The sequence below is a fragment of the Mycobacterium sp. PO1 genome (assembly GCF_017312405.1).
Lineage (GTDB): Bacteria > Actinomycetota > Actinomycetes > Mycobacteriales > Mycobacteriaceae > Mycobacterium.
Genome location: NZ_BLTG01000030.1, coordinates 1 through 115,343 on the forward strand (window position 1 = coordinate 1; position 115,343 = coordinate 115,343).

The following is a 115,343-nucleotide window of genomic DNA, read 5'->3' on the forward strand; positions in this document are numbered from 1 at the left end:
TATTGAGTTCTCAAACAACATGTCCCTGTTTCGGGCAACCCTGCCAGCTTAGATCACTCTGGCTAGGAAGGTCAAGCCCCGTCCTATTTGTCCGCTCGTTTCCGTTCGGACCCGGCCGGTTGGCTTCTGGCGGAAATACTACGCGCTGTCGCGCAAACGCCCAAATGGCCAGCGTACAGACTGTTTCGGTGCCGCGCAGCGTTATACGACGCGTTCGATCTCGGCACCGAGACTCACCAGGTTCTCGACGAACCGGGGGTAGCCGCGATCGATGTGGAAGACATCGTGAACCTCCGTGTCGCCGTCGGCGACCAATCCCGCCAGCACCAGCCCGGCGCCGGCCCGGATGTCCGACGACCACACCGGAGCACTCGACAGCTGCGGTATCCCCCGCACCACCGCGTGATGACCGTCGGTGCGCGCATCGGCGCCGAGTCGGATCATCTCCTCGACGAACCGGAACCGGGCCTCGAACACGTTCTCCGTGATCATCGACGTCCCGTCGGCGATCGCGGCCAGGCCGATCGCCATCGGTTGCAGGTCGGTCGGGAAGCCGGGGAACGGGAGCGTCGCGACGTTGACCGCTTTCGGGCGGTCGTACTGAACCACCCGGAATCCGTTGTCGTTCTGGGTGACGGTGGCACCGGCGTCGTGCAGTTTGTGCAGAACCAGCTGGAGGTGAGCCGGGTCGACGCCGGTGACAGAGATGTCGCCCCGGGTCATCGCGGCCGCGATACCCCACGTCGCCGCCACGATGCGGTCACCGATCACCCGGTGTTCGGTTGGATAGAGTCGGTCGACGCCGGTGATCGTCAACGTCGACGAACCAGCGCCCGCGATCTGCGCCCCCATCTGATTGAGCATCGTGCACAGATCGACCACGTCGGGTTCTCGTGCCGCGTTGTGAATCGTCGTCACCCCGTCGGCCAGCACCGCGGCCATCAGGATGTTCTCGGTCGCACCCACCGACGGGAACTCCAACTGGATCTCCGCGCCATGCAGGTGGTCGGCCTCGGCGACGACGCAGCCGTGTTCGATGTTGCACCGCGCCCCGAGCTGCCGCAGACCCGACTGGTGCATGTCCAACGGTCGGGAGCCGATCGCGTCGCCGCCGGGCAAGGCGACCTTGGCCCGCTTACACCGGCCCACCAGTGGTCCGAGCACACACACCGACGCCCGGAACTGACGCACCGCGGCGAAGTCCGCGTCGTATTTGGGCTCGTCGGGCGAGGTGATGCGCACGATGTCGCCGTCGAGTTCGACGTTGGCGCCCAACCCCCGCAGGACCTCGGCCATCAGCGGAACGTCGAGAATGTCGGGGCAATTAGTGATCGTGCTGGTGCCGTCGGCGAGCAGCGCAGCCGCCATCAGCTTCAGAACGCTGTTCTTGGCGCCCCCGACGGCGACTTCGCCCGATAACCGGCTGCCACCGGTCACCACGAAATGCTCGCTCACGCCGGTTAGTGTAAACAGCCCGCCGGGCCATGTCAGGCAGCCGAGCCGCAGGCCGCCACGCCGGTCGGCAGGGCGTGCCGTAGCGTTTCAGTATGGCTGTGCACCTCACCCGGATCTACACCCGTACCGGCGACGATGGGACCACCGGCCTCAGCGATTTCAGCCGGGTGTCGAAAAACGATCTGCGCCTCTCGGCGTATGCGGATTGTGACGAGGTCAACGCGGCAATCGGGGTCGCGATAGCGCTCGGCTCTCCTGAGGGGCGCGTGCGCGAGGTGCTTCTGCAGATCCAGAACGACCTGTTCGACGCCGGCGCGGATCTGTCGACACCCGTCGTGGCGGAACCCGAATATCCGCCGCTGCGCATCGAACAGCGCTACATCGACCGCTTGGAGTCGTGGTGCGACGAGTTCAACGAGGATCTGCCCGCGCTGAACTCGTTCATCCTGCCCGGCGGCACACCGTTGTCCGCGCTGCTGCAGGTCGCGCGCACCGTGGCGCGTCGTGCCGAGCGGTCGGCGTGGCAGGCGGTCGACGCCCACGGCGAATCGGTCAGCGTGTTGCCCGCGAAGTACCTGAACAGGCTCTCGGATCTGCTGTTCATCTTGTCCCGCGCGGCCAACCCGGACGGAGATGTGCTCTGGCAGCCAGGCGGACAGCGCGACGTCGACGACGCCGAGCGCTGACCGGCAGGGTCAGAAGCTCCGCCGCCGGGTCCGCGGGGACGGTCGGGACTCCAACCACGACGTGAACGCGGTCAATGCCCCGCGATCGAGTGCGATCTCATAACCCCGCCCGCGTTCGGGCCCGGTGTCGCGCAACTCCAGGATGATGATCTCGTTGGTCATGATGTCGAATTCGTCCCCGCGCGGCGAGCGGCGGGAGACGACTTCCAGCCCTCGCCGGGTCAATGTCCGATCCGGCCACCAGCGGATGCTGGACAAGCGGTAGAAACCGGCCTCGCCTCCCCGGTAGCGCATGACGCCGTGCCGCCAACCGTGTCCACCGATGGCCGGAACGTCCCGAAGGATCGCCGCCGTTCCTCCGACCTGCCTCAACTTCCAGAGGCGGTAGAACAACGCCGCGACGAGCAGCGCGAGCACACACACCAGCGCGACCATGAACAGCATGGACGCGCTCACCGGGCCGCTTCCTAGTCGATCTGCCCCAGGGCGCGCAGACGTGCGCGCCCCCAGGCGGCCGTCCTGGGATCGTCGGACTCCGAATCCTGTTTGGCCTCGTCGGCGTTGATCTCGGATTCGAACTGCGCGTTCTCGACCAGGATCCGGACCGCCTCTTCGGTGACGGACAGGAATCCGCCATCGACGGCGATCCTCAGGTCGTCTTCGCCCTCCCGCTCGACCCGGACCATGGCGTCGTCGACGAGCTGCGCGACGAGCGGGATGTGGTTGGGCAGGATGCCGATCTCACCGGCGGTGGTGCGGGTGAACAGGAACGTCGCCTCCCCGGCCCACAACTCGCGTTCCACGGCAACGATCTCGAGATTGAGAACCGCCACGTCACACCACCTTTCGGAACTCGATGCTCGCCGAGCTCATCACACTCGTCCGTTCTTCGCGCGAGCGCTCATCACAACTTGGCGCCGAGGCTCTCGGCCTTCTTGGCCAGGTCGTCGAGGCCGCCGATGAGGAAGAACGCCTGCTCGGGCAGGTGGTCGAAGTCGCCCTTGGCCAGCTTGTCGAACGCCTCGATGGTCTCCTTCAGAGGCACCGTCGAGCCCGGCTGGCCGGTGAACTGCTCGGCCGCCATCATGTTCTGGCTCAGGAAGCGCTCGATGCGGCGCGCACGCTGAACCAGCTGCTTGTCCTCCTCGGCCAGCTCGTCGATACCGAGGATCGCGATGATGTCCTGCAAATCCTTGTAGCGCTGCAGGATTCGGATGACTTCCTGGGCGACGCGGTAGTGCTCGTCGCCGACCACCGCCGGGTCCAGGATCGTCGAGGACGACGCCAGCGGGTCCACCGCCGGGAAGATGCCCTTCGAGAACACTGTGCGGGAAAGCTCGGTGGTGGCGTCGAGGTGCGCGAACGTGGTCGCCGGCGCCGGGTCGGTGTAGTCGTCGGCGGGCACGTACACGGCCTGCATCGAGGTGATCGACTTACCACGGGTCGAGGTGATGCGCTCCTGGAGCTCGCCCATCTCGTCGGCCAGCGTGGGCTGGTAACCCACCGCGGACGGCATACGGCCGAGCAGCGTCGACACCTCGGATCCGGCCTGGGTGAACCGGAAGATGTTGTCGATGAACAGCAGCACGTCCTGGCCCTGCTCGTCACGGAAGAACTCGGCCATCGTCAGCGCCGACAGGGCCACGCGCATACGCGTGCCCGGCGGCTCGTCCATCTGACCGAACACCAGCGCGGTGTCCTTGAGCACGTTCGCGTCTTCGAGCTCGACCCAGAGGTCGTTGCCCTCGCGGGTGCGCTCACCCACGCCGGCGAACACCGAAGTACCACCGAAGTTGCGGGCGATGCGGTTGATCATCTCCTGGATGAGCACCGTCTTGCCCACGCCGGCACCGCCGAACAGCGCGATCTTGCCACCGCGCACGTACGGGGTCAGCAGGTCGACGACCTTCAGACCGGTCTCCAGCATCTCGGTGCGGGGTTCCAGCTCGGAGAAGGCGGGCGGCTTGCGGTGGATCGACCAGTGATCGAAGTCCTTGCCGTAGCCCGGCTCGTCGAGGCAGTCGCCGAGAGCGTTGAACACGTGGCCCTTGACGCCGTCACCGACGGGCACCGAGATGGAGGCCCCCGTGTCGGTCACCTCGACCCCACGGACCAGTCCGTCGGTCGGCTGCATCGAGATGGTGCGCACCAGGTTGTCGCCGAGGTGCTGGGCGACCTCCAGGGTCAGCGTCTTGGACAGCTCCTTGTAGGAGATGTCGGCGTGCAGCGCGTTGAACAGCTCGGGTACGGCGCCGCGCGGGAACTCGACGTCGACGACCGGGCCGGTGATGCGAACCACGCGACCCGTGGTCTCTTTGGCTTCTGCGGTTGCAGTCATTTTCTCTTCGCTTCCTTACGGGCCGTACTACTGAAGGTCATTTGGCGTCGGCCAGCGCGTTGGCGCCGCCGACGATCTCGCTGATTTCCTGGGTGATCTGAGCCTGACGTTCGCGGTTGGCGGCCAGCGTCAGGGCCTTGATCAGATCGTCGGCGTTGTCGGTCGCCGACTTCATCGCGCGGCGTCGCGACGCCGACTCCGAGGCCGCCGCCTCCAGCAGGGCCGCATAGACCCGGGTGGCCACGTATCGCGGCAGCAGCGCGTCGAACAGCGTCTCCGGATCGGGCTCGAACGAGAACAGCGTGCGGGGCCCCTCCTCGGGCTGCTCGTCCTCGATGTACTCGACCACCATCGGCGCGATCCGCCGGGCCACCGCGCTCTGCGACAACATCGACTTGAACTCGGTGAACACGATGTGCAGCTCGTCCACGCCGAGGATGCCGTCGTCGCCCGGCTCGTCACCGTCGTCGTCGGCGCCGGACATGAACGCGGTCACGAGCGTGTCAGCGATGTCGCGGGCGTGCTCGTAGTCGGGCCGCTCGGAAAACCCGGTCCAGGAATCGGTCACGGTGCGCTGACGGAAATTGAAGTATCCCAACGCTTTGCGACCCACGACGTACAGCACCGGGTTCTTGCCCTCTTCCCGCAGCAGCGAGAAGAGCTCTTCGGCCTGGCGCAGCACGTTGGCGTTGTAGGCACCGCAGAGCCCGCGGTCCGAGGACACCACCAGCACACCGGCCCGCTTGGCCTCTTCACGAGGAACCAGCAGCGGATGATCCAGCGCGCTCGCGCTGGCCAGCTCGGTGAGCATGTTGGTGATCTCGGTGCTGTACGGCCGAGCCGCCTCGACTCGGGCTTGCGCCTTGCCGATCCGCGAGGTGGCGATCAGTTCCTGTGCCTTGGTGATCTTCTTGATCGACCCGGCGGAACGGATACGCCCGCGGAGCTCACGCAGTGTTGCAGCCATCTAGCTCTCCAGACCCTTCAGCGCTCGGTCCTACTTCCCGGCCTGCTTACGGACCTTGACCGACTCCTTCTGGACGTCTTCTTCGTCCATGGCCTCGGTCTCGGCCTCGTTGACCACCGAGCTTCCGTCCGAGGCGGAGAAGCCCTTCTTGAACTCGTTGATCACGTCGGACAGCTTGTCCTGAGCTTCCTCGGAGAGCTTCTTGGTTTCCCGGATCTCGTCGATGATGCCTTCGTGGGAGGCCTTCACGTGCTCGAGCAGCTCGGTCTCGAAGCGCGCGACGTCTTCCACCGGAACGGAGTCGAGGTGCCCACCGGTGCCCAGGAAGATCGACACGACCTGATCCTCGACGGCGTACGGCGTGTACTGCGGCTGCTTGAGCAGCTCCACCAGTCGCGCACCGCGGTCCAGCTGGGCCTTCGACGCGGCGTCCAGGTCGGAGGCGAAGGCGGCGAACGACTCGAGCTCACGGAACTGTGACAGCTCCAGACGCAGCGACCCGGCCACCTCTTTCATCGCCTTGATCTGCGCGGCGCCGCCGACGCGCGACACCGACACACCGACGTTGATGGCCGGTCGCACGCCCTGGTTGAACAGGTCGCTCTCCAGGAAGCACTGGCCGTCGGTGATCGAGATGACGTTGGTCGGGATGAAGGCCGAGATGTCGTTGGCCTTGGTCTCGATGATCGGCAGGCCGGTCAGCGAGCCACCGCCCAGTTCGTCGGACAGCTTGGCGCAGCGCTCGAGCAGCCGCGAGTGGAGGTAGAACACGTCGCCAGGGAACGCTTCGCGGCCCGGCGGGCGGCGCAGCAGCAGCGAGATCGCGCGGTAGGCGTCGGCCTGCTTGGTCAGGTCGTCGAACACGATCAGCACGTGCTTGCCGTCGTACATCCAGTGCTGACCGATGGTCGAGCCGGTGTAGGGGGCAAGCCATTTGAAGCCGGCGGAGTCCGATGCGGGAGCAGCGACGATGGTCGTGTACTCCATCGCGCCACCCTCTTCGAGGGCCCGCTTCACCGAGGCGATCGTGGTGCCCTTCTGGCCGATCGCGACGTAGACGCAGCGCACCTGCTGCTTGGGGTCGCCGGTCTCCCAGTTCTTGCGCTGGTTGAGGATGGTGTCGACGCAGACGGCGGTCTTGCCGGTCTTGCGGTCACCGATGATCAGCTGGCGCTGACCGCGGCCGATCGGGGTCATCGAGTCGATGGCCTTGATACCGGTCTGCAGCGGCTCGCTGACGCTCTGTCGCTGCACCACGGAGGGGGCCTGCAGCTCCAGCGCGCGGCGCTCGCTGGACTCGATGTCACCCTGCCCGTCGATCGGCTCACCGAGGGGGTTGATGACGCGGCCGAGGAATGCGTCGCCGACAGGCACCGACAGCACCTCGCCGGTGCGCTTGACCTGCTGGCCCTCCTCGATCTTGCCGAACTCACCGAGGATCACGGCGCCGACGCTGTGCTCGTCGAGGTTCAACGCGACGCCGAGGACGCCGCCGGGGAACTCGAGCAGCTCCTGGGTCATCACCGAGGGCAGACCCTCGACGTGGGCGATGCCGTCACCGGCGTCGATGACGGTGCCGACCTCTTCGCGATCGGAATCCGCGGAGAAGGAGGAGACGTAGTCCTCGATCGCTCCTTGGATGTCAGCAGCCGAGATAGTCAACTCTGCCATGGCTTTTCGCTTCCTGCCTTTTGGTGTTCTAGAGGGTCTGTGAGTTCGGGTCAGTCGGGCAGCCGGGTCTCGGCCGACGCCAGCCGCGAGGACAGCGAGCCGTCGATGACCTCGTCGCCGACGGTCACGGTGAGACCGCCGAGCAGGGAGGGGTCGACGTGCAGCTGCACCGACACCGGATGGCTGTAGATGCGGGTGAGCACCTCGGTGAGGCGGGTGCGCTGGGCGTCGCTGAGCTCGGCGGCGGCGGTGATGTGTGCGACCACCTCGCCGCGGCGTGAGACCGCCAGCTCGGCAAGGTCTCGCACCGCCTCGTCGGCCCGCTCGCCGTGCAGCAGCTCGACGGTCTGGGCCAGCAATGCCTTCGTGGTGCCGTTGGCCTTGTTCCCGAGAAGCTTGTCCAGCAACCCGATTCGGCCTTCGGCGGGCGTGGTGTAGTCGCTCAACAGGGCGCTCAGCTGGGACTCACCGTCGAGAATCCGGCTGAATCGGAAGAGCTGCTCTTCGACCTCACCGGCCTCGTCGTTGCGCTCGGCGCGCACCAGCAGTGCCAGGCGGGCGAGGTAGCGGATCGCGTAGGCCAGGTCATCCTCGGTGGACCAGCGCTGTGCCACCGCGGTTTTGACCAACTCGAGCGCGGTGTCGGACACCTTGCCCGACAACAGTGCCTCAGCCAGTCCGCTCTTGGCTTCGCCGCTGTCCGTGGGCTCGGCCAGATGCTTGCCGAGCACCGGCTGGGACCGCAGCAGCTCGGCCACCGAAACCAGATCGTCGGCCAGCGACGTGAGGCCGTCGGCGGGCACGTCGGTGGTCTGCTCATCGAACCGCGAGACCACGACCTCCATCGCCTCGCGGCTGGTGGCCCGCATCTTGGCTCCGGCACTGTCTGCGACGTTGGCCTCCGAGGGCGCCATCGCGTCGAGTTCGTCGAGGAACCGGTCCACCGTCGCAGCACGATTCGAGTCGTCGGAGACGTGCTGCTGCACGAGATCCCGCGCCCGGTTCACCGATTCGGTGCCCAGTTCCTGGCGGAGCTCGCGGATCAGCTGCTGACGCAACAGTTCCATCTGCGCGGCACCCTGGACCTTGATGCGCTCGACGTCGGCGTCGGCCTGCTCCCGAAGCTGAGCGGAGATCTTCTCGGCGTCTGCGCGAGCCTCCTCGACCACCCGCTTCGCCTCGGCCTCAGCTTCGGCGACCGCTTCGGCGTGCTTCTCGTCGGCGCGTGCCACCTTCTCCGCCGCAGCGGAACTGTCCTCCAGCTGCTGGCGGACGTTGTCCTGCTGCGTGCGCATCATGTTCCGCACCGGTGGCACCACATAGCGCACCACCAGGAACACGATGACCACGAACCCGATGAACTGACCGATGAATGTCGACATGCCTACCGTCCCTGGCTCGTCGTCTCGGCAGGGCCGGAGCGTGTGACGTCGACCCCGAGCACCCGGCTGGCCAGCGTCTCGGACAGCGTCTCGATCGACGACCGCAGCTCGTCGGCGGTCTGCCGACCCTGCCGGGACAGTTCCTCGTTGGTTTTCTGCACCGCGGCGGTGGCCTCCTCGTTGGCACGCGCTCGCATGTCTTCGAGGATCTGCCGGCCTTCGCCGCGCGCCTCGTCGCGGATGGACGAGGCTTCTCGACGCGCCTCGCCCATCACCTTCGCCGAGTCGCCGTGCGCGGCGGCGAGCAGTTCGGCCGACTTGCGGTTGTCCTGCTCCGTCTTGGCGACCATCGCTTCACGCTCGTGCAACACCGCGCTGATCGGAGGCACCACGAACTTGGCGATGACACCCAGCACGATCAGGAAGATCAGCAGCACGAAGATGAATGTGCCGTTGGGCAGCAGGAAGTTGTTCTGCCCGCCTTCCTCCGCGGCGAGGACAGTGATGCTCAGGTCACCCATGACTCTCCAGTCCGACTACGCGACCGGGGTGGCGAAGACGAACAGCGCCATGAACGCCAGGTTGATGAAGTACATGGCCTCCACCAGACCGACGGTGATGAAGAACGGCACGAACAGCCGGCCCTGGGCCTCAGGCTGGCGGGCCACGCCTTCGACCAGCGCGCTACCGACGACACCGTCGCCGATGGCTGCGCCGATGGCGCCGCCGCCCAGCAGAAGTCCACCGCCGATGAGTGCGCCGGCAGCGATCGTGGGATCCATTTCTTTCCTCCTTGCTAACTGGCAGGGCGTCCCTACCAGGTCTGGGTTGAGTCGATCAGGTTGGTTGGAGCTGGTTGGTCACAATGTCTGGTGAAGCTGTCTCGTGAAACCTCAGTGATGTTCGTCTTCGAGCTCCATCGACTGCCCGAAGTACAGGATCGTCAGCAGCGCGAAGATGAAGGCCTGGATGGCGCCGATGAACAGCTCGAACGACTTCCACAGCGCGTTGGGCGCCCACATGATGTAGGCCGGGAACAGCGCGATGATCGTCACCATGATGCCGCCGGCGAAGACGTTGCCGAAAAGTCGGAGGGACAACGAGATCGGCTTGGCGAGCTCCTCGACGATGTTGATCGGCGCGAGGAAAGCGACGTGCCCCTTGACGAGCTTGATCGGGTGGCCGACCGCGCCGCGGCGCCAGAAGCCCGCAGCGTGGTAGCAGATGAACACGAACAGGCCCAGCGCCAGTACGAAGTTGATGTCGGCGGCTGCCGGTTTGAGGAACTCGTGGATTCCGGTCTCGTCGCGGTACTGCCACGGGAACACCGACAGCCAGTTCGCCACCAGGATGAACACGAACAGCGTGACCGCCAGCGGCAGGACGAACGGCGCGATCTTCATCCCGATCGCGCTCTCGATCTGGTTGCGGGTCTGCACGGTGATGGCTTCCCAGAACAACTGCACACCGCTGGGCACGCCGGAGGCGGTCACCTTGGAGCGGAGGTAGAAGGCCAGCGCCAGGACGATGACCGCGGCGATCGACGTCGAGAGCAGCGTGTCGGTGTTGACGGTCAGACCGAACCAGTTGGCCTCGGTGTGCACGCCGACGTGGATCCCGGACTCGGCGGCCAGGATCGTCACCGGCTGTGCCGGGTCAACGACATTGATGTCCGTCATTGCTAGCTCGCATCTCCTTCAGCACCGTCACGGCCTTGGGTTGCTGCCCCGGACCGCAGTTTGCGGGCGACGGGCAGGGTGGTGGAGAACACCAAAAGCATCTGGAACAGCGCCATCCCGAACACCACCCCGAGCCCCTGCGGCCGGAAGACGAACGCGATGGCCAGGCCGATCACCGAGAGCACCATCAGTCGGGCGGCCGAGTTCAGCGCCATGGCGCTCTTGAGTGGATGTTCCTTGGCGGTGATCTTGGTGACCGAGCGGCGCACCAGCACCGCGTTGATCAGGCCGAGCCCCAGGCCGATGCCGAAGAAGACCCCCACCATGACGTGACCGAGAAGAGCCGCGCCCAGGGTGCCCAGTCCGGCCAACACCACGCAGATCACGAAGAGTCGCAACGGCCTGAAAGCTATGGATGGCAACACCAACGGCGCGTCCTGCGCTGGCGTCGTCACTGACTCACCTCAATCCCGCGGTCAAGCATCATTCACCGAAGCCGTCCTGGATGGTTCCTGTGCGTGGCGCCCGTAGCGTATCGGAGGGCGGCAGACGCGCCGGAATCACCCAAGGGGTAGCTCCTGTGATCGGTCAAACTGTCGGTCGTTGGTCCATTCCGTCCGCCGCTGAAACGGTGGCGCCGAACGGGCCGGAGGGCCGGCAACCCGCGAGGTTCTTCGGGTTCTGAGAGCACCCTAACATATGGTCGAGGCCACAAAAGAGGGCCTACTACTACCTGTCGTATACGCTTTGCGAAGTGGCCTCGCCGGCAGCATTCCTGCGCCGCAGGAGCGGGATCAGCGTCACCACGACGGCGACCAGGATGGCGGCACCCATCACCGCGGCGGTGTCCCGCGGATCGAAGAAAATGGTGCTGGCGGCCCCCAGCGCAACGATGCCCACCCACAGGTAGATCAGTAGCACCACGCGGCGGTGGGAGTGCCCGATCTCGAGCAATCGGTGGTGCAGATGCATCTTGTCCGGGCTGAACGGGCTCAGGCCGGCGCGGGTGCGGCGGATGATGGCCAGCAGCATGTCCAGCGCCGGGACGAACATCACGGCCACGACGAGCAGGAACGGCGACAACAGTGCGAAGACGTCGCGCACCCCGTACGCGGTCTGCGAGATGGGCCCCGCGGCGGTGGTGGACGCGGCGGCCAGCATCAGCCCGATCAGCATCGAGCCCGAGTCACCCATGAAGATCCGGGCTTTGTGGAAGTTGTGGGGCAGGAAGCCGAGGCAGGCGCCGGCCAGCACCACCGAGATCACCGCGGGCGGGTAGAACAGCACGTCTCCGCCGTGGTCGCGCAGCAGACCGACCGAGAACAGGCAGATCGCCGATGCGGTGATCAGCCCCAGCCCCGCGGCCAGGCCGTCGAGCCCGTCGACGAAGTTCATCGCGTTGACGATGGCCACGGTCAGCGCGAGGGTGAGCAGGATCGACGCGACCTGGTCGAGCACGATGGTGCCCACCCCGCCGATCGGGATGTAGAGCACACTCCAGGCCACACCCATGGTGACCAGCACACTGGCGGCGGTGATCTGGCCCGCGAACTTCGTCAGTGCGTCCAGCCCCCACCGGTCGTCGATCAGGCCGACGAGCATGATCAGCCCTCCGGCGACCACGACCGCGGGCATGCCCGAGGAGTAGACGAACCCGCGAGTGAGCGCGGGCAGTTGCGAGGCCAGCAGTACCGCGGCCACCACGCCGAGGTACATCGCCAGCCCGCCCATCCGCGGGGTCGGCTGCAGGTGCACGTCGCGTTCCCGCGGGTAGGCCACCGCGCCCCACTTCGTCGCCAGCACGCGCACGAAGCCGGTGGCCAGATAGGTGATGACGGCCGCGGTGAGGCCGACCAGCGCCAACTCGCGCAGTGGGACACCGGCGCCGCGATCGGACAGTGCCAGCAGGGTTTCGTGCCCGGAGAAGGCGAGCGGGCTGGGGCGCTCGGCCAGCACGAGAAGACTCTCGGCCTGCTGGGCCGCCGCGATCACCGCTGCACCGTGTGCCACCAGAGTCAGGCCTGGTCTGCCGGCTGCTCGGGGGCGTCTGTCAGGCTCTCGGCGTCGACGCCCAGCACCGACGCGATCGCCTCGACTGTCACCGGGCCCTGTCGCAGCACCCGCGGGTGCGCGCCGGTGAGGTCGACGATCGTGGAGGCGGACTGCTGCTCGGCGGGTCCGCCGTCGAGGTAGACGTCGACCAGGTCGCCGAGTTGGTCGCGGGCCTGGTCGGCGGTGACCGCCGCCGGCCGCCCGGAGATGTTGGCGCTCGAGACCGCCATCGGGCCGACCGCGCGCAGCAGTTCGATGGCCACCGGGTGCAGTGGCATCCGCAGCATCACCGTGCCATTGGCGTCGCCGAGGTCCCACGCCAGGGACGGGGCCTGCCGGACCACCAGGCTCAGTGCCCCCGGCCAGAACGCGCGGATGAGTTCTTTGGCGCTGTTGGGCACGGTGTAGACCAGGCCCTGGATCGTGTGCCACGACCCGACCAGGACCGGCACCGGCATGTCCCGGCCCCTGCCCTTGGCCGCCAGTAGCGCGGCCACGGCGCTGCCGTCGAACGCGTCGGCGCCGATGCCGTAGACGGTGTCGGTGGGCATCACCACCAACCGGCCACCCTTCAGGGCGCTGATCGCTGCGGCGATACCGGTTTCGCGCTCCCCCGGGTCGGTGCAGTCGAACAAATCGGTCACGAAAACCAGCCTCTCACCCGCCGCGTACCGCGGTCACGAATCGGGGTCGTCCGGACAGGTCGTGTCGGGCGTTGACCTCGACGAACCGCCGGGTGGACAGCAACGCGTCGGCGGTGCGTGCCGACGTGGTGTCGTCGTGTTCGATGGCGCACCGGCCGCCCGAACGCACCAGCCGGGCCGCCAGACCGGCCAGCGGATCGATCACGGCCATGCCGTCGCGGCCGCCGTACAGGGCGTGGGCCGGATCGTGTTCGGCCACCTCGGGAGACAGCTCTGCACCGAGCGGAATGTAGGGCGGGTTGGCGACCAGCAGGTCGACGGTGCCGTCGAGGTCGCTCAGCACACCCGGGCGGGTGACATCGGCGCACCGCAGCTGCACCGACGTCCCGGCCGCGTTGCGCCGGGCGTACGTCAGCGCCTCCTCGTCATCGTCGACCGCGATGACCTGCGCTGACGGCCGCTCGCTCGCCAAGGCGATGGCCAGCGCCCCCGACCCCGTGCACAGGTCGACGATCACCGGCCGGTCGGGCAAGGGCTGGGCCAGCGCCCATTCCAGCATCGACTCGGTTTCCGGCCGCGGGATGAACACGCCCGGGCCGACCGAGACGGTGACGGGGCCGAACGGAGCGTTTCCGGTCAGGTGTTGCAGCGGTCTCCGCGCGGCGCGGGAAGCGATCAGCTCGTGATAGCGATCGGCGAACCCCGGCCAGGGGTCGGTGAACGCCAACCGACTGCGGTCGGTGCCGGCGACGTGGGCGGCCAGCAGTTCGGCGTCGACCCGTGGCGAGGCGACGCCGGCGGCGGCCAAGGTCTCCGTCGCGGCGTCGATCAGCCGGCGCATCGTCACCGGCCGCTCGGCCACGCTCACGTGCTCTGCAACCGAGCCTGTTTGTCGGCGGCGGCCAACGCGTCGAACAGCGGGTCCAGGTCACCGTCGAGCACCTGGTCGAGGTTGTGCGACTTGTAGTTGATGCGGTGATCGGCGATCCGGTTCTCCGGGAAGTTGTAGGTCCGGATGCGCTCGCTGCGGTCCACGGTGCGAATCTGGCTGGCCCGGTCGGCCGACGCGTCGGCCTGCGCCTGCTCCTCGGCCATCGCCTGGAGCCGCGCGGCGAGCACCTGCAGGGCGCGGGCCTTGTTCTGCAGCTGCGAGCGTTCGTTCTGGCAGGTGACGACGATCCCGGTGGGCAGATGCGTGATCCGGACCGCGGAGTCGGTGGTGTTCACGCCCTGGCCGCCCTTACCCGAGCTGCGATAGACGTCGATGCGCAGGTCGGATTCGTCGATCTGGACCTGCTCGACCTCCTCGGGCTCCGGATAGACCAGCACGCCGGCCGCCGACGTGTGCACGCGGCCCTGAGATTCGGTGACCGGTACGCGTTGCACCCGGTGCACGCCGCCCTCGAACTTGAGCCGCGACCACACCCCGTCGGCGGAGTCGCCCTTGCTGGTGATCGACAGCGTGGCGTCCTTGTAGCCGCCCAGGTCCGAGGTCGTCTCGTCGAGAACCGTCACGGTCCAGCCGTGCCGTTCGGCGTAGCGGATGTACATCCGGGCCAGGTCCGCGGCGAACAGCGCCGATTCCTCGCCGCCCTCGCCGGACTTGACCTCGAGCACGATGTCGTCGGCGTCGTGCGGATCGCGCGGTGCCAGCAGATCGGTCAGGCGCGCGTCGAGCGCTGCGACGGTCTCGGACAACTCGTCGACCTCGGCGGCGAAGGAGTCGTCGTCGGCGGCGAGTTCGCGGGCCGCGTCGAGATCGCCGCGGGCGGTCTCGAGCTTGCGGTAGGTGGTGACGATGGGGGTCAGCTGCGAAAACCGGCGGCCGGCCTTGCGAGCGGCGACCGGATCGGCGTGTAGCTCGGGATCGGACAGTTGGCGCTCGAGATCAGCGTGCTCGGCGAGGATGGCCTCGATCGCGGGTGCGATATCGGTCATCTCGCCTCCTTCGGCCGTTCTCGGGTTCTGCGATCAGCTCCGATCCACGAAACGGCGCCCGCCTGCGCAGTGCAGCAGACGGGCGCCGATCGGAGGGCTACTTGTCGGCAGCCTTGGCGCGCTTGCCGTAGCGCTTCTCGAAGCGGGCAACGCGGCCGCCGCTGTCGAGGATCTTCTGCTTGCCGGTGTAGAACGGGTGGCACTGCGAGCACACCTCAACGGTGATCTGCCCGCTCTTCTTGGTGCTGCGGGTGGTGAAGCTGGCACCACAGCCGCACAGCACGGTCGTGTCTACGTAGTCAGGGTGGATACCCGATTGCATGGCTTCCTCTTCCATCGGGGGCCCCGGGTCGCCCTCCCCCGGCCGAATGGACCGGAAAGGAGTGTGCGGCGTGAACCGGGACCGAGGTCGTGACGTTCCGGCCCTGGGGCCAGATGCCTGGTGCGATTATGCCAGGTCAGCCGCCAGTAGCCTAAACGCGCACGCGGCGGAGGCTATTCCTGGCGATCGGACTGGACGTAGGCCTGCCCTCCACGCCGCCACAGCAGCCGACCGGCGGGGTCGGTGCCCATCGACACGAGTTCTCGTTTGAGCACCTTGTTCGTCGCGGTACTGGGTAGCTGTTCGGCGATCCAGACGTATCGCGGCCACGCCTTCGGGGACAGGTCCGGTTGCGCGGCGAGGAAGTCCGTGAACTGTTCGGGACTCAACGTGGCGTCGTCCTGCAGGACGATCGCCGCCATCACCTGATCGCCGACGAGCTCATCGGGAACGGGATAGACGGCGACCTGGCTGATGGCGGGTAGCCGGATCAGGATGCGCTCGATGGGCGCCGCAGTCATGTTCTCGCCGTCCACCCGCATCCAGTCCGCGGTGCGGCCGGCCAGGTAGATCCAGCCGGCGGCGTCGCGGTAGGCGAGATCGCCGGACCAGAACATGCCGTTGCGCATCCGCTCGCCGGTGGCACCGGGATCGTTGTAGTACCCGGCGAACATGCCGGAACCCTCGGTGTTGACCAGTTCTCCGATGGCCTCGTCGGGGTTGATCAGTTGGCCGTGCGCATCGAACCGGGCGACTGCACATTCGGACACAGTGTCGGGGTCGTAGATCGCCACCCCGGGGAAGCCCTTGCCGATGGAACCGGGCGGGCACCCCTCCTCGCGCGTGACGGTGACCGCGTTCTCGGTCGAGCCGAAGCCGTCCCACACCGTGCAGCCGAAGCGTCTGCCGAATTCGGCGATGTCACGGTCGCTGGCCTCGTTGCCGAACGCGACGCGAAGCGGGTTGTCGTGGTCGTCGGGCCGCTCGGGGCTGGCGAGGATGTAGGCCAGCGGCTTGCCCACGTAGTTCATGTATGTGACGCCGTAGGCGCGCACGTCGTCGATGAACCGCGACGCGGTGAACTGGGCGGGAGCCATCGACGCGCCGGCGTTCAAGGCCACCGACCAGCCGGCCAGCACTCCGTTGGAATGGAACAGCGGCATCGACAGGTAGCAGACGTCCTCGCCGGACAGTTCGAAGCGGGCAACCAGCGCCGCGCCGGCGAGCAGCACCATCGCATGCATGACCTTGACGGCTTTCGGGTCGCCGCTGGTCCCGGAGGTGAAGATCAGCATGAACGTGTCGGTGGCCGCGACCTCGCGATGCGGTCTCAGTTCGCCCTTCGCGGGAGCGGTCAGGTCCTCCCAGTCGGGGCCGCCCACGAGCAGCACCCGCACGCCGGGCAACTCCAGCCCGTCGAGCAGGCCGACGTGCGCGGGGTCGGTGAGCAGAATCTGGCAGTCGGCGCGCACGATGTCGCGGGCCAGCGCGGCGCCGCGGCGGGTGTTGTTGATGCCGCAGACGACGTACCCGCCGAGCCCGGCCGCGGCCATCGCGGTGAGCATGTCCGGGGTGTTGCCGAGGAGAACGCCGACGTGCAACGGGCGGTCGGGATCGGCGATGCCGATCAGTGCGGCTGCCTGACGGGCGGCCTCGTCGAGGTGCTCGCGCCACGTCCAGGTCTGTGCGCCGCACTTCACCGCGACCCTGTCGGCGATCTCGTCGTTGTCGCGCAGTTCTCGCAGCAGCTGTTGAACGGTTTCCGCCACTTCATCACCCTTCCCGCAGGTGAACAAATTCTTGCATGTGTCAACTGTCGACCCGCCCGCACCCGGCATCGCCCCACCGAACCCCGGCCGTCTGCGAAGATAAATCGGTGAGCGTCGACACCGTGGCCACATCGGAGGCGAAGCCCGAGACGAGATCCGTCCGCGACCGGCTGATCGATGCGGCCGAACAATGCCTGACCGCCAAGGGCATCCGCGCCACGACGGTCTCCGAGGTGGCCGAGGTCGCCGGGGTCAGCCGCGGCTGGCTGTACCGCCACTTTCCCGACAAATCCGAACTGCTCGGTGCCGCGATCGTCCGGCTCAACGACGCGTTCTGGACCGAATCCCGGACCAGGCTCGACGCGGTGAGCAGTCTCGATCAGCAGATCGCCGTCGGGGTGGTGCTCGCCCGCCAGGAGTCGGAGACGCCCGGCGCCCTGGTGCTCAAGCTGCGCCAGGAGGAGCCCGAGGCGTTCGCGGCCTGCGTGGGACTCGGCATGCGCGGGCTGATCCCCGAGATCGCGGCGTTCTGGACGCCCTACCTGCAGGCCGCCGTGGACCGCGGCGAGATCCATCCTGACACCGACTGCGCCGAAGCCGCCGAATGGATCGCCCGCATCACGATGAGCCTGGCCACCGTGCCGGGCGAGCGCTGTGACATCGACGATCACGAATCGCTGTTGCGCCATGCCCGGCGCTACATCGTCGCGGGGCTTCGCTGCGACCCCGGGGTCAGCTGAGCCGTTCGGCCGCCTCGACCGGGCGACCGGTGAGCAGCAGGAGCAGCTCGCGGATCGGCATCTCGAGCACACGCCCCTGCCCGACGGCGAAGTCGGCATCGGAAGCGACCAGCCGCACTCCGGCGAACCGGCGTCGCGCGTGGAACGGAAAGCCGCGCTGCCACACCCGGTGCGCGGCGACGACAGCCGCCGCGGCCGGCATCGGCCGGTCGATGCCCAGCGGAATGCAGATGTCCTGGGTATGCACCAGCACATCGGTCAGCGGGTCCTGCGCGGTGGTGCCCGGTGGATGACGGCGCGAGCCGACGACACCGCGCAGGTTGGCGGCGATCTCGGACGCCGGCCGGTGGTCCGCGACGGCCATCCGGTTGACCAGGGCGTCGAACCGGAAGCCGCTGCGCGCGGCTTCAACGAGCATGCGCGGCATCGGCAGCGCGGCATGGGTCAGATGGGCCGCGACGTGACGCACCGTCCATCCGGTGCACAGCGACGGGGTCTGCCAGCAGTCGGGGTCGGCGGCGTCGAGGTCCTCGAGGAGATCGGCGAGTTCCCCGCGCTGGGTGTCGATGTGCCGCCACACGGTGCCGGTGTCCATAGCGCCTCCACTGGTACGAAGAACTGACTAAATATAGTCAGGTATTCGTACTACATTCAAGGGATGGAGGACCAGCCGAGCACACCGGTGCTGATGTTCGTCGCCCATCGCGATGTGGAGAGCCGGGTGATGGCGGCGCTGGCCGAGGCGGGCCTCGACGACATCACCAGCGCCCAGTCGCGCCTGATGCAGCGCCTCGATCCCGCCGGCATGCGGCTGACCGACCTGGCCGAGCAGGCGAGGGTGACGAAACAGACCGCGGGCGCGCTGGTCGACCAGCTGGAACGCGCGGGCTACGTCATGCGCCGGCCGGACCCGTCTGACGCCCGCGCCCGACTGGTGACACTGAGCGAGCGGGGCCTCACCGCGTGCTCGGCCGCCGCGGCAGAGGTCGCCGAAGTCGAACAGGAATGGCGGCGCCACCTCGGTGACACCGCGTATCGCGGCCTGCGGGACGCGCTGATCGCGCTGCGCACGGTCACCGACCCCTACCGGTGATGTCGATCCCGGCGACTGCACGCAGCGCCGACAACGACCCCGGGATCGCTCAGTCGGTGTCGCCGCCGGGGGTGTTCTTGGACACCTGGACCAGGAACTCATAGTTGTTCTTGGTCTTGCGCAGCTGGCTCATCAGCAGGTCGATGGCCTGGTGCGGGTCCAGACCCGACATCACCCGGCGCAGCTTGTGCACGATGGCGAACTCGTCGGGCGAGAGCAGCAGCTCGTCCTTGCGGGTGCCCGACGGGTTGACGTCGACGGCCGGGAACACCCGGCGCTCGGCGATCTTGCGGTCGAGCTTGAGCTCGGCGTTGCCGGTGCCCTTGAACTCCTCGAAGATGACCGTGTCACCGGTGGAGCCGGTCTCGACCATCGCGGTCGCGATGATCGTCAGCGAACCACCCTCTTCGATGTTGCGTGCCGCGCCCAGGAACCGCTTGGGCGGGTAGAGCGCGGTGGAATCGACACCACCGGACAGGATGCGGCCCGACGCCGGGGAGGCGTTGTTGTAGGCGCGGCCCAGCCGGGTGATCGAGTCCAGCAGCACCACGACGTCCTTGCCCTGCTCGACCAGGCGCTTGGCGCGCTCGATCGCCAGCTCGGCGGCCTGGGTGTGGTCGGACGGCGGCCGGTCGAAGGTGGAGGCGATGACCTCACCCTTGACCGAACGCTGCATGTCGGTGACCTCTTCGGGTCGTTCGTCGACCAGCACCACCATCAGGTGGCATTCCGGGTTGTTGCGGGTGATCGCGTTGGCGATGTCCTGCATGATCGTCGTCTTACCGGCCTTCGGCGGCGACACGATCAGGGCGCGCTGACCCTTGCCGATCGGCATGATCAGGTCGATGACACGGGTGGTCAGCCGGTCGGAGCTGGTCTCCAGCCGCAGCCGCTGATTCGGGTACAGCGGGGTGAGCTTGCTGAACTCGGGACGCTGCTTGGCGTCCTCGACCGACCCGCCGTTGACGCTGTCGATGCGCACCAGCGGGTTGAACTTCTGCCGCTGGTTGTTCTGCTCACCCTCTTTGGGAACCCGGACCGCGCCGGTGATGGCGTCGCCGCGGCGCAAGCCGTTCTTGCGCACCATGTTCATCGACACGTAGACGTCGTTCGGGCCGGCGAGGTAGCCGGACGTACGCACGAACGCGTAGTTGTCCAGCACGTCGAGGATCCCGGCGACGGGCTGCACGACGTCGTCGTCGCGCAACTCGGTGTCGCGTTCACCGCCGCCGCCCCCGTCGCCGCCGCGCTCGCGGCGTCGACGGTCACGGAACCGACGCCCACGCCGGCCGCCGCGGCCGTCGCCGTCGTCGTCATTGTTGTTGTTGCTGTTGTTGTTATTGCTGTTGTTGCCGCGGTTCTGGCCGCCGCCCTGCTGGTCGTTGCCCTGCTGGTCGTTGCCGCCGCCGCCCTTGTCGGGCCGGTCGGGCCGGTCGGACTTGGCGCCCTGGTTGTCGCGCCTGTTGCGGTCCCGGTCGGGCGCGTCGGACTTGTCCGACGGCTCGGACTTCTCGGTGCGAGCCGGCTTGTCGCCACCCTTGGCCTGCTGCCCGTTGTCCTGCTGCTTGTCGCCGCGCTGGTTGTCGTCCTCGGAGCGGTCGGCAGGCTTGTCACCGGTCGGCTGGGCCTGGCCCTGCTCGCGGGAGGCCGAGCGACGCTCACGCCGCTGCGGCGCGCGCTGCGTCTCTGCGGTCTGCTCCGGCGTCTCACCGCCCGCTTCCGGGGCGGGAGCGCTCTGCTCGGCGCTGGGCGCCTTCTTGCTCTGAGCGGTCCCGTTGGCGTCACCGCGGCGCTCGCGGATGGCGGCGACGAGTTCGCTCTTGCGCATCCCGGAGGCGCCCTCGACGCCGATCTCCTTGGCCAGGGCGCGCAGTTCCGGCAACACCATGCCGGACAGCGAGCCGCGGCGGGCAGGCGCAGCGCCTTCCGCGCTCGACGCCGAGGATTGCGACGACGGGGCCGCATCGGCGGGGGCGGAGACGTCTGCGGTCACGGGGTTCGACAGCTCGCCGCTCTGGGTGCTGCCACCAGCCGTGAAGAGGTCCGTATCAGTCACGGATTTCCTTTCTTCCCTCGCTGACCTGGTCACGCGGGGGTTCGGTGCGTTCAGCCGAGGGGCTCAACGCCACGGTCACACCATTGCCATCGCAACGGTGATGTCCGGGATTCGCCGAATACGGCGAACCGTCTGTCCACAAATTGAAGACCTGGAAGAAGAGTGGTCGTCCTAATGTCGGCGCAGGTAATACACGCTGCGATGGCTGGACGAGAGCGAGAATAACCCGCATCGAGGCCGGAAGCAAGAAACTGCGTGCTTCGCATGTTGCGTGTGTTACTCCCCGCCGTGGTGGGTGGGTTACCGGTGAACCGTCACGCCGGTGGTCCACCTGACGCCGTCACCGACCGACATCCGGTCGACCGCGAAGCCGTTGATCCGGCCGAACTCGAGAGCTTCGGCCGGCAACTCGGCGTCCGTACTCATCGCCAGAACCGCAGGTCCAGCACCTGACAGCACTGCTGCCACGCCACAACGCCGCAACACCGTCAGGTATTCCGCGGAGGCGGGCATCGCCGAGGCGCGCTGCGGTTGATGCAGCACATCCTCGGTGGCGGCCATCAACAGGTCGGGGCGTTGGGTCAGCGCGACCACCAGCAGCGCCGAGCGGCTCAGGTTGAACCGCGCATCGGTGTGGCTGACCTGGTCGGGCAGCACCGCCCGGGTCTCGGCGGTCGAGGAACGCACCTGAGGAACGGCGGCGAACAGGTTGATGTCCGGGTGCAGACGGATGGGCGCTGCCGCGTAGCGCCGGGACGACCCGCACACCTCGGTCCAGGACACCACCGCACCGCCGAGCACCGCGGCCGCCGCGTTGTCGGGATGCCCCTCGAACTCCGAGGAGATCTGCACCATCTCGTCTTCGGTCATCATCGGGCAATCAGCTTGCGCGGCAAGCCCGTTGGCCGCAGCAAGTCCGCCGACGACGGCCGCGGCCGACGATCCCAACCCGCGGGAGTGCGGGATGTCGTTGCGGCACCGCACCCGTAGCCCGCCGGCGACGGTTCCCGTCGCGACCAGGCCGCGTTCGATGGCGCGGACCACCAGATGTGAACCGTCCAGCGGCACCTGGCCGGCGCCCTGCCCCTCGACCTCGACGACGAGCCCGGATTCGGTTGTCTCGACGATGATCTCGTCGTACAGGCTCAACGCGACGCCCATGCTGTCGAAACCGGGCCCGAGGTTGGCGCTCGACGCCGCCACCACGGCGGTGGCGGTCAACCCGGGGGGCAGTTGGTGGTTCACAGGGCTTCCAACCGCCTCAGACCAGACCCAGTTTGGCGACCACGGCCACCGGGTCGACGGGGACGGGGATGACCGCCGGCATGCCCTTGAGCGCGGTGTCGGGATCCTTGAGGCCGTTGCCGGTCACCGTGCACACCACGGTCGACCCGCGGGCCACCAGGCCGTCCTCGATCGCCTTGAGCAGCCCGGCGATGCTGGCCGCCGACGCGGGTTCGACGAACACGCCTTCGGCGCGCGCGACCAGATGGTAGGCGGCCAGGATCTCCTCGTCGGTGGCGGCCAGGAAGCGCCCATCGGACTGCTGCTGGGCCTCGACCGCAGAACTCCAGGACGCCGGTGAGCCGATGCGGATCGCGGTGGCGATGGTCTCGGGATCGCTGACCGGTTCACCGAGCACCAGCGGCGCCGCGCCGGCGGCCTGAGTGCCGATCATGCGCGGCAGTCGGGTGGCCAGACCGTCGCGGTGGTATTCGGTGTAGCCCTTCCAGTAGGCGGTGATGTTGCCGGCGTTGCCCACGGGAAGTGCGTGCACGTCCGGGGCGTCACCGAGCGCGTCGACGATCTCGAACGCCGCGGTCTTCTGACCTTCGATGCGGAACGGGTTGACCGAGTTGACAAGTGACACCGTCGGGAAGTCCGACGTCAGCTTGCGGGCCAGTTCCAGGCAGTCGTCGAAGTTGCCGTCGATCTGGATGATCTTCGCGCCGTGCATGACGGCCTGGGCGAGCTTGCCCATCGCGATCTTGCCCTGGGGCACCAGCACCGCGCACGTGATGCCGGCGCGCGCGGCATAGGCGGCCGCCGAGGCCGAGGTGTTGCCCGTCGAGGCGCACAGCACGGCTTGCTGACCGCGGGCGACCGCCTCGGTCACCGCCATGGTCATGCCGCGGTCCTTGAACGAGCCGGTCGGGTTGAGTCCCTCGACCTTGAGGTGCACGGTGCAGCCGGTGTAGTCCGACAGCCGCGGCGCGGGCAGCAGCGGGGTGCCGCCCTCGCGCAGCGTGATCGCCGTCCAGTCGTCCTCGACGGGCAACCGGTCCCGGTAGGCGGCGATCAGGCCGGGCCAGGGCTGGTGCACAGCCTGTGGCGCAGTGGTGCTCACTCGGTGGTCCCTTCCATCCGCAGCACGCTGTTGATGCTCTGCACGACCTCCAGATCGGACAGTGCGGCAACGGTTTCCGACAGCGCGGCGTCCGTCGCCTGGTGGGTGACGACGACGATGCGCGCTCCGCAGCGCTGTCCGCCTTCGTCGACCATGCCCTCCTGGCGCACCTCGGCGATGCTGACCTCGTGCTGGCTGAACTCGGCGGCGACCGCCGCGAGCACACCCGGACGGTCGGCGACGTTCATGTTCACGTAGTAGCGCGTGGGTATCACGCCGATGGGCGCGATCGGCAGCTTAGCGTAGTTGGAGTCCCGTGGTCCGCGCCCGCCGGAGACCCGGTTGCGGGCCGCCATGACCAGATCGCCCAATACCGCCGAGGCGGTCGGCGATCCCCCGGCGCCCTGGCCGTAGAACATCAGCCGCCCGGCCGCCTCGGCTTCGACGACGACGGCGTTGAACGCGCCGTTGACCGAGGCCAGCGGATGATCCAGCGGAACCAGCGCGGGATACACGCGCGCCGAGACGCTCTGCTGGCCGGCCTTGTCGGTGAGCCGCTCACAGATGGCCAGCAGCTTGATCGTGCATCCCAGCGCCCGCGCGGAGGCGAAGTCGGCCGCGGAGACCTTCGTCATGCCCTCGCGGTAGACGTCGTCGGCGGTGACGCGGGTGTGGAACGCGATCGAGGCCAGGATCGCGGCCTTGGCGGCGGCGTCATAACCCTCGACATCGGCCGTGGGGTCGGCCTCGGCATAGCCCAGAGCGCTGGCGTCGGCCAGCGCGCCGGCGTAGTCGGCGCCCGTGCTGCCCATCTCGGAGAGGATGTAGTTGGTCGTGCCGTTGACGATGCCCGCCACCCGCAGCACGGAGTCGCCGGCCAGCGACTGGGTCAGCGGCCTGATGACCGGGATTGCCCCGGCTACGGCGGCCTCGAAGTACAGGTCGACGTTGGCGCTCTCGGCGGCCGAGGCGATCTCCCCCGCCGCCACCGCCATCAGCGCCTTGTTGGCCGTGACCACCGACTTGCCCTGTTCGAGCGCGGACAGGATGGCCTTGCGGGCCGGCTCGACCGGGCCCATCACCTCGACGACGATGTCGACGTCCCCGCGGGAGACCAGACCTTCGATGTTGTCGGTCAGCAGCTCGGTGGGAACTCCGCGGTCGTCGGCGATGCGGCGCACGCCGATGCCGCGCACCACCAGGGGCGCCCCGACCCGCGCGCACAGATCGGCGGCGCTGTCGTCGATGATGCGTACGACCTCGCTGCCGACGTTCCCCAGACCGAGGACGGCCACGCCAATTTCTTTGTCGGTCTTCGTGCCGACGGGTGCGCTCACGGTGTCACCTCACTTCCAAACTCAACAGATCGTCGACCGTCTCCCGGCGCAGCACCAGGCGGGCCTGCCCGTCGCGCACGGCCACCACGGCCGGCCGGCCGATCAGGTTGTATCGGCTCGACATCGAGTAGCAGTATGCGCCCGTGGCGGCGACGCCGAGCAGGTCACCCGGCGCGACGTCGTCGGGCAGCCACGCGTCACGCACCACGATGTCACCGCTTTCGCAGTGCTTGCCCACCACCCGCGACAGCGTCGGGGCGGCCTCGGTGGTCCGTGACAACAGCCGCACATCGTATTCCGCGCCGTACAGGGAGGTGCGGATGTTGTCGCTCATCCCGCCGTCGACGCTGACGTAGCGGCGGTGCGCGCTGGAGCTGACCGCGACGTCCTTGGTGGTGCCGACCTCGTAGAGCGTGATGGTGCCCGGCCCGGCGATGGCGCGGCCCGGCTCGACGACCAGGTTCGGGGCCGGCAGGCCGACGGCGGCCGACTCGTCGCGAACGATGGCCAGCAGCTTGTCCGCCAGTTCGCCCATCGGCGGCGGATTGTCCTGCGGCAGATAGGAGATGCCCAGGCCACCGCCCAGGTCGACGATGGACATCTGCGAGGTCTTGTCGATCCCGAATTCAGCGACCACGTCGCGCAGCAGACCGATGACCCGGTGGGCGGCGAGTTCGAACCCGGCCACGTCGAAGATCTGCGAGCCGATGTGGCTGTGCAGGCCGACCAGGCGCAGGTGATCGGTCGCGAACACCCGGCGCACGGCATCCATGGCCGCGCCGGTGGCCAGGGACAGCCCGAACTTCTGGTCCTCGTGGGCGGTGGAGATGAATTCGTGGGTGTGGGCTTCCACACCGACGGTCACCCGCACCAACACGTCCTGCACGACGCCCGCCTCACCGGCGATCTGGTCGAGGCGCTCGATCTCGATCATGGAGTCCGCGACGACGTGACCGACGCCGTTCTTGACGGCCGCCGTCAGTTCGGCGACGGATTTGTTGTTGCCGTGCAGGGCGATTCGCTCCGGCGGAAAGCCGGCGTGCAGCGCCACGGCCAATTCGCCGCCGCTGGCGACGTCGAGGGACAGGCCCTCCTCGGCGACCCAGCGGGCGATCTCGGTGCACAGGAACGACTTCGCGGCGTAGTGCACGTGCTCCCCGCCGCCGAACGCCCGGGCGATCTCCCGGCAGCGGCTGCGGAAGTCGTCCTCGTCGATGACGAACACCGGGGTGCCGAACTCGGCGGCGATGTCGGTGACCGGCACCCCGGCGATCGAGACGACACCGTCGTCGCCGCGAACGGTGTTGTGCGGCCACACGTTCGGAGCCAGCGTCAACACCTCGGCCGCGGTGCGCGGGCGGTCGGGGGCGCCGCCGTGGTGAACCTCCTCGGCGTGGCGGGGCCCGGCGGGGTGGGCGATCACATCCGCTCCGGAGCGCTGACGCCGAGGATGGCCAGGCCGTTTGCGATGACCTGGCGGGTGGCCTGGCACAGCGCCAGCCGAGCCGAGTGCAGCTCACCGGGATCTTCGTCGCCCTGGGGCAGCACCCGGCAGGAGTCGTAGAACCGGTGGTAGTCGCCCGCCAGATCCTCGAGGTAGCGCGAAACCCGGTGCGGCTCGCGAAGTCCCGCCGCCGTTTCGAGCACTCTCGGGAATTCCCCGAGGTTGCGGATCAGCGTGCCTTCCTTGTCGTGGGTCAGCAGATCCAGATGCGCGGTGTCCGGCGCGACACCGAGGTCGGCGGCGTTGCGCGCCAGCGCCGAGAGGCGAGCATGCGCGTACTGCACGTAATAGACCGGGTTCTCGTTGCTCGCCGAGGACCACAACTCCAGGTCGATGTCGATCGGGGTGTCCACCGAGCTGCGGATCAGCGCGTACCGGGCGGCGTCGACTCCGATGGCCTCGACCAGGTCGTCGAGGGTGATGACGGTGCCGGCCCGCTTGCTCATCCGCACCGGCTGGCCGTCACGCACCAGGTTGACCATCTGCCCGATCAGCACCTCGACGGTGTCGGGATCGTCGCCGAGCGCCGCGGCGGCGGCCTTGAGCCGGGCGATGTAGCCGTGGTGGTCGGCGCCGAGCATGTAGATGCACAGGTCGAAGCCGCGCTGACGCTTGTCCAGGAAGTAGGCGAGGTCACCGGCGATGTAGGCGGGCTGGCCGTCGCTCTTGATGACGACGCGGTCCTTGTCGTCGCCGAAGTCGGTGGTGCGCAGCCACACCGCCCCGTCTTTTTCGTAGATGCTGCCGGTGTCGCGCAGCTTCGCGATCGCCTGATCCACCCGACCGGAGGTGTGCATCGAGTCTTCGTGGGTGTAGACGTCGAAGTCGGTGCCGAACTCGTGCAGCGATTCCTTGATGTGGTCGAACATCAGGTTGACCCCGATGGCGCGGAACGTCTCGCGCATCTCGGCGTCGGGCAGGCTCAGCGCGTCCGGGTCCTTGGCCAGCACCTGGGCGGCGATGTCACCGATGTAGGTGCCGGCGTAGCCGTCCTCGGGGGTGGGCTCGCCCTTGGCGGCGGCGATCAGCGAGTTGGTGAACCGGTCGATCTGCGCGCCGTGATCGTTGAAGTAGTACTCGCGTACCACCTCGGCGCCCTGGGTGCTCAGCAGCCGGCCCAGCGCGTCGCCGACGGCGGCCCAGCGCGTACCGCCGATGTGGATGGGGCCGGTGGGGTTGGCGGAGACGAACTCGAGGTTGACCTTGCGCCCGTCCAGCGCCTGTGACGTGCCGTACCGCCCGGCGGCGGCGATGACGTCGCCGACCAGGACGTTCTGCGCCGACGCCTCGATCCGCAGGTTCACGAACCCCGGCCCGGCGACCTCGGCGGCGGCGATGCCGTCCTGGTCGGCCAGCGCGGCGGCCAGCCAGCCGGCCAGCTCCCGCGGGTTCGCGCCGGCCTTCTTGCCGAGCTGAAGCGCCAGGTTGGTGGCGTAATCCCCGTGCTCGGGGTTGCGCGGACGCTCGACGGTCACGGTCGCGGGCAGCACAGCGGTGTCGAGGCCGTGCTCGGTCAGCACCGCGGCAGCGGTCGACTTGAGCAGCTCGGCCAGATCGGCGGGGGTCACGGGGGTCCATCCTATGGTCTGGGCCCTTCTGGCCCCGAATCCGTTTCCCGTTGTGCGGATGCGCTACGCTAGGCCACGCCCAACGGCGCAATCAGTACCGCGTGCGCCCCCGTAGCTCAGGGGATAGAGCGTCTGCCTCCGGAGCAGAAGGCCGCAGGTTCGAATCCTGCCGGGGGCACTTTCCCACACTGCAGTTCAGCGCAGTTCAGTGCGCCTCATCTCGCTCCCGCCGCCGTCGTCTCTGTGGACTTGTCGGACCCCTGGTTCATGCTTCTGGTCATGGCAGATCGCGCCGAACCCTTCGGGCAGCCGGTGACCACCTCGACCCACCTTCTCCTCGGTGCCATGCGGGGCGGCTGGCGTGCGCTGGCCGACCGATTCACCGACGAGCAGGTGGAGCGGCTCACCACGATGGAGCGGCACCCGGCCTATTTGGGTCGGCCGGAGTTCCTGCTCCTCGAGGCGCTCGAGTATGTCCAGCCCGGCTTCCTCGGCGAGTACCTGGCCGAGATCGCCGCTCAACCGGAACCGTGACCGCGTCAGCCCCGGGCTGCGTCGTGCACTGACGGCAGCATCAACACCACCCCACTGCCCAGCGACACCGCGGCGGTGATCACCAGCACCGTCCCCAGCCCCAGCCCGGGGATCACCGCGCCGGCCACGGCCGGCGCAGCCACCGAGCTGACGGCCCCGACGACCAGACAGGCGGTGAACGCCGCGCCGGCGCGCTCGGGCACCAGCTCGGCCGTCCACACCGCCAGCACCGCCGAACCGGTCATGTACCCGACGCCGAAGATGCACGCCGAGATCGCCACCGCGGCCAGCGACTCGCTGGCCAGCCCGAGCAGTACCAACGCGCCAGCCACTATCACCAGGCACAACGCCGCAACCCTGGCGCTGCCCAACCGCTGGGCGGCGGTTCCGGTCGCCACGCCCACCACCCCGGTGAGACCGATCGCGATGTACAACGCCGGGACGGCCCACTCCGGCAACGAGCCGCGATCCAGCACGTCGGCGGCGTAGGTGAAATAGATGACGACCGCGGCGAAGTAGACCACCGAATACGCGGCCGGTACCCGCAACGCCACGGCCAGCGAGGGTCCGCCGGCCGACCGTTTCGCGGCGGGGACCGGCGCCGTGCGCGGCACCAGCCGCAGATTCACCAGCGCAGCCAGCACCGCAGCGACGGCGATCGCGACCCAGACCAGCCGCCACGAACCCACGATGGCCAGGATCGCCAGACCACCCAAGACGACGAGCCCGCCGCTGGTGCCGGTGGTGATGATGGCCAGCGCCCGGGGCTGCTGCCGCAGCGTCACGGTGCGCGTCACGATGTCGGAGTACGGAGCCCACACCCAGCCGCCGGCGCCGCCGGCGAGCACCGCGCCGAGCGCCAGTAGCCACGGTGACGGGGCGAGCGCCACGATCACCGCACCCACCGCCCCGCAGACACCGCCCACGGTCGTCGGCGCGCGGGACCCGCGGCGGGCGGCCAAAGGGCCGGCGAGCAGCAGGCCGGCCAGATATCCGACGAAGGTGGCGCTGGCGATGAGGCCGAGCACCAGCTCCGACAGGCCGAGGTCGGCGCGGATGTCGGGCAGGGTCACGCCATAGGCGTACCGGGCCATGCCGAACGCGACGCCGACCACCGCTGCTCCGGCCAGGCCGATCCGCCCACCCGCGGACAGCGTCATGGCTGGGTCCTCACCGTCTGGGGTTCATCGGTCCCCCGAGAAACTACGGGACCGCCCCGCCCTGCGCCGGAGGGGTTTCTCGGGAGTCCAGCAGCGAGCGCACCGCATGGTCGAGGAACGCCAGGAGCGGCACCGCCAGCAGCACCCCGATGATGCCGGCGACGACACCGCCGGCGGTCAGCGCGACCAGCACCGCCAGCGGATGCAACCGCACCGCCCGACCCATGATCAACGGCTGCAGCACGTTGCCCTCGAGCTGCTGCACCGCCAGCACCAAGCCCAGCGTGAACAGGCCGTAGAGCCAGCCCTTGGCCAGAATCGCGATCACGACGGCCAGGAACCCGGTGACCATCGCGCCGACGAACGGCACGAAGGCACCCAGAAACACCAGCGACGCCAACGGCAGCGCCAACGGGATGCCCAGGACGAGCAACCCGATCCCGATGCCGATGCCGTCGACCAACGCCACGACGAACGTCCCCTGCACGTAACCGGTGAGTGTGGTGAAACCGGACCGGCCGGCGTCGCGGACCCGTTCCCGAACCTGTACCGGGACGATCCGGGTCACGAATTCGTAGATGGAACGTCCCCCGTGCAGGAACACGATGAGCGTGAAGACGGTGATGAAGAAGCCGGTGAGGAACTTCGCGAGGGCCGACGCCGTCGACACGACACCGCTGGTGATCTCGGCCTGACGTTGCTGCAGCGTGCCGATCGCGGAGTCGACGGCGTTGTTGATCTGCTGCTGGCCCAGCTCCAGCGGACCGTTGGCGGCCCAGTCGCGCAGCGCGTCGATGCTGACCGTGATCTGGTCGATCAGGTGCGGCAGACCCTCGATGAAGCGGGTGACTACGAAGGTGAGCAATCCGCCGAGCGCGCCGAGGCCGAGCAGGAACACCAGGATCACCGCCAGCCAGCGCGGCACCCGATGGCGGTGCAGCCAGTCGACCGCGGGCAGGAACAGCGCGGTCAGGATCAGCGCCAGCGCCAGCGGCACCACGATGACCACGAAGCGCTGGATCAACCAGAACAGCACCGCTGCCGCCCCGGCCAGCACCAGCAGCCGCCACGCCCACGCGGCGGCTTTGCGGACCTGCGGTGTGACCGCCTCGTCGGCGAAGTCAGGCATCAGCGTCAACCTCCTGCGCGGCTCATACCCACACCCGCGGAGCTGACACAGCCCGCCTGCTGGGTCACCCGGGCAGCGAGGTCCCGGTCTCCTTCTCGGCGAACTCCCACAGCCGGCGCGCGTCGTCGTAGTCACACGCGTTCGGCGTACGACCGCTCAGTGTCGGGCCTCCCTTGAAACCGAAGCGGCCGTTGATACCCACGTAGCTGCCCGGCGGGATCGGTTCGGTCAGGCAGTACAGCGTCGGCGCCGCGCCGGCCTCGATGTCGTTGCCGATGCGGTTGGCCGCCGCGGTGGCCACTTTGTTCACCACGGCCATCAGCGGAGCCTCGGAGATGTTCGTCAGGTTCGACGACACCCAGCCGGGGTGGGTCAGATAGCTGCTCACCGGCGAGCCGGCTTCGCGCAACCGCCGGTCGAGCTCCAGGCCCCACAACATCACCGCCAGCTTCGAGCGCGCGTACGCCGGGAACGACGACCATTTGTGCACCCGCAGATGGGGATCGTCGAACGCGATGGACGCCTGCTTGTGGGCGTCGGAGCCGACGTTGACGATTTTCGAGCGCACCCGCTCGAACAGCAGGTTGGTCAGCGCGAACGGACCCAGGAAGTTCGTCCCCAGCGTCATCTCGAAACCGTCGACGGTGTCGCTGCGATGTTGGGCGACCAGGCCGGCGTTGTTGATGAGGATGTCGACGTCGCCGTCGAACAGACCGGGGAACGCGCGCACCGAGGCCTGGTCGGCGAGGTCGAGTTTGACCACCTCCGTGTCACCGCCCATCTCGGCGGCGCGCTGCGCCCCCAGCTCCAGGTTGCGCACCGCCAGAATCACCTGGGCGCCGGCGCGCGCAAGCGCGGCCGCCGTCGCCAGGCCGACGCCGTTGGTGGCGCCGGTGACGATGATGCGGGTGCCGGTCATGTCGCCGAGTCGGTTCACCGACCAAGAGGTAGTCACGCTGGGAGATTAACCGCGCCGGTTGTCCGGCAAAACGTTGACATGACAGATTCCGGCTGGTTGTCTACCGCTCGTGAGCGACGCCGCCCGCGACATCGAGAATCTCGTGTACACCTACGCCGAGCGGATCGACGCGGGTGACCTGGACGGGGTCGCCGCCTTGTTCGCCCACGGACGCATCTGCGGTGTCGAGGACGGGCCGCCGGAGACCGTGTTCGAAGGCACCGCCCGGGTGCGGCAGATGTATGAGATGGCCACCCGCCTCTACGACGACGGGACCCCCAAGACCAAGCACTTCACCACCAACGTGCGTATCGACGTCGACGAGGAGGCCGGCACGGCGCGGGCCAGTGCGTACTACTGCGTCACCCAGGCCACGCCGGAGCTACCTCTGCAGGTGATCGTGACCGGCCATTACCGTGACACCTTCCACCGTGTGGACGGCGCGTGGTGGTTCGACAGCCGGACGATGTACGTCGACCAGATCGGCGACACCAGCCGGCACCTGAAGTTCTGACGCGGTGGGGCACCCCTTCGACGCTGCGAAGCTGATGACCGCTGCGCAGCAGAAGGAGGACCTCGACGCCTGGGGGCCGCTGCCGTTCGCCGAGCCGCTGCAGGTGTTGACCGACAGTTACGCGAGCGCGCCGCTCAACGACATCGGCGTGCACATCCTGCGATCAGGTCTGATCCACAGCCTGCGGATGAGGCTGCGCGCGCAGGAGTGGATCCGCAGACACCCCGAGATCACCGAGGAGGTCATCGCCGCGCCCGTGGTCGTCACCGGGATGATGCGCAGCGGAACGACCCTGCTGCAGCGACTTCTGGCCGCGGACAGACGGTTTCACTGCGCCTACGGCTGGGAGGTGGTCGAGGTCGCGCCCCGACTCGACTACCCGTGGGCGGGCGGTCCGGATCCGCGCATCGCGATCAGCGAGAAGCGCGAAGCGGTCTCCCGCGAGCTGGCGCCGGAGCTGTTTGCCATCCACCCGATGTACGCCCGCGAGGCCGAGGAAGAGATCGTGTTCCTGTCCGACGCATTCCTGTCGCACGTCCCGGAGTCCGGCGCCGATGTGCCCGGCTACCGGTCCTGGCTCGACGGCCAGGATTTCGCGCCCGCGTATGCCTATCTGCACCGGATGTTGCAGTTCCTGCAGTGGCAGAAACGCCGAGCCGGCGGCGCCGCTGCCCAGCGTTGGGTGCTGAAATCCCCGGCGCACCTAGGCTATCTGGACGCCTTGCGCACCCAGTTCCCCGATCTGCATCTGGTGCACATGCACCGCGACCCGCGGCAGACCATCCCGTCCGGGGCCGGCCTGAACGCCACGCTGCACGCCATGCACAGCGATCAGGTGGACACGACCCGCGTCGGGGAGCAGTGGCTGCAGCGCATGGGCTGGACCAACGACCGGGCGATGACGGTCCGGCAGAGCTGGCCCGATGAGGCCGCCCGCTGCACCGACATCGAATTCGCCGACGCGGTCGCCGACCCCATTGATCACGTGGCCCGGGTATACGAGGCGATCGGCATGCCGCTGACGGCGACGGCGGAGTCGGCGATGCGACGCTGGCTGGCCGAGCGGCCGCGCGAGCCGGCACGCGCACCCTACCGGGCCGCCGACTTCGGCCTGTCCGACGAGCAGATCACCGAGCGGTTCACGGCCTACCAGAAGCGGTTTCGCGCGGCGGCCCCACCACCAGGAGGACATGAATGACCGAATTCACCGGCGATCCCGTCGCGACCGCGTCGCAGCACGACCAGGAGATCGCCGCACTGGATCTGACCCGCCACCCCACCGTGCGAGCCGCATACCGCGACGTGGCCGAGAAGTGGCTGAGCCGGGCCCGCGCCTCACAGGCCATGCGGGAACGCTTCGACGACGCCTTCACCGAGGTGATGTTCTCCGCAGCCATCTGGTCGTCCAACCAGGACAAGCTCCGACCCAAGGTCAGCTGCATCACCCGGCTGAGCCATCCGGTCGCCGGCCATCAGATACCCGGGTCCCGTTGGGGCATCGACAATCCCGACAGCGTCTACCGGGTGATCCCGATCTCCGGCGACGAGCGCTACGAGATCCACGGCCGCGTCGGGACCCACCGGATGACCGAGAACTACTTCACACTCTGGAACGCCGACATGGGCACCGTCGCCGTGCTCAACGGCCGCACCATGAACGTCGACGCCGACGGCTCCTTCACCATCACCGTCGACTCCGACCCTGCCAACGGGCGGCCCAACCACGTGCAGAGCACCCCGGAGGCCCACGAGTTCTACATCCGCGACGTGCTGCTGCACTGGGATCGCGACGACCCCAATCACCTTGCGGTGCAGCGGCTCGGCGACAAGCCGACCGTCGCGGCGCGCACGCTCGACGAGCAGGCCGACGCGACGGCGGCAATGATGGCGCACTTTGCCGACTTCACCGGCAAGCTCAGCCACGGCATCTACAAGATGCCGGCCAACCACTTCGACCTGGCCTGGTCGGCCGACAAGGTCGGCGCGATGCGCAACCAGGTGTATGTGATGGGGCGCTTCGACCTGAACCCCGGGGAGGCGTTCGTCGTCGACGTCAGCGACGGCGGCGCCGAGTACTTCACGGTGCCGTTGAGCAACATCTGGGGCACCACGTTGGACATCTGTGACCGCACCGGCAGCCTGAACAAGGCGCAGTCGGTGCCCAACGAGGACGGCACCTACACCTACGTCATCTCCCCCACCGACCCCGGAGTCGCGAACTGGATCGACTCCGACGGGTTGCGCGAAGGCATCCTGACCCTGCGGATGGCCGAGTTCGCCGGGCACGGCCCCCGCGAGGACCTCGGCGCGCACGGTCGCGTGGTGCCGCTCGACGAACTGGAGAAGGCGGTGCCGACCCTGCGCCGGGTGTCGGCGCAGCAGCGGGCCACCGAGCTGGCCGAGCGCCGAGCGGCCTACCTGCGCCGTCTACCGGAGAGGATCTGACATGGCACGCTGGTTGATCACCGGATGCTCGACCGGCATCGGCCGCGAGATCGCCCGCGCAGCACTGGAAGCCGGACATTCGGTGGTGGTGACAGCACGCCGCGTCGAGTCGATCACCGACTTGGCCGACGAATACGGCGACCGCGCGGTCACCGTCGCGCTCGACGTCACCGACAAGGAGCAGATCGCCGCCGCGGTACGCACGGCGACCGACGCATTCGGCGGCATCGACGTGCTGGTCAACAACGCCGGCAACGGCTACCTCGCGGCGATCGAGGAAGGCGAGGACGACCAGGTCCGCAAACTGTTCGACGTCAACTACTTCGGCGTCGTGGACATGATCAAGGCGGTGCTGCCCGGCATGCGGGCCCGCGGTGCCGGGCACATCGTCAACATCTCGTCGATGACCGGCCTGGTGGCCAACCCGCCCAACGGGTACTACTCGTCGACGAAGTTCGCGCTCGAGGCACTCACCGAGGCGCTCGCGCAAGAGGTCAAGCCGTTCGGCATCAAGGTCACCGCCATCGAACCGGGCGCGTTCCGCACCGACTGGGCCGCGAGGTCGATGTGGGAATCCGCCACACCGATCAGCGAGTACGACGACACCGTCGGCTCCCGCAAGACCATGATCAAGGAATTCGCCAACCACCTACCGGGTGATCCGCGCAAGGCGGCCGACGCGGTGCTGATGGTGACCGGCCTCGACGATCCGCCGTTGCGGCTGCTGCTGGGCCGCGATGTGTTGAAAGCGGTGCGCGACAAGCTCGCCGCGTTCTCGGCGTCGATCGACGAGTGGGCATCGGTCACCAAAGACGTCGAGTTCCCGCGGGGCTGAGGATGGGTTCGCTCGACGGTCAGGTGGCCTTCATCACCGGCGCGGCCCGCGGCATGGGCCGTGCGCACGCCGTGAAACTGGCAGGCGAGGGCGCCGACATCGTCGCCCTGGACATCTGCACGGGCTTCGAGTTCACCGACTACCCGGGAGCCACAGTCGACGACCTCGAGGAGACCGCCCGGCTCGTGCGTCAGCAGGGACGCCGCATCCTGGCCCGGCAGGCCGACGTGCGCGATGCCGACGCGGTGGACGCCGTGCTCGCCGATGCGCGGCGCGAGTTCGGTCGCCTCGACATCGTCATCGCCAACGCCGGGGTCATCCGGGTGACCGACAGTGACCAGCGTCGTCGCGATTTCCGCGCGATCATCGACGTCAACCTGGTCGGCGCGTGGAACACCGTCGACGCGGCGATCCCGGACCTGGTCGCCGGCGGCCGCGGCGGGTCCATCGTGTTGACGAGCTCCACCCAGGGGTTGCGGGCCTCCGACACCGACCGGGCCGGTCTGCAGGCCTACGCCGCCTCCAAACGCGCCCTGGTGGCGCTGATGCAGGGCTGGGCACGTCAGCTGGCTCCGCATTCGATCCGGGTGAACACCATCCACCCCAGCGGCGTCGCCACCGACATGATCATGAACGAGTCGACGATGGCGCTGGCCACCGCCGGCGATCCGTGGCTGCTGGCTCAGCAGAACGCGTTGCCGATCGCGCTGGTCGATCCCGCTGACATCGCCGGCGCGGTGGCGTGGCTGGTCTCCGACGCGGCCCGGTTCGTCACCGGCACCTCGTGGCCGCTTGACGCCGGGTTCACGCTGCGCTCCTGAGCACCACCCGCCGGGAAGCACTGGTCAGCGATCTGTCACACCGGTCCGGTCACGGGCCGACCAACCGGGTGGTTAGGCTGGGTGGCAGATCCATCGACGGACCAGGAGGCCGCCATGCAACTGGCGCTGACACCCGAGGAAGCCGCCTTCCGCGACGAGCTTCGGACGTTCTACCGCACCAAGATCCCCGAAGAGATCCGCGAGCGGACCCGGCTGGGCGCCGAGGTCAGCCGCGAGGACATCGTCACCAGCCACAAGATCCTCAACGACAACGGCCTGGCGGTGCCGAACTGGCCGGTCGAATGGGGCGGCAAGGACTGGACCCCCACCCAGCAGCAGATCTGGCTGGACGAGATGCAGCTGGCCAGCGTGCCCGAACCGCTGACGTTCAACGCCAACATGGTCGGACCGGTGATCGCCGAGTTCGGTTCGCAGGAGATCAAGGAGCGCTTCCTGCCACCCACCGCCGCGCTGGACATCTGGTGGTGCCAGGGCTTCTCCGAGCCCGAGGCGGGCTCGGATCTGGCGTCCCTGCGGACCACGGCGCTGCGCGACGGCGACAGCTACGTCGTCAACGGACAGAAGACGTGGACCACGCTGGGTCAGTACGCCGACTGGATCTTCTGCCTGGTGCGCACCGACCCGAATGCGCCCAAGAAGCAAGCCGGTATCTCCTTCTTGCTCATCGACATGAACACCCCTGGCATCACGCTGCGGCCGATCAAACTCGTCGACGGCAGCTTCGAGGTCAACGAGGTGTTCTTCGAGGACGTCCGGGTGCCGGCCGACCAGCTCGTCGGCGAGGAGAACCAGGGTTGGACGTACGCCAAGTTCCTGCTGGGCAACGAACGCAACGGCATCGCGCAGGTCGGCCGCACCAAGCTGCGCCTCTCCGAGGTCAAGGAACGGGCCAAGGCCAGCGGCCTGCTCGACGACGCGCTGTTCGCCGCGCGCCTGGCCGAGGCCGAGAACGACATCCTGGCCCTGGAACTGACCCAGATGCGCGTCGCCTCCAGTTCCCAAGGCGGCAAGCCCAACCCCGCCTCGTCGGTGCTGAAGCTGCGCGGCAGCCAGCTGCAGCAGCTCGCCACCGAGCTGATGCTGGAGGTCGCCGGCCCCGACGCGCTGCCGTTCGAGGCGGGCGAGGCGATCACGTCTCCCGAATGGGCCCAGCACAGCGCCCCGCGTTACCTCAACTACCGCAAGACCTCGATCTACGGCGGCAGCAACGAGGTGCAGCGCACCATCATCGCGTCGACCATCCTCGGATTGTGAGCTGAACCATGGACTTTCAACTCAGCGAAGAGCAGGTTCTGCTCCGCGACACCACCCGCGACCTGCTCGCCCGCGCCTACGACACCGAGCGTCGGCTCGAGATCATCGACAGCGACCCCGGCTTCAGCCGCGACGTGTGGAAGCAGTTGGCAGAGATCGGCATCCTGGGGCTGGGCTTCGAGGAGGAAGCCGGCGGGCAGAACGAGATCCAGGTGGTGCTCACCGAGGTCGGCCGGCGACTGGCCCCCGAGCCCGTGCTGCACGGGGCACTCGGGCCGGGAGCGTTGATCGCCGAGCTCGGCTCGGCAGAGCAGCGCGCGCTGCTCGACGAGGTCGCCGCCGGCGAGCGGCTGCTGGCCTTCGCCCACCAGGAGCCGGGGATGCGCGGAGCGCACGCGCCGGTGACGACCAAGGCTGCCCGCAACGGTGATTCGTGGACGGTGACCGGCTGTAAGAACCCGGTCCTGGCCGGCGACAGTGCCGACACCCTGGTGGTGACCGCGGCTCTTCCCGACGGCGGTACCGGCGCATTTCTCGTCGACGCCGGCGCGGTGAACCGGCAGTCGTTCCGCACCTTCGACGGCCAACGCGCCGCGCAGATCGATCTGGATGCGGTGGCATGCGAACCGCTGGGCGAGGCGACCGATGCGTCGGCGGCCGTCAGCCACACCCTGGTGCGCATCTCGTCGGGGCTGTGCGCCGAAGCGCTCGGCGCGATGGAGGAAGCACTGCGACTGACCACCGAATACCTCACCCAGCGGAAGCAGTTCGGTGTCACGCTGAACACGTTCCAGACGTTGACCCAGCGCGCCGCCGACATGTATGTGTCCCTCGAGCTGGCTCGCAGCATGACACTGTATGCGGCCATGTCGATCGCCGACGGTGATCTGGATCCGACCATCGCGGCGCGGGCCAAACTGCAGATCGGTCGCTCCGGACGCCACATCAGCCAAGAGGCGATCCAGCTGCACGGCGGCATCGGCGTGACGGCCGAGTACCCGGTCGGTCACTACGCGGCCAAGCTGACGGCGATCGAACACACCCTCGGTTCCTCGCAGGATCAGCTCCACGTACTGATGGGTCAGCTCGGCGACTACGAGATCGCCACGGTGCGCGAAGGCTAAAAGCTCTGGGCGGCAAGCCATTCCGCTATGCGTTGGGCAACCTTCGGCCACTGTGGTTCAAGCATCAGGTCATGACCCGTGTCCGCGAAGAACTCGGGTTTCACCCCGTACGTGGCGGCGGTCTGCCGGACGTCGCGTCGAGCGATGATGGTGTCCGCGTCGGCGCCCAGCACCAGCATCGGGATCGCGGCAACCCGCGAGGATCTGACGCGATCGAGCACGAGCATGTCGAGGAACGCCCGGTAGGACTCGTCCTGCATGCGACGCTGATATCGATCGACATCGCTGTGCGCGGTGGCCGCCGAGAAGAACAACTGGTGAGCGAGTTCGGGAGTGGCGACCAACGGCGCGAGGCGCAGCATCGCGTTGGCCCTGAGGAATTGCACCGGATGGTGTCGAGCGATGCGCATGGTGGCTCCCACTGCCCCGGTCGGCGGTACGGACGCGAGCAACACAGCGCCTTCGGCACGGTGGCGCTCGAGGTACTTCTGCACGACGAAGCCACCCATCGAATGGCCGATCAAGACCGGCGACGCCGGCAACTGGTCGACGAGGTCAGCCAGATCTCGCACGTAGTCGGCCACCCGGTGCCAGCGCAGCCGCTCGCCTCCCGAACTCGCTCCGTGGCCGCGCAGACTCGGGGCGTGGCACGCGTAGCCCAGCTCGGCGAAGTAGTCCAAGAAGTGTTCGTCCCAGCACCACGCTCCGTGCCACGCCCCGTGCACGAACACCAGCGGCGCCGGGTGGGCTTCGGTGGCAGCTCCTTTGACGATCACCTCGAGCATGCGCAACTCCTCCGCGGCGACGACGACGTCAGAAGCCGATGTGTCCCGGCGTCATTCGGGCCGTCACGTTCCCGACCATCGTCTCGTCATACGGATCGACGATCAACGGGTCGCCGCCGTCAGGCAGCGTCAGGTCGTCGAAACGCACCCAGATGGTGTTGGGGCTGGTCGTCAACTCGAAAAAGTAGACCCTGTTGGTCAGGTCGCACACTGTGCGGTACTCGGTGTTGTAGACACCGAATTCGCCATAGGGGGCGCCGAACGGCACCGACACGTTGCGCATGATGGCCAGCACCCCGGCGACTGCCTGACGTTCGTCGCGCGGTGAGGGCAGCAGCGCCGAATAGTAGGCCGCACGCTGAAAACGGTCGACGGCGTTGACGTTTCCGGGCAGTGGCATGTCCCGCGACGGCTGGGAGAAGTCCCGCTCGGCCAGCAGGGCGAGCTGCTCGTCGTAGGTGGGGTCGTTGGTCATCAGCGTGTACTGGCGGCCGTGGTGCACGATCGGGGTGCCGTGGTCGAATTCGATGATCGCCGAGTCACCGGAGGCGTCTTCCAGAGCCAGATGGATGGTCGCGTCGTGGCCGTGGGCGCCGACCATCACCACGTCCAGGCCGTCCATCAATGCCAGCGCTTCGGGCACGGTCGCCGCCTGGTCCAGTAGGTACTGCAACCACATGCCCGCGTGCACGCCCGGTTCAGCGGGGTTGCGCACCCCGAAGTCGGTGCTCTGCAGATACAACCCGTGCCCGGCGAGGCCCTTCTCGTTGAAGCCGTCGATACCGCCGAGGCCGTACACCGAGGTGACCAACGTCGCGTAGCGACTGGTCCAGCGCAGCGGATTACGGGGTACCACGTCGATGCCGGCCAGCGCTCCCCCGTCGCGCCGGCGGCCGGCCGGAAACGCGACGATCAGCGGTTCGGTGGACTCCGGCCAGTCCATGCTGCGTCCCGTCAGGACGGCCAGTTCATTCGAGTTCCACAGCACACGAGTGCACACGGCCACCAACCTAGGCCAGACCACCGGGTCGCCGGACGATTTCAGAAACCGTTGCGACGGCGAGACGCGCCAAGCCATGCAGGGCGCCCGGGTACGTCACGCACGTCGCCGGACCGAGTCGCGCACGTCGCCGGACCCAAGTCGTGCAGGGCGCCCAGGCACGTCACGCACGTCGCCGGACCGAGTCGTGCACGTCACCCAAGCCCGTCACGCACGTCGCCGAGCCCAGTCGTGCAGGGGCAAAAGCCGTGAACGCCGCGAAAGTACGGTTTCTGACGAGAATCGGGTGATTTCCGTCAGAAACCGTACGCTCGCGGGCTGTCTGGCCGCGGGCTCTGGGCCGCGGGTTCCGGGCCGCGGGTTCCGGGCTGCGGGACGCGGCATGTCTGGGCCACAGACGACTCCATGCCGTGAGCGCCTCGAACGTACGAATTCTGACGAGATTCGGGTGATTTCCGTCAGAAACCGTACGCTCGCGGGCTGTCTGGACGCGGGGTCCGGGCCGCGGGTTCCGGGCCGCGGGTTCCGGGCTGCGGGACGCGGCATGTCTGGGCCACAGACGGCTCCATGCCGTGAGCGCCTCGAACGTACGAATTCTGACGAGAATCGGGTGATTTCCGTCAGAAACCGTACGCTCGCGGGCTGTCTGGCCGCGGGGTCCGGGCCGCGGGGTTCCGGGCCGCGGGGTGCCGGAAGCAGGCTGCGGGTTCCGGGCCGCGGGGTGCCGGAAGCGGGCTGCGGGTTCCGGGCCGCGGGACGCGGGATGTCTGGGCCACAGACGGAGCGGAGGTGCTGCGCTGCGCCGATGCAGCCCTGGCGCCCAACCCCGTAAGAGCCGCGTGAACTGTGAGGAATCAATCGTCGCCCGGCCGCGCTTAACGCTGGAGTGCCCGAGCGCGATAGAAATGGGTACAAACCTGAAACGAGCATCCGCCGAGAGGAGCGCACGATGCAGGTGAAGAGGATCGTCATCGCGGCAGCCATTGCCGGTGGCATGGGTGCGGCATCGATGGGCCTGGGTGCAGGTCTGGCCAACGCCGACCACGACTGGTGGCTGCCCCAGCCGCCCCCGCCCGGCCACGTCGGACAGATCGTCAACGTTCCGCCCGGACACATCGGGCAGGTCACCGGTGTGCCACCCGGCCATTGGGACAAGCCGTGGAAGTGGGGCCGATAGTCAAGGCGTCGCTGGGCGGGAGTGAAAGTGGGCCGCCAGCCGCCCCGGCTCGGCGCCGCCAGCCGCCCCGGCTCAGGAGGCGAAGCGTGCCCGCCATGGTGCGTCAGTACGCGTCGTGCAACCGGATCCACTCGTAGGCCGGTTGCTGCGGCCAGCCCGGCGGTGACTTCTCCCAGGTCTCCTGACGGCCGTACGGGGTCAGGTCGAGCAGGTCGAACACCACCATGAAGGGCTCCTCACCGCGGTCGAACGTCTGCCAGGTGTGGAAGACCCGCTCACCGCCACGCAGAAACACACTGATGGAGTGCCGTTCCTGACCGTCGATGGTGGTGCGGAAATCCTCGTTGAAGGTCGACCGGCCCGACGACACCCAGGGCAGGTCCCAGCCCATGCGGTCCTTGAAGGCCACCAGTTTGCCCACCGGCGCGCGCGCCACCAGCACGAACGCGGTGTCCTTGGCATACAGGTGCGACAGCGGCCCGACGTGATCGGCCATCATCGAGCACCCGGCGCAGCCCTCGTCCCACTCCGGCGCGAACATGAAGTGCTGAACGATCAGCTGCTTGCGCCCCTCGAACAGGTCGAGCAGGGTCAGCGGGCCCGTCTCGGTGTCGAACACGTATGGGGTGTCGATCTCGACCATGGGCAGGCGGCGGCGGGCGGCGCTGACTGCGTCCTTGGCGCGGATGAGGTCCTTCTCCAGCACCAGCAGTTCGGCGCGCGCCGTCTCCCACTCGGCCCGCGACACGATGGGTGGCAACGCGTCGGTGTCGGTCATGCTTCGAGCTTGCCACTGTTGAGGCCGTCATCTCGGCGCGCGAACACCGTGTCGTAGATGCTCCAGGCCACCAATGTGCCCAGCGCGATGGAGAACACCGCGGAGAAGGTGTTGCCCAACGTGGCGGCGTCCAGCGACCGCTGCACCGCGGCCGCGGTGATCGACTCGAAACCCAACGCGCCGGGCACCAGCGACCAGAACGCCGCCAGCAACATGACGAACACCGGTGGGGCGGTCTTCAACTTCGCCGCGGCCACGGCGAACGGAAACACCAGCAGCGCACCGAGAGCCCCGGAGTGCGCCGACGACAGGAACAGACCGCCGATCTTCTGACCGATGAGTGCCACGGCCACGGCGGCGGTCACCCACAGCAGCGACCCGCGCGGTGCGGACAGGTAGATGTAGAGCCCTATCCCGATGACGATGATCGCGACATAGAAGGACAGCGGCCCCATCCGGTCGGCCACGGCAGGCGACCCCGGCCTGCCCGCGATGGCCACCCCGATCGCCACCCCGAACGCCAGCAGCATGAGCTGGACCACTCCGTACACCAGCCGGCTCGAGCCCGCCATGATGGCGCCGCCGGCCAGCTCCATGGCTCCGATGGTCAGCGACAGGCCGGGCAAGGTGGCGACCAGTGCGGGAGCGATGATGCGCAGCAATTCGTCGTTCGCGGCGTCGGCGACGAACCAGATCGCCAACGTCGTCACCAATGCCGCCGACAGCGACGGGATGATGACGGCCAGCGTCGGGATGCGTCCGGCGACGACGACCACAGCACCGACCACGGCGCCGAGAAACACATACGCCCACAACGCCGTCCACGCCGGGTTGATGACGATGCCGAAGCCCAGCGTGGTGATGACGTAGCCGACCAGGATCATGACCGGACCGAACCGTGGCGTCGCAGTGCGGGCCTCGGTGATGTCACGGACCGCATCGCGAGGGGCGACCGCGCCCGCTGTCGCGAGACGTGCCACCGCGTCGACCTTGCCCGCGCGGTCGAGCTGAGTGGTGCCTCCGGTGGAGGCCGCCACCTCGTGGCCGACCTTTCCCACCTGCACGATCAGCACCGTCGGCAACGCGACGACGCGCACCGGCTCGCTGGTGTAGCGCGCGGCGATGCGCTCCAATCGCGACTCCACGACGCCGCTGGGTACCTGCACTTCGATGAGGGCGATGCCGATGTCGCGCAACATCTCGGCGACCTCGTCGACGGGGAAGGTGTCGGGTGGGGCCAACGGAGCCGGCACCTGCTTGCTCACCGCCTGCCACATCTGCTTGGCGCGACCGCCCCAACTGATCGTCATGTCAGCAGCGTGTCATCCCACCATCAGGTCCGGAACCGAACCGCGCGCGTCGGGCGTCAGAACTCTTCGGCGATCGCCGCGACCCGGCGCACCTGGTCGATGTCGGAGCTGGTGGGGATCAGATGAACCTCGTCGGCGCCGATCTCGGCGAAGCGGCCCAGCACCGTTCGCAGCTCGTCGTCGGTACCGGCCCACCCGGTCGTCGGCGCCATCGCGTCGACCACCTCGGCGGGAATCCAGTTCATGTAGCGACGCAGATGCCGGTGCACCTGCGCACGCGGCTCGTCGCCGTCACCGAGGGCGAACCAGAACGAGGTCGCCAGGTGCGGGGCCGGCTTGTCCACCTCCTGCCAGGCCTGCCGAGCCACGTCGAACAGCGCGGACTCCTTGTCGAGATCGAGGTCCAGCGTGATCCCGGCCAGACCCTCGGCCCAGGCGGCGGCGCTGCGCACGGTTTTGGGCCCGATCGTGCCCACCACCAGCTGCGGGCCCCCGGCCTGCACCGGCGGAGGCCCGACGGGCAGCGTCGAGTCGGTGATCTTCTCCCCCGCCCAGACGCGCTTCATCACCGCCACCCGCTCGGCCATCTGGCGCATCGTCTGCGTTGCCGGGTCCGCCCCGACCGCGTGGTAGTCCTCGTGGCGCCCGCCCACCCCGATACCGACGGTGAGCCGTCCGCCGCAGAGCAGGTCACCGGTGGCCAGCTGCTTGGCGAGCATGACGGGGTCGTGCAACTGCGGAACCACCACGGTGGTCACCAGCCGCACCCGGTCGGTCCAGGCCGCCAGCGCACCGAGCAGGGTCAGGCTCTCGGGGTTGTCGAACGCGATGCGTTCCCCCCAGCACAGCGACGAGAACGCGCCGCCGTCGATCAGCTGAGCCCAGGCCTTGAGCGTCCCCCGGTCCAGATCGGGTTCCATCACCGGCATCGTCATCCCGATTCGCACGTCGGCGATTCTGGCACGCCGGGTGAATCGGGCGCGCAAGGCGTCACGGTGGGTGCGTCAGCGCGCCGGATCCTTGCGGGCACGGATGGGGTCGGCTGCCGGTGGGGTGAACAACGAGCCGCGCCAGCCGAGGCGCAGCGTGCGCACCGCCACCAGCAGCCAGGTGAACAACAACCCCACGTAGGCGACGGCGGCCGCGTATCGGAACGCCGGCAGGTCGGTGTGCACCGCCAGCTGGGTGGTTCCGGTGACGAACGTGCCGACCGGGAACGTCAGGCTCCACCAGGTCAGCGCGAACGGCATGCCCCGGCGCAGGGTACGCACGGTCAGCGCGGTGGCCAGCGCGATCCACAGCACCGCGAAACCCCACACCGGAACGCCGTAGAGCACCGCGAACACACTCATACCGTCGGCGAGCTTCTCGTCGACCGCCAGCGCGGCATCGGCGCCGAGCAACCCGGCCACCGTGATGGACTGGCCCAGCGGCCCCAGCACGATCCACAGCGTGGGGACCCGGGCGGTGCCCGACGTACCGAAGTGGGCGAGCCGGCTCCACACCATGGTGATGATGATCAGCGACGCGATCAGCGACAGGCCGAACATCGCGTAGCAGCCGTAGAGCATGGTGGCCCGGCCTGGCCCCTCGGCCATGTGCGGGATCAGCAACCCGCCCGTGGCAGCGGCCACCATCGGCGGCACGACCGGCATCAGCCAGCCGCCGAACGCGGCGTCGGGCTCCACCCGGTGCCGGGTGAACATCAGATACGGGATGCTCAGCGCCGTGACCAGCCCGCCGATCGTCCCGGCGATCCACAGAATCCAGGCCAGGCTCACCGCGGTGCGCATGCCGATCAGATCCACCCCGACCAGCAGCGCGCCGGATCCGACGGTCAGCAGCGCCATCGGGGCCGCGCCGTAGAAGTGCGCCATCTGCGGGTTGCGCGCGTGGCTGCGGGCCATCTCGGAGTTACGCACCCAGTGCGCGACCGTCGCCACGATCAGAACCACCAGCCACGTCGCCGCGATCACCCACACCACCTGCGCGAACGCCCGCAAACCCGGCAGGTGTACGGGCAACGACGCGCCCGCGGTGGCGACGATCCCGGTTCCCATCACCGAGGCGAACCAGTTGGGGCCGAGATAGTCGAGGATCGCGGGGCGACGGCCGGCGGGCCCGGCTGGACCTGCGGGATCGGCGGGGCCGGCGGTGTCGGCGGTCATTCCGTCAGTATGGCCAGCGGCGAGCGCGCGCGAAATGCCGGTTGGGTGCGGCGTGTCGGACGGTGACACGCGCGCTCGCGCTGCAGAGCTCTGTGGAGGAAAACCCCCGCCGGACTCGCGGGAAAACGCCGTGTCCTCGGCGCGCGCCGGTCCATAGGTTGGTGGGCATGGTCGTAACGAATGACGCCGCCGCGCCCGAAGCCCCGGCGGCGGACACCGACACCACCGGCATCCCGGCCGGCGAGCCCCACCGCGGGCCCCGCCCGATCGGCGTGGTGCCCACCGCCTCGCTGATCGCCGGCGGCGCGCTGGCGGTGGTGTGGTTTTGGATCCCCCTCGGCATCGTCGTCCTCGGCATCTCCTCGATCCCGAGCATCATCGGGTTCGTCGTCGCCGCGGTGGTGTTCATCTACCTGATGCGAGGCATCGACTGGGTCGAACGCATCCGCAGCGAGGCGGTGTTCGGGATGGGCATCGGCGTGCCTGCACGCCGGCTGTCGTCCTACACCGGCTTCCAGCGTTGGGCACACCAGCTGTGGCTGGACGTGAGCAGCGGACGATTCTGGAAGTCGGTCGCCCACCACTATCTGCGGATGATCTACGACGCGCTGGTCACCGGTTTGGCCGTGGCGCTGCTGGCGTTCGCGTTCCTGGCGCCGGCGGCCGCGGTGGTGATCGGCAACAGCGACGCGCAGGCCGGCTTGTCGTTCCTGCCCACGCCGGTCGCGCTGCTGCTGGCCGCGGTGGCGGTCGCTGCGGCGGTGACGCTGCTCGTGTTCGCCCCGACACTGGATGCGTCCATCGACCGGTGGCTGCTCAGCCCGTCGCCGACCGCAGCACTGCAGAACCAGGTCAGCGCACTGGCCGATGCCCGCGAGGGTGCGGTGACCTCGGCGCAGACCGAACGCCACCGCATCGAACGCGACCTGCACGACAGCGTGCAGCCGCGGTTGGTGTCGCTGGCGATGACGATCGGGCTGGCCCAGACCAAACTCGACACCGACCTGCCCGCGGCCAAAGCCCTCATCGGCGAAGCGCACGCCGACGCCAAAAGCGCGTTGGTGGAGTTGCGCAACGTCGTGCGCGGCATCGCCCCCACCATCCTGTCCGACCGCGGACTCGACGCCGCGCTGTCGGCGGTGGTGCAGCGGACGGTGAACGCGGGGATCCCGACCACGCTCAGCCTGCACCTGCCGCGGCGGCTTCCCGACGAGGTGGAGGCGTGTGCCTACTTCGTGGTGGCCGAGGCATTGACCAATGTGACCCGGCACGCCGGCGCCTCGAACGCCGCGGTCACCGTCCGGCTCGACGAATCGACCCAGCAGTTGCACGTCAGCGTTTTCGACGACGGGCACGGCGGGGCGCGCATCGTGGCCGACGACGGAAGCGGTGAAGCCACCGGGCTGCGTGGCCTCGACGAGCGGGTGCGGGCAGCGCGCGGCACGTTCACGGTGTCCAGCCCGGCCACCGGACCCACGATCATCACCGCGGTGCTGCCATGCGCATCGTGATCGCCGAAGACTCGGCGCTGCTGCGGGCCGGCATCGAGCGGATCCTGACCGACGCCGGCCACGACGTCATCGCCGGTGTGCCCGACGCCACCAACCTGCTGCGGCTGGTCAACGACGAGCGCCCCGACCTGGCGATCGTCGACGTGCGGATGCCGCCGACGTTCACCGACGAAGGGATCCGGGCAGCCGCGCTGCTGCGCAGCCAGAACCCGGATTCAGCGGTGCTGGTGCTGTCGCACTACGTCGAGGAACGCTACGCCGCCGAGCTGATCGCCTCGGACACCCGGGGATTCGGGTACCTGCTCAAGGACCGGGTGGCCGACGTACCGGCCTTCCTCGACGCCGTGCAGGTCGTCGGCAACGGCGGCACGGTGCTCGACCCGGAGGTGGTGTCCCAGATCCTGGTGCGCTCGCACCGCCGAAACACCCTCGACGCGCTGACGCCACGGGAACACGACGTGTTGCAGCTGATGGCCGAGGGCAGAACCAATTCGGCGATCGCTGCCGCTCTGCACATATCGGTCGGCTCGGCCGAGAAGCACATCGCCTCAATCTTCACCAAGTTGGACCTGGCCCAGGACGAGAGCGAGAACCGCCGGGTGCTCGCCGTGCTGCGGTTCCTCGAATCGTGAACGTGCCCAAGCGCACCGGAAGGAATGATCTCTGATGACCACCCCTCTGCTCCTGCCCCCTGGACAACCTGCCGGGCAACCCACGGCGCCGCCTCCGCTGTCCCCCGGCGGACGTACCGCGGTGCGGGTCGGGCTAATTGCGCTCGCCGGCGTCCTGATCACCGCGGTCATCGTGTCGTTGGCGGGGTTCGCTTGGGGCGCAAGCCGATTCCGGGTGGTCGCGGACACGATCACGCTGCCGGCGACACTGCGCGCGTTGACCGTCGACACCGGGCCGGTGCCGGCGCTCATCCGGATCACCACCGATCGCGACGTCTCCGAGCCCCGCGTGGATCTGCGGTTGATCAGCCCGGCGCGCACGGACGTAGAGCCGTTGACGCTGGGCGCCGACGGCCGCAGCGCGCGGGTCAGTGTCAGCGCCGAGCCGGCACCGATGCTGCGCTGGGCCCGGGGCGGTGAGATCACAGTGGTGCTGCCGCCGCAGCTGGCCCGGGGGCTGGCGGTCACGACCGAGCAGGACATGGGGGTGGTGATGGCCGACGCGGATGTCGACCAGCTCACCGCCCGCACCACCGACGGGGCGGTCGTGCTCAACGGGTCGGCACGCCGCATCGATATCACCAACGATCACGGTGACGTCGCCAGCCGGAACGCGATTTCGGTGGCCGAGTCATTCCGGGCCGTCACCGAGACCGGAGACGTCAGCGTCGACTTCGCCGCCGCTCCTGCCGTCGTCGACGTCGAGACCGGCGACGGGGATGTGGTCCTCGCGGTGCCCGATCCCGGCCCGTACGCCGTCAACGCCAGCACCGGCGAAGGGCGGGGCTCCACGGTGGTCTCCGTGCCGCAGACCCGCAACCGCGACGACGCGGCGTCGGTGGTCACCGCCCGCTCGGAGACCGGGGACGTCGTCATCGAGGCATTGCGCTGAATCCGATGGCTCAGTCGAGAATTCGCTCGGCTTCGCGCAGCCCACTGAGGTAGGCGCCGTGCACGGTGGCGAAGAACTCCTCCTGGGTGGCCTCACCGGCGAAGTGCAACCGATCCCCGACCGGCTCGGCGAGGGCACGCTGATCGTCTGGGCTCGATCCCACTGCGAGAAAGCTGTAGGAGCCACGCGCGAACGGGTCGGCCGCCCAGCGGGTGACGAGCGCGCCGGTGGGCTCGGGCAGGCCCAGCACCGCACGCACCTGGTCGACCGCTGCACCGTCGGACAGGCCTTCGCGGTCACGGGCATTGCTCGCGGCGCGTAGACCGACCAGCAGCGGCGTGTCGGAGAACCGCAGCCCGTTGACCACATCGCTCACCGGCGCGTCAGCGCCCACAACGCCGAACACATCAGGGTCCGCGGGCCAGTGCGGCTCGTCGAACCTCAGCACGACCTTGTCGAGTAGACCGAAGCCCAGACGCCGGATCGCCTGCGACTTCGCCTCGGGTAGCGGCGGATCGAACGTGATGGCACCGGCTTTGAGCACACCGAGGGGCACCGTGACGATCACCCGGTCGGCGGTGACCATGCCCCGTGTCGTGGTGAGCGTGACGGTGGCGCCGCGGTGGTCTATGCGGGTGACTGCCGTGTCCGGCCGGATCTGAAGGCCCCGGGACAGATGCGCCACCAGCTGGCCGTAGCCGTTGGGCAGCAGCACATCCGGACCGTCGAGTTCCCCCTCCTGGCCGAACCACCGCAGCGACAGATCGGCGGGATCGGCTCCGTATTCGGCGGTGACCGTCGAGGTGATCAACCACTGGATCAACGGAGCGTCGACATCCACGTAGTCCGCCACCACGTCGGCCAGCGACGTCTGCGGTCCGGCATCGGCGCCGGCGCGGTAGATCTCCTCCACCGCGTCCGTCCAGGCGGATCCCGCCGCTTCCACGTCGGCGTCCGGGACAGGCTGGGCACGGTCGAACACCATGACGTTCTCGAAGTCGGTCTCGACCGTCTCGGCGCCGACCTCGGCAGCCAATTTCATCAGGGGGTTGTCCTGCGTCCCATGGATCCACGCCGCGCCGAGATCGACGGGCACGCCCAGCGAGGTGTCCGTCCACGTTCGCCCGCCGATGCGGCGACGCGCCTCGAGTACGGTCACCCTGACCCCGGCGTCGGCCAGGCGCCGCGCCGCGGCCAGTCCAGCCATCCCGGCGCCGACGACCACGACGTGCTCGCCGGATCCGCCCGAGGTCTGGTTCACGCACGCACCCACCCACGGCGCTGCCGCCAGCACGCCCAGACCCATCGTGAATGCACGGCGGGTGAGCGGCGGCATCAGTGCACTCGAAGCAGCTCGATGATCTGGGCCGCCGGCCCGGGCACCGCCTTGTCGAAGCCGGTGCCCGCCCAGACGCTGGTTCCGTTCGGGTCACCGGCACGCACCGATGCCGCGCGCACCGGGCCGGTCAGGTAGTGCACCTCGGGATATCCGAACGGCGCCTCGGCCTCGTGCTCGTCGATGAACCGGTTCCGCAGACCCCGCGCGAACCGGCCGGAAAACGCTTTGGTGACAGTGGTTTCGGTGAAAGCCGGATCGGTCAACGCCGCGCGGTGCACAGCACTGCTGCCGGCCTCGTCGGCCAACAGGAATGCGGTGCCCAGTTGCGCGGCGACAGCACCGGCGCGCCGCACCCGGTCCACGTCCGCCGCGGTCATCAACCCGCCGGCCGCCACCACCGGCAGGTCGAGTTCGGCGACGAGGGTGGCGACGAGGTCGTCGAGGGGAACATCGGACGGTGTCGCGGTCGGGTCGAAGGTGCCGCGGTGCCCGCCCGCCGACGGTCCCTGCGCGACCACGCAATCCACGCCCACCTCGACGGCCTGGCGGGCTTCCGCCAGCGTGGTGACCGTGGCCGCGGTGGCAATGTCTGCCGCGGACAGGCGGCGGCGCTCCTCGGCACTGGGCAACCCGAAGGTGAACGACACCAACGCCGGCCGGATGTCGAGCAGCACCTCGAGCTTGGCGGTCCAGTCGTCGTCGCTGAACCGGGGCGTCCCGAGCTCGGCGCCATAACGGCGGGCGTCCGGCAACAGCGCCGCGGCGTAGCGATCGATCGACTCCGGTGTCGCGGCGCTGGGGTGCGGCACGAACAGGTTGGCGCCGAGCGGACCGGACGTCAGCTCCGCCGCCGCGCGGAGCCGATCGGCGAACACGTCGGCGCTGAGATAACCGGCGGCGATGAAGCCGAGTGCGCCGGCGTTGCTGCCGGCGGCGGCCAGTTCGGGCGTCGACGGTCCGCCCGCCATCGGGGCGATGACGATGGGGTCAGCGAGGTCGCGCACGTCGAACACCACACCGTGTTCCTACCACGGGGGCCGCGTCTGCTTGCACGATGCTGGTCGACCCAGGCGGGGATCCGCGCCCGGGACAACAAGCCCAGCGCCCTAGTTGTCCTGATGCCCGCGCGCCTCTTCCTGGCGGCGGTAGTCATCGGCGAAAGCGCGGACATGGGTGGGCAGTACCCCGGCGGCGACGTCGGCGAGGCTGGTCTGCTCGAGCACCGAGCGCATGCTGGCCCGAAGGGCCCGCCATACGTCCGTCAACGCAGCCGTGGGACCCGAATAGGGCAGGTCCCCGAGGCCGATGTCGCGCACGCTGGCCAGCGGTCCGTCGATGCAGCGCAGCACGTCGGCGATGCTGATGTCGGCCGCCGGTCTACTGAGTTCGTAGCCGCCGTCGCGGCCCCGGTGGCTGCGGACGAGCCGGTCGGTGCGCAGATCGGACAGGATGTCGACGAGAAACTGGGCGGGGATCTGCTGCGCCTTGGCCAGATCGTCGGTTTTGACGAGAGCGCCGGCCTCGGCGGTCGCCAGCTGGATCATGGCGCGGACGGCATACTCCGCCTTCGCCGACATCCGCATGGCGTCAGATTAGTCGGGCAGGTCGGCGGATCCGGGGACCACCACGGCGAACAGGTCGGCCATCGCGGCCAGGCTGGCGCTCTGCATCGCCGCGGCGGGCACGGGTTGTCCGTCCGTCCCGGGCAGGGCGCGGGTCGCGGTCGCGCCGGCCACCACGGTCGGCGCGTAGCCGAGGTTGAACCCGCCGCGGGCAGTGGAGTTGACACACATGTGCGTCATGAAACCGGCCAACACGAGGTTCGAGGCGCCGACCGCCTTGAGCCGGTCGTCGAGGTCGGTCTGGACGAACGAGTTCGGGTAGCTCTTGACGACCACGGGCTCGCCCTCGCGCGGAGCGACCCGATCGACGATGGCGCCGATCTCGGCACCGATGTCGTAGGGCGAGCCGGCCCCGCCGTTGTGCTGGATGTGGATGACCGGAACACCTGCGGAGCGGGCCCGGTCCAGCAGGGCCGCCACCTCGTCCAGAGCGGCATCCACCCCCTCGAGTTCCATCACCCCGCGGGTGTAGGTGTTCTGGCAATCGATGAGGACCAACGTCGAGTCGCCCAGCGGGGCAGGCGCCGCGGGCATCCCCTCCAGCGCGCGCAAGGTGTTCAATTCAGACACGGTCTCAGCGTAGTGCGCCCTCGCGCGCTGCGGTGCCGATCAATCGCCGAGGTCTCGGGCAGTCGGGCCCCCGCGCGGCACGCGAGGCGGGCGTGCCGCGGCACCGTCCATCCCGGAGTCGACGGCCTGACGATCCACGGCGGAGGTAGCGGCCACGACCCGCCTCGAGAGCCAAACTCACTGTGTTGCAGCCTATTCGACATGCATGAGAACGGCGATGAACGTGGTGGGTGCAGAACCGACGACGCCGTCCGCTGTTGAACGGCGGCACTCGGCCCCGGGAGCATTAGAGTCTCGGCCATGGACGCTCAGTCGCCTGAGGGCCGACTCGACGGGCGAACGGTTGCGGTGGCACTGCTCTCCGATGTCTCGAAGCTGGCCGACGACATGCTGCAGTTTCTGGTGGAACGTATTCCCGAGACCGTCGAGGACTCCGAACTGCGCGGACTGACGCTGGGGTCGTGTTCGTCGAATCTGGAAGCGGCATTGTCCATGGTTCGCCACGGCATCGACGCCACCGCGGCCGAGGCGCCGGTCACCGCGCTCGAGCACGCCCGGGCGATGGCCTCGCGCGGACACAGCGTCGATGTCATGTTGCGCTTCTACCGGCTCGGACACGAGTACTTCACGGTGCGGCTCGCAGACGTGATGAAGGGGTGGACGGGTGATTCTGCAACCGCCCTGACCGTCTACGCGGAACTGGAGCGCTTCGCGTTCCGCTATATCGACCGGATCTCCAGCCTGGTCGCCGAAGAGTACGTCGCCGAACTCGACCGTCGCCAGAACCAGGCCCGCGCCGAGCGCGCCGAGATGGTGCAGGATCTGCTCGCCGGCAAGCACATCACGGTCAGCCGCGCAGAGCGAGTTCTCCGACACCGACTCACCGGCACCCAGATCGGATTCGTCTGTTGGGCGCACGACCGTGCAGTCAATCTGGAACGTCACGCCAACCTGTTGGCCAGGGCGTTGGGTTCACCGCACCCGCTCCTCATGGCCGACGGCCCTCTTGCGCTCTGGGGGTGGGTCGCGGTGACCGGCGACCAGGCCCGACTGGCCCGTGACACGTTGGCCACGTGGCACAGCTCCGGCGAGGCCGTCCACATCGCTGTGGGCTCACCTCACGAGGCTGTGCCGGGCTTTCGCCTGTCCCACCGTGAAGCGGTAGGCACGCGCCGCATCGTCGAACTCTCCGTGTTGTCGGCTCCGTCGCTGACGGTTTTCAGCGATGTCGCGCTCGTCGACGCGTTGTCACAGGACATCGAGGTGGCCCGCAACTTCGTGCAGTCCCAACTGGGCGACCTCGGCCGCGACGGGCCGCAGGAAAGGGAGGAACGCGCGGCCCTGCTCGCCGTCCTCGACGCGCAGGGCAGTCTGGTGTCGGCAGCGCACACGTTGAACGTTCACCGCAACACTGTGCTCAAGCGAATCCGGCGCGCCGAGGAGCGTCGCGGGGCTCCCGCCACTGCCGGCCTGGCGGGGCTTCACGCTGCGCTTCGCGCCGCAGACGTCCTCGGCGCCGCGGTGCTCAAGACCGGCTGAATTCGACCCCGACCGGGTTCCCCCTCCCGGGTGTGTGCGCAGCGCACACGGAGATGGGCCGGGAGTGCCTTGTCGGCCGTTGTCGCGATTCGTAGCGTGACCCCGACCGATGAGCATGGAAGAAGGAGTCCTGATGGCGACAACCGCAGAGGAATCTCTGTCCGCGCCGACCCTGTCACGGCAGGCCCTGCCCGACCCCGGCGAACGGGTTCCCGCTCTCTCCTGGCCCATCGTCGCAATCTTCGTCGCCGCACTGGCGGTGTTCGGCGCGTCCACGGCCGCCGCGATCACCCGCAGTGTGCCGGCGGCGGCGACGATAGCCGCCAGCGCGGCAGCGATCTTCGTGATGTTCACCGTGCTTCACGATGCGTCGCACAGCGCGATCAGTTCCCACCGATGGGTCAACCGGCTCTTCGGGCGCGTCGCGATGTTCTTCGTTTCCCCACTGATCTCGTTCTCGTCGTTCGCCTTCATCCACATCGAGCATCACCGCAACACCAATGACGGCGATTCCGATCCCGACCACTTCGTCAGCGCCGCACCGTGGTGGCAACTGCCGTTCCGATTTCCCGCGATGGATCTGCCCTACCTGCGGTTCCTGTGGCGCCACCGGAAAAAGCGTCCACGTGCCGAGATCATCGAAACCGCCGGCTTGATGACGCTGTCCGCGGCGGTCCTCCTGGGGGCCGCGCTCACCGGGCACCTGTGGATGGTGGCCGTGATCTACCTGATTCCCGAGCGCGTCGCCATCTTCGTTCTCGCGTGGTGGTTCGACTGGCTTCCACACCACGGGTTGGAACAGACCCAGCGCGAGAACCGTTATCGCGCAACCCGAAACCGGGTGGGGGCCGAGTGGATCATGACTCCGCTGCTGCTGTCGCAAAATTACCATCTGGTGCATCATCTGCATCCGTCGATTCCGTTCTACCGATACGTCGCCGCCTGGCGGCGCAACGAGGCCGCTTACCTGGAGCGCGATGCCGCGATCGGCACTGTCTTCGGTCAGCAACTGGACCCGAACGAGTACCGCGAGTGGAAGAAGCTCAACGGCAACCTCGCGCCCATCTTGCCTGTCAGGATGCCGCGGTCATCGAGTGCGCGGCACGCCAGCACCTACCCGGTTCCGGTCAAGAAGGTGGACCGATTGACCGCCGACAGCGTGAAGATCACCTTCGAGGTGCCCGAGGAGTTCCGGGAACAGTTCCAGTTCCAGGCTGGTCAACACCTGACCGTCCAGCACCGCGCGGACAACGGCACGAAGATCCGGCGCAACTACTCGATCTGCACGTCAGCCACCTCCGGCGAATTGGCGATCGGGGTCCGCCGCATCGACAACGGTGCCTTCTCCCCGTACGCATGCGACATGCTGCGGGCAGGTGACGTGGTGGACCTCATGACACCCACCGGCAGTTTCGGTGCACCCCTGCAGCCCGGGGCCGAGTGCGAGCATGTCGCGGTCGCCGCCGGCAGCGGCATCACCCCGATACTGTCGATCATCCGCACCACCATGGAGATCGAAACCGACAGTCGCTTCACCCTCATCTACGGCAATCGCACCGCCGAAACCACCATGTTCGCCGACGAACTCGACCAGCTGGAATCCCGGTACGCGGACCGCTTGCGCATCATCCACGTCCGCTCCGGAGAAACCCACCACCCCGCCGACTTTCGGGGGCGTATCGACTACCCGCTGCTCCGAAGGATTCTCAGGGAATCGATCACCTCGGTTGACCGGTGGTACCTGTGTGGGCCCCTCCCGCTCGTCACCGAGTTACGCAGCAGCCTCGTCTCGGACGGAGTCGACGAAGACAGCATTCGCCTCGAGCTTTTCCGCGGGGCGGAGCGCAGCGCACCCCATTCCGACTTCTCCGGAGCCCAGCTCACCGTCACCTTGTCCGGAACGAGCCACGCCGTCGACCTGACTCCAGGCGAGACCGTGTTGGAGGCAGCACTCAAGAATGAGATCGACGCGCCGTACTCCTGTCTCGGTGGCGCCTGTGGGACCTGCAAAGCCAAGATCGTCGAGGGCAGCGTGGCGATGGAGCAGAACTTTGCGCTGACGTCCGCAGAAGTCGACGCGGGCTTCGTGCTGACCTGCCAGGCCCACCCGACTGCGGACACCGTCGCCGTGGACTACGACGGCTGACCCGCTTCGGATTCGGCTCAGCGGACGTTCAGCCCGCCGTGACGGCCAGCACGGCCTCGGCGAGCTCGGGGCGACACACGATCAGGTCGGGCAGCTTGGAGTCGCGCTGGTTGTAGATCAGCGGTGAGCCGTCGATGCGGGAGGTGTGCAGGCCCGCGGCGCGGGCCACCGCCACCGGCGCGGCCGAGTCCCATTCGTACTGGCCGCCGGCATGCACGTACACGTCGGACAGTCCCTGCACCACCGAGGCGACCTTCGCTCCCGCCGAGCCCATCTCGACGAGTTCACCGCCCAACGCCTCCTTGACCGCCAGCGCGACGGCCGGGGGCCGGGTCCGCGACACCACGATGCGTGGCACCGGGGGCGCGGGCGGTGGTGCGGCCACCGACGGCGTCGCCAGCGTGATGCCTTGAGCGGGAAGTGCCACCGCCCCCGCAACGAGCTCACCGGCCTCCCACAGCGCGACATGCACCGCCCAGTCCGTGCGGTCGAGTTCGGAGAACTCCCGGGTGCCGTCGAGCGGGTCGACGATCCACACCCGCTGCGCCGACAGGCGCACCGGGTCGTCGACACCTTCCTCGGACAGCACGGCGTCGTCGGGGCGCTCGGCGGCCAGTGCCGCCATCAGGAAGTCGTGGGAGCGCTTGTCCCCCGCGTCTTTCCGGTCCTGCGCGGCAGCGTCGGCGAATTCTGCGCGGACGTCGAGCAGCAACCGGCCGGCCTCGGTGGCCAGCAACGCCGCCAGTTCATGGTCGGTCACTGGCCACGACTCTCGAGCAGCTCGATGACCGCGGCGGCCAGTTCGTCGGGGCTGCGCTCCGGGGTCAGCCGCAGGTCGGGGTTCTTCGGCCGCTGGTAGGGACTGTCGATTCCGGTGAAGTGGGTGATCTCACCGGATCGGGCCTTGGCGTAGAGGCCCTTGGGGTCGCGCCGCTCGCAGTCGTCGAGCGGGGTGTCGCAGAACACCTCGAAGAACTCGACACCGGCCTCGTCGGCCACGGTGCGTGCCAGCTCCCGGTGCTCGGCCAGCGGACTGATGGCCGGCACCAGCACCACCTGGCCGGAATCGGCGAGGATGGCGGCCACATGAGCCAGGCGGCGCAGGTTCTCCGACCGGTCGGCCATCGAGAAGCCGAGGTCGGCGTTGAGTCCGTGGCGCAGATTGTCGCCGTCGAGAACGTAAGCGGGAACTCCCTTTTCGAGCAGCTTCTGCTCGACCAGCATGGCCACCGACGACTTGCCGGATCCGGACAGGCCGGTGAACCACACCATCCGGCCGGTGCTCAGCCGGTCCTCGGAGGTGCACAGCGAATCGTGGCGCACCGTGTTGGGGCTGGAGGTCCGCGCACTGACGTTGGGCAGGATCATGCCGGCGGCGACGGTGACGTTGGTGTTCGGGTCGATCAGGATGAACGAACCGGTCGCGGCAATGCGGCTGTATTCGTCGATCAGCAGCGGAACCTGGGAGCGCAACGAAATCCGCCCCAGCTCATTGAGTTTCAATGCGGTCGCGGATTTGTCGCGGTGGAGCGTGTTGACGTCGAGCCGGTAGTCCAGCCCGGACACCTTGACCCGGGTGGTGCGGGTGGTGTGTTTGATGACGTAGTCACGTCCGGGCTCCAGCGACGTGTCGTCGGCCATCCAGCAGACGGTCGCATCGAAGTCCTGCGTGATGCGCGGCTGGTTGTTGGGCCGCGCGATCATGTCGCCGCGCGAGATGTCGATGTCGTCGGTCAGGCTGACCGAAACCGCCATCGGCGGGAACGCCTCGTCGACCGGACCGCCGGGACTTTCGATCGCGGCGATCTGCGAGGTCTTGCCGGCAGGCAGCACCACGACCTCGTCGCCGACACGCATGACGCCACTGGCCACGCTGCCGGCGTAGCTGCGGTGGTCATGGTGGTCACGGGTCTGCGGACGGATCACGTACTGCACCGGGAATCGGACGTCGACCAGGTTGCGGTCGCCGGCGACGTAAACCTCCTCGAGGTGGCTCAGCAGGCACGGACCGTCGTACCACGGGGCCGCGTCGGACTTACTGACGACGTTGTCGCCGTTGAGCGCCGACAGCGGGATGGTCGTCACGTCGTGGACGTCCAACCGTGCGGCGAAGTCGTGGAAATCGTCGCGGATCTTCTCGAACTTCTCGCGGTCCCAGTCGATCAGGTCCATCTTGTTGACCGCCAGCACGATGTGCTGGATGCCCAGCAGCGAGGCCAAAAACGCGTGCCTGCGCGACTGTTCGAGCAGTCCGTGGCGGGCGTCGACCAGCACGATCGCCAGCTGTGCGGTCGAAGTGCCGGTGACCATGTTGCGGGTGTACTGGATGTGCCCGGGGGTGTCGGCGATGATGAATTTGCGCTTGGCGGTGGCGAAGTAGCGGTAGGCGACGTCGATCGTGATGCCCTGTTCGCGCTCCGCGCGAAGCCCGTCGGTGACCAGCGCCAGATCGGTGAAGTCGTGGCCGCGCTCGCGCGAGGTCCGCTCGACCGACGCCAGCTGGTCCTCCATGACGGCCTTGGAGTCGAACAGCAGCCGGCCGATCAGCGTGGACTTGCCGTCGTCGACCGATCCTGCCGTCGCGATGCGCAGCAGGGTGGCGGCAGGCTTGGTCAGCGTCGCTTCCGCGGCCGCCCTGGTGTCCGTCGTGCTCATCAGAATCCTCTGTTCTTCGCGCAAGCCTCGATACCACCCGTCGCTTCGCTCGCCCCGGCCATCAGAAGTACCCCTCACGCTTGCGGTCTTCCATCCCCGCCTCGGAGATGCGGTCGTCGGCCCGGGTGGCGCCGCGTTCGGTCAGACGCGACACCGCGGTCTCGGCGATCACCTCCGACACGGTGGCCGCCTCGGATTCCACACAACCGGTGCAGGTGACGTCGCCGACGGTGCGGAACCGCACCGACTTCTCGATGATCGGCTCGTCCGCGCGGGGCTGCAGATACTCGTGCACCGCCAGCAGCATGCCGTCGCGCTCGAAGACCTGACGTTTGTGCGCGTAGTAGATCGAGGGCAGCGTGATCTTCTCGGCACCGATGTAGGACCAGATGTCGAACTCGGTCCAGTTCGACAGCGGGAAGGCCCGGATGTGCTCACCCTTGCGGTGCCGGCCGTTGTACAGGTGCCACACCTCGGGGCGTTGGTTCTTCGGGTCCCACTGGCCGAACTCGTCGCGGAAGCTGAAGACCCGCTCCTTGGCGCGGGCCTTCTCCTCGTCGCGGCGGGCGCCGCCGAACGCGGCGTCGAACTTGTTCTCCCGGATGCCGCGCAACAACGTCACGGTCTGCAGCGGGTTGCGGGACGGTCCGTTGTCGACGACCCTCCCGGCGGCGATGTCATCTTCGACGCTGGCGACGACCAGGCGCACGCCGTGTTCGGCCACCAGCGCGTCGCGGGTGGCGATGACTTCTTCGAAGTTGTGCCCGGTGTCGACGTGCATGACCGGGAACGGCAGCCGGCCGGGCTTGAACGCCTTGATCGCCAGGTGGAGCATCACGATCGAGTCCTTGCCGCCGGAGAACAGCAGCACGGGCCGCTCGAACTCGGCGGCGACCTCACGGATGATGTGGATCGCTTCGGCCTCCAGCGCGCGCAGGTGGCTCAACTCGTAACGTCCGGCGTTCTGGACGATCTCTTCGGTGGCTGTCATATTTCCCCGTAAAGTTGGTACAACTGACCAGATTTATGGTGTTAGTCGGAATTATGGCCGCGACCGGAGCTCGTGTCAACGTGGGTGCCTGAGCCCGGGGTGCGCGGCGGCGAGTCGCGCACCCCGGGCGGCGAACGTCAGGACTGCAAGTCGTACACGGTGGTGCCGCCCACGTCGAGCGGGGTGAACGTCTGCTCCACCCAGGCGGTGATCTCAGCCGACGCGCCGCTCCCCCCGCCCGGACCGCCGGGTCCGCCCGGGCCGCGGTCCGCGGCGATGAAGTACCGCACCTGTCCGTCGGCGACGTAAGCCTGGAACTGCTCCAGGGTGGGTGAGTCGTCGCCGCCGGTGAACCCGCCGATCGCCATCACCGACGCGCCGGTCTGCAGCGCGAGGTCGGCCGTGCTCATCGACCCGATGCCGGCGGCGGCCCAGCGGGCATCGGTGCCGGCGAGCATCGCCTGCAATTCGGCGTTGTCGGCGATCGACCGCCCGGGTCCGCCCGGTCCACCGGGACCGCCTGGCCCGTCGTGTCCGCCGGGCGCTCCCGGCCCGTTATTTTGGGCCAGCACCGGTCCGGACATGATGCCCGGGCCGGTGCTGACCTGCGAGGCGGTCTGGACGGTGTACGCCGCGGGTGCGGCTGCCCCGGCCACCAGCGCCGCAGCGGCGACCCCGACAGCCCACCGGCCCACCCGGTGCACCCCGGCCGCGATCACGGCGGCCGTGACGACCGAGACCACCAGCACCACCCAGCGCAGCCACGGGAACCAGTCCGGTGTGCGGTCGAGCAGGATGAACGCCCAGACCCCGGTCGCGGCAGACATCGCGGCCAGCGTCATCCGCGGTCCCCGGAAGCGTCTGCCGCGCCACAGTTCGGCGGTGCAGATGCCCACCAGCGCCGCGACCGCCGGCGCCAGGGCCACGGTGTAGTAGGGGTGGATGATGCCGCCCATGAAGCTGAAGACGGCGCCGGTGACCAGCAGCCAGCCACCCCACAGCAGCAGCCCGGCCCGCACCGATGCCGTGCGCGCGGTGCGGCGGGTGAACCACAGCCCGGCCACCAGGCCGATGAGGGCGGCGGGCAGCAGCCACGACGCCTCGGCCCCCATCGACGCGCCGAACAACCGGGTCACCCCGGGGTCGCCGCCGAAGAACAGGTTCGCGCCACCGCCCGGTCCGCCCCCGGGGCCGCCACCACCTGGACCGCCACCAGGGCCCTGTCCGCCCGTGACACGGTCAATGCCGTTGTATCCCAGCGCAAGCTGCACCAAGCTGTTGTCAGTGGAGCCGCCGATGTAGGGCCTGGAGTCGGCCGGCCAGAGACTGACGAGCGCCAGAAAGGAGCCCGCGGTCACGACCATTGCGGCGGCGCCGGTGGCGAGTTTGCCGACGCGGTGCCACAGGCCGACAGGCGCGGCGACCAGAAATGCCAGCGCGAAGCCGGGAACGACGAGGAACGCCTGCAACATCTTGGTCAGGAACGCCAGCCCCAACACCACCCCGGCCAGCACCATCCACCGGGAGCGGGCCGACTCGATGGCGCGGACCATCAGATATGCCGCGATCACCAGCAGCAACACCAGCAGCGCATCCGGGTTGTTGTACCGGAACATCGACGCCGCCACCGGCGTCACCGCCAGGGCCGCGCCGGCGATCAACCCCGCACCGGGGCCGCTGACCCGTCGCACCGCGGCGTACAGCACCCCCACCGACGCAACACCCATCAACGCCTGCGGCAGCAGCATGGTGAACGGCGTGAAACCGAACAGCCGCCCCGACAGCGCCATGACCCACAGTGCGGCTGGTGGCTTGTCGACCGTGATCGCGTTGCCGGGATCCAGCGACCCGAACAGCCACGCCGTCAGGTTCTGCGTCCCGGCCTGCGCCGCCGCTGCGTAGTACTGGTTGGCCCAACCAGCCGACCCCAGCCCCCACAGGTAGAGCACCGCGGCGGCGGCCAGCAGTGCGGCTACTGCGGGGCTGACCCAGCGCGGCCGCACCGGGTCGCCGAGGCCGGGGTCAGCCAGCACGTCGCGTCCGTCGAGCGTGAGCGTCATCGTGAGGTTCCTTCTTCTCGGTTGCGGCCGGCATGGAAGACCCAGCCGCGCAGCAGCACGAACCGGACGGCGGTGGCCACCAGATTGGCCCCCACCAGCACGGCGAGCTCGGTCACGTGGTGGGCGTCGGGCGCCAGCGCGTGCAGCAGGCCGAGCGCACCGCTGGTGATGGCCAGCGCGATGCCGAAGACGATCAGCCCCTCGGCGTGATGTCGGGCCACCCGGGGACGGCCCGAGACGCCGAAGGTGAACCGCCGGTTCGCGGCGGTGTTACCGATCGCGGTGAGCGCCAACGCGATGCCGTTGGCCAGCGCCGCGCCGGCCCATCCCTGCATCGCCAGGAACAACAGCACATAGACAGCGGTGGAGGCGGCGCCGACCGCGCCGAATCTCACCCCGTGCCGCAGCAACGAACCGGGTGCGGCCGGCCTCGTCGAACCTAGCTGAGCCGCGATCACGTGCACCGGAATCGTTCCGGTGGCCAGGCCGCGCACCAGCCGCCCTACCCCCTTGAGGTCGGCGGCGGCGGTGGCGACGATGTCGACGCGACTGTCGGGGTCGTCGACCCAGTCGACAGGAACCTCGTGAATGCGCAATCCGCAGCGCTGGGCGAGCACCAGCAACTCGGTGTCGAAGAACCAGCCGGTGTCCTCGACGTGGGGCAGCAGCAGCGCCGCGACGTCGGCACGGATGGCTTTGAAGCCGCACTGGGCGTCCGAGAAGCCGGCCGCCAGAGTCGATTTGAGAATCAGGTTGTAACACCGCGAGATGAACTCCCGTTTCGGGCCGCGATGCACCCGGGCGCCGCGACCCAGGCGGGTGCCGATCGCCAGGTCGGAATGGCCCGAGATCAACGGTGCCACCAACGGAGCCAGCGCGGCCAGGTCGGTGGACAGGTCGACGTCCATGTACACCAGCACGGCGGCGTCGGACCGCGACCAGACCCACCGCAGAGCGCGGCCGCGCCCCTTCTCCTCCAACCGCACCACCCGCACGTCGGGCAGCTCCGCGGCCAGGCGCGCGGCGATCTGGGGGGTGTCGTCGATGCTGGCGTTGTCGGCGATCGTGATCCGGAACGGGAACGGCATCGCGTCGCCGAGGTAGGTGTGCAGCCGGCGCACCGAGTCGGCCAGCGCGGTCTGCTCGTTGTACACCGGCACGACGATGTCGAGCACCGGGACTCCGGTGCTGCGGGCGGCCCGCGCCACATCATGGCGCGGCCTGAACGATGGCCGTTCACAACGGGACTCGAGATCTGTTGCTGTCATGACATCCATGCTGGATGGACCGGGTGTGCTCACCGTTGGCTCGGGCTATGCGCCGGCTGTGAGATCTGCGGCATGGTCAGGTCGTAGAGAACGGTCCCGTCGACCGCAATAGCCGGGAAGCGCTCAGCGACCCATTCGGTGATGTCAGCAGACACTGATGAGGGGTCGGCGCGGCCCATGAGCGGCCGCCCTTCGATGAAGTAATGAATCCGTCCGTCTTCGACGTCGCGGACGAACTGCGCCGTCGTCGGCGACGGATCGGTGCCGTTGAATCCGCCCACCGCCAGCACCGGCGCTCCGGCCGCCAACTGATAGCCGGCTGCGTTGTTCGACCCGACAACCGCTGCGGTCCAGGTGAATCGACCCTCGTCGTCGGTCAGCATGCGCGTCACCTCGGCACTCGGCGTCGGCGCGTCGAGCAGCCCGCCGCCGAACCCGCCACCTCCGGCGGGCCCGGCCGACGGTATTGCCCCGGAGTGCGGCGTCAGTGCCGTGGCGACCGAGAAGGCTGCCGGCGCGGCAACACAGGACACCACGGCCAGACCTGCGACGGACCGGGCCACAGACTGCGGGAGCCGGCCCACGACCAGCAGCAGCGCGGCGCTGCCGGCTCCCCCAGCCGCGACGGCCGCCCGCAACCAAGGTTGCCACTCCGCGTGCCGCGCCAGCAGCACCGCCGCCAGTGCGGTGGTCACGAGCACGGTGCCGGCCAGGGCGATCGCGGCCCGGGTGTCGAAGCGGTTGCGCCACAGCAGTGTAGCGCCGATGCCGACGCAGGCGGCGAGGGCCGGCGCCAGCGCGACGGTGTAGTACGAATGCACGATGCCGTTCATCGCGCTGAACACGACGGCGGTGACGGCCAACCAGCCTGTCCAGATGATCAGTGCGGCACGCGTGGCGTCGGTTCTGGAAGCGCGGCGGGTGAGGATGAATCCGGCGGTGGAGCAGATCACCGCAGCGGGCAGCAGCCAGGCAATCTCGGTGCCCATTCCCGCGCCGAACAACCGGCCCCAGCCGACGTCGTGGTCGAGGTTGCCCAACCCGCCCGGCTCGTCCCCGGTCAGCCTGCCGAAACCGTTGTAGCCCAGCGCCAGTTCGAGAAGACTGTTGTGCTGCGAACCACCGATGTAGGGACGCGCCGACGCCGGCCAGAGCTCCACCAGCACCACGTACCAGCCGGCAGAGACCACCACCGCCGCGCCGGCGGCCAGCGTGTTCGCGAGCCGGTGGCGCATCGGTGCCCGCCCCGCGACGAGATACGCCGCCGCCAGCGCCGGCACGATGAGCAGCGCCTGCAGCATCTTCGCCAGAAACCCCGCACCGACCGCGACCCCGGCGGCGATCAGCCACCACCGGCCGGTACGGGCTTCGCACGCCTGCTGCGTGCAGTACGCGGCGATGACGAGCAGCAGCACCAGCATCGCGTCGGGATTGTTGAACCGGAACATCAACGCCGCGACCGGTGTCAGGGCGAGCACCGATCCGGCGAGCAGGCCCGCACCGGCGCCTGCCACCCGGCGAACCGCCGCGTACAGCACCGCGACGGCGCCGACTCCCATCAGCGCCTGCGGTACCAGCACACTCCACGGGTTCAGCCCGAACATCCGCACCGAGATGTCCATCACCCAGAGCGCAGCGGGTGTCTTGTCGACGGTGATGGCATTGGCCGGGTCGCTGGACCCGAACAGCATCGCTGTCAGGTCGCGCGCACCGGCCTGCGCCGCCGCCGAGTAGAACGCGTTGGCCCAACCGCTGGCGGCCAGATCGTAGAGATAGAGCACCGCCGTGCCGAGCAGTAGCAGCACCAGACCCGCCCGGCCCTCGCCGGCCCGACGAGGTCGGGGACGGACGGAGGCACGGCGCATCGGCTCGGCGGTGGTCGCAGGGGTCACCGCTCGATCGTCTGGGACGTCGCTAGGCCCCGGGTGAGGCGGAGCTGTGCGCCGACTGTGAGTGCCGCGGCAACGTGACCGCGAATTCGGTTCTGCCCGCGACACTGTCGACGACGATCGCGCCTCCGTGAGCACGTACCACGGCATCCGCGATCGCCAGGCCCAGTCCGGTGCTGCCTCCGCCGCGCGACCGCGAGGTGTCCCCACGCGCGAATCGTTCGAAGACCTCGGGCAGCAGCTTCTCGTCGATGCCGGGGCCGTCGTCGGTGACCGTCAGCACCACCGCGCCGTCGTCGGACACCCGCAGGGCAGCGGTCACCGAAGTGCCGGGCGGGGTGTGGGTGCGGGCGTTGGCGAGCAGATTGGCCACCACCTGGTGCAGGCGTGTCTCGTCGCCGTCGACCAGGACCGATTCGTCGGGCACATCGAGTTCCCAGGTGTGTTCGCGGCCGGCGACGTGGGCGTCGCTGACCGCGTCGACGACGAGTCGGGTCAGGTCGACCGGATCGCGGTCCAGCGGCCTGCCGGCATCGAGGCGGGCCAACAGCAGGAGGTCTTCGACCAGCCTCGTCATGCGGGCGGTTTCGGATTCGACGCGGTCCATCGCGTGGGCGACCTCGGCGGGCAGATCGCCGTGGCGGCGTTGCGCCAACTCGGTGTACCCACGGATGGCAGCCAGCGGGGTGCGCAGCTCGTGGCTGGCGTCGGCGACGAACTGACGTACCCGCGTCTCACTGGCATGGCGCGCCGACAAAGCGCTCGCGATCCGGTCGAGCATCCGGTTCAGCGCCGCACCGAGTTGCCCGACTTCGGTGTGGGCTGCCGCGGGGTCGACCGCGACTATCGGCGTCGGCAGGGAGACCTCGCCGCGGTCCAGTTCCAGGTCGGCCACCTGTTGCGCAGCCGCGGAAACGCGTGCCAACGGGGCGAGTTGGCGACGCACGATCACGACTCCGGCCGCTGCGGCTGCCAGCAGGGCCACCGCGGCGACGACAGCGAAGATCAGCGTCACCCACCACATCGTCTCGTCGACGTCGGTGGTGGGTATGCCGGTGACCACGGTTTGCCCGAGTCGGTCCGGCTGTAGAGCGATGACCCGGTAGCGGCCCAGCCCGTCGAGTTCCACCGTGGCGGGCCGACCGTCGTCGTGCACCGCGGCGAGTTGTCGTGCTGCGGCAGCGGAGATTTCGGCGCGGGCTCCGTCGGCCGTGATGACGGCCGCCGTGAGTGGTCGGCCATCCGCGATCACCGCTCCGACGGTGCCGGCGGCCTGGCCCGGCGCGTTGAGGAACTCCGGACCGGGCCCGGCCCCGGGGGAACGCGGGCCGGGCGAGGGCCCGCCGGGGTACAGCAGGACGGGCTCGGGCGGGCCGGACGAGGGCGACCCCCGCTGGGGGCGGTCGGGCGCCGGCGGGCCGAGCGGCGGAAATCCCGGCGGCGGGCTCGGCATCGATCCCAGCGCACGCCGTTCGGGCGGCCCCGAACCGGGGGGCGGGGGCGGCCCGAACTTGAAGATGACCGCCGACCGGTAACCCGCCTCGAGGACCTGCTCGTCGAGCTGACTCGTCAGGAAGCGTTGCAGCGCGAACTCCGTCGCGAGGCCGATGGCCGCGCACACCACGGCCAGCAGCGCGATGAGGGTGACCAACAGCCGGGTGCGCAGCGACCAGCTTCGCAGTGACCGCAGGATCGCGCGCCGGGGTTCACCGCGCGGGTTTGAGGACATACCCCGCACCGCGCAGCGTGTGGATCATCGGCTCACGACCGCTGTCGATCTTCTTGCGCAGATATGACACGTACAGCTCGACGATGTTCGACCGGCCCCCGAAGTCGTAGCTCCACACCCGGTCGAGGATCTGCGCCTTGCTCAGCACCCGTTTGGCGTTGCGCATCATGAAGCGCAGCAGCTCGAACTCGGTGGCGGTCAGGGTGATCGGCTCACCGGCGCGCGTCACCTCATGGCTGTCCTCGTCCAGCACGAGGTCGCCGACGACCAACTTGGCACCGTCCGACTCGGCGGTCGCCACGCCGGTGCGGCGCAGCAGCGCGCGCAACCTCAGCACCACTTCCTCGATGCTGAACGGTTTGGTCACATAGTCGTCGCCTCCGGCGGTCAGCCCCGCGATACGGTCCTCGACCGAGTCCTTGGCAGTCAACAGCAGCAGCGGCAGGCCGGGGATCTGCTCGCGTAGTTTGCCCAGCACCTCCAGCCCACTCATGTCGGGCAGCATCACGTCGAGCACGACCACGTCCGGCGGGGTCTGCTTGGCCGCGGCGATCGCGCCGGCGCCGTCCCCGGCCGTCGAGATCTCCCAGCCCTCGTACCTCAGCGCCATCGAGACCAGTTCGGCCAGGACCGGCTCGTCGTCGACCACGAGGACGTGGACGGGACTGCCGTCGGCGCGCCGCATCGTGACGCGCGCGTTGTCGGTCGCGGCGCCATGGGAGAACTCGGACACGACCCCATTATGTGTCCGGGCCGTAGGCGGGTCCTGTGCCGTTGCTATGCGCACGCTGTGAAACGGTGCCCGTCGGCCGCCTGACGGCACGCCTACCCGACACTGAGCCCACGCACAGCGGGCACCAATCGGCCGGCATCAGGCTGGGCGCCATGGATACCGATCACACCAGGCCGGCCGCTCCGACATGGGGTAGCCCGCAACCACACCAGAGGTGGGGCACCCGCCAGACCACGGCGGCCGTCGCGGTGGCCGCGGCCATCGCGGCCGTGGGCGGCGCGGCGATCTTCGCCGCGAGCGGAGGGTCATCACAGGTCGCCGGCCCACCCGGAGCTCCGGGATTCGGCCCGCCTGGTGGACCGCCCGGAATGGGTGCACCGGGAATGGCCGCGCCGGGCGCTCCCGCATGCGCGGCCGAGGTCGTGGACGCACCCACCCGCTGACGGACCGGCGCGCCGGAGTGGGCATCGGTGGGCCGGGCCGCGGCATTTCTCCTACCCTGTCGGGATGCAGCCCAGCGGTGGAACCACCGGATGACCCGTTTCCTGACGCGTCGGCTGCTCAACTACGTGGTGCTGCTGGGCGTGGTGTCGTTCCTGACGTTCGCGCTGACGTCGCTGACGTTCAATCCGCTCGACAGCCTGCTGGAGCGCAACCCGCGTCCGCCGCAGTCGGTGATCGACGCCAAGGCCGCCGAGCTGGACCTCGACAAGCCGATTCCGGTCCGCTACGCGAACTGGGTGTCCGGAGCGGTGCGGGGCGACTTCGGCACGACTGTCGGTGGCCAGCCGGTCAGCGATGAACTGTGGCGCCGTATCGGGGTGAGCCTGAGGCTGGTGCTCATCGGCTCGGTCCTCGGCACCGTCGTCGGCGTCGTGGTGGGCGCGTGGGGCGCGATCCGTCAGTACCGGCTGTCCGACCGGGTCATCACGGTGCTGTCGCTGCTGGTCCTGTCCGCCCCCACCTTCGTGATCGCCAACCTGTTGATCCTGGGGGCGCTGAAGGTCAACACCATCCTCGGGGTGCAGGTGTTCGAGTACACCGGGGAGACCTCACCCGACGCGACCGGGGGCACGTGGAACCGGCTCGTCGACCGCCTGCAGCACCTGATTCTGCCCACCTTCACCCTGGCGCTGGCCTCGATCGCCGGCTTCAGCCGCTACCAGCGCAACGCCATGCTCGACGTGCTCGGCCAGGACTTCATCCGCACCGCACGCGCCAAGGGCCTGACCCGTCGCCGAGCGCTGTTCAAGCACGGCCTGCGCACCGCGCTGATCCCGATGGCCACCTTGTTCGCCTACAGCGTCGGCGGCCTGTTCACCGGCGCCGTGTTCGTCGAGCAGATCTTCGGTTGGCACGGTGTCGGTGAATGGGTGATCCAGGGCGTCGCCAGCCAGGACACCAACATCGTGGTCGCGATCGTGATGTTCTTCGGCGTCGTCATCCTGCTGGCGGGGCTGCTCTCCGACGTCATCTACGCGGTGCTCGATCCGAGGGTGCGGGTGTCATGACCGAGACCACGTTCACCTCCCGGCGCCGCCTCGTGTGGCGCCGCTTCCTGCGTAACCGGCCTGCGGTGGTGTCGCTGGTCGTGCTGGTCACCATGTTCATCGCGGCCTACGCCTTGCCGGCGCTGCTGCCCTACTCGCACACCGACCTCGACTACTACGCACTGCAGCAACCCCCGAGCCCGACCCACTGGCTGGGCACCAACGCGCTGGGCCAGGACCTGCTGGCGCTGACGTTGCGCGGCATGCAGAAGTCGATGCTGATCGGGGTGTGCGTGGCGTTCATCTCGACGTTGATCGCCGCGACGGTCGGGGCCATCGCCGGCTACTTCGGCGGCTGGCGCGACCGGGCCTTGATGTGGCTCGTGGACCTGCTGCTCGTGGTGCCGAGCTTCATCCTGATCGCGATCGTCACCCCGCGCACCCGCGAGTCGGGCACCATCCTGTGGCTGATCCTGCTGCTGGCGGGATTCAGCTGGATGATCAGCTCCCGCATGGTGCGCGGACTCACCATGAGCCTGCGCGAGCGCGAGTTCGTCGTCGCCGCCCGCTACATGGGCGTCAGCAACTGGCGCATCATCGCGCGCCACATCGTCCCCAATGTGGCCTCGATCCTGATCATCGACACCGCGCTGAACGTCGGTCTGGCCGTGCTGGCCGAGACCGGGCTCAGCTTTCTCGGCTTCGGGGTGCAGCCCCCGGATGTGTCGCTGGGCACCCTGATCGCCGACGGCACCAACTCGGTGACGACGTTTCCGTGGGTGTTCCTCGTCCCGGCGGGCGCGCTGGTGCTGATCGTCATGTGCGCCAACCTGGTCGGTGACGGGCTGCGCGACGCGCTCGACCCGGGGATCCGGCCGGCCCGTCGGCGGCGCTGGCGAGAGCGTCGGGAGGCAGCACGATGAGCCTGCTCGAGGTCCGCGGACTGACCGTGACGTTCCCCACCGACGAGGAACGCGTCGCCGCGGTACGCGGTCTGGACTACCACGTCGACGCGGGCGAGGTGGTGGCGCTGGTCGGCGAGTCCGGGGCGGGCAAGTCCGCCGGGGCGATGGCCGTCATCGGGTTGCTGCCCGAATATGCGGAGGTGTCGGGCTCGGTGCGCCTGCACGGCGACGAACTGCTCGGATTGCCCGACAAGCAGATGTCGCGCATCAGAGGCAACCGGATCGGCACCGTGTTCCAGGATCCGATGTCGGCGCTCACGCCCGTCTACCCGGTCGGAGACCAGATCGCCGAAGCGATCTCCATCCACCAGCGCGAGCTCGGCGACCGCGCGGCCCGCGCCCGCGCGGTCGAGCTGCTGGAACTGGTCGGCATCGCCCAGCCCGAACAGCGCGCCCGCGCGTTCCCCCACGAGCTGTCCGGCGGTGAGCGGCAGCGCGTCGTGATCGCCATCGCCATCGCCAACGACCCGGACCTGCTGATCTGCGACGAGCCGACCACCGCGCTCGACGTCACCGTGCAGGCGCAGATCCTCGACGTGCTGCGCACCGCGCGCGATGTCACCGGTGCGGGGGTGCTGATCATCACCCACGACCTCGGGGTGGTCGCCCAGTTCGCCGACCGCGCCCTGGTGATGTACGCCGGCCGGGCGGTCGAAACCGCGCCCGTCGACGAGCTCTACCGCGACCGCCGGATGCCCTACACCGCGGGCCTGCTCGGGTCGGCGCCCAGCCTCGACGCGGCACAGGGGACCCGTCTGGTGCCGATCCCCGGCGCCCCGCCGTCGATGGTGTCATTGCCGCCCGGCTGCCCCTTCGCGCCGCGGTGTCCGCTGGCTGTCGACGACTGCCGCGCCGAGGAACCCGCGCTGGACGAGGTGGGGCCGGATCACCGGGTGGCCTGCATCCGCAGCGACGAGGTCACCGGCCGCAGCGCCGCCGACATCTACGGCGTGCCGAGCGCACCGGCGCAGACCGCCCCGGCGCCGGGCTCCGAGGTCGTGGTGCGGGTCGACAACCTGGTCAAGACCTACACCCTGACCAAGGGTGCGGTGCTGCGGCGCCGCATCGGTGAGGTGCGCGCCGTCGACGGCGTCAGCTTCGAGCTGCGCCAGGGCCGCACCCTGGGCATCGTCGGCGAGTCCGGGAGCGGCAAGTCGACCACACTGCATCAGATCCTGGAGCTGACCGCTCCGCAAGACGGGACCATCGAAGTGCTCGGTGCCGACGTCGCCGACCTGGACCGGCGATCCCGGCGTGCGCTGCGCGGTGATCTGCAGGTGGTGTTCCAGGACCCCGTCGCATCGCTGGACCCGCGGCTGCCGGTGTTCGACGTGCTGGCCGAACCGTTGCGGGCCAACGGATTCGACAAGGCCGCGACCAACGACAGGGTCGCCGAACTGCTCACCACGGTGGGGCTGCGCCACCAGGACGCCAGCCGGTACCCCGCCGAGTTCTCCGGCGGCCAGAAGCAACGCATCGGCATCGCCCGCGCGCTGGCGCTGCAGCCGAAGATCCTGGCTCTCGACGAGCCGGTCTCCGCGCTGGACGTCTCCATCCAGGCCGGCATCATCAACCTGCTCCTCGACCTGCAGGACCGATTCGGGCTGGCCTACCTGTTCGTGTCCCACGACCTGTCGGTGGTGCGGCACCTGGCCCACGACGTCGCCGTGATGAACCGCGGGGTGATCGTCGAACAGGGTGAGGCGGCGCAGGTGTTCGAGCATCCGCGCGACGACTACACACGCCGGTTGCTGGCCGCGGTACCGCGGGCCCTGCCCGATCACCATTAGAGTCGGAGCGCATGGGTGATCTGAGACCAGGTGCGCACCGTCCGTCGGCGATGACGGCGTGGGTGCGGTTTCTCGCGGTGGTGGCCACGCTCGGGCTGGTGGTGACCGGCTGCTCCAGCCCCGACGAGGCCCCCTCCGCCGGCGGCGACGCCGAACTGGGCGCCAGCGCCGACATCAATCCGCAGGACCCCGCCACGCTGCAGCAGGGCGGCAACCTGCGGTTGGCGCTGTCGGGCTTCCCGCCGAACTTCAACTACCTGCACATCGACGGCAACGTCGCCGACTTCGGCGGGTTGCTGCGCTGGACGCTGCCGCGCGCGTTCTTCATCAAGCCCGACGGCGAGATGACGGTCAACAGCGACTACTTCACCAGCGTCGAGCTGACCAGTACCGACCCCCAGGTCGTCACCTACACCATCAACCCGAAGGCGGTGTGGACCGACGGCACGCCGATCACCTGGGAGGACTTCGCGGCGCAGATCAACGCCACCAGCGGCAAGGACGACCGGTTCCTGTTCGCCGCGCCGAACGGCAGCGAGCGAGTCGAATCGGTGACCAAGGGCGTCGACGACCGGCAGGCCGTCATCACATTCGCTCAGCATTACGCCGACTGGCGGGGCATGTTCGCCGGCAACAGCATGCTGGCGCCGAAGTCGATGACCCAGGACCCGGAAGCGTTCAACCGCGGCTTCCTGAACGGACCGGCTCCGTCCGCCGGCCCGTTCATGATCACGTCGGTCGACCGCGCCGCCCAACGCATCACGCTGACCCGTAATCCGGACTGGTGGGGTGAGACGCCGGTGCTGGACGCGGTGACCTACACCGTGCTCGACGACGCCGCGAAGATGCCTGCGCTGCAGAACAACGCGCTCGATGCCGTGGGTGTGGCCAACCTCGACGACTTGACGATCGCCCGGCGCACCCAGGGCGTGTCGATCCGGCGGGCCCCCGCTCCGAGCTGGTATCACATGACGTTCAACGGGGCCGAGGGCTCGATCCTGGCAGATCCGGCGCTGCGCACCGCGATCTCCAAGGGCATCGACCGCCAGGCCATCGCCTCGGTCACCCAGCGGGGCCTGGTCGACAACCCGGTTCCGCTCAACAACCACATATATCTGGCCGGCCAAGAGGGCTACCAGGATAACAGCATCGGCTTCGACCCGGAAGCCGCCAAGCGTGATCTGGACGCGCTGGGTTGGCAGGTGAACGGTCAGTTCCGGGAGAAGGACGGTCGCCGCCTGACGATCCGCGACGTGTTCTACGACGCGCAGAGCACTCGGCAGATCGCCCAGATCGCGCAGAACAATCTGGCCCAGATCGGGGTGGAGTTGCAGCTCAACGCGGTGGGCGGCGGCCAGCTGTTCACCGACTTCGTGACGCCGGGCAACTTCGACATCGCCCAGTTCTCGTGGGTGGGTGACGCCTTCGCCCTGGCGGGTCTCACCCAGATCTATGCGTCGGGCGGCGAGAGCAACTTCGGCAAGATCGGCAGCCCCGAGATCGACGCACAGATCGAGGAGACCCTCTCCGAGTTGGATCCGGCGAAGGCGCGCGAGCTGGCCAACGAACTGGACAAGATGATCTGGTCGGAGGGCTTCAGCCTGCCGCTGTTCCAGTCGCCGGGCAATGTCGCGGTCCGCAGCACGCTGGCGAACTTCGGCCCGACCGGCATCGGCGACCTGAACTACACCGCCGTCGGGTTCATGAAGCCGTGAGCTGACGCATCGCGCGGGGCAGCACGTCGGGCACCACCGCCTCGGCCCTGGCCGCCAGCGCGACCGCCCGCACCATCAGCCGCACCGTGAGGTTCGCCGGCAGCGCATCGAGTTCGGCGGCGCGGCCAGGCAATTCGTGCGCCGCACCCGAACAGACGGCCAGGCCGATCTGCAACGCGGCACGCTCTCGGATGTCGAGGATGCTGTGGCCCGCGGTGGGCAGTTCGACCAGGGCAGGATCAGGCAGCAGCTGGGCCACTCGCCGCGCGATCGCCGGCGGCGTGGTCAGGTCACGCCCACCGGAGACCACCACGGTCGGCCAGCCGAAACCCGGCAGTGCCGCCGGCAGATCATATGGTTCGGCGACGAATCCGGCGTCCCCCGTGGCCATTTCCCGGAATGCCACCGCGGGATCGAGCGGCCCGCCGTCGGGCACCGCGCCGTAGTTCAACTCGCGGTAGGCGATCCGCTCGACCAGGTCGGGCTCCTGGTGATACGGCGTCTTGCGCTCCAGCAGCAGCCGGGTACCCACGCCGACGGCAGTCCAGAGCCAATCATGTCCGGCCAGCAGCAGATCCAGTTGGCGACGCAACACGTCGGGTCCGGCGAGTTCGAAGATGCCCACGGCCTGCAGGACCGCCTGCGGCGTGAACACCCCCGCGTCGACCAGAGTGCGTACCTTGGCAGCAAGCTCGGCGGTGTCGGGCGTCGCACCGTCCCACAGCACGTGCCGAATCTGTGCGCGGGCCTCGACGATGTCGTGCGCCGACAGCAGCGGCGAGTCCAGCACCATGGCGTGTACGCGCCCCGGGTGCCGCACCCCGAACCCGGCCGCCACATAGCTGCCGTAGGAGGCGCCGTAGACGACGGCCTGCTCGACTTTTGCGTCGTCGAGCACCGCGGCGAGGTCGTCCACCGCAGCGTCGATACAGATGGCTTCCGGCGGCAGGTCCCGACCGGCATCGTCGTGGCGCGACAGACCCACGCCGCGGTGCTCCACCATGATCACGTCGAGGCCGTCGACCGCAGCACGGCGGCGAAACGCCCGGTACAGCGCCACCGACGCCGCTCCGGGCCCGCCGGGGATGACCAGAAGTGGATGCCGAGACTTGCGGCCGATGCGCACGTAGTAGAGGTCGAAATGCGGACCGTCGGCCCCGCCACTCGGATGCACCGGCCGGCGCACGGCACGCACCCCCGGCAGCCCAGCCAGCCGGTCGTGCGCCCGCCGACGCCGGGAGCTCATCGTCATCGGACTCATTTTGCCCCGCCGGGATGCCCGCCAAACCGGCAGCGACGGGTTACGCGGTCAACTCGATGTGCTCGGCGCTCTCGATGACACCGGCGTAGCGCTGCGGACTGCACGTCAAGATGATGACCTGCCCGTCGCCGGCCACCGCGTCGAAGACATCGGTCATCTTGGCCAACCGGTCGGCGTCGGTGAAGCCCAGCGCGTCGTCGATGATGACGGGCACCCCATCCTCCTTGGCCACCAGCGCAGCACTGGCCAGCCTGGCCACGATGCCCAGCTGTTCCTTGGCCCCACCGGACAGTGATTCATAGGGCACGGTCCGGCCGGAGAGGGTGCGTTGCTCGATGCGCAGATCGGCGTCGACGTCGATCTCGAAGCTGTCGCCGAACACGATGCGGCCCAACCGCTCCACCTCGCCGCGGTAGGGGTCGACGTAACGCTGCCGCGTGGCGTCGCGGTGTCGCACCATGACCGACCTGAGAAGCTGTGCGGCCTGCGCCCGGCGCTGCATACGCAGATGCTCGGCCTCGGCATGCTGGCGCTCGGTCTCGGCTTCGTCGAACCTGCCTTGGCGGCCCTGGGTGCCGTACACCTTGAGCTGAGTGGCGACCTCGCGCAGCGACTCGGCGGCGCGCTGGCGCTCGCTGTCGAGGCGGTCATGCTGCCGTTGCGCCTGCTCGAGGGCGGCGGCCACGGCGTCGGGTTGGTGCCGCTCGAGGTCGTCGTTGAGGCGGGCGACCAGCGAATCCGCTGCCCGGACCGCTTCGGCGTCCGCCTCGGCCGCGACGGCGAGGTCGTCGTCTGGAGTGAGGGCCCGCTGCGCGGACAGTCGCTGCGTGGCCAGCGTCAGCTCGGCCTGGGCGGCATCGAGTTTCTCTTTGGCGCGCGCCGCGCGCAGCTCGCGGTCGGACAGCAGCTTGGCTGTCTCTTCGGCGACCTTGCGGTGGGTTTCGCAGTCACGAACGAGCTGTTGGTGTTCGGCAGAGGCGGCGTCCAGTTCGGCACGCAGGGCAGCGACGTCGCGCGGCCCACCCGCATCGGCGTCCCACAATCCGTCATCGGCGGGCAGCGCCGCCCGCAGGGCGTCGACGCGCGCAGCCAAAGCGTCAACGGTGTGCTCGGCGGTGAGCACATCGAGGATGCCGCGCAGCCGCTCCGCGGCGCCGGCCAATTCGCGGCGCCGCTGATCCGTGTGCCGCGCCGTCGCAAGATCGGTGACGCCAGCCTGCCCGAGAACATCGGCCAGTCTCACGCACGCAGCGTCCAGTGTGGCCTGCGTGGCCGCCGCCGGCGCGCCAGGCACCACGCGTAGCGACAACACGCCGGCGACGTCGACCCCGGTGGGGCCGCTGACGGCCGCCGACCAGTCCTGCCCCGCCGACAATCTGATCCGGTCCTCACCGACCGTCACCTCGAGGTCGGTGGAGGCGACCAGATCCAGATGCGCCGACGCCTGGTCGGCGGCCGCGCGGGCCCGGTCGACGGCGGCGGCCGCATCCTCGACGGCCGCCATCAGGGAGGCGGTGAGCGTGATCGCGCCGAGGTCACGCTGCACCTCGTCCAATTCACGCTGATGGCGTTGCAGGGTCGTCAGCTGACCGGCGAGCCGATCGAGTTCTTCGCGGTCGCACAGGCGCTGGACCGTGGCACGCACCGCCTCGACCCGGCGGTGGCCGGCCTCGACCGCCGTGCGTGCCGCGGCCGCGACCTGTTCGGCCTCCTTCTGCATCGTCGACGTGGTATCCAGATCATCGGCGGCAGAGTCTGATTCGGCCTGCAGCCGGGTCACGGCCGCAGCGCGCTCATCGATGTCCGCGCGGGCACGCCGGCGCTCAGCGAGGGCCGACACCGACATACGATGCTTCTCGGTCGCTGCACCGGCCACCACGGTGGCCTGCGCGATCTCGGTACGCAACCTCTCGACCGCACGAGCAGCCTCCTGCGCCTCGGCGAGAATGGTTGCCGCAGCAGTGCTTTGCGCCGTCAATGTGACCGAATCCGTGGTCAGCGCGGCATGCCGGCGGACGGCTTCGTCGACTTCGGCGACCGCGGCGGCGCACCGGGCAACCTCCTCGTCGGCGGCGCGCAGGCGAGCGATGGCTGCTGCCCACTCCCCCGTGGGCCGCCCCGTGGCCGTGAAATAGCGCCGGTATTCGGCGTCGACACGGTCGATCAACAGCGAGTCCACCGCACCGCCGGCGGCCGGCTGGTCGTCGACCTCACCGGCAGCGACGTCGAGCGCACGTGACAGCGCGTCACACCCGGACAGATCCACCGCCGAGGTGGACGCCGACTGCAGGACACGCTGGGCCTGCCAGAGGTCCATGTCCACGGTCTCGGCGAGCATGGCGCGCACCCGATCGTGGGCTTCGTCACCGGTGAGCTGCTCGCGCCGCGGGGCCAGCAGCGTGAGCTCTGTCTCCGGGCGCTTGTGGAACCGCTTCCGGTATACGAACCGGTATGGGCCCGTCGAGATTTCCGCGGTGACCTCGGCGCCGACGTCGGCGTGGGTCGGCTTGACCTGCTTGACCTCTTTCTTGGTCGAGCGGTCCTTGGCCTCCAGCAGCAGGTCCAGCGCCTCCAGCATGGAGGACTTGCCGATCTCGTTGGCACCGCTGATGACAACGACGCCGTGGTCGGGGAATTCGAGGTCGCGGTGGGTGATGCCGCGGTAGTTGGTCAGAGTCAGCCGGTGCAGTTTCACGCCGCGCTCCCGTCGGCCAGACGCAGCAGCAGCCCCAGAGCGGCCCGCGCGTCGTCGGCCTCGGCGGTGTCGGAGCGTGCGGTGGCCACGAGTTCGTCGACCGCGGCGGCCGCGAAACCACCGATGCCCAGATCGTCGAACTCCCCGTCCGCCGGCATCACGGCGAGGTCGGTCTGCTTGTCCCACGGCACGAGGGCGGCGAACAACCGCGCGTACCGGTCCAGGCAGACGTCGAGCGCGGCGCGGTCGGTGACCGTCAGAGAACCGGTGAGCCCGTGCCGGACCACGGTGCGCTCCTTGTTCGGGATCAGGTCCAGGTTGAGGTCCAGGTCGGCAACATCGCGCCCGTCATCGACCGAACGGCACAGGGAGACGAAACGCCACTGTCCGATGCGCGCCGAGTCGACCCGCGCGGGCCGGCTGGGGTCGTCCTCGTCGAGCTCGACGACCAGCACATGCCCCGGGTCGGGCTCGATGTCGTCGTAGTTGGTCACCTCCGGGGAGCCGGAGTACCAGACCCGGCCGGTCGCGCCCACGCTCATCCGGGAGTGCTTGTCGCCCAGCGCGACATAGTGCACGGCTCCACGCTGCAGGGCCGACTCGACGGCGTCGAGCCGGATCAGCGAGGCCCGGTCCTTGTCCGGGACCAGGATGTCGACGGCGCCGTGGCCGACGACGATGCGGGTCACCCCGTCGGCCGGCAGGTCGTCGATCACGTCGGCGACGAGGTCGGTGGTCGGGGCCTTCGAGTACCAGGGGGCCGCTACCAGCTCCAGACCTGGACGCACCTCGTGGACGCCGGGGCGGTCCAGGACGATGACGTTGTCGGGGCGCTCGGCGGTGAAGAGCGCGCTGGTGTACACCGACGAGGCGTCGAGCGGGTCGTGGTTGCCGGGGAGCAGGTAGACCGGCACCCCGATGCCCCGCATCACCTCCAGCGATCGCCCGACTTCGTCGGGGGCGAGTTGATTGTGTTCGAACACGTCGCCGGCGACGACGACGAACTCGGCGTCACGGTCCTCGGCCACCGAACCCAGCGCAGAGATCGCAGCGCGCCGCGCGGCGGAGTAGCGGGGCTGGGCATCGGGGCTCAGGAAGTGTCGGGTCATGCCGAGTTGCCAGTCAGCGGTGTGCAGAAAGCGCATGTCAAGCTGTCCTTCCCCCGGTCGTCCGTGAACCCGTTGGTCCGGGCACAGCGAGTCTAGGGCGGCGCTCCGACAACTCCTGGGACGCCGACCGGCATGCCCTACCGTTATCCAGATGAGCGACCGGTACCGCACACTTCTGCTGCTTCGACACGCCAAGTCGGACTACCCCTCCGGAGTCGCCGACCACGATCGCCCGCTGGCGGACCGCGGGATCCGCGAGGCCGCGCTGGTCGGAGACTGGATCAGGACCAGCGTCAGCCCGGTCGACGCCGTGCTGTGTTCGACGGCGACGCGAACCCGCCAGACCTTGGAACGCACCGGTATCGACGCGCCGGTGCACTACGTCGACCGCATCTACGATTCGTCTCCCGGCATCGTCATCGACGAGATCAACGGCGTCGCTGCACGCTTCGGCGACGCGGCGAGCGATCCGTCGACCCTGCTGGTGGTGGGACACGAACCGGTGATGTCCGGGCTCGCGCTCGGACTGGCCGACGAGGAGTCGAGCAGGAGCGCCACCGCGGAGGCGATCCTGGAGAAGTTTCCGACCTCGGCGATCGCGGTGTTGCGGACGAACCGTCCCTGGGCCGAGCTGGAGCTGAGGAGCGCGGAACTCGTCGACTTTCACATCGCGCGCTGAGCGCGCAATCAGACCGGGCGCCAGTCAGGCGCGGGTGGCCAGCGTCAACTCCATCAGCTTGATCGCCATGCCGCAGGCGTCGATGCCGGGCGCTTGCGGGTTGACCCACCAGCCCACCACGCCGGCCGCGTCGCTGGCCACGCCGCACGCACCGTTCGGATCGTTGGGGCGCATCACGAACGACTGGATACCGGCGATCGACCGGTCTTCGATGTCGTAGCCGAGTTCCTGGGACACCTGGCGTTCATGGTCGAGGCTGCCGAGTTCGAACCAGAACCGGGTGATGTCCACCAGGCCGGCCGGATTGGCGGCCTGCCACCGGCACACCGCGCCGACGAACGTGCTCTGGATGTCCAGCGGGTCCGCGCCGACAGTCTCGGCGAGGATGTCCTCGGTGAGGACGTCGCACTCCTTGAGCAGGTTGGGGTACTGGCGCTGCGAGTCGTTGTTGCGCGGCACGTCGCCCGCACCCGCCCGGGCCGCGGAGCCCTCGACGGTCTGGGTGCAACCGGTCAGCACAACCAGGCCGGCCAGCGCAGCGACGAAACCTGCGACAGCTCTGCGCGCCCTCATTTGGAATTCACAATCGACTGGCGGGTGAGTTCGGTGGCCACGTCGCACGCGTCCGGGAACGGCTCCTGGGCGTAGCTGATCGACCATTCGATGAAGTCGTCGCCGAACTGGATACCGATCTCGCACAGGTTGACACCCATGGTCGGGTCCTCGTTGATGCCCATGAAGCCTTCGTGACCTTCGATGGTGACGTCTTCGACGCTGGTGCGCGACAACTCCATCGTCTTGCGCTCGCGGCCGATCGGGCTGCCCCGGAACCAGGTGAACGAGAAGTGCGGGCCCAGGATGCTGCCTCCGGCCAACCACTGACAACCCACCGACGTCTTGGCCGTGTTCACCAGGCCGGCCACCTGCGTCAGCTCGGTCATCTGTTCGTCACTGATGCCGCCGCACTCGGGAAAGAACGGACCGTGGGACACGTCCTGCTGCGGCGCGTCCGTGGTCGGCACCTCCGGGGAGGGCGACTCCGAATCCGAACACGCGGCCAGCACCGGGACGACGGCAACCGCAACGACGGCGAGACGCTGCGCCGAGCGGCGGAATCTGCGGTCGCGGTGAGTCACGCCATGCACTGTAGCTGCAGCCCCATGCCCCGACCACCGACATGCCGACTGACCTGCCGATTTATGCGATTCTCAGGTGCGGCAGCCGAACAGGTTCGCGGCGGTGACCGTGTGCGACAGTAGCGGGATGCTCTGGGCCCTGCTGCGACGACACGTCCAGCCCTACCGCGGGCTGCTCGCCACGGTGGCGACGCTGCAGGTCATCAGCACGCTGGCGACGCTGTATCTGCCGACGATCAACGCCGCGATCATCGACGACGGAGTGGCGCAAGGCGATCTGCGCCGCATCGTCGAGCTCGGCGCGCTGATGCTCGGGGTGACCGCGTTGCAGGTGGTGTGCGCCGTCGGCGCGGTGTACTTCGGCTCCCGCGCGGCCATGGGAGTGGGCCGGGATCTGCGCTCCGCGGTTTTTCGGCATGTCACCGGCTTCTCAGCGGAGGAGACGGCGCGATTCGGCGCCCCGTCGCTGTTGACCAGGACCACCAACGACGCGCAGCAGATTCAACTGCTCGTGCAGTTGACCTGCACCATGCTCATCACGGCGCCGATCATGGGTATCGGCGGCATTGCGATGGCCGTGCACCAGAATGCCGGGTTGTCCTGGCTGCTGGTGGTGAGCGTGCCCGTGCTGGCGCTGACGAACTACTGGATCGTGTCGCACCTGCTGCCGATCTTCCGTCGTCTGCAACGTCAGATCGACGGCATCAACCGGGTGATGCGCGAACAACTCACCGGTCTGCGGGTGGTGCGGGCGTTCGCACGAGAACCGTTCGAGCGCAACCGCTTCGCCGAGGCCAACCAGGACCTTGCCGGCACAGCGCTGGAAGCGGGACGCTGGCAGGCATTGATGTTGCCGGTCACGACGCTGGTGATCAACGTCTCCAGCGTGGCGTTGATCTGGTTCGGCGGGTTGCGCATCGATGCCGGCGAGATGCAAGTCGGTTCACTGATCGCGTTCCTGGCCTACTTCATGCAGATCCTGATGGCGGTGCTGATGGCCACGTTCATCCTGGTGATCATTCCGCGTGCGTCGGTGTGCGCCGAACGCATCACCGAGGTGCTCGACACCCATCCCGCGGTGGCCAGCCCGGCCGCGCCGGTCACGCTGTCGCACATCGCCGGGGAGGTCGTGTTCGACGACGCCACCTTCCGTTACGAGGGCGCCGACCGGCCGGTGCTGCAGCGGGTTTCGCTGACAGCGCGGCCCGGTGAGACCACCGCTGTCGTCGGCTCCACGGGGTCGGGGAAGTCCACGCTGATCGCGATGATCTGCCGGCTCTACGACGTCACCTCGGGTTCGGTCCGCGTCGACGGGGTCGACGTCCGCGAGATCGACCTGGACCAGTTGTGGCATTCGGTCGGCCTGGTGCCGCAGCGCGGGTATCTGTTCGCCGGGACAGTCGCCGACAATCTGCTGTTCGGCAAGGCCGATGCGACCGAGGACGAGATGTGGGCGGCGTTGCGGGTCGCCGCCGCTGAGGAGTTCGTCGCCGCCCACCCGGACGGGCTGCACATGCGGATCGCGCAGGGCGGGATGAGTCTGTCCGGCGGGCAGCGTCAGCGCCTGGCGATCGCGCGGGCGGTGATCCGACGTCCGGCGATCTACCTGTTCGACGACGCGTTCTCCGCCCTGGACGTCCACACCGACGCGCGGGTGCGCGCCGCGCTGGCCGACGCGGCCGCCGGTGCCACCGTCATCATTGTGTCGCAGCGCATCTCGACGGTCTCCTCGGCGGATCAGATCGTCGTCGTCGACAATGGATCGGTGGTGGGCTCCGGTACCCACGATGAGCTGTTGGCCGGTTGCGCGGCCTACCGCGAGCTGGCCGACTCGCAGTCGGTGTCGGCGGGCGAACGATGAGCGGTCCGATGGCTCGTCCGATGCGGATGAACGAACCGCCGCAGGTGCGCTCCCGCGACTTCAAGGGTTCGGCGTTGCGACTGCTCAGACGCCTGACCCCGCAACGCGGTCTGACCGTCGCGGTGATCCTGCTCGGCGTCGGCGGTATCGCGGTGAGCGTGATCGGTCCTCGTATCCTCGGGCATGCCACCGACCTGCTGTTCAACGGGGTGATCGGCCGCCAGCTGCCCTCGGGTCTGACGAAGGAGCAGGCGATCGAGGCGGCGCGGGCACGCGGCGATTCGACGTTCGCCGACCTGCTCTCCGGCATGAACGTGGTGCCCGGCCAGGGGGTGGACTTCGGTGCCGTCGCCCGGACGTTGGCGTTGGCGTTGGCGTTGTATGTGGTTGCCGCTCTGATGGTCTGGCTGCAGGCGCGGCTGTTGAACGCGGTCGTGCAGCGCACCATCGCCCGGTTGCGCGCCGACGTCGAGGACAAGGTGCACCGCCTGCCGCTGCGCTATTTCGACACCCGCCAGCGCGGGGAGGTGCTCAGCCGGGTCACCAACGACGTGGACAACATGCAGCAGTCCCTGTCGATGTCGATCACCCAACTGCTGACCTCGGTGCTGACGGTGTTCGGGGTGCTGGTGATGATGCTGACCATCTCGCCGTTGTTGACGCTACTGACTGTGGTCACCGTGCCGCTGTCGCTGTGGGTGACCCGCTCGATCGCGCGGCGGTCGCGCACGCTGTTCGTCGACCAGTGGACGAACACCGGCAGGCTCAACGCCCACATTGAGGAGACCTACAGCGGTTTCACCGTGGTGAAGACCTACGGGCACCGCGCGGGCGCGATCGAGCAGTTCGACGAACTCAACGACGACGTCTACCGGGCCAGCTTCGGGGCGCAGTTCCTGTCGGGGCTGGTGTCCCCGGCGACGGTGTTCGTCGGCAACATCAGCTACGTTGCGGTCGCCGTCGTCGGCGGTGTGCAGGTGGCCACCGGCCAGATCACGCTGGGCGGCATCCAGGCGTTCATCCAGTACGTGCGGCAGTTCAATCAGCCGTTGACCCAGATCGCGGGTATGTACAACACGTTGCAGTCGGGCATCGCCAGCGCCGAGCGGGTCTTCGATCTGCTCGACGCCGAGGAGGAGCCGGCCGATCCCCCCGCGACGCTGCCGGCGGTGGGCGCGTCACGGCGCGGTCGCGTCGAGTTCGACGAGGTGTCCTTCGGCTACCTGCCCGGCGCCCCGGTCCTCGAGCACCTGTCACTGGTGGCCGAGCCGGGCTCCACCGTCGCGATCGTCGGCCCCACCGGGGCGGGCAAGACCACGCTGGTGAACCTGCTCATGCGGTTCTACGACGTCGACGCCGGCCGCATCCTGATCGACAATGTGGACATCACCTCGGTCAGCCGCAGCTCCCTGCGCTCACAGATCGGCATGGTGCTGCAGGACGCCTGGCTGTTCGCCGGCTCGGTGTACGACAACATCGCCTACGGCCGCCCCGACGCCCGATACGACGAAGTCGTGGACGCAGCGAAGGCGGCGTATGTGGACCGGTTCGTGCACACGCTGCCCGACGGTTACGACACCCAGGTCAGCGATGGTGGGGCGAACATCAGTGTCGGCGAACGTCAGCTCATCACCATCGCCCGCGCGGTGCTGGCCCAGCCGCAGCTGCTGATCCTCGACGAGGCGACCAGCTCGGTGGACACCCGCACCGAGGTGCTCATCCAGCACGCGATGGCGCAGTTGCGGCGGGACCGGACCAGTTTCATCATCGCCCATCGGCTCTCGACCATCCGCGACGCCGACCTGATCCTGGTGATGGAGTCGGGGCGGATCGTCGAACGCGGTACCCATGCCGAGTTGCTGGCGCGCCGGGGAGAGTATTGGAGGATGATCCAGCGGTGAACCGCTAACCCGGCACAGCGGTGAACCGCCGGCCGTATGGCCGATCAAGCAGTCTGCTCAATTCCATTCCGCGCCATGGGACTGGCGGGGTCGGGCAGCATGACGGCATGGCCCGCACGGTGCACACGTTCTGCCGCTACTGCCTTGCCTCGTGCGGTGTCGACGTCACTGTCGAAGACGGGCGGGTCGTCAAGATCTCGCCCGACAAGCAGAACCCGCACAATTGGCGGGACTTCTGCGCCAAGGGTCGCACCGCACCTCAGGTCGTCGAGCATCCCCGCCGGCTGTTGGCACCGATGAAACGGGTGGGTGACCGGTACGTGGAAACCGGCTGGGATGAGGCGACCGACGACATCGCGGCCCGCCTGAACGCGGTGATCCAGGACGGCGGACCCGACGCGGTGGCCGCTTACTACGGCAATCCGGCCGGGTATTCGTCGTCGAACCTGGTGTTCATGAACGGCTGGTTGGACGCCGTCGGCACCCACAATCGGTACGCGGTCGGATCCGTCGACCAGAACGCCCTTCACGTGGTGGCCGAGAAGATGTACGGCTCGTCGTTGATGGTGCCGGTGTCGGACGTCGACAACTGTGACTACTTCGTGATCGTCGGCGCGAATCCCGCAGTGAGTGCGTGGAACTGGCTGGAGTCCGTGCCGGGCGGTTGGCGCCGCACACTGGCGCGCCAGCAGCAGGGTGCGACCGTCGTCGTCGTCGACCCGGTGCGCACCGAGACTGCCGAACGCGCCGACATCCACATGGCGGTGCGGCCCGGACAGGACTGGGCGCTGCTGTTGGCAATGGTCAAGATCGTCCTCGACGACGGTCTGCACCACCGGGGAGACTGCGCTGACCTGGCCACCGGTGTCGATCGGCTGCGCGGCCTGACCGCCGACGTCGACCTCGCCGATCTGGCTCGCCGCTCCGACATACCGCTCGAGGTGATCACCGACGTGGCAAGGGGTTTCGGGACCGCCGAGCGGGCGATGCTGGTGACCCGCACCGGGGTGTCGTTGCATCTGGCCGGCACCGTGGCGGAGTGGCTAGGCCAGGTGCTCAATGTCATCACCGGACGGATGGACCGCCCGGGTGGCCGCCGTTTCGAGGCCGGGTACGTCGACGCCTTACGTCTGGCCGACCTGGCCGGCGCGAAACCGCACCGCAGCAGGTTGCGGGGGCGGGACATGGTCGCCGGGGCACACGCGCTCAGCGAGCTTCCCGACGAGATCACCACCCCCGGACGCGGCCAGGTTCGGGCGATGGTGATCAACAGCGGCAATCCGGTCGTTTCCGGACCCGACGGCGCCAAGCTCGACCACGCGTTGTCGACGCTCGATCTTCTGGTGGCCATCGATTTCGTGCAGCGGGAGAGCCATAGGCATGCCCACTGGCTGCTGCCCGCGGTGCACTGGCTCGAACGCGACGACCTGCTGGCGTTCACCAGCAACCTGCATGACGAGCCGTATGTGCAGTACGGGGTCCGCGCCGTAGACCCGCCGTTCCTCGCGCGTGAAGAGTGGCGCATCTTCACCGATCTGGCGCTGGGGATGAGGCGCCCGCTGTTCGGTGCACGGGGGTTGAACACGTTTGTCGCGGGGTCCAGAAGGCTGGCTGGGCTGACGCGACGGCCGGCGCTCGAATTCGGGCCGTATTGGATTCACCGGCTGCTGATCGCCACCAGCCGAAAAGTGAACGGTCGCAAGATCAGGTGGAGCGACGTGCTGGCTCGTCCGCACGGATGGGTGCTCGGGCCACGCGAGTTCGGCCGCTTTCGCGATGCGCTGCGCACCGACGACAAGACGGTGCACGTCGCTCCCGCGGAGTTCGTCGCACGGGCACGCGAGCTGCTACGCCAGGCGCCGCCGTCGCCGTCAGACGGCTACCCATTCCTGCTGACCAACCGGCGACACCGCCACTCGATGAACTCCTGGCTCAACGACCTTCCTGGCTTGCACCCCGCCGGGAAGGGCACTCAGGTGGTGATCCATCCCGAGGACGCGCTGGCCCTGGGTATCAGCGACGGTGATGCGGTTCGGGTGTCCTCGGCCGTGGGCGAAGTCGAGTTGACCGCGTCGGTCGACGACCAGCCCCGACGTGGCGTCGTCATCATCGACCACGGCTGGGGATCACGAGTTTTCGATCCGGCCGGTGGGTCTGAGCCGCTCAGCTACGGCGTGAACCGCAACCTGCTGGTGGACGGCGCGCAGGTTGACCCGCTGTCGCAGACTGCGGCATTGAACTCGACGTACGTCAACGTCGAAAAGGTGGAACCCTGACAGCTCCGCCGAGAGACGACGCCCACACTCCGATGTCGATCCCGATGCTCACGCAGGTGGTCTCGAAGACTGAAGCCATGGACATCCGGCCGGACAAACGCGTTCCCGGTCAGGGACTACTGCGCGTAACGGGTCCGGGGCTGCGTTTCGGTGAACACGACGGCATCGTCGATGACGGTGTGAACGAAGCGCATCTTTTCCAGGACCGGCGGTGGCAGCACGAAAGGGTACAGGTCCGCGCGCCCCATAGAACGATTGATCATGTTCAGCGACCACGCCAGGGGCAGCCACATCCCGATGAGCGTATCGAAACGGTTGGGGCCCAGGTGAAGCAGATCGAATGCCGCGGCGGCTGGGGCCAAGCCGAATGACGCCGCGGTATCCAACGTATCCCGGATGTGCAGGTAGTGCGCGAACGTCTCTGCCCAGTCTTCGGCGGGATGCATCGACGCATAGGAGGACACGTGACGTGTCGACCAGTCAGGCGACGGGCCGGTTCCATAGTGGCGGTCGAGCGCTTCCTGGTAGTCGTCAGCAGGGTCACCGAAGAGGGCGACGAATTCGGAATGGCGTGCGACCCAGCCGCCGACCAGGCGGTGAAAGTACGCGTGCCCAGTCTCATGTCGAAAGTGGCCGAGCAGCGTCCGGTACGGCTCGTCCAGGGCGACACGCAACTCCTCGCGGCGCACGTCGTCGCTTTCGGCCAGGTCCAGGGTGACGACCCCGTCCTCGTGACCGGTGACGACCTTTTCTCCGGTGCTCGACAAGAGGTCGAACGCCAACCCGAACCGCGGGTCCTGCGTGCGGTCAACGATAGGCAGCCTGAGCTCGATCAGCTCCGCGACCAGCCGGCGTTTGGCGGTCTCGGCCACGGCGAATCTGGCCATCCCAGCGACGTCGGAATCGTGGGGCCGGGTCCGTGTCAGCCGGCATGACGCGCACAGTCCGCCGCCGTCGGCGGCCCCCCGAGAGTCGAGCAACCAGTTGCATTGCGCAATCGCCGAATTCGCACACAAGGAAGAACCTTGCTCATCGACCAGGACCATCGTCGCCTTCTCGGAGGAATATCCGAGCCTGCTTCCACACGACAAACACAGAGAGTTCTCGAAGGTGAGGTGTTGGCCGCATTTCGGGCAGGTGAAGTCGCGCATGCGCACAGTCCGTTCAGGTTCGAAGCCAACGCAGAAGAGCAAGCATCGGCGTCAACTGCGGGCAACGTTGCATCAGAACGTCAGCAGCAGAAGGGTGGAAAAACACCGTCGGCCTGCCGGTAGGAGCTGCCCTACGGGGAATCCTGCCGAGAGTGGTCGTAGTTCCAGATTTGCTTGCCGGAACCCTTACGGTGCAGCTTATCAAACGGGCACTCGCCCAGCCCCCCATTGTGATCAGCGCGACGGGTTTTGCCGCGGGGAGCGTGACAGGCCTCTGCGCCCGCGCCCGCGACTCACACCGAGGGCCCCTGGGCACGCAGGTCGTCCACCTCGCGCATCGCGGCGCGCAGCTTGCCCAGCCATTCGTCGGCGTGCTCGCCGACCAGGCGCACCGACCATGCCAATGCGTCCGATCGTGAGCGCGCCACGCCGGCGTCGACGAGGGTGTCGAGCACCTGGCGTTCGGGCTGGCGTAACCGGGTCATCACCGGCACGGCCATGTGGGTGAACAGGATTCGTTCGGGCTCTCCGCTACCCACATCGACGCCCCAGGCGACCTTGCGCCGGTATCGGGCCTCAGCCTCATCGGCGATCTGCATGCGCTCGGCGCGGGTCTGCTCCCGGAACCGGGCGGCCCGCCCGGAGGCGTGGGCTTCCGTCTCGCCGGCGTCGCCGTCGACCTCGGGAAGGCGCCCGATGACGGTGATCTCCTCCCGGTCGACGGTCACCTCCGGGTCGCCGGTGAACCAGTGTTCGGGCATACGACCGGCGAACCAGTCAGCGGCGTCGCTTGCGTCCGGCTGGTCGGCCTGCTGCCAGCCGCCGGCGCGGCCTGCTCTGCGGTGGGGGGAATGATGTTTCATGATTACATACTTACATCGTTGCAGCGCAGGTGCGGAGCGGTTCGCCACCAGCGAAACAGCGGTCAGCGCCGCCCTCAAGGGGTGCCTGCAGCCGTCCCCCACCGCATAGGGTGGCAATCGGCCAGACACGTCAAGGAGGCGGCGGTGACAGGACCCGGACAAGGCAGTTGGCAGCCCGACCCGGAGGGTCGATTCGATTACCGGTGGTTCGACGGTCAGCGGTGGACCGACCAGGTCTCCCACCAGGGTCAGGTGCACCAGGCTCCGCTCGGCCCGCCGCCGGCCCAGCAACAGGGGTCTGCGCGCCACGCCCAGCCGGAGCACGGCCAGCAGCCCAGCGACCAGGCTCAGGCCGTGCCCGGCGGCGACGGCTTCGCCGGTATCTCCGGCGACCTCGTCGACGGGCGGTTCAGCGAGAAAGAGGCCAAGCCGATCGCGAACCAGAACGCCAAGCTGCTGCGCGTTCGCCTCGGTGAGCCGTTCATGGCCAGGCAGGGCTCGATGGTGGCCTACCAGGGCAACGTCGACTTCGCCTTCGAGGGCGGAGGGGCCTCGAAGTTCCTGAAGAAGGCACTGACCGGCGAGGGTCTACCCCTGATGCGGTGCTCGGGGCAGGGCGATGTGTTCTTGGCCGAGTTCGGCTACGACGTGCACATGCTGAACCTGACCAACTCCGGCCTGTCGATCAGCGGCAAGAACGTGCTGGCCTTCTCGGCCAACCTGGACTGGAACATCGAGCGGGTCAAAGGTGGCAGCATCGCCACCGGCGGATTGTTCAACACCACGTTGCGCGGCACCGGGTGGGTGGCCATCACCACCGACGGCCCGCCGGTGGTGCTCAACACCGCCGAGGCGCCCACCTACGCCGACACCAACGCGGTGGTCGCGTGGTCGGCGAACCTGCAGACGCAACTGAAGACCAGCTTCAAAGCGGGTGCGCTCATCGGCCGCGGCTCCGGAGAGGCGCTGCAGGTCGCCTTCCACGGCAACGGGTTCGTCATCGTGCAGCCCTCCGAAGGCTTCCCGGTCACCGCGGCCCAGTAGTCACAGTTCCAGCAGGACGGTCACGGGGCCGTCATTGACGAGCTCGACCTGCATGTCCGCGCCGAACACGCCCGTCTGCACCTGTGCGCCCAGCGCGCTCAGCGCGTCGGCGAAGGTCTGCACCAACGGCTCGGCGACCGCGCCCGGCGCGGCCGCGTTCCACGTGGGCCGGCGCCCCTTGGCGGTGTTGGCGTAGAGCGTGAACTGGCTGACCACCAGGATCGGCGCCGCGGTGTCACTCGCCGACTTCTCGTCGGCGAGAATCCTGAGTTGCCAGAGCTTTTCCGCGAGTCGGCGGGCCTTGTCGGCGTCGTCGGTATGGGTCACGCCTACCAGCGCCAGCAGACCCTGCCCGTCGGGGTGGATCTCCCCGACCACGTCACCGGAGACGGAAACACGCGCCGACGTGACGCGCTGTACGAGGATCCGCATGCCGTGATGCTGTCACGCCCGGAGCGGGGCGCCGACGGGGACGTTTCCTAAGTACCCTAGGGGGGTATGGTACACAGGACGTCAGCGACGCTGCAGTCTACGACCGAGAGGACCGCCATGAGCACCACGACCATCACCGTGACCGGCATGAGCTGCGATGCCTGCGCATCGGCCGTGCGGGCCGAACTCACCAGCATCCCCGGCGTCGTCGACGTCGACATCGACCTGTCCGACGGGAAGGTCACCATCGGCAGTGACTCCCCCGTCGACGACGCCACCCTCCGCGACGCCGTCGAAGAAGCCGGCTACGAGCTGGCGAACTGAGCGACGCCATGAGCACCGTTGAACTGTCGATCGGCGGCATGACCTGTGCGTCGTGCGCTTCCCGCATCGAGAAGAAGCTCAACAGGCTCGACGGTGTCAGCGCCTCGGTCAACTTCGCCACCGAGAAGGCCCGGGTCGAACTCGGCGACCACGTCACCGCGCGGGACCTCGTCGCCACCGTCGAGGCCGCCGGCTACCGGGCCACCCTCCCCGAGGCCGAGGCCGACGACCAGCCGCAGGCCGAGGATGCGTCGGCGGCGCTGCGCCGGCGCCTGTTGATCTGCCTTGCGCTGTCGGTACCCGTGATCGCCATGGCGATGGTGCCGGCGCTGCAGTTCCCGAACTGGCAATGGTTGTCGCTGACGCTGGCCGCCCCGGTGGTCGTGTGGGGTGCCTGGCCGTTCCACGTCGCGGCGTGGACGAATCTGAGGCACCGGGCAGCGACGATGGACACGCTGATCTCCCTGGGCACCCTGGCCGCCTTCGGGTGGTCGCTCTACGCACTGTTCTGGGGCACGGCGGGGCACACCGGGATGACCCATGCCTTCGAGTTCACCGTCGAACACACCGACGGCAGCGCCAACATCTACCTGGAGGTCGCCGCCGGGGTGACGACGTTCATCCTCGCGGGCCGCTACTTCGAGGCACGGGCCAAACGCCGCGCCGGGGACGCGTTACGCGCCCTGCTGCAGATGGGCGCCAAAACCGTCTCGGTGCGCAGGCCCGACGGCGAACAGCGCATACCCATCGAATTGCTCAGCACCGGTGACGAATTCGTGGTCCGGCCCGGCGAGAAGGTGGCCGCCGACGGCGTCGTCGTCGAAGGCTCTTCGACGGTGGACACGTCGATGCTGACCGGGGAATCGGTCCCGGTGGAGGTGTCGGTCGGCGACCAGGTGGTGGGCGCGACAGTCAACGTGGACGGCGTCCTGGTGGTCCGAGCCGAGCGGGTGGGCTCCGAAACGCAACTGGCGCAGATGGCCCGGCTGGTCGAGCAGGCGCAGAACGGCAAGGCCCCGGCCCAACGGCTCGCCGACCGGATCTCGGGTGTCTTCGTGCCGGTCGTCATCGCTCTCGCGGTGGCCACTCTGGGGTTCTGGATCGTCTCGGGCGCCGCCGTGTCGACGGCGTTCACCGCGGCCGTCGCGGTGCTGATCATCGCGTGCCCCTGCGCGCTCGGGCTCGCCACCCCGACCGCGTTGATGGTCGGAACCGGGCGCGGCGGGCAGTTGGGCATCGTCATCAAGGGGCCCGAGATCCTGGAGTCGACGCGGCGGGTGGACACCGTGGTCGTCGACAAGACCGGGACCGTCACCACCGGCACCATGACGCTGGCCGGCGTCACCGCCGCCGACGGCGAAAGCCGCGACGAGGTGCTGCGGGTCGCCGGGGCGCTGGAGAGTTCGTCGGAACATCCCATCGCCCGGGCCATCACCGCCGGCGCCCGCACCGAGCTCGGAGAACTGCCCACAGCACAAGGCTTTTCGAACCTGCGCGGAATGGGTGTCGAAGGCGTCCTCGACGGCCGCGCCGTCCTGGTGGGTCGTCTACGACTACTCACCGAGCGCGCCTACGACATCCCCGAACAGCTGGCCGACGCGGCGCAGCGCGCCGAGCGGGACGGGCGAACAGTCGTCGCCGTCGGCTGGGACGGCCAGGCTCGCGGTCTTGTGATGGTGGCCGATGCCGTCAAAGAGACCTCTGCGGAGGCGGTGTCGCTGCTGAAAAGACTTGGCCTGACACCGATCATGGTGACCGGTGACAACGAGGCGGTCGCGCGGAGGGTGGCCCGACAGGTCGGCATCGATGAGGTGGTGGCCGGCGTGCTGCCGCAGGACAAGGTCGACACGGTCGTCCGGCTGCAGCACGAGGGCAGGGTGGTCGCCATGGTCGGAGACGGGGTCAACGACGCGGCGGCGCTGGCGCAGGCCGACCTCGGCCTGGCGATGGGCGGCGGGACCGACGTCGCCATCGAGGCCAGCGACCTGACGTTGGTCAGCGACGACCTGCGCGCGGTGCCCGACGCCATCCGGCTGTCCCGAAGGACGTTGAGCACCATCAAGGGCAACCTGTTCTGGGCGTTCGCCTACAACGTCGCCGCGCTGCCGTTGGCGGCGGCGGGACTGCTGAATCCGATGATCGCCGGCGCGGCCATGGCGTTCAGCTCGGTGTTCGTGGTCAGCAACAGCCTGCGCCTGCGGACGTTCAGCCCGTCACGCTGAGCCGGCCCGGCGCGCCCGGAACAGCTTCACATCCGACTTGATGCCCTTGAGATGCCTGGCCCCGGCGAACGACCAGGTGAAGCGGTCGTCGTCGCCGATCGCCTCGCGGGCCGGTTCGGCCACCAGCACCGAGCCCGGTCGGGCGGCACCGGTCACCCGGGCCGCGAGGTTGACGGGGCTGCCGAACCAGTCCCCTTCCCGGCTCACCGCCATGCCGCTGGCCACCCCGGCCCGCAGGCTGGGAAAGTCGTCGTCGCCGTTGGTCACCTCGACCAGCTGCAGCACGGCGTCGAGCAGCGCAGCGGGCTCCGGGCTGACCATCATCACCTCATCGCCGATGGTCTTGACGAATCGGACCGGCGCGGTCGCCACCTCCCGCGTCAGGTCGGCCAGGCGTTGCGCAAGGCGCTCCAGATCCTCCGGCGGCACCTTCTCGCCCAGCCGGGTGAACCCGACCAGATCCGCGAACCCGATCGTCACCTGCCGGGCACCTGGCAGGTGCTGACCCTCGGCGCGTTCGACGGCGTTGACGGCCTCCGTCTCGATGGCATGCCGCAGCTGCAGCTGCAGCATGTCCTGGATCATCGGTCCGAGCAGCGGCGCCAGGTTGGTCACCAATGCCGCCGACGCCTGGGCGATCTCCAATTCCGTGGCCCCGGGCCGGATCACCGCGGCCAGCGTGGCGTACCGCATCGCCTCGGCCGCCCTGGCCAGACCGTCACCGAGCAGCCGGGTGATCTGGACCAGTTCGTCGGGGTCGATCCCGGCGTCGAGGAAGTCGCGGGTGAACTTCGCCGCCTCCGCGTCGGCGCGCAGGAACACCGCGGCATCGGGGTCGTCGACCCGCGGCAGACCCATGGCGCGCTGGATCCGGACGAACAACTCGACGTCCACGTTGAATTTCTCGGCGGCCTGGCGGGCCGAGACGTATTCGCCGTCGTCACCGATGATCCGCCGGGAAGCGAGCAGCATCGGCGCCGAATTGCCCCGGATCTGGTCGAGGGCCACCCCCTGGTCGAGGAGCCAACTGATCAGCTCGGCGCGCTCGGCGCGCGCCTGCCCGTCCAGCCCGTCGAGCAGCCCGGACGCCTCGAGATCCCCATGGTCGGTCACGTGCCCAACCTACGTGGGTGCGCTACACAGGAGCGATGGCCTCACCGATCCTGAACAGCTTCGCCCCGCTGGTCGCCCCCGGGGCGCGGGTCCTGATCCTGGGCAACATGCCCGGTGTGCGGTCTCTGCAGGACCAGCAGTACTACACGCACCCCCGCAACGCGTTCTGGGCGATCACCGCCGAGCTGTACGGCTTCGACGCGGCCGCACCGTATCCCGAGCGGGTCGACGCACTCACCGGCGCCGGGGTCGCGGTGTGGGACGTGCTGCGATCCTGCCGCCGGGTCGGCAGCCTGGACGCCTCCGTGGAACCGGACAGCATGACGGCCAACGACTTCGGCCGGTTCTTCGCCGACCACCCCACCATCACCCGGATCTGCTTCAACGGCGCCGCCGCGGAGAAGAACTACCGGCGCCTCGTCGCACTCCCTCACCCACCCGGCCAGCGACTCCCGTCGACCAGCCCGGCGCACACCGCGGCGTTTTCGGCCAAGCTCGCCGCCTGGCGAGCGGCGCTCACCGGATGACCGGCTACGGTGGCGGAATGTCCTGCGTGTTCTGCGCCATCGTCGCCGGCGACGCCCCAGCCGTCCGGATCTGGGAGGACGACGAGCACCTCGCCATCCTCGACATCAGGCCGTTCACGCAGGGACACACGCTGGTGATCCCCAAGCGCCACACCGTCGACCTGACCGACACCCCACCGCACACCGTGGCGACCATGACCACCATCGGGCAACGCATCGCCAAGGCCGCGCGCGCATCCGGGCTGCACGCCGACGGCAACAACATCGCCATCAACGACGGTAAAGCCGCTTTTCAGAGTGTGTTCCACATTCATCTGCACGTGGTTCCGCGCCGCGACGGTGACAAACTGAAGTTCGCCAAAGGCATGCTGGTGCGCCGTGACCCCGACCGGGGACAGACCGGCCGACTGCTGCGCGAGGCCCTGGCGCGGATCGACGCCGACGAGAAGGAGTGACCCTTGAACATCACGCGCTGGCTCGAACAGAACATCGGCGTCCGGATGCTGATGCTGCATGACACGCTCTACAAGAAGAGTAACGGCCGCATCGGGCACCGCATCCCGCTGCCCGGCGTGCCGCCCAGCCTGCTGCTGCACACCGTCGGCGCCAAGACCGGCAAGCAGCGCACCAACACGCTGTCGTACTTCCCCGATCGAGGCGACTACCTCGTCGTCGCCTCCAAGGGCGGCGACCCCAAGGCCCCGGGCTGGTATCACAACCTCAAGGCCCACCCGGACATCGAGGTCAACATCGGTCCGCAGCGGGTCCCCGTCACCGCCAAGCCGGTACTGCCCGACGATCCCGACTACGCGCGCATGTGGGACAAGGTCAACGAACAGAACTCCAACCGCTACAACGGTTATCAGAAGCGCACGACGCGGCCGATCCCCATTGTGCGGTTGACACCCCGATCGAGCGGGTCCTAGAAGAGCTCCTTGGCCAGCAGCTCCAGCGTCGTCTCCCGCGCCGGGGCGGTGTCCGGGTCGGTGCCACGGAACGCGGCCGCCACCGGGTTGACCATCACCTCGTCCACCCCGAACCGCTCGGCCAGCGCCCGCAGTTGATCGGCGGCCTCGGCCGGCGCGCCGACGACGGCCTGGCGCCGACCCGCGTCGACCACCGCCAATTCGCGCGGACTGAGCTGCCGGGCCTCGGCGTCCTCGACCAGGTCCAGCGGGCCCAGCGGCTGCCCGGTGCGCAGCCGCGCCATCATCTGCAGGTTCGGCAGCAGCAACCGCTCCGCCTCCGCGGCGGTGTCGGCGACGGCGGCATTGACCGTCAGGAACGTCAGCGGTTCGGCCGCCAGGTCACTGGGGCGGAATTCGTCTCGGTAGGTCTGCAAGGCCTCCTCGGTGCCCTGGCCGGAGAAGTGGTGGGCGAACACGTAGGGCAGGCCCTTGGCCGCGGCGAGATGCGCCGAGTACATGGACGAGCCGAGCAGCCACAGCTTGGGTTCGGTGACCGCCGCGGGGGTGGCCTTGAGGATGTAGTTCTCCCGCATCAGGTCCCGGGGCAGAGGCACCCGCACCCCGGCGCTGCTCATCAGCGCCACCACGTCGTCGAGGTACGACGGGAACGCCTCGATGTCACGGTCGTCGCGGCCCGCAGCACCGCGCAACGCCATCGACGTCACCGGATCCGAGCCCGGCGCGCGCCCGATGCCCAGATCGATGCGCCCGGGATGGGCGGCTTCGAGCAGCGCGAACTGCTCGGCCACCGCCAGCGGCGCGTGATTGGGCAGCATCACCCCGCCTGAACCGAGCCGCATCGTCGAGGTGTGGGCGGCCAGGTGGGCGATCAGCACCGGCGGGCTCGTCGCGGCCACCGCGGGCATGTTGTGGTGTTCGGCCAGCCAGTACCGCGTGTAACCGAGCTGGTCGGCGGTCTGGGCCAGCAGCGTCGTCGCAGCCACCGCATCCGAGGTGCTCTGGTCGGTGCGGACGGGGACGAGATCGAGAACGGAGAGACGCATTACTCGGTCAACGCCACGCGGCCGCACCCGTGTTCCCGGTGAATCGGGCGCGCAATGCGACACTGAGCGTCACTTTGCGCGCCCGATCCGCAGAGCAGTGGCGAAGATGTCGTCCATCATCGCCGGAGTCAACCGCCCGGTGAAGGTGTTCTGCTGGCTGGGATGGAAACAACCCAGCAAGGACAGCTCGCGAACCTCGCGTCCGGAGCGTCCGGGCACCGTCACCGTCGTCAGCGCGCCGTGCCCGAACCGCGGCACCGGTGTGGGCACCACACCGCCGACCCGACGGATCAGCGCCAGCGCCGACTGCCAGGCGAAGCCGCCGAGCGCGACGATCACCTGCGCCGACGCGCCGGTCAGCCGCCACTCGGCATCCAGCCAGGGCGCACACGTCGCCCGCTCGGCGGGCTCGGGCGCGTTGGCCGGAGGGGCGCATCGCACCGCAGCCACCACCCGAACGTCATTGAGTGTCAAGCCATCTGCGCTGTCGGCAGCGGTCGGCTGATTGGCCAGACCACTGCGATACAGCGAAGCGAACAGGAAGTCACCGGAGCGGTCCCCGGTGAAGACCCGGCCGGTGCGGTTGGCGCCGTGTGCCGCGGGCGCCAGGCCGAGCACCCACACCGACGGACGCGCCGGACCGAGTCCGGTCGCCGGACGGCCCCAGTACGGTTCGTCGGCGTAGGCCTTGCGCTTACCGACGGCAACGTCCTCACGCCAGGTCACCAGCCGTGGGCACGCCCGACAGACCGATACCCGCGCATCGAGCTGGGCGACGGTTCTGGTGGATGCGGCCAGCTCAGCCACCTCGGCGGGCTCGGCAGCGACGGCCGTACGCGCGGTCGCCGGGTCCCCCGGCCAGCCCGAGCCGGGCCGTACCGGGGAGGTGAACAGCCGGCCGGTGCGGGGATGGGGCAACGCGGCTCCGGCGGTATCCGAGGAGCGACCCATCATTTGTTACCAAGAAGCACCGTTCATCGTTACCACGAAACGCCGTGGTCCTCGGCGTCGGGGCGAGACCGTTGGCGCACCATTGATCTCCAGGCTTTTCGTTGTTCCGGCGGGGGCGCCGGGCGATCAGGCTGATTGGGGAACACACATGCGACTGTCGACCGCCGCGATCGCGGGCCTCTGCCTTCTCGTCGCCGGCTGTGGCAACACGATCAGTAGCGCCGACACGGTGACACCGACGCGAACGACGATCCCACGTCCCCTCGTCGAGCGGGAGCTGGGCGGACTGCTGCTGCCACCGGAGCAGGTAGCCGCCGTGATGGGTACACCTGCGATGACAGTGACCGAGTCGAATGACGCGATGACCGACCACAGCGCGATCATGTCGCCGCCGGAATGTCTGGCGATCGACGGCGCCGCCGAAGCGCAGGTTTACGCAGACAGCGGATTTCGCGCCGAACGAGACGAGAGCCTCAACGACGGAGACGACTTCGCCCACTACGCGAAGCAGGCAGTCGTGCTGTTCCCGTATCTGGAGAAGGCCGCCGAGTTCTTCGACGTCTCCGCCGAGCGGTGGCCCGCCTGCCAGAACTACACCCACACCCAGAGTGGATCGCAGTGGACCGTCACCCACATGGCCAACGCCGACGGCGCGCTGACAGCGAACGCCGTCTACACCGAGGCCGCGGCTCCGGGATGGGCCTGCGGGCGGGCGTTGATGCAGCGCAACAACATCATCATCGACGTCAACACCTGCAGCGCCAATCCCGGTGATACGGCCCGCAGACTGGCCGATCAGATCGCCGCCAACGTCGACGCGGCCTGGTAGCGCTCTCGGCGGCGGCCGCGGCCGAGGCGGGCCATGGCGGTCGCCGCGCTGGCCGTAGCAGTCACCGCGGCTGCCGGCGAGGCGAGCCACGGCCGAGGCGGGCGGCGGCCGAGGCGGGCGGCGGCCGAGGCGGCTGCCGGCGAGGCGAGCCGCGCCGCGCCGAGCGTGAATCCTCTGCGAAATCCACGCCGCTTTTTCGCACGGAGCTCACACTCGGCGAGCCCCGGGTACCGGCGAGCCCCCACAGCTGGCGGCCGCCGAGGTGGGCCACGCCGAGCGTGCCGCGGCGAGGCGAGCCGCGCCGAGCGTGAATCCTCTGCGAAATCCACGCCGCTTTTTCGCACGGAGCTCACACTCGGCGAGCCCCCGGGTACCGGCGAGCCCCGGGTACCGGCGAGCCCCCACAGCTGGCGGCCGGCCGTAGGTTCAAGCTGGCGGCCGTAGGTCCGGGCCGCCGGCCGTAGGTACAAGCTGGCGACCCTTGGTCCGGGCCGACGGCCGGGGGTCCGGGCTGGCAGCCCCAAGCCGGCAGCCCCCAAGCCGGGTTGGCAGCGCCACCGGAAAGTAGGCGGGGCGGGGCGCGACCCCGACGACGCCGCCAAGCACCGGCTGAGCCGCATGAAAACCGGTGGTGGCGGCGCCCGCTGCGCTGCTAGATTCCCGTCGATACGCCATGACCCCACGCGATGCGCCGTTGAGTAGGCGCGGTCCTCTGCTGCTGATCCTGTTCGCCGCGCTGATGGCGGGCACGGGCAACGGCATCTCGATCGTGGTGTTCCCGTGGTTGGTGCTGCAGCGCACCGGCTCGGCCCTGGACGCGTCGATCGTGGCGATGGCCGGGACGTTGCCGCTGCTGGCCGCGACGCTGATCGCCGGCGCGGCGGTCGACTATCTGGGCCGGCGGCGGGTGTCGATGATCTCGGACGCGCTGTCCGCGCTGTCGGTGGTCGCCGTGCCGGTGCTCGCGTTGCTGTTCGGTGCCGACGTCGTCAACGTGGCGGTGCTGGCCGTGCTGGCCGCCCTGGGCGCGTTGTTCGATCCGGCGGGCATGACCGCGCGCGAAACGATGCTGCCCGAAGCCGCCGCGCGGGCCGGCTGGTCCCTGGACCGGGCCAACAGCTACTTCGAGGCGGTGTTCAACCTGGCCTACATCGTCGGGCCGGGGATCGGCGGCCTGCTGATCGCGACGCTGGGCGGCATCAACACGATGTGGGTGACAGCGGGGACGTTCGTGCTGTCCATCGCGGCGATCTCGGTGCTGCGCCTGGAGGGTGCGGGCATTCCGGATCGCTCGGCGCTGACGGGCAGTGTGTGGGCCGGCATCCTCGAAGGGTTGCGCTTCGTGTGGCACAACCGGGTGCTGCGCACGCTGGCGGTCGTGGATCTGGTGGCCACCGGGCTCTACATGCCGATGGAAAGCGTGCTGTTCCCCAAGTACTTCACCGACCGTGACGAGCCCGCCCAGCTCGGCTGGGTGTTGATGGCGCTGAGCATCGGCGGTCTGGTGGGCGCGCTCGGGTACGCGGTGATGGCGAAGCTCATGAAGCGCCGCACCGTCATGTTGATCGCGGTGATCACCCTGGGCGCGGCGATGACGGTCATCGCGTTCCTGCCGCCGTTGCCGGTGATCCTGGTGCTGTGTGCGCTGGTCGGATTCGTCTACGGTCCGATCGCGCCGATCTACAACTACGTCATGCAAACTCGTGCACCCGCGCACCTGCGGGGACGCGTTGTCGGCGTGATGGGGTCACTGGCCTACGCCGCGGGCCCGCTGGGACTGATCCTGGCCGGGCCATTGGCCGATGGGGCCGGGCTGCACGTGACGTTTCTGGCGCTGTCGCTGCCGATGCTGGCGTTGGGGGTGGTCGCGGTGTTCCTGCCTGCGCTGCGCGACCTCGACACCCAACCGGCCGCGCCGGACGCTACAGCGGGCTCAGGTATTCCCTGAGGAATCCGCCGACCGCCCGCAGCCAGCGCCGGCCGGTCGGCTCGCCGAACCGCTCGACCAGATCGAGGTCGGCGATCACGTAACCGTCGGTCGCGCGGTACCACAGACCGACCAGGCACAGCTCGAGGGCGGCCATGGTGGTGACGGGCCCGGGCGCGATCGCATCCAGGCGCTGGTCGGCGACGAACGCCGGATACGCCGTGCCGGCGCTGTCGGCCACGGCCCGCACATGGATCTCGAGCGCGGTGCCCGACAGATGCGCCGCGTGGCGCTTCCGTTTCAATGACTTCACCTGGGCGAAGACGACGCTGTCCCGCATGCACCAAACCCTAGCCGTAACACCCCTGTAACACCGAATCGTCGCGCTCGGCTCTCTAGACTGGCGGCTGTGTCCGTGTTGCAGGAATTGATCGCCGCGCTACCCGACGGCACGGTCGTCACCGATCCGGACATTCTCGAGTCCTACCGGCACGACCGCGCCGCTGATCCGTCGGCGGGAACACCGATGGCGGTGGTCCGTCCGCGGCGGACCGACGAGGTGCAGGCCGTGCTGCGCTGGGCCAGCGCCCATCGCGTCGCGGTGGTCCCCCGCGGCATGGGCACCGGCCTGTCCGGCGGTGCGACCGCGCTCGACGGCGGCATCGTGCTGTCCACCGAGAAGATGCGGGACATCTCCGTCGACCCGGTCACGCGCACCGCGGTGGTGCAACCCGGCTTGCTCAATGCCGAGGTGAAGAAGACGGTGGCCGAGTACGGCCTGTGGTACCCGCCGGACCCGTCGTCGTTCGAAATCTGCAGCATCGGCGGCAACATCGCCACCAACGCCGGCGGGCTGTGCTGCGTCAAGTACGGGGTCACCACCGATTACGTGCTCGGGCTTCAGGTGGTGCTGGCCGACGGCACCGCGGTGCGTCTGGGCGGGCCACGGTTGAAGGACGTGGCCGGGCTGTCGCTGACCAAGCTGTTCGTCGGCAGCGAAGGCACTCTGGGGGTGGTCACCGAGGTCACGCTCAAACTGCTGCCCGCCCAACAGTCGGCCTGCACGGTGGTGGCCACGTTCGACTCGGTGGAGGCTGCGGCCAACGCGGTCGTCGCGATCACCGGCCGGATCCGGCCCTCGATGCTGGAGTTCATGGATTCGGTCGCCATCAACGCCGTCGAGGACAAGCTCCGCATGGGCCTGGATCGCCACGCGGCCGCGATGATGGTCGCCGCCAGCGACGACCGCGGGCCCGCCGGCGCCGAGGACGCCGCATTCATGGCGGCGACGTTCACCGAACACGGTGCGACCGAGACGTTTTCGACCTCCGATCCGGATGAGGGCGAGGCCTTCGTGGCCGCGCGCCGGTTCGCGATCCCCGCCGTGGAGGCCAAGGGGTCGTTGCTGCTCGAAGATGTCGGGGTGCCGCTTCCGGCGCTGGCTGAACTGGTCAGCGGGGTGGCCAAGATCGCCGCCAACCACGACCTGGTGATCTCGGTGATCGCGCACGCCGGGGACGGCAACACGCACCCGCTGATCGTCTACGACCCCGCCGACGCCTCCATGGAGCAGCGCGCGCAGCTCGCATTCGGCGAGATCATGGATGTCGCGGTCGGACTGGGCGGCACCATCACCGGCGAACACGGGGTCGGGCGGCTCAAGCGCCCCTGGCTGGCGGGTCAGCTGGGCCCGGAGGCGATGGAGCTGAATCGGCGGATCAAGCAGGCACTCGACCCCGAGGGCATCCTGAACCCGGGCGCCGCAATCTGAGTCCCCCGCCCGGTTGGCGGCGATCTGGTCACCGCTATTGACACACATGCGCTACATGTCGTACCCATAAGACATGACAGCGATGTTGTCTCAAGACTCCCCGGCACGGTTCCAGCTCGCCGATGCCAGCACCTGGCCGAACCCGTGGCCGATGTACCGCGCGCTGCGCGACCACGACCCCGTCCATCACGTGGTCCCCGATACCCACCCCGAAAACGACTACTACGTGCTGTCCCGGCATGCCGACATCTGGGCCGCCGCACGTGACCACGAGACGTTCTCGTCGGCGAAAGGCCTGACGGTCAACTACGGCGAGCTGGACCTGATCGGGTTGGCGGACAACCCGCCGATGGTCATGCAGGATCCTCCGGTACACACCGAGTTCCGCAAGCTGGTCTCCCGCGGCTTCACCCCGCGCCAGGTGGAAGCCGTCGAGCCGAAGGTCCGCGAGTTCGTCGTCGAGCGCATCGAGCGCATTCGCGCCCACGGCGGCGGGGACATCGTCGCGGAACTGTTCAAGCCGCTGCCGTCGATGGTGGTGGCGCATTACCTGGGCGTGCCGGAGGCGGACCGCGGAAAGTTCGACGGCTGGACCGACGCGATCGTGGCGGCCAGCACCGCCGAGGGCGGCGTCGGCGGCGCGCTCGGCACCGTCGGCGATGCACTCGGCGAGATGATGGGCTATTTCACCGCGCTGATCGAGCGTCGGCGCACCGAGCCCGAGGATGACACGGTCTCACATCTGGTCGCCGCCGGCGTCGGCGCCGACGGCGACATCTCCGGGGTGCTGTCGATCCTGGCGTTCACGTTCACGATGGTGACCGGCGGCAACGACACGACGACCGGCATGCTCGGTGGGTCGGTCCAGCTGCTGCACCAGCGCCCCGACCAGCGACGCCTGCTGGTCGAGGACCCCGGCCTGATCACCGACGCGGTCGACGAGTTCCTACGGCTGACCTCGCCGGTACAGATGCTGGGCCGCACCGTCACCCGCGACGTCACCATCGGTGACGTCACCATCCCCGAGGGCCGTCGAGCGATGTTCCTCTACGGTTCGGCCAACCGCGACGAACGCCAATACGGCTCGGACGCCGGCGAACTCGATGTCACCCGGCGGCCCCGCAACATCCTGACATTCAGCCACGGCGCGCACCACTGCCTCGGCGCCGCGGCCGCCCGCATGCAGTCCCGCGTCGCGTTGACCGAACTGCTGGCGCGGATTCCCGAGTTCACCGTCGACGAGGACGAGATCGTCTGGTCCGACGGCAGTTACGTGCGTCGCCCGCTGTCGGTCCCGTTCACGGTGACCGGCTGATGGCCGGCGACTGGCTCGCGGCGCGCCGCACCGAGGTGGCCGCCGACCGCATCCTGGACGCCGCGGGTGAACTGTTCGCCGAGAAGGAGGCGGCGTCGGTCGGCATGCACGAGATCGCCTCAGCGGCAGGGTGTTCGCGGGCGACGCTGTATCGCTATTTCGAGAACCGCGAGGCGCTCTACACCGCCTATGTGCATCGGGAGAGCTACCGCCTGTACCAGGAGATGACCGAGCAGATCACCGCGCTCACCGATCCGCGGGAGCGCCTCATCGAGGGCATCCTGGCGTCGTTGCGCAACGTGCGCGAAAGCCCGGCGTTGACGTCCTGGTTCGCCACCACCCAACGCCCGATCGGCGCGGAGATGGCCGAGAACTCCGAAGTGATCAAAGCGCTGACCGAGGCGTTCGTGATCTCACTGGGTTCCGACGGGGACAATCCGGCCGCGGTCGGCCACCGCGCCCGCTGGCTGGTGCGGGTGATGACGTCGTTGATGCTGTTTCCCGGACACGACGACGCCGACGAGCGGGCCATGCTCGAGGAGTTCGTCGTGCCGATCATGTTGCCGAGCCGACAGGCGCTTCCGTGAGCCCGGCAGCCCCGGCGCCCTCGTGCAGCCGGTCTGTCAGGCGACCCAGTAGGCCTGCGCCTTGATCGACTTGCGGGGGATCTTGTAGGTCTCGCGCAGCACCTTGGCGACCGCGCGGGTGGTGCGGTTGTCACAGGCGACCCACCCGAAGTGGTCGGCGGCGTCGAACGCGGCCGCCTCGACGGTCTGCACCAGCGCCGCCCCGGCGTCGCGCCGATCCACCCACGTCACCTCGGCGTTGCGGGCCACCGGAAGTTGTTTGTCGTCGTCGTGGGCGGCTTCGAGGAAGACCCGCGCGGGCGCGTCGCCGATCGCCGCGAGCAGCGAGTTGATCGCCGGAAGCGAGGCAGTGTCACCGATGATGACGTATCCGGCGGGACGTGGTTCGGGCAGCGCGAAGTTGCTACCCAGCACGGTGACCTCGATCGTGTCACCCGGCTGCGCCTGTTCGGCCCAGCGCGAGGCCACCCCGTCGTGCAGCGCGAACTCGATCTCGACGGTGTCGGCGACCGGGTCGGGGTTGACCAGCGTATAGCCACGCTGGTGCAGCTTGTCGCCATCGGAGAACCACATCCTGATCCACTGGGTCGGATGTGGCGACCGGTCTTCCAGCAATCCGCCGGCGGCGAAGCTCAGCCGTACATAGTGCGGGCTGACCTGGGTGCGTCCGGTGACGGTCAGCTCGTAGTCGCCCGCGCGGAGCAGCTTGAGCACGGCGCCCGCGAACCCGCGCGATTGCTTCGTATCCGTCATGGCACCTCGATTCTCACAGCATTTGTTAGGCGAGCTTAACCTAACTCAACGAGAGAGTGGGCGCTGCCGTCAGGCCCGGACGCGGGTGAACCGGTGCAGCAGCCACGCCAGCGGGATCGTCACCACCATCGTGCCCACGAACAGCCACCACACCGATCCGGTGTAGATCGGGTAGCGCACGATCTCCACCATCACCAGCTCCATCGTGATGAGGTGAATGAGGAAGATCTCGTAGGAGATCTCACCGAGGAACACCATCGGGCGGCTGGCCAGCAGCCGGGCATACCAGCCGCGCTCGGTCCCCCCGTCCCGGCGCGGCCCCAGCGCCAGCGGCGCCACCACCAACGTGGCGATCACGGCATAGAACGCGGTCTTGGCCAGCGCCTCACGCAACTCGGCCGGCGAGGTCGTCGGCTCCCCCGCGATCGGTGTCGACGCGATGAAGTAGCACGCCACCGCCAGCGGCACGCACACCCACGCGTAGGCGCGCACCCCCATCGGCTGCAGCGCCGCGAGCGCCATCCCGCCGACGAACCAGGCCAGATAGCCGGGCAGCCACAGCCGCGCCCCGTCGGGCAGCCAGTCCACGCTGTGCACCAACATCAGCCAGGCCGGAGACACCAGGGCCAGCACCACCAACCCCGACAACAGCAGCCCGGGACGCCAGCGCCGCCGGCACACCACGACGAGCAGTAGGTAGGCCAGCAGCGGGAGCACCACATAGAACGCGACTTCGACAGCCAGACTCCACATCTGCGTCAGCCCTTGGTGCAGAAAGGAATACAGGTAGTCGTCGGTGTAGATCTGGGTGAGCGTCAGGTTGCGGAACAGGCCCTCCCAGGTGTGGCCGGGGTTGGGTCCGGCCGTCCGGAAGTGGTAGACCAGGTAGGCCGCGACCACGGTGACGACATAGGCGGGCATGATGCGTCGGACCCGGTGCCAGGCATAGCGGCGCACCGACGGCGCCGGGCTTCCGGCGAAAGCGGCGTTCACCCACGGCGAGAACAACAGGAAGCCCGACAGCACGAAGAAGATCGGCACTCCGATCTCCATGCGCGAGTACACCAGACCGACGTAGCCCTGCGGGTACTTCCCGGTGGTATACGCGGCATGGGTGAGCACCACCAGAAGTGCTGCCACCGCGCGGATTCCGGTCAGCGACGCGACCCGCCGCGAAGTGGTCACCGATTCCAGACCGCCGACATCGTCGACACCGGCAGGCCTGGACGGCACCGTCACTTCGACTTGGGCTTCCCCCGATGCGGTTTGGGGCCGCGGTCGGCTTGCAGGTTGATGAACTGGCCCTGGATCTTGGTGTGCTCGAGCGCCTTCAGCGTCTTCCTGGACAGTTCGGCCGGTAACTCGACCAGCGAGTAATCCTGTCTGATCGAGATGTGGCCGAAGTCGCTGCGGTGCAGCCCACCCTCGTTGGCGATCGCGCCGACGATGGCGCCGGGAGCGACCTTGTGGCGCTTGCCGACCGCGATCCGGTAGGTCGCCAGGTCGCTGCGCCGCTCCCGCGGACCGCGTTGCTCGCTGGAGCGGGCCGGCCGATCAGCGCGCTCACGCCTCTTCTCCGGCGGCGGTTCGGTCATCAGGAACTCTTCGCCGTCGCGGCTCTGCAGCGCCAGCGCGGCGGCAATGTCGGCCATCGGCACGTCGTGGTCACGTTCGTAGGTCTCGATGAGCTTGCGGAACAGCTCGATACCCGGCGACGACAACGCCGCGGTGATCGAGTCGCTGAACTTCGCCACCCGTTTCTCGTTGACGTCGTCGACCGACGGCAGCTGCGATTCGACCAGCTTCTGCCGGGTCACCCGCTCGATGGCGTTGAGCAGGTGACGCTCGCGCGGCGTGACGAACAGCAACGCGGTACCCGACCGCCCGGCGCGCCCGGTGCGCCCGATGCGGTGCACATAGGACTCGGGATCGTGCGGGATGTCGTAGTTCAGAACATGAGAGATGCGTTCGACGTCCAACCCGCGCGCTGCGACGTCGGTGGCGATCAGGATGTCGATCGATCCGTCCTTGAGCGAGTTGATCGTGCGCTCGCGCACCGCCTGCGGGATGTCGCCGTTGATGGCGGCCGCCGAGAACCCGCGGGCACGCAGCTTCTCGGCCACCTCTTCGGTGGCCTGCTTGGTGCGCACGAAGACGATCATCGCCTCGAAGGGCTCGACCTCGAGCAGGCGCGTCAGCGCATCCATCTTGCGCGGCCCGGCCACCTGCACGTAGCGCTGGGTGATGTTCTCGGCGGTCTGGGTCTTCGACTTGACCGTCACCTCCACCGGGTCGTGCAGATACTTGGCGGTGATCTTGCGGATGCCCGGCGGCATCGTGGCCGAGAACAGCGCGACCTGCTTGTACTCCGGGGTGTCCGACAGGATGCGTTCCACATCCTCGGCGAAACCCATCTGCAGCATCTCGTCGGCCTCGTCGAGCACCAGGTAGTCCAGGTGCGAGAGGTCCAGACTGCCCTTCTCCAGATGGTCGATGACCCGCCCGGGGGTGCCGACCACGATCTGCGCGCCGCGCTTGAGTCCGGCCAACTGAGGTCCATAGGAGCTACCGCCGTAGACGGGCAGCACGTTGACCCGCAGATGCGCGCCGTAGCGGCTGAACGCCTCGGCGACCTGCAGCGCCAGTTCCCGCGTCGGTGCCAGCACCAACGCCTGGGTGGCGCGGCTGTCGGTGTCGATCTTCGACAGGATCGGGATCGCGAACGCGGCCGTCTTCCCCGTTCCGGTCTGGGCCAGACCCACCACATCAGAGCCCTCGAGCATCGCGGGAATGGTGGCGGATTGGATCGGTGAGGGCGACTCGTAGCCGACGTCACCGACGGCCTGCAGCACCGCGGGATGAATCTGCAGGTCAGCAAAGGTCAGGTCGCCGGCCAGATCGTCACTGTCGGGCGCCTCGTCAGAGGGCGTCATCGTGGGTGAAGTCTAGTGCCAATCGGCCGGCTCTCCCGCCGCGCGCCTTCTTCAGCGCCGTCGGGCGTCGGGTACGGTGCGCTGTTGTGCGGAGGACGGCGGTGATTGTGGCGGCGTCGGGCGCCCTGCTGCTGGCCCTCACCGGCTGCGGATCGGGAGATTCGACGGTGTCCAAGACGCCGGGACCGACGGCGCCGTCCCCGACGCAGGCCGACGCCCCTGCGCCGCCCCCGACGATCGACACCGCCGTCCCGGGCACCGCACCCGCCGACGACCCGTGTGCGGTGAACCTGACCGCCCCCGAGGTGGCCCGGGCCGTCTCCGAGCTTCCCCCCGACCCACGCAGCGGCCAGGGGTGGCGCGCGGAGCCGATGGCCGGCAACTACAACGAGTGCGCCCAGTTGTCGGCCGTCATCGTCAAGGCCAACACCAACTCCGAGAACCCGAACACCCGCGCGGTGATGTTTCATCTCGGCAAGTTCATCCCGACCGGCGTACCCGACACCTACGGCTTCAACGGCCTGGACAGCTCGCAGACCACCGGCGACACGGTCGCGCTGCAGTACTCCAGCGGCATGCCCGGCCTCGACAGCGTGGTCAAGTTCCGCTGGAACGGCAGCGGCGTGGAGCTGATCGGCAACACCGGCTGACTTTCTCGCCGCGCTGAGGTTCGCGAAAGAGGATTCCCGGCTGCAGATCAGGCCCAGATCACGACCAGGAATGCTATTCCGCGGGGGTGTCGGGGCGCTCCCCTACAGTGGCTCCCGTGTTCGTCGCCGGCGACAGCGGTCCTGTCATCTACAGCGCCTCCGACCTCGCCGCCGCGGCACGCTGCGAGTACGCGCTGCTGCGGTCGTTCGACGGGCGGCTCGGCCGCGGGCCCGCAGTCGTCGGCGATGACGAACTGCTCATCCGCACCGCCGAGCTCGGCGACGATCACGAGCAGCGCCACCTCGCCGGGCTGCGCCGCGACCACGAGGTGGTCGTCATCGGTCGTCCCGACTACACCGTCGCGGGCCTGACCGCCGCGGCCGAGCAGACGCTGCGCGCCATCGAGCGCCGCGCCCCGGTGATCTTCCAGGCCGCGATGTTCGACGGCCGCTTCGCCGGTTTCGCCGACTTCCTCGTTCTGGAAGACGGACCCGACGGCACACCCCGCTACCGGCTGCGCGACACCAAGCTGGCGAGGTCGGTCAAGGTGGAGGCGCTGCTGCAGATGGCGGCCTATGCCGAGACCCTGGCCGGAGCCGGAGTTGCGGTGGCCCCCGAGGTCGACCTCGTCCTCGGCGACGGCACCGCGGTCAGCTATCCCCTCGACGAGATCACGCCGGTGTACCGCCCGCGCCGCGACGCGCTGCAACGCCTGCTCGATACCCACCTCGCCGGCGGCAGGCCGGTGGCCTGGGAGGACGACACCGTGCGGGCGTGTTTCCGGTGCGCCGAATGCGAGGCTCAGGTCCGGGCCACCGACGATCTGCTGCTGGTCGCCGGCATGCGGGTCAGCCAGCGCGCGCGGCTGATCGATGCCGGGATCACGACCGTGCATGACCTGGCGGCGCACACCGGGCCGGTGCCGGAACTGGCGACCCGCACCGTGGCGGCGCTGACCGAGCAGGCCCGGCTGCAGGTGACCGACCGGCCCGACGGACTGCCGCCGTACCGCGTGGTCGACGCCCAGCCCTTGATGGTGCTGCCCGACGCGGACAAGGGCGACCTCTTCTTCGACTTCGAGGGTGACCCGCTGTGGACGGCCGACGGGCACGAATGGGGATTGGAGTACCTGTGGGGCGTGCTCAGCATCACCGATGAGTTCCATCCCTTCTGGGCCCACGACCGCGCCGAGGAACGTCAGGCGTTGTGCGACTTCCTGACCCTGGTGCGCAAGCGGCGCAAGCGTCATCCGGGCATGCACATCTACCACTACGCGGCCTACGAGAAGAGCACGCTGCTGCGGCTGGCCGGCCGCTACGGGGTCGGCGAGCAGGAGGTCGACGAACTGCTGCGCGACGGCGTGCTCGTCGATCTGTATCCCTTGGTGCGCAAGAGCATCCGGGTGGGTACCGAGAACTACAGCATCAAGAGTCTCGAGCCGCTCTACATGGGCAACGAGCTGCGCGACGGCGAGGTCACCACCGCGACGGCGTCGATCACCGAGTACGCCCGGTTCTGCGAGCTGCGCGACGCCGCAGACGCCGACGGCGCCGCGACGGTCCTGAAAGCCATTGAGGACTACAACCGCTACGACTGCCGCTCCACCCGTCGGCTGCGGGACTGGCTGATGGCGCGCGCCATCGAATCCGGGGTGCCTCCCCGCGGCCCGCAGACGATCGCGCGCGGCGCCGACACCGCCGAACCCGCCCCCGTCGACGACGTCGAGCGGACACTGCTCAAATTCGCCGGGGACGGCGTCGAGGCCCGCAATCCTGAACAGATCGCCGTCGCGATGTACGCCGCGGCCAAGGGTTTCCACAAGCGCGAGGACAAGCCGTTCTGGTGGTCACACTTCGACCGGGTCAACAATCCGGTGGAGGAATGGGCCGACAGCAGTGGCGTGTTCATCGCCGAGCGGCACGAGGTCGTCGCCGACTGGCACACCCCGCCGAGGGCGCGCCGTCCGCAGCGGCACCTGAAGCTGTTCGGCGGTATCGCCTCCGGTGAGCTGTCCCGCGAGATGTATGCGCTCTACGACCCGCCCGCACCGCCGGGGCTGGCCGACGATCCGGACCGCCGCGGCTTCGCCTCGGTGGCGGTTCTCGAGTTCGACGACCCCGACGTCCCCAGCGAGGTGGTGATCGTCGAACGCCAACCCAAGGACGGCGAGCCGTTCACCGCCGCGCCGTTCGCGTTGACGCCGGGACCGCCGATCAACACCGCGCCGCTGCAGGAGTCGATCGCGGTGGCCGCGGCGGCGGTGGCCGAGCGTCTGCCCACACTGGCCCCGTGCGCGGTGACCGACGTGCTGCTGCGGGTCGATCCGCGGACCCGTAGCGGACACCCGTTGCCCCGCACCGGCGACATCGTCGCCGACATCACCGGTGCGCTGCTCGACCTCGACGACTCGTATCTGGCCGTGCACGGGCCGCCGGGCACCGGCAAGACGTACACCTCCGCCCAGGTGCTGGCGTCGCTGGTCAACCGCCACCACTGGCGCATCGGGGTGGTCGCCCAGTCGCACGCCGTGGTGGAGAACCTGTTCGGCGACCTGCTGGCCGCCGGAGTCGCCGGGGACCGGGTCGGCAAGAAGCAGGCGGCCGGCGCGGCGTGGACCGAGCTGGGCCGAGACCAGTACGCGGAGTTCATCACCGGGCGCGACGGATGCGTCGTCGGCGGGACGGCGTGGGACTTCGCCAACGCCAACAGGATCGCACCGCAGAGCCTGGATCTGCTGGTCATCGAGGAGGCCGGGCAGTTCAGCCTCGCCAACACCGTCGCGGTGTCCCGAGCGGCCCGCAACCTGTTGCTGCTCGGGGATCCGCAACAGCTGCCGCAGGTCAGCCAGGGCACCCACCCCGAACCGGTGGACGGCTCGGCTCTGGGCTGGCTGATCGACGGGCACCACACCCTGCCGCTGCGACGCGGCTACTTCCTGGACCGCTCCTACCGCATGCATCCCGACGTGTGCCGGGCCGTGTCACGTCTGTCCTACGACGGACGGTTGCGCTCGCACGACCAGGTCACCGCCGCCCGCCGGCTCGACGGGGTGCCGCCGGGGGTACAGGTGCTGACCGTCGAGCACACCGGCAACGCGACCGAGAGCCCCGAGGAGGCCGCGGCGATCGTCGCGGGGATCCGCCGACTACTCGGCGTGCCGTGGACCGACGAGAAGGGCACCCGGCCGCTGGGGCCGTCCGACTTCCTCGTCGTCACCCCCTACAACGCGCAGGTCGTCACCGTGCGTCGCCGGCTCGACGACGCCGGGCTCGGCGAGGTGCGGGCCGGCACGGTCGACAAGTTCCAGGGTCAGCAGGCCCCGGTGGTGTTCGTCTCGATGACCGCATCCTCGATCGACGACGTCCCCCGCGGGATCGCGTTCCTGCTCAACCGCAACCGCCTCAACGTCGCCGTCAGCCGGGCCAAGTACGTCGCGGTCATCGTCCGGTCAGCGCAATTGACCGACTATCTTCCCGGCACCCCCGACCGGCTGGTCGAACTAGGCGCCTTCCTCGCGCTGGGCGCCGCCGGCGCCGACACCACCGCTCTGCCTGACGTCACGCACGATCTCGCCGGGCGACCGAATCCCGCCACCGCGTTCGGTTAGCGTGATGGCCCATGCCCGGCATCGAAGCTGACTACCTGGTCATCGGGGCGGGCGCCATGGGGATGGCGTTCGTCGACACACTGCTGACCGAAACGGACGCCACCGTCGTGCTCGTCGACGGCAATCTGCAGCCCGGCGGGCACTGGAACTGGGTCTATCCGTTTGTGCGGCTGCACCAGCCATCGGCTTACTACGGCGTGAACTCCGAGGCGTTCGACAACGAGGACGCCATCGACCGGGCGGGCCCCAACGAGGGCTTCTTCGAGCTGGCCACGGGTAACGAGGTGTGCGCCTACTACGACCGGGTGATGCGCCACCGGCTGCTGCCGACCGGGCGGCTGTCGTACTTCCCGATGGCCCGCTACCTGGGGGACAACACGTTTCGCACCCTCGGCGGAGAGACCCACACGGTGACGGTGCGCCGTCGGGTGGTCGATGCGACCTATCTGCTCACCGAGGTGCAGTCGATGCGCTCGGCCCCGTTCGAGGTGGGTGACGGTGTCGACGTGGTCACCCCCAACGAACTGCCGAAACACGCCCGCGACCACGCGCACTTCACGATCGTCGGCGGCGGCAAAACCGGGATGGACTGTTGTCTGTGGCTGATGCGCAACGGCGTCGCTCCTGCGCAGCTGCGCTGGGTGAGGCCGCGAGACGCGTGGCTGATGAACCGGGCCCACATCCAGCCAGGTCAGCAGTTCGCCAAGCAGATCCGGGGAACCATCAACACCCGGCTGGCCGCGATCACCGAGGCCTCCGACCTCGACGACCTGTTCGCGCGGTTGGAAGCCGACCAGAACCTGCTGCGCCTCGACCCCACGTTGCGGCCCACCATGTACCACTGCGCGATCGTGTCGCTCGGGGAGCTCGCCGAACTGCGGCGCATCGACGACGTCGTGCGACTGGGGCACATCGACCGGGTCGATGAGTGTCGGGTGGCGCTGCGCGGCGGCGAGATCGACGCACCGCCGCGGTCGCTGTACGTCGACTGCACCACTCCGGGCCTGCCCCGCCCTCCCTCGGTGCCCGTGTTCGCCGATCGGCACCTGACGCTGCAGAGCGTGCGGGGATGTCAGCAAGTGTTCAGTGCGGCGTTCATCGCCCATGTCGAGACCGCCTATGGCGACGACGCCGTCCGCAACGAGTTGTGCGAACCCATTCCGCATCCGGACGCGCCGGTCGATTGGTTGCGGATTCTGGCCGCCGACAACCGCGCGCAGCTGCGGTGGCTGCAGGACCCCGAGCTGATGGATTGGCTGCAGTCGGCGCGACTCAACGTGCTACGCGACGTCATTCCCCCCATCCCGGACAAGCCGAGGATTCGCGAGAAGGCCATCGGCGCGCTGACGGCAGTGCTGGCCAAGACCAACGAACGACTCGACTCGCTGATGGACGCGGCTCGCTGACTCAGTCCGCTGCCCGCGAGTGCCTGCCGTAGCCGGTGGGTCCGTCGCCGAGATCCTCCCGCTCGGCGGCGGCCAGCAGCTGCTCGGCGATGCTGCGCCATTCCGGCTGGTCCGCCGCCGTCGACCGAGCCGCGGGCGGGGCGCCGGCCAGCGGCTCGGTGACCGCCTCGGTGACCGTTCGGTCTTCGCCACCCCGGCCGTTGCCGCTGTCCCCGTCCCAGTGGACGAGGTACTCGACATAGTCGTCGTCATCGTCGGCGAACTCGCCATCGTCGGCATGGTCGACATGGTGGGCAGGGCCGGCAGGAGCGGCCAGGCCAGCAGGAGCAGCATGGCCGGCAGGGTGGGCCATGCCGGCAGGGTCGGCATCGCCGGAGGGGTCGGACCCGGGAACCGGTGTCGGTGTGGCGCGCGTGCGGACGAATCCCAGCAGGAACAGAGCCGCCACCACCCCGAACAACGCGACGAACGCCGGCAGCAGCATGGCCTGCGACATCGCCGCAGCGAACGGCGCGTGCAAGAACTCCGGCAGCTGGGCCGCCGAACCTTCCCCACGTGGCGCTGCATCGGCTCCACCCGGGATCTCGGCCGACAGCCGGGACGCCAGGAACGCCGCCATGCCGGCGCTGCCGAGCACCGACCCCACCTGCCGGGTGGTGTTGTAGACCCCCGAGCCGGCACCCGCCAGCTGCGGCGGCAGGTTGCGCGTGGCGGTGGCGGCCAGCGGTGACCAGATGAACGCCATCCCGATGCCCAGCGCGGTCAGCGGCAACACGAGTCGCCAGATGGGCGTCGTCGGGGTCATCTCGATGGACAGCCACGTCAACCCGATCGCGATCACGGAGAAACCGAATCCGACAACCGGGCGCGGATGGGAGCGATCGACGATGCGACCGACGAGCGGCGCCAGCACACCGGTCGCGACCGCCATGGGGGCGGTGAGCAGCGCAGCGCGGGTGGGCGTCAGACCACACACCGACTGGGCGTAGAACATCAGCGGCAGCAGCATCGACGTGGCGACGAAGCCGATGGTCGCGACACCCACATTGGACATCGAGAAGTCGCGGTCTCCGAAGATGACCAGCGGGATGAGCGGCTCACCGGTGTTGATCGACTGCCAGTACACGAACACCGCCATGGTCACCACGCCGACGGCGATGGTCCCCCAGATCCACAGCGGCCAGTCGAACGCCTGCCCTTCCTGCAGCGCGAAAACGATCAGGAACATGCCGACACCGGACAACACCACGCCGGGCATGTCGAAGCGGTGCGACACCGTGGGCAGGGTCGGGACCAGCCACACGGCCAGCACCAGGCCGACGATCCCGACCGGGACGTTGACGATGAAGATCCACTGCCAGCCCAGGTGATCGACCAGAACGCCGCCGGCCAGCGGACCGACCAGCGTCGCGACGCCTGCGGTGGCGCCCCACACGCTCATGGCCACCCCGCGGCGGTGCGGCGGGAAGATGCGGGTGATCACCGACAGCGTCTGCGGCGTCAGCAGCGCCGCGCCCACCCCCTGAACCACGCGCGCGGCGACCAGCATCCCGATGCTGCCGGACAAGCCACACCACAACGAGGCAGCGGTGAACACCACCAACCCCAGCAGGTAGACGTTCTTGGGTCCGTACCGGTCCCCGAGGCGCCCGGCCACCAGCAGCGGCACGGCGTAGGCCAGCAGATAGGCGCTGGTCACCCAGATCACCGCGTCGTAGTCGACGTTGAGGTGGGCCATGATCGACGGGTTGGCGACGGCGACGATGGTCGCGTCGACCAGGATCATGAAAAACCCGATCAGCAGCGCCCACAATGCGTGCCACGGATCGGCGTCCCGGGCACGGGTGGCGGTGGTGTCGAGCAGCGGCAAGGTCGGCACGGAAGTCGGCGAAATCTCCAGCTAGAGGTCGAAGTACGCAGCGCAGGCCGCGAAATGGTCCGGCCCGACGCTACGGATCGGCGCGGGACCCGACAAGTTGGTGAGCCGGCGGCGGCGGGTCAGACGCGTTCAGTGTGGACGTCGGCAGCGTCGGCGGGGCGGACGCCCTTGTGCGCTCCGGTCAGCACCAGTGCCATCAGCGCGACGACGACGCCGGTGGCCATCACCGTCGCCATCGCGAACTCGTCATTGCCGAGCACACCGACGACGGGTGCGACGGCAGCGCCGAGACCGAATTGGGCCGCCCCGAGCAGCGCCGCGGCGGTCCCCGCCGCGTCGGGGTGGCGCGTGAGCGCCACCGCCGGTGCGTTGGGGATCACGAGTCCCATCGCGCCCAGGATCGCCCACACCGGCACGACGAATCCCGGCAGCCCACCGATCCCTGCGGTCGCCAGGCCCACGAACACCAGCCCCGACACCGACGCGGCGAACAACGCCCACACCATGATCTGCTGCGGGGGGAACCGGCGCAGGAGCACGACGTTGAACTGGGTCGAGCCGATCAACGCGATGGCCCCGGCGCCGAAGACGAGTGCGAACGTGCCCTGGCTCAGGCCGTAGCGACCCTGCAGCACGAACGAGGCCCCGGAGATGTAGGCGAACAGCCCGGACATGCCCAGCGCCGCCACGAGAACCAGGATCACGAACCGGACGTCGCGCACCAACTCCAGGTAGGTGGCCAGGATGCCGCGCACCTTCAGCGGTCGCCGGTGGCCGACGGCCAGCGTCTCCGGCAGCGCCAGCACGGCCATCACCAGCAGCGCACCGGCGAGCACGACCAGCGCGGCGAACACCCAGTGCCAGGAGGCATGCAGCAACACCGCGGCGCCCAACGAGGGCGCGACCACGGGCGCCACTCCGAGCACCAGCATCAACCGCGACATCACGGTGGCCGCCACGGAGTCGGCGAACAGGTCACCGACGACCGCGATGGCGACCACCATGGCTGCGGCGGCCCCGACACCCTGCAAC

The 115,343-nt window shown here is 68.8% G+C and carries 102 protein-coding genes and 1 tRNA gene (1 of these 103 running past the window's edge); 41 read left to right on the forward strand and 62 right to left on the reverse strand.

Annotation, left to right across the window (positions count from 1 at the left end; translation table 11 throughout):
• Window positions 1–201: 201 nt before the first annotated feature.
• On the reverse strand, window positions 202–1,455 hold the full coding sequence (murA, locus tag J3476_RS12820; RefSeq protein WP_207066845.1) for a UDP-N-acetylglucosamine 1-carboxyvinyltransferase: 1,254 nt from the start codon (window positions 1,453–1,455) through the stop codon (window positions 202–204).
• 92 nt (window positions 1,456–1,547) lie between these two features.
• On the opposite strand from murA, the gene J3476_RS12825 reads away from it, so the two are divergent.
• Window positions 1,548–2,141 (forward strand): cob(I)yrinic acid a,c-diamide adenosyltransferase, encoded by a 594-nt coding sequence (locus J3476_RS12825; protein WP_207066846.1) that lies wholly within the window; start codon window positions 1,548–1,550, stop codon window positions 2,139–2,141.
• Window positions 2,142–2,150: 9 nt separating this feature from the next.
• Here the strand turns inward: J3476_RS12825 and J3476_RS12830 are convergent, their stop codons facing one another.
• From J3476_RS12830 to fadD1, 16 genes are all read right to left on the reverse strand, one after another.
• The gene (locus tag J3476_RS12830; protein ID WP_235682291.1) at window positions 2,151–2,597 is read right to left on the reverse strand and encodes a DUF2550 domain-containing protein; all 447 of its coding nucleotides are present in this window, start codon (window positions 2,595–2,597) and stop codon (window positions 2,151–2,153) included.
• An 11-nt stretch (window positions 2,598–2,608) separates the two neighbouring features.
• Window positions 2,609–2,974 carry a F0F1 ATP synthase subunit epsilon gene (locus tag J3476_RS12835; protein WP_207066847.1) on the reverse strand — a complete coding sequence of 122 codons (366 nt, stop codon included), beginning with the start codon at window positions 2,972–2,974 and terminating at the stop codon, window positions 2,609–2,611.
• A gap of 71 nt (window positions 2,975–3,045) precedes the next feature.
• On the reverse strand, window positions 3,046–4,479 hold the full coding sequence (gene atpD / locus J3476_RS12840) for a F0F1 ATP synthase subunit beta (RefSeq protein WP_152518077.1): 1,434 nt from the start codon (window positions 4,477–4,479) through the stop codon (window positions 3,046–3,048).
• Between the two features lie 37 nt (window positions 4,480–4,516).
• On the reverse strand, window positions 4,517–5,446 hold the full coding sequence (locus J3476_RS12845; RefSeq protein WP_207066848.1) for a F0F1 ATP synthase subunit gamma: 930 nt from the start codon (window positions 5,444–5,446) through the stop codon (window positions 4,517–4,519).
• 30 nt (window positions 5,447–5,476) lie between these two features.
• Window positions 5,477–7,117, reverse strand: a complete 1,641-nt coding sequence (gene atpA / locus J3476_RS12850) for a F0F1 ATP synthase subunit alpha (RefSeq protein ID WP_152518079.1) — start codon at window positions 7,115–7,117, stop codon at window positions 5,477–5,479.
• A gap of 50 nt (window positions 7,118–7,167) precedes the next feature.
• Entirely contained in the window at window positions 7,168–8,499 is a 1,332-nt protein-coding gene (locus J3476_RS12855; RefSeq protein WP_207066849.1) for a F0F1 ATP synthase subunit B/delta, read from the reverse strand.
• Between the two features lie 2 nt (window positions 8,500–8,501).
• The gene (locus J3476_RS12860) at window positions 8,502–9,020 is read right to left on the reverse strand and encodes a F0F1 ATP synthase subunit B (RefSeq protein ID WP_152518081.1); all 519 of its coding nucleotides are present in this window, start codon (window positions 9,018–9,020) and stop codon (window positions 8,502–8,504) included.
• Between the two features lie 15 nt (window positions 9,021–9,035).
• A complete protein-coding gene (locus tag J3476_RS12865; protein WP_098006198.1) occupies window positions 9,036–9,281 on the reverse strand; it encodes a F0F1 ATP synthase subunit C in 246 nt (81 codons plus the stop codon).
• A gap of 111 nt (window positions 9,282–9,392) precedes the next feature.
• Complete coding sequence (gene atpB / locus J3476_RS12870; protein ID WP_163677589.1) at window positions 9,393–10,178, reverse strand: F0F1 ATP synthase subunit A; 786 nt, start codon at window positions 10,176–10,178, stop codon at window positions 9,393–9,395.
• A gap of 2 nt (window positions 10,179–10,180) precedes the next feature.
• Window positions 10,181–10,633 carry an ATP synthase subunit I gene (locus tag J3476_RS12875; RefSeq protein WP_152518083.1) on the reverse strand — a complete coding sequence of 151 codons (453 nt, stop codon included), beginning with the start codon at window positions 10,631–10,633 and terminating at the stop codon, window positions 10,181–10,183.
• 274 nt (window positions 10,634–10,907) lie between these two features.
• Window positions 10,908–12,134 carry a glycosyltransferase family 4 protein gene (locus J3476_RS12880; protein WP_207066940.1) on the reverse strand — a complete coding sequence of 409 codons (1,227 nt, stop codon included), beginning with the start codon at window positions 12,132–12,134 and terminating at the stop codon, window positions 10,908–10,910.
• A 59-nt stretch (window positions 12,135–12,193) separates the two neighbouring features.
• A complete protein-coding gene (locus J3476_RS12885) occupies window positions 12,194–12,874 on the reverse strand; it encodes an L-threonylcarbamoyladenylate synthase (RefSeq protein ID WP_207066850.1) in 681 nt (226 codons plus the stop codon).
• Between the two features lie 13 nt (window positions 12,875–12,887).
• Window positions 12,888–13,715, reverse strand: a complete 828-nt coding sequence (prmC, locus tag J3476_RS12890; RefSeq protein WP_207066941.1) for a peptide chain release factor N(5)-glutamine methyltransferase — start codon at window positions 13,713–13,715, stop codon at window positions 12,888–12,890.
• Window positions 13,716–13,738: 23 nt separating this feature from the next.
• Entirely contained in the window at window positions 13,739–14,812 is a 1,074-nt protein-coding gene (gene prfA, locus J3476_RS12895) for a peptide chain release factor 1 (protein ID WP_207066851.1), read from the reverse strand.
• Between the two features lie 97 nt (window positions 14,813–14,909).
• Window positions 14,910–15,134, reverse strand: a complete 225-nt coding sequence (rpmE, locus tag J3476_RS12900; protein WP_152518086.1) for a 50S ribosomal protein L31 — start codon at window positions 15,132–15,134, stop codon at window positions 14,910–14,912.
• A 173-nt stretch (window positions 15,135–15,307) separates the two neighbouring features.
• Window positions 15,308–16,903 (reverse strand): fatty-acid--CoA ligase FadD1, encoded by a 1,596-nt coding sequence (fadD1, locus tag J3476_RS12905; protein WP_207066852.1) that lies wholly within the window; start codon window positions 16,901–16,903, stop codon window positions 15,308–15,310.
• 107 nt (window positions 16,904–17,010) lie between these two features.
• On the opposite strand from fadD1, the gene J3476_RS12910 reads away from it, so the two are divergent.
• Window positions 17,011–17,643 carry a TetR/AcrR family transcriptional regulator gene (locus J3476_RS12910; protein WP_283612729.1) on the forward strand — a complete coding sequence of 211 codons (633 nt, stop codon included), beginning with the start codon at window positions 17,011–17,013 and terminating at the stop codon, window positions 17,641–17,643.
• Here the strand turns inward: J3476_RS12910 and J3476_RS12915 are convergent.
• Window positions 17,636–18,238, reverse strand: coding sequence for a maleylpyruvate isomerase family mycothiol-dependent enzyme (locus tag J3476_RS12915; RefSeq protein ID WP_207066854.1), 603 nt, complete (start codon window positions 18,236–18,238; stop codon window positions 17,636–17,638). The genes J3476_RS12910 and J3476_RS12915 overlap by 8 nt on opposite strands.
• 63 nt (window positions 18,239–18,301) lie before the next feature.
• On the opposite strand from J3476_RS12915, the gene J3476_RS12920 reads away from it, so the two are divergent.
• A complete protein-coding gene (locus J3476_RS12920) occupies window positions 18,302–18,736 on the forward strand; it encodes a MarR family winged helix-turn-helix transcriptional regulator (RefSeq protein ID WP_207066855.1) in 435 nt (144 codons plus the stop codon).
• A gap of 49 nt (window positions 18,737–18,785) precedes the next feature.
• On the opposite strand, the gene rho is transcribed toward J3476_RS12920, so the two are convergent.
• The 6 genes from rho to argS form a co-directional block, all read right to left on the reverse strand.
• The gene (gene rho, locus J3476_RS12925) at window positions 18,786–20,792 is read right to left on the reverse strand and encodes a transcription termination factor Rho (RefSeq protein WP_207066856.1); all 2,007 of its coding nucleotides are present in this window, start codon (window positions 20,790–20,792) and stop codon (window positions 18,786–18,788) included.
• Between the two features lie 300 nt (window positions 20,793–21,092).
• Window positions 21,093–22,037 (reverse strand): homoserine kinase, encoded by a 945-nt coding sequence (gene thrB / locus J3476_RS12930; RefSeq protein ID WP_207066857.1) that lies wholly within the window; start codon window positions 22,035–22,037, stop codon window positions 21,093–21,095.
• A 16-nt stretch (window positions 22,038–22,053) separates the two neighbouring features.
• Window positions 22,054–23,139: a threonine synthase gene (gene thrC / locus J3476_RS12935; RefSeq protein WP_179967532.1), complete on the reverse strand. Its 1,086-nt coding sequence runs from the start codon at window positions 23,137–23,139 to the stop codon at window positions 22,054–22,056.
• The gene (locus tag J3476_RS12940) at window positions 23,136–24,476 is read right to left on the reverse strand and encodes a homoserine dehydrogenase (RefSeq protein ID WP_207066858.1); all 1,341 of its coding nucleotides are present in this window, start codon (window positions 24,474–24,476) and stop codon (window positions 23,136–23,138) included. The genes thrC and J3476_RS12940 overlap by 4 nt, the downstream gene beginning before the upstream one ends.
• Before the next feature lie 4 nt (window positions 24,477–24,480).
• Complete coding sequence (gene lysA, locus J3476_RS12945) at window positions 24,481–25,815, reverse strand: diaminopimelate decarboxylase (protein WP_286182985.1); 1,335 nt, start codon at window positions 25,813–25,815, stop codon at window positions 24,481–24,483.
• Window positions 25,816–25,895: 80 nt separating this feature from the next.
• The gene (gene argS / locus J3476_RS12950) at window positions 25,896–27,548 is read right to left on the reverse strand and encodes an arginine--tRNA ligase (protein ID WP_207066860.1); all 1,653 of its coding nucleotides are present in this window, start codon (window positions 27,546–27,548) and stop codon (window positions 25,896–25,898) included.
• A gap of 105 nt (window positions 27,549–27,653) precedes the next feature.
• Between argS and J3476_RS12955 the strand changes: the two genes are divergently transcribed.
• Window positions 27,654–27,726: transfer RNA gene (locus J3476_RS12955), tRNA-Arg, on the forward strand.
• Window positions 27,727–27,827: 101 nt separating this feature from the next.
• Complete coding sequence (locus J3476_RS12960; RefSeq protein ID WP_207066861.1) at window positions 27,828–28,082, forward strand: hypothetical protein; 255 nt, start codon at window positions 27,828–27,830, stop codon at window positions 28,080–28,082.
• A 5-nt stretch (window positions 28,083–28,087) separates the two neighbouring features.
• Here the strand turns inward: J3476_RS12960 and J3476_RS12965 are convergent, their stop codons facing one another.
• The 3 genes from J3476_RS12965 to J3476_RS12975 all read right to left on the reverse strand — a co-directional run bounded on the left by J3476_RS12965 (window position 28,088) and on the right by J3476_RS12975 (window position 31,290).
• Window positions 28,088–29,242, reverse strand: a complete 1,155-nt coding sequence (locus tag J3476_RS12965; RefSeq protein ID WP_207066862.1) for an MFS transporter — start codon at window positions 29,240–29,242, stop codon at window positions 28,088–28,090.
• Window positions 29,243–29,285: 43 nt separating this feature from the next.
• Window positions 29,286–30,371, reverse strand: a complete 1,086-nt coding sequence (locus J3476_RS12970) for an AI-2E family transporter (protein ID WP_207066863.1) — start codon at window positions 30,369–30,371, stop codon at window positions 29,286–29,288.
• A 64-nt stretch (window positions 30,372–30,435) separates the two neighbouring features.
• A complete protein-coding gene (locus tag J3476_RS12975) occupies window positions 30,436–31,290 on the reverse strand; it encodes an SDR family NAD(P)-dependent oxidoreductase (protein ID WP_373889060.1) in 855 nt (284 codons plus the stop codon).
• Between the two features lie 109 nt (window positions 31,291–31,399).
• Here J3476_RS12975 and J3476_RS12980 point away from each other — a divergent pair, with 109 nt between their 5' ends.
• From J3476_RS12980 to J3476_RS13010, 7 genes are all read left to right on the forward strand, one after another.
• Window positions 31,400–31,843, forward strand: coding sequence for a nuclear transport factor 2 family protein (locus J3476_RS12980; RefSeq protein WP_207066865.1), 444 nt, complete (start codon window positions 31,400–31,402; stop codon window positions 31,841–31,843).
• A 34-nt stretch (window positions 31,844–31,877) separates the two neighbouring features.
• Window positions 31,878–33,041: a sulfotransferase gene (locus J3476_RS12985; RefSeq protein WP_207066866.1), complete on the forward strand. Its 1,164-nt coding sequence runs from the start codon at window positions 31,878–31,880 to the stop codon at window positions 33,039–33,041.
• Window positions 33,038–34,288: a DUF1214 domain-containing protein gene (locus J3476_RS12990; RefSeq protein WP_207066867.1), complete on the forward strand. Its 1,251-nt coding sequence runs from the start codon at window positions 33,038–33,040 to the stop codon at window positions 34,286–34,288. The genes J3476_RS12985 and J3476_RS12990 overlap by 4 nt, the downstream gene beginning before the upstream one ends.
• A 1-nt stretch (window position 34,289) precedes the next feature.
• Window positions 34,290–35,123 carry an oxidoreductase gene (locus J3476_RS12995; protein WP_207066868.1) on the forward strand — a complete coding sequence of 278 codons (834 nt, stop codon included), beginning with the start codon at window positions 34,290–34,292 and terminating at the stop codon, window positions 35,121–35,123.
• A 2-nt stretch (window positions 35,124–35,125) separates the two neighbouring features.
• A complete protein-coding gene (locus J3476_RS13000) occupies window positions 35,126–35,944 on the forward strand; it encodes a mycofactocin-coupled SDR family oxidoreductase (RefSeq protein ID WP_207066869.1) in 819 nt (272 codons plus the stop codon).
• Between the two features lie 114 nt (window positions 35,945–36,058).
• Complete coding sequence (locus J3476_RS13005) at window positions 36,059–37,219, forward strand: acyl-CoA dehydrogenase family protein (protein WP_163677685.1); 1,161 nt, start codon at window positions 36,059–36,061, stop codon at window positions 37,217–37,219.
• An 8-nt stretch (window positions 37,220–37,227) separates the two neighbouring features.
• On the forward strand, window positions 37,228–38,343 hold the full coding sequence (locus tag J3476_RS13010; protein WP_207066870.1) for an acyl-CoA dehydrogenase family protein: 1,116 nt from the start codon (window positions 37,228–37,230) through the stop codon (window positions 38,341–38,343).
• Here the strand turns inward: J3476_RS13010 and J3476_RS13015 are convergent.
• Entirely contained in the window at window positions 38,340–39,128 is a 789-nt protein-coding gene (locus tag J3476_RS13015; RefSeq protein WP_207066871.1) for an alpha/beta hydrolase, read from the reverse strand. The genes J3476_RS13010 and J3476_RS13015 overlap by 4 nt on opposite strands.
• A 28-nt stretch (window positions 39,129–39,156) precedes the next feature.
• Entirely contained in the window at window positions 39,157–40,128 is a 972-nt protein-coding gene (locus tag J3476_RS13020) for a linear amide C-N hydrolase (protein WP_207066872.1), read from the reverse strand.
• A gap of 949 nt (window positions 40,129–41,077) precedes the next feature.
• On the opposite strand from J3476_RS13020, the gene J3476_RS13025 reads away from it, so the two are divergent.
• Window positions 41,078–41,305: a hypothetical protein gene (locus J3476_RS13025; protein WP_207066873.1), complete on the forward strand. Its 228-nt coding sequence runs from the start codon at window positions 41,078–41,080 to the stop codon at window positions 41,303–41,305.
• A 103-nt stretch (window positions 41,306–41,408) separates the two neighbouring features.
• Here J3476_RS13025 and J3476_RS13030 read toward each other — a convergent pair whose 3' ends face one another.
• The 4 genes from J3476_RS13030 to J3476_RS13045 form a co-directional block, all read right to left on the reverse strand.
• Window positions 41,409–42,083, reverse strand: a complete 675-nt coding sequence (locus J3476_RS13030) for a DUF899 domain-containing protein (protein ID WP_207066874.1) — start codon at window positions 42,081–42,083, stop codon at window positions 41,409–41,411.
• Window positions 42,080–43,393: a threonine/serine exporter ThrE family protein gene (locus J3476_RS13035; protein ID WP_207066875.1), complete on the reverse strand. Its 1,314-nt coding sequence runs from the start codon at window positions 43,391–43,393 to the stop codon at window positions 42,080–42,082. The genes J3476_RS13030 and J3476_RS13035 overlap by 4 nt, the downstream gene beginning before the upstream one ends.
• A 56-nt stretch (window positions 43,394–43,449) precedes the next feature.
• The gene (locus J3476_RS13040; protein ID WP_207066942.1) at window positions 43,450–44,322 is read right to left on the reverse strand and encodes an LLM class flavin-dependent oxidoreductase; all 873 of its coding nucleotides are present in this window, start codon (window positions 44,320–44,322) and stop codon (window positions 43,450–43,452) included.
• A 75-nt stretch (window positions 44,323–44,397) separates the two neighbouring features.
• Entirely contained in the window at window positions 44,398–45,561 is a 1,164-nt protein-coding gene (locus J3476_RS13045; protein WP_207066876.1) for a TDT family transporter, read from the reverse strand.
• A 167-nt stretch (window positions 45,562–45,728) separates the two neighbouring features.
• Here J3476_RS13045 and J3476_RS13050 point away from each other — a divergent pair, with 167 nt between their 5' ends.
• Genes J3476_RS13050 through J3476_RS13060 form a run of 3 tightly spaced genes read left to right on the forward strand, consistent with a single transcriptional unit; the run spans window position 45,729 to window position 48,635 of the window.
• On the forward strand, window positions 45,729–47,072 hold the full coding sequence (locus J3476_RS13050) for a sensor histidine kinase (RefSeq protein WP_207066877.1): 1,344 nt from the start codon (window positions 45,729–45,731) through the stop codon (window positions 47,070–47,072).
• Window positions 47,060–47,704, forward strand: coding sequence for a response regulator transcription factor (locus J3476_RS13055; RefSeq protein ID WP_207066878.1), 645 nt, complete (start codon window positions 47,060–47,062; stop codon window positions 47,702–47,704). Before J3476_RS13050 ends, J3476_RS13055 begins: the two co-directional genes overlap by 13 nt.
• Window positions 47,705–47,738: 34 nt before the next feature.
• Complete coding sequence (locus J3476_RS13060) at window positions 47,739–48,635, forward strand: DUF4097 family beta strand repeat-containing protein (protein WP_207066879.1); 897 nt, start codon at window positions 47,739–47,741, stop codon at window positions 48,633–48,635.
• A 10-nt stretch (window positions 48,636–48,645) separates the two neighbouring features.
• Here the strand turns inward: J3476_RS13060 and J3476_RS13065 are convergent, their stop codons facing one another.
• The 4 genes from J3476_RS13065 to J3476_RS13080 form a co-directional block, all read right to left on the reverse strand.
• Window positions 48,646–49,971 carry an FAD-dependent oxidoreductase gene (locus tag J3476_RS13065; RefSeq protein ID WP_207066880.1) on the reverse strand — a complete coding sequence of 442 codons (1,326 nt, stop codon included), beginning with the start codon at window positions 49,969–49,971 and terminating at the stop codon, window positions 48,646–48,648.
• On the reverse strand, window positions 49,971–50,990 hold the full coding sequence (locus tag J3476_RS13070; RefSeq protein WP_207066881.1) for a nitronate monooxygenase: 1,020 nt from the start codon (window positions 50,988–50,990) through the stop codon (window positions 49,971–49,973). The genes J3476_RS13065 and J3476_RS13070 overlap by 1 nt, the downstream gene beginning before the upstream one ends.
• Window positions 50,991–51,080: 90 nt before the next feature.
• Window positions 51,081–51,557: an RrF2 family transcriptional regulator gene (locus J3476_RS13075; RefSeq protein WP_207066882.1), complete on the reverse strand. Its 477-nt coding sequence runs from the start codon at window positions 51,555–51,557 to the stop codon at window positions 51,081–51,083.
• Between the two features lie 9 nt (window positions 51,558–51,566).
• Entirely contained in the window at window positions 51,567–52,166 is a 600-nt protein-coding gene (locus tag J3476_RS13080) for a cysteine hydrolase family protein (RefSeq protein WP_286182968.1), read from the reverse strand.
• A 300-nt stretch (window positions 52,167–52,466) separates the two neighbouring features.
• On the opposite strand from J3476_RS13080, the gene J3476_RS13085 reads away from it, so the two are divergent.
• Window positions 52,467–53,705: a helix-turn-helix domain-containing protein gene (locus J3476_RS13085; RefSeq protein WP_207066883.1), complete on the forward strand. Its 1,239-nt coding sequence runs from the start codon at window positions 52,467–52,469 to the stop codon at window positions 53,703–53,705.
• Window positions 53,706–53,838: 133 nt separating this feature from the next.
• Window positions 53,839–55,851, forward strand: coding sequence for a fatty acid desaturase (locus J3476_RS13090; RefSeq protein WP_207066884.1), 2,013 nt, complete (start codon window positions 53,839–53,841; stop codon window positions 55,849–55,851).
• 28 nt (window positions 55,852–55,879) lie between these two features.
• Here J3476_RS13090 and J3476_RS13095 read toward each other — a convergent pair whose 3' ends face one another.
• The 8 genes from J3476_RS13095 to J3476_RS13130 all read right to left on the reverse strand — a co-directional run bounded on the left by J3476_RS13095 (window position 55,880) and on the right by J3476_RS13130 (window position 67,128).
• Window positions 55,880–56,611, reverse strand: a complete 732-nt coding sequence (locus J3476_RS13095; protein ID WP_207066885.1) for a 3'(2'),5'-bisphosphate nucleotidase CysQ — start codon at window positions 56,609–56,611, stop codon at window positions 55,880–55,882.
• A complete protein-coding gene (gene cysC, locus J3476_RS13100; protein WP_207066886.1) occupies window positions 56,608–58,506 on the reverse strand; it encodes an adenylyl-sulfate kinase in 1,899 nt (632 codons plus the stop codon). The genes J3476_RS13095 and cysC overlap by 4 nt, the downstream gene beginning before the upstream one ends.
• Window positions 58,507–58,567: 61 nt before the next feature.
• Window positions 58,568–59,497 carry a sulfate adenylyltransferase subunit CysD gene (cysD, locus tag J3476_RS13105; RefSeq protein ID WP_207066887.1) on the reverse strand — a complete coding sequence of 310 codons (930 nt, stop codon included), beginning with the start codon at window positions 59,495–59,497 and terminating at the stop codon, window positions 58,568–58,570.
• A gap of 137 nt (window positions 59,498–59,634) precedes the next feature.
• The gene (locus J3476_RS13110; protein ID WP_207066888.1) at window positions 59,635–61,557 is read right to left on the reverse strand and encodes a glycosyltransferase family 39 protein; all 1,923 of its coding nucleotides are present in this window, start codon (window positions 61,555–61,557) and stop codon (window positions 59,635–59,637) included.
• Window positions 61,554–62,825 carry a bifunctional glycosyltransferase family 2/GtrA family protein gene (locus J3476_RS13115; RefSeq protein WP_286182969.1) on the reverse strand — a complete coding sequence of 424 codons (1,272 nt, stop codon included), beginning with the start codon at window positions 62,823–62,825 and terminating at the stop codon, window positions 61,554–61,556. Before J3476_RS13115 ends, J3476_RS13110 begins: the two co-directional genes overlap by 4 nt.
• 29 nt (window positions 62,826–62,854) lie before the next feature.
• Window positions 62,855–64,690 carry a glycosyltransferase family 39 protein gene (locus tag J3476_RS13120; protein WP_207066944.1) on the reverse strand — a complete coding sequence of 612 codons (1,836 nt, stop codon included), beginning with the start codon at window positions 64,688–64,690 and terminating at the stop codon, window positions 62,855–62,857.
• 49 nt (window positions 64,691–64,739) lie between these two features.
• A complete protein-coding gene (locus J3476_RS13125) occupies window positions 64,740–66,443 on the reverse strand; it encodes a cell wall metabolism sensor histidine kinase WalK (protein ID WP_207066890.1) in 1,704 nt (567 codons plus the stop codon).
• Window positions 66,421–67,128 (reverse strand): response regulator transcription factor, encoded by a 708-nt coding sequence (locus tag J3476_RS13130; protein WP_152519830.1) that lies wholly within the window; start codon window positions 67,126–67,128, stop codon window positions 66,421–66,423. Before J3476_RS13130 ends, J3476_RS13125 begins: the two co-directional genes overlap by 23 nt.
• A gap of 200 nt (window positions 67,129–67,328) precedes the next feature.
• Between J3476_RS13130 and J3476_RS13135 the strand changes: the two genes are divergently transcribed.
• The 5 genes from J3476_RS13135 to J3476_RS13155 all read left to right on the forward strand — a co-directional run bounded on the left by J3476_RS13135 (window position 67,329) and on the right by J3476_RS13155 (window position 73,136).
• Window positions 67,329–67,619: a hypothetical protein gene (locus tag J3476_RS13135; protein WP_207066891.1), complete on the forward strand. Its 291-nt coding sequence runs from the start codon at window positions 67,329–67,331 to the stop codon at window positions 67,617–67,619.
• A 90-nt stretch (window positions 67,620–67,709) separates the two neighbouring features.
• The gene (locus J3476_RS13140) at window positions 67,710–68,687 is read left to right on the forward strand and encodes an ABC transporter permease (protein WP_207066892.1); all 978 of its coding nucleotides are present in this window, start codon (window positions 67,710–67,712) and stop codon (window positions 68,685–68,687) included.
• The gene (locus tag J3476_RS13145) at window positions 68,684–69,589 is read left to right on the forward strand and encodes an ABC transporter permease (protein WP_207066893.1); all 906 of its coding nucleotides are present in this window, start codon (window positions 68,684–68,686) and stop codon (window positions 69,587–69,589) included. Before J3476_RS13140 ends, J3476_RS13145 begins: the two co-directional genes overlap by 4 nt.
• Window positions 69,586–71,421 carry an ABC transporter ATP-binding protein gene (locus J3476_RS13150; protein ID WP_207066894.1) on the forward strand — a complete coding sequence of 612 codons (1,836 nt, stop codon included), beginning with the start codon at window positions 69,586–69,588 and terminating at the stop codon, window positions 71,419–71,421. Before J3476_RS13145 ends, J3476_RS13150 begins: the two co-directional genes overlap by 4 nt.
• A gap of 11 nt (window positions 71,422–71,432) precedes the next feature.
• Window positions 71,433–73,136, forward strand: a complete 1,704-nt coding sequence (locus J3476_RS13155) for an ABC transporter family substrate-binding protein (RefSeq protein WP_373889055.1) — start codon at window positions 71,433–71,435, stop codon at window positions 73,134–73,136.
• Here the strand turns inward: J3476_RS13155 and J3476_RS13160 are convergent.
• The 3 genes from J3476_RS13160 to J3476_RS13170 are packed head-to-tail and all read right to left on the reverse strand — an operon-like array spanning window position 73,123 to window position 78,237.
• Window positions 73,123–74,388, reverse strand: coding sequence for an alpha/beta fold hydrolase (locus tag J3476_RS13160; RefSeq protein ID WP_207066895.1), 1,266 nt, complete (start codon window positions 74,386–74,388; stop codon window positions 73,123–73,125). The genes J3476_RS13155 and J3476_RS13160 overlap by 14 nt on opposite strands.
• A gap of 49 nt (window positions 74,389–74,437) precedes the next feature.
• Window positions 74,438–77,092: an AAA family ATPase gene (locus tag J3476_RS13165; protein WP_207066896.1), complete on the reverse strand. Its 2,655-nt coding sequence runs from the start codon at window positions 77,090–77,092 to the stop codon at window positions 74,438–74,440.
• Window positions 77,089–78,237, reverse strand: coding sequence for an exonuclease SbcCD subunit D (locus J3476_RS13170; protein ID WP_207066897.1), 1,149 nt, complete (start codon window positions 78,235–78,237; stop codon window positions 77,089–77,091). Before J3476_RS13170 ends, J3476_RS13165 begins: the two co-directional genes overlap by 4 nt.
• 115 nt (window positions 78,238–78,352) lie before the next feature.
• On the opposite strand from J3476_RS13170, the gene J3476_RS13175 reads away from it, so the two are divergent.
• Window positions 78,353–78,880 carry a histidine phosphatase family protein gene (locus J3476_RS13175; RefSeq protein WP_207066898.1) on the forward strand — a complete coding sequence of 176 codons (528 nt, stop codon included), beginning with the start codon at window positions 78,353–78,355 and terminating at the stop codon, window positions 78,878–78,880.
• A 24-nt stretch (window positions 78,881–78,904) separates the two neighbouring features.
• Here the strand turns inward: J3476_RS13175 and J3476_RS13180 are convergent, their stop codons facing one another.
• Both J3476_RS13180 and J3476_RS13185 read right to left on the reverse strand, forming a co-directional pair.
• Window positions 78,905–79,453 carry a DUF3558 domain-containing protein gene (locus J3476_RS13180; RefSeq protein WP_207066899.1) on the reverse strand — a complete coding sequence of 183 codons (549 nt, stop codon included), beginning with the start codon at window positions 79,451–79,453 and terminating at the stop codon, window positions 78,905–78,907.
• On the reverse strand, window positions 79,450–80,025 hold the full coding sequence (locus J3476_RS13185; protein WP_152518133.1) for a DUF3558 domain-containing protein: 576 nt from the start codon (window positions 80,023–80,025) through the stop codon (window positions 79,450–79,452). The genes J3476_RS13180 and J3476_RS13185 overlap by 4 nt, the downstream gene beginning before the upstream one ends.
• A 118-nt stretch (window positions 80,026–80,143) precedes the next feature.
• Between J3476_RS13185 and J3476_RS13190 the strand changes: the two genes are divergently transcribed.
• From J3476_RS13190 to J3476_RS13200, 3 genes are all read left to right on the forward strand, one after another.
• Window positions 80,144–81,877, forward strand: a complete 1,734-nt coding sequence (locus J3476_RS13190; protein WP_207066900.1) for an ABC transporter ATP-binding protein — start codon at window positions 80,144–80,146, stop codon at window positions 81,875–81,877.
• Window positions 81,874–83,778 carry an ABC transporter ATP-binding protein gene (locus J3476_RS13195; protein WP_207066901.1) on the forward strand — a complete coding sequence of 635 codons (1,905 nt, stop codon included), beginning with the start codon at window positions 81,874–81,876 and terminating at the stop codon, window positions 83,776–83,778. The genes J3476_RS13190 and J3476_RS13195 overlap by 4 nt, the downstream gene beginning before the upstream one ends.
• A 107-nt stretch (window positions 83,779–83,885) precedes the next feature.
• The gene (locus tag J3476_RS13200; RefSeq protein ID WP_207066902.1) at window positions 83,886–86,054 is read left to right on the forward strand and encodes a molybdopterin-dependent oxidoreductase; all 2,169 of its coding nucleotides are present in this window, start codon (window positions 83,886–83,888) and stop codon (window positions 86,052–86,054) included.
• A gap of 116 nt (window positions 86,055–86,170) precedes the next feature.
• Here the strand turns inward: J3476_RS13200 and J3476_RS13205 are convergent, their stop codons facing one another.
• Complete coding sequence (locus tag J3476_RS13205; RefSeq protein WP_207066903.1) at window positions 86,171–87,205, reverse strand: putative zinc-binding metallopeptidase; 1,035 nt, start codon at window positions 87,203–87,205, stop codon at window positions 86,171–86,173.
• 293 nt (window positions 87,206–87,498) lie between these two features.
• On the reverse strand, window positions 87,499–88,068 hold the full coding sequence (locus J3476_RS13210; RefSeq protein WP_207066904.1) for a hypothetical protein: 570 nt from the start codon (window positions 88,066–88,068) through the stop codon (window positions 87,499–87,501).
• A gap of 144 nt (window positions 88,069–88,212) precedes the next feature.
• On the opposite strand from J3476_RS13210, the gene J3476_RS13215 reads away from it, so the two are divergent.
• Window positions 88,213–89,112 carry an AIM24 family protein gene (locus J3476_RS13215; RefSeq protein ID WP_207066905.1) on the forward strand — a complete coding sequence of 300 codons (900 nt, stop codon included), beginning with the start codon at window positions 88,213–88,215 and terminating at the stop codon, window positions 89,110–89,112.
• Here J3476_RS13215 and dtd read toward each other — a convergent pair whose 3' ends face one another.
• On the reverse strand, window positions 89,113–89,544 hold the full coding sequence (gene dtd / locus J3476_RS13220) for a D-aminoacyl-tRNA deacylase (protein ID WP_207066906.1): 432 nt from the start codon (window positions 89,542–89,544) through the stop codon (window positions 89,113–89,115).
• Between the two features lie 117 nt (window positions 89,545–89,661).
• On the opposite strand from dtd, the gene J3476_RS13225 reads away from it, so the two are divergent.
• On the forward strand, window positions 89,662–89,868 hold the full coding sequence (locus tag J3476_RS13225; protein WP_207066907.1) for a heavy-metal-associated domain-containing protein: 207 nt from the start codon (window positions 89,662–89,664) through the stop codon (window positions 89,866–89,868).
• Window positions 89,869–89,876: 8 nt separating this feature from the next.
• Window positions 89,877–92,090 (forward strand): cation-translocating P-type ATPase, encoded by a 2,214-nt coding sequence (locus tag J3476_RS13230; protein WP_207066908.1) that lies wholly within the window; start codon window positions 89,877–89,879, stop codon window positions 92,088–92,090.
• On the opposite strand, the gene J3476_RS13235 is transcribed toward J3476_RS13230, so the two are convergent.
• Window positions 92,082–93,203 (reverse strand): adenylate/guanylate cyclase domain-containing protein, encoded by a 1,122-nt coding sequence (locus tag J3476_RS13235; RefSeq protein WP_207066909.1) that lies wholly within the window; start codon window positions 93,201–93,203, stop codon window positions 92,082–92,084. The two genes, J3476_RS13230 and J3476_RS13235, sit on opposite strands and share 9 nt — an antisense overlap.
• 35 nt (window positions 93,204–93,238) lie before the next feature.
• On the opposite strand from J3476_RS13235, the gene J3476_RS13240 reads away from it, so the two are divergent.
• The 3 genes from J3476_RS13240 to J3476_RS13250 are packed head-to-tail and all read left to right on the forward strand — an operon-like array spanning window position 93,239 to window position 94,656.
• Window positions 93,239–93,730, forward strand: coding sequence for a DNA-deoxyinosine glycosylase (locus J3476_RS13240; protein ID WP_207066910.1), 492 nt, complete (start codon window positions 93,239–93,241; stop codon window positions 93,728–93,730).
• Window positions 93,731–93,747: 17 nt separating this feature from the next.
• On the forward strand, window positions 93,748–94,185 hold the full coding sequence (locus J3476_RS13245; RefSeq protein WP_207066946.1) for an HIT family protein: 438 nt from the start codon (window positions 93,748–93,750) through the stop codon (window positions 94,183–94,185).
• 3 nt (window positions 94,186–94,188) lie between these two features.
• On the forward strand, window positions 94,189–94,656 hold the full coding sequence (locus tag J3476_RS13250) for a nitroreductase family deazaflavin-dependent oxidoreductase (protein WP_207066911.1): 468 nt from the start codon (window positions 94,189–94,191) through the stop codon (window positions 94,654–94,656).
• Here the strand turns inward: J3476_RS13250 and J3476_RS13255 are convergent.
• On the reverse strand, window positions 94,653–95,702 hold the full coding sequence (locus J3476_RS13255) for an LLM class flavin-dependent oxidoreductase (RefSeq protein ID WP_207066912.1): 1,050 nt from the start codon (window positions 95,700–95,702) through the stop codon (window positions 94,653–94,655). The genes J3476_RS13250 and J3476_RS13255 overlap by 4 nt on opposite strands.
• Window positions 95,703–95,771: 69 nt before the next feature.
• Complete coding sequence (locus J3476_RS13260) at window positions 95,772–96,653, reverse strand: uracil-DNA glycosylase (protein WP_207066913.1); 882 nt, start codon at window positions 96,651–96,653, stop codon at window positions 95,772–95,774.
• A 148-nt stretch (window positions 96,654–96,801) separates the two neighbouring features.
• Between J3476_RS13260 and J3476_RS13265 the strand changes: the two genes are divergently transcribed.
• Window positions 96,802–97,482 carry a sensor domain-containing protein gene (locus J3476_RS13265; protein ID WP_207066914.1) on the forward strand — a complete coding sequence of 227 codons (681 nt, stop codon included), beginning with the start codon at window positions 96,802–96,804 and terminating at the stop codon, window positions 97,480–97,482.
• 673 nt (window positions 97,483–98,155) lie between these two features.
• Window positions 98,156–99,430: an MFS transporter gene (locus J3476_RS13270; RefSeq protein WP_207066915.1), complete on the forward strand. Its 1,275-nt coding sequence runs from the start codon at window positions 98,156–98,158 to the stop codon at window positions 99,428–99,430.
• On the opposite strand, the gene J3476_RS13275 is transcribed toward J3476_RS13270, so the two are convergent.
• Window positions 99,405–99,749, reverse strand: coding sequence for a hypothetical protein (locus J3476_RS13275; RefSeq protein WP_207066916.1), 345 nt, complete (start codon window positions 99,747–99,749; stop codon window positions 99,405–99,407). The two genes, J3476_RS13270 and J3476_RS13275, sit on opposite strands and share 26 nt — an antisense overlap.
• Window positions 99,750–99,818: 69 nt before the next feature.
• On the opposite strand from J3476_RS13275, the gene J3476_RS13280 reads away from it, so the two are divergent.
• The 3 genes from J3476_RS13280 (at window position 99,819) to J3476_RS13290 (ending at window position 103,082) form a co-directional block, all read left to right on the forward strand.
• Window positions 99,819–101,180, forward strand: coding sequence for an FAD-binding oxidoreductase (locus J3476_RS13280; protein ID WP_207066917.1), 1,362 nt, complete (start codon window positions 99,819–99,821; stop codon window positions 101,178–101,180).
• A 73-nt stretch (window positions 101,181–101,253) separates the two neighbouring features.
• A complete protein-coding gene (locus J3476_RS13285; protein ID WP_207066918.1) occupies window positions 101,254–102,495 on the forward strand; it encodes a cytochrome P450 in 1,242 nt (413 codons plus the stop codon).
• Entirely contained in the window at window positions 102,495–103,082 is a 588-nt protein-coding gene (locus J3476_RS13290) for a TetR/AcrR family transcriptional regulator (RefSeq protein ID WP_207066919.1), read from the forward strand. Before J3476_RS13285 ends, J3476_RS13290 begins: the two co-directional genes overlap by 1 nt.
• A gap of 36 nt (window positions 103,083–103,118) precedes the next feature.
• Here J3476_RS13290 and J3476_RS13295 read toward each other — a convergent pair whose 3' ends face one another.
• The 3 genes from J3476_RS13295 to J3476_RS13305 all read right to left on the reverse strand — a co-directional run bounded on the left by J3476_RS13295 (window position 103,119) and on the right by J3476_RS13305 (window position 106,768).
• A complete protein-coding gene (locus J3476_RS13295) occupies window positions 103,119–103,835 on the reverse strand; it encodes a siderophore-interacting protein (protein ID WP_207066920.1) in 717 nt (238 codons plus the stop codon).
• Between the two features lie 69 nt (window positions 103,836–103,904).
• Complete coding sequence (locus J3476_RS13300; RefSeq protein WP_373889056.1) at window positions 103,905–105,074, reverse strand: acyltransferase family protein; 1,170 nt, start codon at window positions 105,072–105,074, stop codon at window positions 103,905–103,907.
• Complete coding sequence (locus J3476_RS13305; protein WP_207066921.1) at window positions 105,071–106,768, reverse strand: DEAD/DEAH box helicase; 1,698 nt, start codon at window positions 106,766–106,768, stop codon at window positions 105,071–105,073. The genes J3476_RS13300 and J3476_RS13305 overlap by 4 nt, the downstream gene beginning before the upstream one ends.
• A gap of 86 nt (window positions 106,769–106,854) precedes the next feature.
• Between J3476_RS13305 and J3476_RS13310 the strand changes: the two genes are divergently transcribed.
• The 3 genes from J3476_RS13310 to J3476_RS13320 all read left to right on the forward strand — a co-directional run bounded on the left by J3476_RS13310 (window position 106,855) and on the right by J3476_RS13320 (window position 112,432).
• Entirely contained in the window at window positions 106,855–107,418 is a 564-nt protein-coding gene (locus tag J3476_RS13310; protein ID WP_207066922.1) for an LppP/LprE family lipoprotein, read from the forward strand.
• Window positions 107,419–107,534: 116 nt separating this feature from the next.
• A complete protein-coding gene (locus J3476_RS13315; RefSeq protein ID WP_207066923.1) occupies window positions 107,535–111,026 on the forward strand; it encodes a TM0106 family RecB-like putative nuclease in 3,492 nt (1,163 codons plus the stop codon).
• 11 nt (window positions 111,027–111,037) lie between these two features.
• Window positions 111,038–112,432, forward strand: a complete 1,395-nt coding sequence (locus tag J3476_RS13320) for an NAD(P)/FAD-dependent oxidoreductase (RefSeq protein WP_207066924.1) — start codon at window positions 111,038–111,040, stop codon at window positions 112,430–112,432.
• Between the two features lies 1 nt (window position 112,433).
• On the opposite strand, the gene J3476_RS13325 is transcribed toward J3476_RS13320, so the two are convergent.
• The gene (locus tag J3476_RS13325; RefSeq protein ID WP_373889061.1) at window positions 112,434–114,296 is read right to left on the reverse strand and encodes an MFS transporter; all 1,863 of its coding nucleotides are present in this window, start codon (window positions 114,294–114,296) and stop codon (window positions 112,434–112,436) included.
• A 134-nt stretch (window positions 114,297–114,430) separates the two neighbouring features.
• Window positions 114,431–115,343, reverse strand: the 3' portion of a protein-coding gene (locus J3476_RS13330) for a multidrug effflux MFS transporter (RefSeq protein WP_373889057.1). The gene runs 413 nt beyond the window's last position; 913 of the gene's 1,326 nt are visible here — the last part of the coding sequence; its start codon lies off the right edge, out of view; it ends in the stop codon at window positions 114,431–114,433.

Coding starts and splice junctions, on each gene's coding strand:
- J3476_RS13260 (WP_207066913.1), bottom strand. CDS start 96,653: ATGGGTCGCTCCTCGGATACCGCCGGAGCCGCGTTGCCCCATCCCCGC.
- J3476_RS13035 (WP_207066875.1), bottom strand. CDS start 43,393: ATGACGATCAGTTGGGGCGGTCGCGCCAAGCAGATGTGGCAGGCGGTG.
- J3476_RS13130 (WP_152519830.1), bottom strand. CDS start 67,128: ATGCGGCGCGCCGACGGCAGTCCCGTCCACGTCCTCGTGGTCGACGAC.
- J3476_RS13290 (WP_207066919.1), top strand. CDS start 102,495: ATGGCCGGCGACTGGCTCGCGGCGCGCCGCACCGAGGTGGCCGCCGAC.
- J3476_RS13005 (WP_163677685.1), top strand. CDS start 36,059: ATGCAACTGGCGCTGACACCCGAGGAAGCCGCCTTCCGCGACGAGCTT.
- J3476_RS13010 (WP_207066870.1), top strand. CDS start 37,228: ATGGACTTTCAACTCAGCGAAGAGCAGGTTCTGCTCCGCGACACCACC.
- J3476_RS12855 (WP_207066849.1), bottom strand. CDS start 8,499: ATGTCGACATTCATCGGTCAGTTCATCGGGTTCGTGGTCATCGTGTTC.
- J3476_RS13055 (WP_207066878.1), top strand. CDS start 47,060: ATGCGCATCGTGATCGCCGAAGACTCGGCGCTGCTGCGGGCCGGCATC.
- J3476_RS12995 (WP_207066868.1), top strand. CDS start 34,290: ATGGCACGCTGGTTGATCACCGGATGCTCGACCGGCATCGGCCGCGAG.
- J3476_RS13210 (WP_207066904.1), bottom strand. CDS start 88,068: ATGAAACATCATTCCCCCCACCGCAGAGCAGGCCGCGCCGGCGGCTGG.
- J3476_RS13140 (WP_207066892.1), top strand. CDS start 67,710: ATGACCCGTTTCCTGACGCGTCGGCTGCTCAACTACGTGGTGCTGCTG.
- J3476_RS12920 (WP_207066855.1), top strand. CDS start 18,302: ATGGAGGACCAGCCGAGCACACCGGTGCTGATGTTCGTCGCCCATCGC.
- atpB (WP_163677589.1), bottom strand. CDS start 10,178: ATGACGGACATCAATGTCGTTGACCCGGCACAGCCGGTGACGATCCTG.
- cysD (WP_207066887.1), bottom strand. CDS start 59,497: ATGACAGCCACCGAAGAGATCGTCCAGAACGCCGGACGTTACGAGTTG.
- J3476_RS12965 (WP_207066862.1), bottom strand. CDS start 29,242: ATGACGCTGTCCGCGGGTGGGCGGATCGGCCTGGCCGGAGCAGCGGTG.
- prfA (WP_207066851.1), bottom strand. CDS start 14,812: ATGACCGATATCGCACCCGCGATCGAGGCCATCCTCGCCGAGCACGCT.
- J3476_RS13195 (WP_207066901.1), top strand. CDS start 81,874: ATGAGCGGTCCGATGGCTCGTCCGATGCGGATGAACGAACCGCCGCAG.
- J3476_RS13060 (WP_207066879.1), top strand. CDS start 47,739: ATGACCACCCCTCTGCTCCTGCCCCCTGGACAACCTGCCGGGCAACCC.
- dtd (WP_207066906.1), bottom strand. CDS start 89,544: ATGCGGATCCTCGTACAGCGCGTCACGTCGGCGCGTGTTTCCGTCTCC.
- J3476_RS13090 (WP_207066884.1), top strand. CDS start 53,839: ATGGCGACAACCGCAGAGGAATCTCTGTCCGCGCCGACCCTGTCACGG.
- cysC (WP_207066886.1), bottom strand. CDS start 58,506: ATGAGCACGACGGACACCAGGGCGGCCGCGGAAGCGACGCTGACCAAG.
- J3476_RS13145 (WP_207066893.1), top strand. CDS start 68,684: ATGACCGAGACCACGTTCACCTCCCGGCGCCGCCTCGTGTGGCGCCGC.
- J3476_RS13160 (WP_207066895.1), bottom strand. CDS start 74,388: ATGACGATGAGCTCCCGGCGTCGGCGGGCGCACGACCGGCTGGCTGGG.
- J3476_RS12970 (WP_207066863.1), bottom strand. CDS start 30,371: ATGCCTGACTTCGCCGACGAGGCGGTCACACCGCAGGTCCGCAAAGCC.
- J3476_RS12860 (WP_152518081.1), bottom strand. CDS start 9,020: ATGGGTGACCTGAGCATCACTGTCCTCGCCGCGGAGGAAGGCGGGCAG.
- J3476_RS13110 (WP_207066888.1), bottom strand. CDS start 61,557: ATGACGCTCACGCTCGACGGACGCGACGTGCTGGCTGACCCCGGCCTC.
- J3476_RS13085 (WP_207066883.1), top strand. CDS start 52,467: ATGGACGCTCAGTCGCCTGAGGGCCGACTCGACGGGCGAACGGTTGCG.
- J3476_RS13255 (WP_207066912.1), bottom strand. CDS start 95,702: ATGCGTCTCTCCGTTCTCGATCTCGTCCCCGTCCGCACCGACCAGAGC.
- J3476_RS13040 (WP_207066942.1), bottom strand. CDS start 44,322: ATGCCGGTGATGGAACCCGATCTGGACCGGGGGACGCTCAAGGCCTGG.
- J3476_RS12990 (WP_207066867.1), top strand. CDS start 33,038: ATGACCGAATTCACCGGCGATCCCGTCGCGACCGCGTCGCAGCACGAC.
- J3476_RS13205 (WP_207066903.1), bottom strand. CDS start 87,205: ATGCGCGACTTCACCTGCCCGAAATGCGGCCAACACCTCACCTTCGAG.
- J3476_RS13320 (WP_207066924.1), top strand. CDS start 111,038: ATGCCCGGCATCGAAGCTGACTACCTGGTCATCGGGGCGGGCGCCATG.
- J3476_RS13230 (WP_207066908.1), top strand. CDS start 89,877: ATGAGCACCGTTGAACTGTCGATCGGCGGCATGACCTGTGCGTCGTGC.
- J3476_RS13000 (WP_207066869.1), top strand. CDS start 35,126: ATGGGTTCGCTCGACGGTCAGGTGGCCTTCATCACCGGCGCGGCCCGC.
- J3476_RS12985 (WP_207066866.1), top strand. CDS start 31,878: ATGACCGCTGCGCAGCAGAAGGAGGACCTCGACGCCTGGGGGCCGCTG.
- J3476_RS13030 (WP_207066874.1), bottom strand. CDS start 42,083: ATGACCGACACCGACGCGTTGCCACCCATCGTGTCGCGGGCCGAGTGG.
- J3476_RS13285 (WP_207066918.1), top strand. CDS start 101,254: ATGACAGCGATGTTGTCTCAAGACTCCCCGGCACGGTTCCAGCTCGCC.
- J3476_RS13150 (WP_207066894.1), top strand. CDS start 69,586: ATGAGCCTGCTCGAGGTCCGCGGACTGACCGTGACGTTCCCCACCGAC.
- J3476_RS12865 (WP_098006198.1), bottom strand. CDS start 9,281: ATGGATCCCACGATCGCTGCCGGCGCACTCATCGGCGGTGGACTTCTG.
- J3476_RS13125 (WP_207066890.1), bottom strand. CDS start 66,443: ATGTCCTCAAACCCGCGCGGTGAACCCCGGCGCGCGATCCTGCGGTCA.
- prmC (WP_207066941.1), bottom strand. CDS start 13,715: ATGCGCCGGCTGATCGACGCCGCGACGGAGACCTTGGCCGCCGCCGGC.
- J3476_RS13245 (WP_207066946.1), top strand. CDS start 93,748: ATGTCCTGCGTGTTCTGCGCCATCGTCGCCGGCGACGCCCCAGCCGTC.
- J3476_RS13295 (WP_207066920.1), bottom strand. CDS start 103,835: ATGACGGATACGAAGCAATCGCGCGGGTTCGCGGGCGCCGTGCTCAAG.
- J3476_RS13170 (WP_207066897.1), bottom strand. CDS start 78,237: ATGCGCTTTCTGCACACCGCTGACTGGCAACTCGGCATGACCCGACAC.
- rpmE (WP_152518086.1), bottom strand. CDS start 15,134: ATGCAATCGGGTATCCACCCTGACTACGTAGACACGACCGTGCTGTGC.
- J3476_RS13190 (WP_207066900.1), top strand. CDS start 80,144: ATGCTCTGGGCCCTGCTGCGACGACACGTCCAGCCCTACCGCGGGCTG.
- J3476_RS13075 (WP_207066882.1), bottom strand. CDS start 51,557: ATGCGGATGTCGGCGAAGGCGGAGTATGCCGTCCGCGCCATGATCCAG.
- J3476_RS13225 (WP_207066907.1), top strand. CDS start 89,662: ATGAGCACCACGACCATCACCGTGACCGGCATGAGCTGCGATGCCTGC.
- J3476_RS13115 (WP_286182969.1), bottom strand. CDS start 62,825: ATGACAGCAACAGATCTCGAGTCCCGTTGTGAACGGCCATCGTTCAGG.
- J3476_RS13065 (WP_207066880.1), bottom strand. CDS start 49,971: ATGCCGCCGCTCACCCGCCGTGCATTCACGATGGGTCTGGGCGTGCTG.
- J3476_RS13015 (WP_207066871.1), bottom strand. CDS start 39,128: ATGCTCGAGGTGATCGTCAAAGGAGCTGCCACCGAAGCCCACCCGGCG.
- J3476_RS13045 (WP_207066876.1), bottom strand. CDS start 45,561: ATGACCGCCGACACCGCCGGCCCCGCCGATCCCGCAGGTCCAGCCGGG.
- J3476_RS12960 (WP_207066861.1), top strand. CDS start 27,828: ATGGCAGATCGCGCCGAACCCTTCGGGCAGCCGGTGACCACCTCGACC.
- J3476_RS13270 (WP_207066915.1), top strand. CDS start 98,156: ATGACCCCACGCGATGCGCCGTTGAGTAGGCGCGGTCCTCTGCTGCTG.
- J3476_RS12825 (WP_207066846.1), top strand. CDS start 1,548: ATGGCTGTGCACCTCACCCGGATCTACACCCGTACCGGCGACGATGGG.
- J3476_RS13135 (WP_207066891.1), top strand. CDS start 67,329: ATGGATACCGATCACACCAGGCCGGCCGCTCCGACATGGGGTAGCCCG.
- J3476_RS13155 (WP_373889055.1), top strand. CDS start 71,433: ATGGGTGATCTGAGACCAGGTGCGCACCGTCCGTCGGCGATGACGGCG.
- J3476_RS13240 (WP_207066910.1), top strand. CDS start 93,239: ATGGCCTCACCGATCCTGAACAGCTTCGCCCCGCTGGTCGCCCCCGGG.
- J3476_RS13180 (WP_207066899.1), bottom strand. CDS start 79,453: ATGAGGGCGCGCAGAGCTGTCGCAGGTTTCGTCGCTGCGCTGGCCGGC.
- J3476_RS13175 (WP_207066898.1), top strand. CDS start 78,353: ATGAGCGACCGGTACCGCACACTTCTGCTGCTTCGACACGCCAAGTCG.
- J3476_RS12845 (WP_207066848.1), bottom strand. CDS start 5,446: ATGGCTGCAACACTGCGTGAGCTCCGCGGGCGTATCCGTTCCGCCGGG.
- J3476_RS13120 (WP_207066944.1), bottom strand. CDS start 64,690: ATGCGCCGTGCCTCCGTCCGTCCCCGACCTCGTCGGGCCGGCGAGGGC.
- J3476_RS13050 (WP_207066877.1), top strand. CDS start 45,729: ATGGTCGTAACGAATGACGCCGCCGCGCCCGAAGCCCCGGCGGCGGAC.
- J3476_RS13305 (WP_207066921.1), bottom strand. CDS start 106,768: ATGACGCCCTCTGACGAGGCGCCCGACAGTGACGATCTGGCCGGCGAC.
- J3476_RS12915 (WP_207066854.1), bottom strand. CDS start 18,238: ATGGACACCGGCACCGTGTGGCGGCACATCGACACCCAGCGCGGGGAA.
- J3476_RS13025 (WP_207066873.1), top strand. CDS start 41,078: ATGCAGGTGAAGAGGATCGTCATCGCGGCAGCCATTGCCGGTGGCATG.
- J3476_RS13200 (WP_207066902.1), top strand. CDS start 83,886: ATGGCCCGCACGGTGCACACGTTCTGCCGCTACTGCCTTGCCTCGTGC.
- atpD (WP_152518077.1), bottom strand. CDS start 4,479: ATGACTGCAACCGCAGAAGCCAAAGAGACCACGGGTCGCGTGGTTCGC.
- J3476_RS13275 (WP_207066916.1), bottom strand. CDS start 99,749: ATGCGGGACAGCGTCGTCTTCGCCCAGGTGAAGTCATTGAAACGGAAG.
- J3476_RS13265 (WP_207066914.1), top strand. CDS start 96,802: ATGCGACTGTCGACCGCCGCGATCGCGGGCCTCTGCCTTCTCGTCGCC.
- J3476_RS12975 (WP_373889060.1), bottom strand. CDS start 31,290: ATGACCGGCACCCGCATCATCGTCACCGGCGCCACCAACGGCGTCGGC.
- atpA (WP_152518079.1), bottom strand. CDS start 7,117: ATGGCAGAGTTGACTATCTCGGCTGCTGACATCCAAGGAGCGATCGAG.